Source organism: Bacteroides neonati (assembly GCF_000499785.1).
In the GTDB taxonomy this organism is placed as follows: domain Bacteria; phylum Bacteroidota; class Bacteroidia; order Bacteroidales; family Bacteroidaceae; genus Bacteroides; species Bacteroides neonati.
This window is the reverse complement of sequence record NZ_HG726024.1, coordinates 57,672-173,014: the sequence shown is the minus strand read 5'-3', so window position 1 is coordinate 173,014 and position 115,343 is coordinate 57,672. Positions and strand designations below refer to the sequence as shown.

Annotated in this window: 111 protein-coding genes and 2 pseudogenes (2 of these 113 cut by a window edge); 43 read left to right on the top strand and 70 right to left on the bottom strand. The window is 40.8% G+C overall.

Translation table 11 applies throughout. The features are described from left to right. Positions 1-1,399, top strand: the 3' portion of a protein-coding gene (gene recD2, locus TY03_RS15810; RefSeq protein WP_042371696.1) for an SF1B family DNA helicase RecD2. Its footprint begins 848 nt before the window's first position; the window shows 1,399 of its 2,247 coding nt (coding positions 849-2,247); its start codon lies beyond the left edge, outside the window; its stop codon occupies positions 1,397-1,399. 18 nt (positions 1,400-1,417) lie between these two features. Here the strand turns inward: recD2 and TY03_RS15805 are convergent, their stop codons facing one another. From TY03_RS15805 to TY03_RS15785, 5 genes are read right to left on the bottom strand one after another with little or no spacing between them, the layout of a single operon-like run. Continuing rightward, positions 1,418-1,906 (bottom strand): HXXEE domain-containing protein, encoded by a 489-nt coding sequence (locus tag TY03_RS15805; RefSeq protein ID WP_042371694.1) that lies wholly within the window; start codon positions 1,904-1,906, stop codon positions 1,418-1,420. An 11-nt stretch (positions 1,907-1,917) separates the two neighbouring features. After that, the gene (locus TY03_RS15800) at positions 1,918-2,190 is read right to left on the bottom strand and encodes a DUF1294 domain-containing protein (protein ID WP_042371846.1); all 273 of its coding nucleotides are present in this window, start codon (positions 2,188-2,190) and stop codon (positions 1,918-1,920) included. A 4-nt stretch (positions 2,191-2,194) separates the two neighbouring features. Next, a complete protein-coding gene (locus TY03_RS15795; protein ID WP_042371693.1) occupies positions 2,195-2,401 on the bottom strand; it encodes a hypothetical protein in 207 nt (68 codons plus the stop codon). 2 nt (positions 2,402-2,403) lie between these two features. Beyond that, the gene (locus TY03_RS15790) at positions 2,404-2,706 is read right to left on the bottom strand and encodes a TIGR04076 family protein (RefSeq protein ID WP_042371845.1); all 303 of its coding nucleotides are present in this window, start codon (positions 2,704-2,706) and stop codon (positions 2,404-2,406) included. Further along, a complete protein-coding gene (locus TY03_RS15785) occupies positions 2,693-3,346 on the bottom strand; it encodes a recombinase family protein (protein ID WP_042371692.1) in 654 nt (217 codons plus the stop codon). The genes TY03_RS15790 and TY03_RS15785 overlap by 14 nt, the downstream gene beginning before the upstream one ends. Before the next feature lie 397 nt (positions 3,347-3,743). Here TY03_RS15785 and TY03_RS15780 point away from each other — a divergent pair, with 397 nt between their 5' ends. The 11 genes from TY03_RS15780 (at position 3,744) to TY03_RS15730 (ending at position 15,080) form a co-directional block, all read left to right on the top strand. Beyond that, positions 3,744-4,853 (top strand): hypothetical protein, encoded by a 1,110-nt coding sequence (locus TY03_RS15780; RefSeq protein WP_042371691.1) that lies wholly within the window; start codon positions 3,744-3,746, stop codon positions 4,851-4,853. Between the two features lie 11 nt (positions 4,854-4,864). Then, the gene (locus TY03_RS15775) at positions 4,865-5,311 is read left to right on the top strand and encodes a hypothetical protein (RefSeq protein ID WP_042371690.1); all 447 of its coding nucleotides are present in this window, start codon (positions 4,865-4,867) and stop codon (positions 5,309-5,311) included. Positions 5,312-5,317: 6 nt separating this feature from the next. Further along, complete coding sequence (locus TY03_RS15770; RefSeq protein WP_042371688.1) at positions 5,318-5,668, top strand: hypothetical protein; 351 nt, start codon at positions 5,318-5,320, stop codon at positions 5,666-5,668. A 5-nt stretch (positions 5,669-5,673) separates the two neighbouring features. After that, positions 5,674-6,180 (top strand): hypothetical protein, encoded by a 507-nt coding sequence (locus TY03_RS15765; protein ID WP_052332514.1) that lies wholly within the window; start codon positions 5,674-5,676, stop codon positions 6,178-6,180. Positions 6,181-6,377: 197 nt separating this feature from the next. Then, positions 6,378-7,181, top strand: a complete 804-nt coding sequence (locus TY03_RS21560) for a hypothetical protein (protein WP_052332513.1) — start codon at positions 6,378-6,380, stop codon at positions 7,179-7,181. A gap of 253 nt (positions 7,182-7,434) precedes the next feature. Then, entirely contained in the window at positions 7,435-8,892 is a 1,458-nt protein-coding gene (gene mobV / locus TY03_RS15755) for a MobV family relaxase (protein ID WP_042371840.1), read from the top strand. Between the two features lie 136 nt (positions 8,893-9,028). Then, positions 9,029-10,444 carry an OmpA family protein gene (locus TY03_RS15750; protein WP_042371686.1) on the top strand — a complete coding sequence of 472 codons (1,416 nt, stop codon included), beginning with the start codon at positions 9,029-9,031 and terminating at the stop codon, positions 10,442-10,444. A 163-nt stretch (positions 10,445-10,607) separates the two neighbouring features. Then, a complete protein-coding gene (locus TY03_RS15745; RefSeq protein WP_081713120.1) occupies positions 10,608-11,177 on the top strand; it encodes a type IV toxin-antitoxin system AbiEi family antitoxin domain-containing protein in 570 nt (189 codons plus the stop codon). After that, entirely contained in the window at positions 11,174-12,043 is an 870-nt protein-coding gene (locus tag TY03_RS15740; protein ID WP_042371684.1) for a nucleotidyl transferase AbiEii/AbiGii toxin family protein, read from the top strand. The genes TY03_RS15745 and TY03_RS15740 overlap by 4 nt, the downstream gene beginning before the upstream one ends. A 3-nt stretch (positions 12,044-12,046) precedes the next feature. Next, positions 12,047-12,907: a phosphoribosyltransferase family protein gene (locus TY03_RS15735; RefSeq protein WP_042371682.1), complete on the top strand. Its 861-nt coding sequence runs from the start codon at positions 12,047-12,049 to the stop codon at positions 12,905-12,907. A gap of 232 nt (positions 12,908-13,139) precedes the next feature. Next, positions 13,140-15,080, top strand: a complete 1,941-nt coding sequence (locus TY03_RS15730; protein ID WP_042371680.1) for a hypothetical protein — start codon at positions 13,140-13,142, stop codon at positions 15,078-15,080. Between the two features lie 236 nt (positions 15,081-15,316). Here TY03_RS15730 and TY03_RS15725 read toward each other — a convergent pair whose 3' ends face one another. The 17 genes from TY03_RS15725 to TY03_RS15645 all read right to left on the bottom strand — a co-directional run bounded on the left by TY03_RS15725 (position 15,317) and on the right by TY03_RS15645 (position 33,343). After that, positions 15,317-17,131, bottom strand: coding sequence for an ArdC family protein (locus TY03_RS15725; RefSeq protein ID WP_042371678.1), 1,815 nt, complete (start codon positions 17,129-17,131; stop codon positions 15,317-15,319). A gap of 29 nt (positions 17,132-17,160) precedes the next feature. Continuing rightward, positions 17,161-17,763: a single-stranded DNA-binding protein gene (locus TY03_RS15720; RefSeq protein ID WP_042371677.1), complete on the bottom strand. Its 603-nt coding sequence runs from the start codon at positions 17,761-17,763 to the stop codon at positions 17,161-17,163. 23 nt (positions 17,764-17,786) lie between these two features. Then, positions 17,787-17,966 (bottom strand): hypothetical protein, encoded by a 180-nt coding sequence (locus TY03_RS15715; RefSeq protein WP_042371675.1) that lies wholly within the window; start codon positions 17,964-17,966, stop codon positions 17,787-17,789. Continuing rightward, entirely contained in the window at positions 17,963-19,567 is a 1,605-nt protein-coding gene (locus TY03_RS23130) for a glucosaminidase domain-containing protein (protein WP_042371673.1), read from the bottom strand. Before TY03_RS23130 ends, TY03_RS15715 begins: the two co-directional genes overlap by 4 nt. Before the next feature lie 12 nt (positions 19,568-19,579). After that, positions 19,580-22,651, bottom strand: coding sequence for a MutS N-terminal domain-containing protein (locus TY03_RS15705; protein ID WP_187374005.1), 3,072 nt, complete (start codon positions 22,649-22,651; stop codon positions 19,580-19,582). A 7-nt stretch (positions 22,652-22,658) separates the two neighbouring features. Continuing rightward, positions 22,659-24,443 carry a hypothetical protein gene (locus TY03_RS15700; protein ID WP_042371671.1) on the bottom strand — a complete coding sequence of 595 codons (1,785 nt, stop codon included), beginning with the start codon at positions 24,441-24,443 and terminating at the stop codon, positions 22,659-22,661. Next, a complete protein-coding gene (locus tag TY03_RS15695) occupies positions 24,440-24,724 on the bottom strand; it encodes a hypothetical protein (RefSeq protein ID WP_042371669.1) in 285 nt (94 codons plus the stop codon). The genes TY03_RS15700 and TY03_RS15695 overlap by 4 nt, the downstream gene beginning before the upstream one ends. Before the next feature lie 23 nt (positions 24,725-24,747). Continuing rightward, positions 24,748-25,575, bottom strand: coding sequence for a M23 family metallopeptidase (locus TY03_RS15690; RefSeq protein ID WP_042371666.1), 828 nt, complete (start codon positions 25,573-25,575; stop codon positions 24,748-24,750). 16 nt (positions 25,576-25,591) lie between these two features. Beyond that, positions 25,592-26,485 (bottom strand): phosphoadenosine phosphosulfate reductase family protein, encoded by an 894-nt coding sequence (locus tag TY03_RS15685; protein ID WP_042371664.1) that lies wholly within the window; start codon positions 26,483-26,485, stop codon positions 25,592-25,594. Between the two features lie 97 nt (positions 26,486-26,582). Then, on the bottom strand, positions 26,583-27,251 hold the full coding sequence (locus TY03_RS15680; protein ID WP_042371662.1) for a hypothetical protein: 669 nt from the start codon (positions 27,249-27,251) through the stop codon (positions 26,583-26,585). 24 nt (positions 27,252-27,275) lie between these two features. Continuing rightward, positions 27,276-27,950 (bottom strand): hypothetical protein, encoded by a 675-nt coding sequence (locus TY03_RS15675; protein ID WP_042371661.1) that lies wholly within the window; start codon positions 27,948-27,950, stop codon positions 27,276-27,278. Between the two features lie 11 nt (positions 27,951-27,961). Then, entirely contained in the window at positions 27,962-28,651 is a 690-nt protein-coding gene (locus TY03_RS15670; protein ID WP_042371658.1) for a hypothetical protein, read from the bottom strand. Beyond that, positions 28,632-29,126, bottom strand: coding sequence for a PH domain-containing protein (locus TY03_RS15665; RefSeq protein WP_042371656.1), 495 nt, complete (start codon positions 29,124-29,126; stop codon positions 28,632-28,634). Before TY03_RS15665 ends, TY03_RS15670 begins: the two co-directional genes overlap by 20 nt. 2 nt (positions 29,127-29,128) lie before the next feature. Next, positions 29,129-30,712, bottom strand: coding sequence for a toprim domain-containing protein (locus tag TY03_RS15660; RefSeq protein WP_042371655.1), 1,584 nt, complete (start codon positions 30,710-30,712; stop codon positions 29,129-29,131). A 25-nt stretch (positions 30,713-30,737) separates the two neighbouring features. After that, positions 30,738-32,333: a hypothetical protein gene (locus TY03_RS15655; RefSeq protein WP_042371653.1), complete on the bottom strand. Its 1,596-nt coding sequence runs from the start codon at positions 32,331-32,333 to the stop codon at positions 30,738-30,740. A gap of 15 nt (positions 32,334-32,348) precedes the next feature. Next, positions 32,349-32,573 carry a hypothetical protein gene (locus TY03_RS15650; RefSeq protein WP_042371650.1) on the bottom strand — a complete coding sequence of 75 codons (225 nt, stop codon included), beginning with the start codon at positions 32,571-32,573 and terminating at the stop codon, positions 32,349-32,351. A gap of 5 nt (positions 32,574-32,578) precedes the next feature. Next, positions 32,579-33,343, bottom strand: a complete 765-nt coding sequence (locus tag TY03_RS15645; protein WP_042371648.1) for a DUF4099 domain-containing protein — start codon at positions 33,341-33,343, stop codon at positions 32,579-32,581. A 279-nt stretch (positions 33,344-33,622) separates the two neighbouring features. Between TY03_RS15645 and TY03_RS15640 the strand changes: the two genes are divergently transcribed. Beyond that, a complete protein-coding gene (locus tag TY03_RS15640) occupies positions 33,623-34,309 on the top strand; it encodes a M23 family metallopeptidase (RefSeq protein ID WP_042371834.1) in 687 nt (228 codons plus the stop codon). Here the strand turns inward: TY03_RS15640 and TY03_RS22530 are convergent. After that, positions 34,236-34,631 (bottom strand): hypothetical protein, encoded by a 396-nt coding sequence (locus TY03_RS22530; RefSeq protein ID WP_148335685.1) that lies wholly within the window; start codon positions 34,629-34,631, stop codon positions 34,236-34,238. The two genes, TY03_RS15640 and TY03_RS22530, sit on opposite strands and share 74 nt — an antisense overlap. A gap of 226 nt (positions 34,632-34,857) precedes the next feature. Continuing rightward, positions 34,858-35,463 (bottom strand): hypothetical protein, encoded by a 606-nt coding sequence (locus tag TY03_RS15635; protein ID WP_042371646.1) that lies wholly within the window; start codon positions 35,461-35,463, stop codon positions 34,858-34,860. Positions 35,464-36,261: 798 nt separating this feature from the next. On the opposite strand from TY03_RS15635, the gene TY03_RS15625 reads away from it, so the two are divergent. Then, entirely contained in the window at positions 36,262-37,545 is a 1,284-nt protein-coding gene (locus tag TY03_RS15625; RefSeq protein ID WP_042366226.1) for an IS1380 family transposase, read from the top strand. Positions 37,546-38,071: 526 nt separating this feature from the next. On the opposite strand, the gene TY03_RS15620 is transcribed toward TY03_RS15625, so the two are convergent. The 29 genes from TY03_RS15620 to TY03_RS21555 form a co-directional block, all read right to left on the bottom strand. Then, positions 38,072-38,653, bottom strand: coding sequence for a hypothetical protein (locus TY03_RS15620; RefSeq protein ID WP_042371644.1), 582 nt, complete (start codon positions 38,651-38,653; stop codon positions 38,072-38,074). Between the two features lie 35 nt (positions 38,654-38,688). Continuing rightward, positions 38,689-39,417: a hypothetical protein gene (locus TY03_RS15615; protein WP_042371642.1), complete on the bottom strand. Its 729-nt coding sequence runs from the start codon at positions 39,415-39,417 to the stop codon at positions 38,689-38,691. A gap of 54 nt (positions 39,418-39,471) precedes the next feature. Beyond that, positions 39,472-40,962 (bottom strand): hypothetical protein, encoded by a 1,491-nt coding sequence (locus tag TY03_RS15610; protein WP_042371640.1) that lies wholly within the window; start codon positions 40,960-40,962, stop codon positions 39,472-39,474. Between the two features lie 212 nt (positions 40,963-41,174). Beyond that, a complete protein-coding gene (locus tag TY03_RS15605) occupies positions 41,175-42,491 on the bottom strand; it encodes a thiol-activated cytolysin family protein (RefSeq protein WP_148335684.1) in 1,317 nt (438 codons plus the stop codon). A 38-nt stretch (positions 42,492-42,529) separates the two neighbouring features. Next, positions 42,530-43,540 (bottom strand): hypothetical protein, encoded by a 1,011-nt coding sequence (locus TY03_RS15600; RefSeq protein ID WP_074434195.1) that lies wholly within the window; start codon positions 43,538-43,540, stop codon positions 42,530-42,532. 255 nt (positions 43,541-43,795) lie between these two features. After that, entirely contained in the window at positions 43,796-44,773 is a 978-nt protein-coding gene (locus TY03_RS15595) for a DUF4848 domain-containing protein (protein WP_042371634.1), read from the bottom strand. A gap of 31 nt (positions 44,774-44,804) precedes the next feature. Then, positions 44,805-45,755 carry a DUF4249 domain-containing protein gene (locus TY03_RS15590; RefSeq protein WP_052332512.1) on the bottom strand — a complete coding sequence of 317 codons (951 nt, stop codon included), beginning with the start codon at positions 45,753-45,755 and terminating at the stop codon, positions 44,805-44,807. A 7-nt stretch (positions 45,756-45,762) separates the two neighbouring features. Continuing rightward, a complete protein-coding gene (locus TY03_RS15585) occupies positions 45,763-48,360 on the bottom strand; it encodes a TonB-dependent receptor (RefSeq protein WP_042371632.1) in 2,598 nt (865 codons plus the stop codon). 4 nt (positions 48,361-48,364) lie between these two features. Beyond that, a complete protein-coding gene (locus tag TY03_RS15580) occupies positions 48,365-49,177 on the bottom strand; it encodes a FecR family protein (protein WP_042371630.1) in 813 nt (270 codons plus the stop codon). A 68-nt stretch (positions 49,178-49,245) separates the two neighbouring features. Further along, a complete protein-coding gene (locus TY03_RS15575) occupies positions 49,246-49,758 on the bottom strand; it encodes an RNA polymerase sigma-70 factor (protein ID WP_042371628.1) in 513 nt (170 codons plus the stop codon). A gap of 92 nt (positions 49,759-49,850) precedes the next feature. Then, positions 49,851-50,813, bottom strand: a complete 963-nt coding sequence (locus tag TY03_RS15570; RefSeq protein ID WP_449374810.1) for an IS982 family transposase — start codon at positions 50,811-50,813, stop codon at positions 49,851-49,853. A gap of 365 nt (positions 50,814-51,178) precedes the next feature. After that, positions 51,179-53,371: a type IV secretory system conjugative DNA transfer family protein gene (locus TY03_RS15565; RefSeq protein WP_042371625.1), complete on the bottom strand. Its 2,193-nt coding sequence runs from the start codon at positions 53,369-53,371 to the stop codon at positions 51,179-51,181. Between the two features lie 31 nt (positions 53,372-53,402). Continuing rightward, entirely contained in the window at positions 53,403-54,050 is a 648-nt protein-coding gene (locus tag TY03_RS15560) for a hypothetical protein (RefSeq protein WP_042371623.1), read from the bottom strand. Continuing rightward, a complete protein-coding gene (locus TY03_RS15555; RefSeq protein ID WP_042371621.1) occupies positions 54,047-54,553 on the bottom strand; it encodes a hypothetical protein in 507 nt (168 codons plus the stop codon). Before TY03_RS15555 ends, TY03_RS15560 begins: the two co-directional genes overlap by 4 nt. Then, positions 54,550-55,395: a conjugative transposon protein TraN gene (gene traN / locus TY03_RS15550; protein WP_042371619.1), complete on the bottom strand. Its 846-nt coding sequence runs from the start codon at positions 55,393-55,395 to the stop codon at positions 54,550-54,552. The genes TY03_RS15555 and traN overlap by 4 nt, the downstream gene beginning before the upstream one ends. 16 nt (positions 55,396-55,411) lie before the next feature. Then, positions 55,412-56,671: a conjugative transposon protein TraM gene (gene traM / locus TY03_RS15545; protein ID WP_042371618.1), complete on the bottom strand. Its 1,260-nt coding sequence runs from the start codon at positions 56,669-56,671 to the stop codon at positions 55,412-55,414. Then, positions 56,658-56,990, bottom strand: coding sequence for a hypothetical protein (locus tag TY03_RS15540; protein ID WP_042371615.1), 333 nt, complete (start codon positions 56,988-56,990; stop codon positions 56,658-56,660). The genes traM and TY03_RS15540 overlap by 14 nt, the downstream gene beginning before the upstream one ends. Positions 56,991-57,014: 24 nt before the next feature. Further along, positions 57,015-57,629 carry a conjugative transposon protein TraK gene (gene traK, locus TY03_RS15535; protein ID WP_042371613.1) on the bottom strand — a complete coding sequence of 205 codons (615 nt, stop codon included), beginning with the start codon at positions 57,627-57,629 and terminating at the stop codon, positions 57,015-57,017. Positions 57,630-57,668: 39 nt separating this feature from the next. Beyond that, positions 57,669-58,799, bottom strand: coding sequence for a membrane protein (locus TY03_RS15530; protein ID WP_042371611.1), 1,131 nt, complete (start codon positions 58,797-58,799; stop codon positions 57,669-57,671). Between the two features lie 35 nt (positions 58,800-58,834). Continuing rightward, entirely contained in the window at positions 58,835-59,566 is a 732-nt protein-coding gene (locus TY03_RS15525) for a DUF5045 domain-containing protein (RefSeq protein WP_042371609.1), read from the bottom strand. Positions 59,567-59,569: 3 nt separating this feature from the next. Next, complete coding sequence (locus TY03_RS15520; RefSeq protein ID WP_230201989.1) at positions 59,570-60,331, bottom strand: hypothetical protein; 762 nt, start codon at positions 60,329-60,331, stop codon at positions 59,570-59,572. Positions 60,332-60,357: 26 nt separating this feature from the next. Further along, a complete protein-coding gene (locus tag TY03_RS15515; protein ID WP_042371607.1) occupies positions 60,358-62,901 on the bottom strand; it encodes a hypothetical protein in 2,544 nt (847 codons plus the stop codon). Between the two features lie 10 nt (positions 62,902-62,911). Further along, a complete protein-coding gene (locus tag TY03_RS22525) occupies positions 62,912-63,058 on the bottom strand; it encodes a hypothetical protein (protein ID WP_154663603.1) in 147 nt (48 codons plus the stop codon). An 82-nt stretch (positions 63,059-63,140) separates the two neighbouring features. Then, positions 63,141-65,843, bottom strand: coding sequence for a TraG/VirB4 family ATPase (locus TY03_RS15510; protein ID WP_042371605.1), 2,703 nt, complete (start codon positions 65,841-65,843; stop codon positions 63,141-63,143). A gap of 45 nt (positions 65,844-65,888) precedes the next feature. Next, the gene (locus TY03_RS15505) at positions 65,889-67,439 is read right to left on the bottom strand and encodes a fimbrillin family protein (protein WP_042371604.1); all 1,551 of its coding nucleotides are present in this window, start codon (positions 67,437-67,439) and stop codon (positions 65,889-65,891) included. Between the two features lie 28 nt (positions 67,440-67,467). Then, positions 67,468-67,773, bottom strand: coding sequence for a DUF4133 domain-containing protein (locus tag TY03_RS15500; protein WP_042371603.1), 306 nt, complete (start codon positions 67,771-67,773; stop codon positions 67,468-67,470). Between the two features lie 6 nt (positions 67,774-67,779). Further along, on the bottom strand, positions 67,780-68,145 hold the full coding sequence (locus TY03_RS15495) for a DUF4134 domain-containing protein (protein WP_042371602.1): 366 nt from the start codon (positions 68,143-68,145) through the stop codon (positions 67,780-67,782). 56 nt (positions 68,146-68,201) lie between these two features. Continuing rightward, a complete protein-coding gene (locus TY03_RS15490; protein WP_042371601.1) occupies positions 68,202-68,534 on the bottom strand; it encodes a DUF4134 family protein in 333 nt (110 codons plus the stop codon). Further along, complete coding sequence (locus TY03_RS21555; RefSeq protein WP_052332511.1) at positions 68,524-69,204, bottom strand: hypothetical protein; 681 nt, start codon at positions 69,202-69,204, stop codon at positions 68,524-68,526. The genes TY03_RS15490 and TY03_RS21555 overlap by 11 nt, the downstream gene beginning before the upstream one ends. Before the next feature lie 628 nt (positions 69,205-69,832). Here TY03_RS21555 and TY03_RS15480 point away from each other — a divergent pair. From TY03_RS15480 to TY03_RS15465, 5 genes are all read left to right on the top strand, one after another. Continuing rightward, positions 69,833-70,039 (top strand): helix-turn-helix transcriptional regulator, encoded by a 207-nt coding sequence (locus TY03_RS15480; protein WP_042371600.1) that lies wholly within the window; start codon positions 69,833-69,835, stop codon positions 70,037-70,039. Positions 70,040-70,045: 6 nt separating this feature from the next. After that, positions 70,046-70,321 (top strand): restriction endonuclease, encoded by a 276-nt coding sequence (locus TY03_RS15475; RefSeq protein WP_042371598.1) that lies wholly within the window; start codon positions 70,046-70,048, stop codon positions 70,319-70,321. A 4-nt stretch (positions 70,322-70,325) separates the two neighbouring features. Next, positions 70,326-72,743, top strand: a complete 2,418-nt coding sequence (locus TY03_RS15470; RefSeq protein WP_042371597.1) for an HD domain-containing protein — start codon at positions 70,326-70,328, stop codon at positions 72,741-72,743. A 62-nt stretch (positions 72,744-72,805) separates the two neighbouring features. Further along, positions 72,806-72,979, top strand: coding sequence for a hypothetical protein (locus TY03_RS22520; RefSeq protein ID WP_222860405.1), 174 nt, complete (start codon positions 72,806-72,808; stop codon positions 72,977-72,979). A gap of 11 nt (positions 72,980-72,990) precedes the next feature. Continuing rightward, the gene (locus TY03_RS15465) at positions 72,991-76,110 is read left to right on the top strand and encodes a TrlF family AAA-like ATPase (protein ID WP_042371596.1); all 3,120 of its coding nucleotides are present in this window, start codon (positions 72,991-72,993) and stop codon (positions 76,108-76,110) included. 234 nt (positions 76,111-76,344) lie between these two features. Here TY03_RS15465 and TY03_RS15460 read toward each other — a convergent pair whose 3' ends face one another. The 9 genes from TY03_RS15460 to TY03_RS15420 all read right to left on the bottom strand — a co-directional run bounded on the left by TY03_RS15460 (position 76,345) and on the right by TY03_RS15420 (position 85,331). Continuing rightward, entirely contained in the window at positions 76,345-77,649 is a 1,305-nt protein-coding gene (locus TY03_RS15460) for a type II toxin-antitoxin system HipA family toxin (RefSeq protein ID WP_042371594.1), read from the bottom strand. Further along, positions 77,633-77,959: a helix-turn-helix domain-containing protein gene (locus TY03_RS15455; RefSeq protein WP_042371593.1), complete on the bottom strand. Its 327-nt coding sequence runs from the start codon at positions 77,957-77,959 to the stop codon at positions 77,633-77,635. Before TY03_RS15455 ends, TY03_RS15460 begins: the two co-directional genes overlap by 17 nt. A 62-nt stretch (positions 77,960-78,021) precedes the next feature. Beyond that, positions 78,022-78,912 (bottom strand): toprim domain-containing protein, encoded by an 891-nt coding sequence (locus TY03_RS15450; RefSeq protein WP_042371825.1) that lies wholly within the window; start codon positions 78,910-78,912, stop codon positions 78,022-78,024. Positions 78,913-78,992: 80 nt separating this feature from the next. Then, positions 78,993-80,066: an AAA family ATPase gene (locus tag TY03_RS15445; RefSeq protein WP_042371591.1), complete on the bottom strand. Its 1,074-nt coding sequence runs from the start codon at positions 80,064-80,066 to the stop codon at positions 78,993-78,995. A gap of 33 nt (positions 80,067-80,099) precedes the next feature. Then, the gene (locus TY03_RS15440) at positions 80,100-80,459 is read right to left on the bottom strand and encodes a helix-turn-helix domain-containing protein (RefSeq protein WP_042371823.1); all 360 of its coding nucleotides are present in this window, start codon (positions 80,457-80,459) and stop codon (positions 80,100-80,102) included. Between the two features lie 274 nt (positions 80,460-80,733). Next, positions 80,734-81,018, bottom strand: coding sequence for a helix-turn-helix domain-containing protein (locus tag TY03_RS15435; protein WP_074434192.1), 285 nt, complete (start codon positions 81,016-81,018; stop codon positions 80,734-80,736). A 698-nt stretch (positions 81,019-81,716) separates the two neighbouring features. Next, positions 81,717-82,838: an HNH endonuclease gene (locus TY03_RS15430; protein WP_042371590.1), complete on the bottom strand. Its 1,122-nt coding sequence runs from the start codon at positions 82,836-82,838 to the stop codon at positions 81,717-81,719. Positions 82,839-82,851: 13 nt separating this feature from the next. Next, on the bottom strand, positions 82,852-83,571 hold the full coding sequence (locus tag TY03_RS15425) for a hypothetical protein (RefSeq protein ID WP_042371589.1): 720 nt from the start codon (positions 83,569-83,571) through the stop codon (positions 82,852-82,854). 362 nt (positions 83,572-83,933) lie between these two features. After that, positions 83,934-85,331, bottom strand: a complete 1,398-nt coding sequence (locus TY03_RS15420; protein WP_042371587.1) for a site-specific integrase — start codon at positions 85,329-85,331, stop codon at positions 83,934-83,936. Between the two features lie 428 nt (positions 85,332-85,759). On the opposite strand from TY03_RS15420, the gene TY03_RS15415 reads away from it, so the two are divergent. Then, entirely contained in the window at positions 85,760-86,980 is a 1,221-nt protein-coding gene (locus TY03_RS15415; RefSeq protein WP_042371586.1) for a site-specific integrase, read from the top strand. Positions 86,981-87,055: 75 nt separating this feature from the next. Here the strand turns inward: TY03_RS15415 and TY03_RS15410 are convergent, their stop codons facing one another. From TY03_RS15410 to TY03_RS15395, 4 genes are all read right to left on the bottom strand, one after another. Further along, complete coding sequence (locus tag TY03_RS15410) at positions 87,056-88,471, bottom strand: KAP family P-loop NTPase fold protein (protein ID WP_042371585.1); 1,416 nt, start codon at positions 88,469-88,471, stop codon at positions 87,056-87,058. 303 nt (positions 88,472-88,774) lie between these two features. Then, a complete protein-coding gene (locus TY03_RS15405; protein ID WP_042371583.1) occupies positions 88,775-89,068 on the bottom strand; it encodes a helix-turn-helix domain-containing protein in 294 nt (97 codons plus the stop codon). Positions 89,069-89,148: 80 nt separating this feature from the next. After that, positions 89,149-89,442 (bottom strand): DUF3876 domain-containing protein, encoded by a 294-nt coding sequence (locus TY03_RS15400; protein WP_042371582.1) that lies wholly within the window; start codon positions 89,440-89,442, stop codon positions 89,149-89,151. Continuing rightward, the gene (locus TY03_RS15395; protein WP_042371580.1) at positions 89,429-89,743 is read right to left on the bottom strand and encodes a helix-turn-helix domain-containing protein; all 315 of its coding nucleotides are present in this window, start codon (positions 89,741-89,743) and stop codon (positions 89,429-89,431) included. Before TY03_RS15395 ends, TY03_RS15400 begins: the two co-directional genes overlap by 14 nt. Positions 89,744-90,321: 578 nt before the next feature. On the opposite strand from TY03_RS15395, the gene TY03_RS15390 reads away from it, so the two are divergent. The 22 genes and pseudogenes from TY03_RS15390 (at position 90,322) to TY03_RS15305 (ending at position 110,815) form a co-directional block, all read left to right on the top strand. Then, positions 90,322-90,948: a TetR/AcrR family transcriptional regulator gene (locus TY03_RS15390; RefSeq protein ID WP_002560569.1), complete on the top strand. Its 627-nt coding sequence runs from the start codon at positions 90,322-90,324 to the stop codon at positions 90,946-90,948. Continuing rightward, complete coding sequence (locus TY03_RS22010) at positions 90,945-91,202, top strand: hypothetical protein (RefSeq protein ID WP_074434191.1); 258 nt, start codon at positions 90,945-90,947, stop codon at positions 91,200-91,202. Before TY03_RS15390 ends, TY03_RS22010 begins: the two co-directional genes overlap by 4 nt. After that, positions 91,199-91,402 (top strand): hypothetical protein, encoded by a 204-nt coding sequence (locus TY03_RS22005; protein WP_005868403.1) that lies wholly within the window; start codon positions 91,199-91,201, stop codon positions 91,400-91,402. The genes TY03_RS22010 and TY03_RS22005 overlap by 4 nt, the downstream gene beginning before the upstream one ends. 144 nt (positions 91,403-91,546) lie before the next feature. Further along, positions 91,547-91,777, top strand: a complete 231-nt coding sequence (locus TY03_RS22925; protein WP_042371577.1) for a hypothetical protein — start codon at positions 91,547-91,549, stop codon at positions 91,775-91,777. 90 nt (positions 91,778-91,867) lie between these two features. After that, entirely contained in the window at positions 91,868-92,521 is a 654-nt protein-coding gene (locus TY03_RS15380; protein WP_042371575.1) for a class I SAM-dependent methyltransferase, read from the top strand. Then, entirely contained in the window at positions 92,518-92,757 is a 240-nt protein-coding gene (locus TY03_RS22000) for a DUF1858 domain-containing protein (RefSeq protein ID WP_005868411.1), read from the top strand. The genes TY03_RS15380 and TY03_RS22000 overlap by 4 nt, the downstream gene beginning before the upstream one ends. Positions 92,758-92,805: 48 nt before the next feature. Continuing rightward, entirely contained in the window at positions 92,806-93,081 is a 276-nt protein-coding gene (locus TY03_RS15375) for a hypothetical protein (protein WP_042371572.1), read from the top strand. 29 nt (positions 93,082-93,110) lie between these two features. After that, positions 93,111-95,459, top strand: coding sequence for a TonB-dependent receptor (locus tag TY03_RS15370; protein ID WP_042371571.1), 2,349 nt, complete (start codon positions 93,111-93,113; stop codon positions 95,457-95,459). A 29-nt stretch (positions 95,460-95,488) separates the two neighbouring features. Then, entirely contained in the window at positions 95,489-96,724 is a 1,236-nt protein-coding gene (locus TY03_RS15365) for a hypothetical protein (protein ID WP_230201988.1), read from the top strand. 142 nt (positions 96,725-96,866) lie between these two features. After that, entirely contained in the window at positions 96,867-98,633 is a 1,767-nt protein-coding gene (locus tag TY03_RS15360; RefSeq protein WP_042371569.1) for an ABC transporter ATP-binding protein, read from the top strand. Between the two features lie 4 nt (positions 98,634-98,637). Continuing rightward, a complete protein-coding gene (locus TY03_RS15355; RefSeq protein WP_042371567.1) occupies positions 98,638-100,437 on the top strand; it encodes an ABC transporter ATP-binding protein in 1,800 nt (599 codons plus the stop codon). A 118-nt stretch (positions 100,438-100,555) separates the two neighbouring features. Further along, positions 100,556-100,795: a hypothetical protein gene (locus tag TY03_RS15350; protein WP_042371565.1), complete on the top strand. Its 240-nt coding sequence runs from the start codon at positions 100,556-100,558 to the stop codon at positions 100,793-100,795. Next, positions 100,758-101,168: an RteC domain-containing protein gene (locus TY03_RS15345; protein WP_230201987.1), complete on the top strand. Its 411-nt coding sequence runs from the start codon at positions 100,758-100,760 to the stop codon at positions 101,166-101,168. Before TY03_RS15350 ends, TY03_RS15345 begins: the two co-directional genes overlap by 38 nt. Positions 101,169-101,297: 129 nt before the next feature. Beyond that, positions 101,298-101,543, top strand: a pseudogene (locus TY03_RS15340) (helix-turn-helix domain-containing protein); the annotation flags it as partial. 564 nt (positions 101,544-102,107) lie between these two features. Continuing rightward, positions 102,108-103,913, top strand: a complete 1,806-nt coding sequence (locus tag TY03_RS15335; protein ID WP_042371561.1) for a reverse transcriptase/maturase family protein — start codon at positions 102,108-102,110, stop codon at positions 103,911-103,913. A 109-nt stretch (positions 103,914-104,022) separates the two neighbouring features. Next, a pseudogene (locus TY03_RS22920) lies at positions 104,023-104,133 on the top strand (helix-turn-helix domain-containing protein); the annotation flags it as partial. 254 nt (positions 104,134-104,387) lie between these two features. Continuing rightward, positions 104,388-104,972 carry a BfmA/BtgA family mobilization protein gene (locus TY03_RS15330; protein WP_042371559.1) on the top strand — a complete coding sequence of 195 codons (585 nt, stop codon included), beginning with the start codon at positions 104,388-104,390 and terminating at the stop codon, positions 104,970-104,972. Positions 104,973-104,976: 4 nt separating this feature from the next. Beyond that, the gene (locus tag TY03_RS15325; protein ID WP_042371557.1) at positions 104,977-105,927 is read left to right on the top strand and encodes a DUF5712 family protein; all 951 of its coding nucleotides are present in this window, start codon (positions 104,977-104,979) and stop codon (positions 105,925-105,927) included. A gap of 282 nt (positions 105,928-106,209) precedes the next feature. Beyond that, a complete protein-coding gene (locus TY03_RS15320) occupies positions 106,210-107,442 on the top strand; it encodes a hypothetical protein (RefSeq protein WP_042371555.1) in 1,233 nt (410 codons plus the stop codon). A gap of 5 nt (positions 107,443-107,447) precedes the next feature. Then, the gene (locus tag TY03_RS15315; protein ID WP_042371553.1) at positions 107,448-107,906 is read left to right on the top strand and encodes a hypothetical protein; all 459 of its coding nucleotides are present in this window, start codon (positions 107,448-107,450) and stop codon (positions 107,904-107,906) included. After that, the gene (locus TY03_RS15310) at positions 107,903-109,771 is read left to right on the top strand and encodes a DUF3732 domain-containing protein (protein WP_042371551.1); all 1,869 of its coding nucleotides are present in this window, start codon (positions 107,903-107,905) and stop codon (positions 109,769-109,771) included. Before TY03_RS15315 ends, TY03_RS15310 begins: the two co-directional genes overlap by 4 nt. Positions 109,772-109,774: 3 nt before the next feature. After that, positions 109,775-110,815: a nucleoid-associated protein gene (locus TY03_RS15305; protein WP_042371550.1), complete on the top strand. Its 1,041-nt coding sequence runs from the start codon at positions 109,775-109,777 to the stop codon at positions 110,813-110,815. A gap of 668 nt (positions 110,816-111,483) precedes the next feature. Here the strand turns inward: TY03_RS15305 and TY03_RS15300 are convergent. Then, positions 111,484-111,741: a hypothetical protein gene (locus TY03_RS15300; protein ID WP_042371548.1), complete on the bottom strand. Its 258-nt coding sequence runs from the start codon at positions 111,739-111,741 to the stop codon at positions 111,484-111,486. Positions 111,742-111,939: 198 nt separating this feature from the next. After that, positions 111,940-112,587 (bottom strand): Crp/Fnr family transcriptional regulator, encoded by a 648-nt coding sequence (locus TY03_RS15295; RefSeq protein WP_042371545.1) that lies wholly within the window; start codon positions 112,585-112,587, stop codon positions 111,940-111,942. A 108-nt stretch (positions 112,588-112,695) separates the two neighbouring features. On the opposite strand from TY03_RS15295, the gene TY03_RS15290 reads away from it, so the two are divergent. After that, positions 112,696-113,520 carry an ATP-binding protein gene (locus TY03_RS15290; RefSeq protein WP_042371544.1) on the top strand — a complete coding sequence of 275 codons (825 nt, stop codon included), beginning with the start codon at positions 112,696-112,698 and terminating at the stop codon, positions 113,518-113,520. Positions 113,521-113,608: 88 nt separating this feature from the next. Here the strand turns inward: TY03_RS15290 and TY03_RS15285 are convergent, their stop codons facing one another. After that, positions 113,609-114,601: a DUF5689 domain-containing protein gene (locus TY03_RS15285; RefSeq protein WP_042371816.1), complete on the bottom strand. Its 993-nt coding sequence runs from the start codon at positions 114,599-114,601 to the stop codon at positions 113,609-113,611. 34 nt (positions 114,602-114,635) lie between these two features. Further along, positions 114,636-115,343, bottom strand: the final stretch of a protein-coding gene (locus tag TY03_RS15280) for a TonB-dependent receptor (RefSeq protein WP_042371541.1). Its footprint extends 2,034 nt past the window's final position; the window shows 708 of its 2,742 coding nt (coding positions 2,035-2,742); the start codon falls outside the window, past its right edge — the gene reads right to left on this strand; the stop codon is at positions 114,636-114,638.

Below are 115,343 nucleotides of genomic sequence, written 5' to 3'. Positions count from 1 at the left end.
AGCCAACCGTCTTCTGGCACTGGTGGAAGCACTTGAAGCAGACAAGAAGAAGCCTACATTCAATCTTGCCGCCATTTCGCAAGAAACCGGTATTGAATACGACGATGTTCAGATCGCTGCTATCCGTCAAGCCGTAGAATCCAAAGTAATGATTCTCACTGGTGGCCCCGGAACAGGCAAAACCACTACCACACAAGGTATCATTGCCGCTTTGAAAACGGCAGGCATGAGTATCTTGCTTGCCGCACCGACCGGAAGAGCCGCCAAGCGAATGAGCGAGGCTACCGGCATGGAAGCCAAAACCATCCATCGACTGTTGGAATACAATCCGAAAGACGGATACAAGCGCAATGAAGAAAACCCGTTGGAAGCCGACGCTTTGATTGTAGATGAATGCTCCATGATAGACATCCTCCTGATGAATCATCTGATGAAAGCCATTTCTTCAGGAATGCGATTGGTGATGGTGGGTGACATCGACCAGTTACCCAGTGTTGGGGCAGGCAATGTATTACGTGACATCATTGATTCAAAGAAAATTCCTGTTGTACGTCTGACCCGGATATTTCGTCAGGCCCAGTCCAGCCGTATCGTGATGAGTGCCCACGCTATCAACAACGGCCAGTTTCCCGATACGACCAACGGCAAAGACACCGACTTCTTTTTTATCAAAACAGAAGACCCGAATCAAGTTGCTGAAAGTATTGTCCACCTGGTGAAAGAACGGCTTCCAAAAGCATATAGTCTGCCGTCGAGCAAAATACAAGTCCTTACGCCCATGCAACGGGGAGTAGTAGGCGCATCCAATCTAAACTTAGCACTTCAGGATGCGTTGAATCCCACATCTGTTTGTCTGAACCGGGGCGGCTATTCTTATCGGAAAGGCGACCGTGTAATGCAGATACGGAACAACTACGACAAAGGAGTATTCAATGGCGACTTGGGGTACATCGAAGAAGTAGATATGGAGGAACGTACTCTCATTGCCAGTTTTGACGGCATTTCGGTAGAGTATGAAGTTTCCGAACTCGATGAGCTCTCTTTGGCATACGCAACCACCATACATAAATCGCAAGGATCGGAATATCCGATAGTAGTCATGCCGGTATTGATGAATCACTATGTGATGCTTCAGCGAAACCTTATCTACACAGGCATTACCCGTGCCAAGAAAATTTGCGTGCTTATCGGTACCACCAAAGCGCTGGCTTGTGCCATCCACAATATGTCTGTTTTGAAACGCAACACCAAACTCAAGGAAAGGTTAAATCCATCATTGGCACTGAGAGCTGATAAGCCGGTTATAACTCCGAAAGTCATTCCTTATCCGGAACATTCGGAAACATCCTGTTCTATGGCGGCGGAAGATGCCGTTCCGTATGGAAATAAAGGAAAGTAAATGTGAAGACATCCTTTTTTATTTTCTCATGATTCTGTGCATGATTAATAAATTGGCCACAACGACAGCAAACCCAACTACCGCTAATAACATATTCATTTCGCAACTATATCGTTGAATTAGATGTACGATCCCCAAAGCGCAATAAGGCAGGAAGAGCAACGATGTAATTAGTCCCGGCACATATCTCCTTATAGCAATAGCCTGTGCGATATGCACAAGCAAATGAATGCTAAATCCCCAAAACAGGGCTAATAGCGGATAAGGAATATCATAAAGGAATACCACTAAAGCCACGATAATCAAGAGGAACTCTTCGACAATAATGATGATAAAATTCCTTGTGCTAATATTTTGCAAATGCCTGATGATTGGAGCTATCCGTGGAAGTTTATCGGAGACCAACCGCACAATATAAGGCATACAGTGCTTCCTCATCACAATTTCTTCCAAATCATGAAGCAGGAATACCAATGGCAGCAAAATGTATAGTAGTACTGTGAACATACAATGCAATTCTATATGAATCGAAAATAGCAAATCAAAGCAATCTGTATAGCCAATAAAATTGGCACACCAAGATAAAACTTCTTATGCTTTGTCTTGTGGTGGAACAATCGCATTCCACACAAAGCCCCCATGCTTCCACCTATAACAGCGAGCATGAGCAATGTCTTTTCCGGTATGCGCCACCATCCTTTTTGGGACTTGAGCTTATCTATACCAAACAAGACAAATGTAACAGCATTTATACCAAGTAGGTAGTATATCAACAAAAAATTTGTATTCATCATTTCATTCGATCTGCTTGCTGCCTTCACAAATCTCTGCCAGATATTCGATGAACTCTTTTTCAGCAGGCTGGTTGTCATAAAGATAAAGCAGTACCTCTTCCTGCGCAGCCTTGGATTGGTCCAAAATTCTCATAGCCGTCAGTATCATACCCTGGCTGTAATTAAAATCTTGCAACAGGCCGTATATGGCAGATTCTTTTGCAGTCATACCTATTCTATCGTTTCAATTAAAAAACTGACCGGACGGAATCCGTCATTACACGAAATCATGGCCGAATGTGGATTCTTCATCCAGCCGTCATAGAAATCCCCTCCCCCATGTGCTAATGTCATCACAAACGGCATCATGCTCTGCCATGCGCTTTCACACATCTCTTCCGGCTTTTGATTATCCACCGAAATGAAGGTTTGCCCTTCCTGCATATCGCAGGTATGCTCTATCGGATTCTCATACCGAGCTGATAAGTCGGCATGATTGACTTTACGAATGACTGTAATCTTAACCTTCTTCACCATTTTTGTCTTCTTTAGATTCTTCTTTATTCTTTCTTGGCCCAATCGGTCCCTTTGTATGTCCTCTGTTCAAATCAACACCGGCTGTATTCAATATCCTGAAGATGGAACTGCGGCTCTTGAACCCGCTTGTTTTCCAAATATCATCTATGGTATGCCCACTTTTATACATATTCACCACAAGCTTTGCTCTTTCTCCCTTATTATGTGCGGCAGAAGTAAGGACTTTGATTTTATTTTTCAGTTGGTGCTTATTATGAGCGGACTTTCGGTTGGCATTCACCTCTACGGGCAATAAAGCGATGGTTTGCAGTATATCTGACGTTTTGGTTTCGGGAAACAACTCATTCCCGGAGTCAATCTTATCATGGATAGAGATGATCCGGATGGCTTTCATCCGGCAGAACTCCAGGAAGAAAGCCAATTGCCGAGTACCCTGTAGTACATTACTCAGTTTAGGCACGACCAATTCATCACCCTTATGCAGATTTCCCAGCACCTTATTCCATAACGGACGAAGTTTCTCATGTTCCGGCTTCTCTTCTACAATCTCGCAACAACCGTAATTCTCCATCCATTCAATATCGGATTCAGCACCTTCATAATGAACGGAACGCATCAAATAGCCAACTTTTGCCATAGCTTACTCTTTAGATATGAAATTTGTGAGTAAAGTTACAATGTTTTCAATAGAACAAATCATACTCAAACTAAAAATGAGTATGATTTATATTTTTTTGCCATTATGCGGTGTCTGACAGAAACAGATATGCTTTTGTCTGAAACCTCGACGTATGCCGATATGAAAAGTTTCGGATAGCTCAAGCTTCCAAAACAGTATTCCGTCTATCAATAACTGAGAGCTTTTCATAGTGCGTTTTTGCTGCTATATTTTATCATCTAACTGATTTGTAATCAATTCTATAAATCAGACTTTGAGTATGATTATGTAAGAATGATTAAATCGCACAATCGATGATACTTAGCAGGATTTTAATACTATACATTTGCATTCAAATTTTAATCGGATAGACAATATGAAGCGATTTTCATTGAATAAAAATCTGCATCAATGGCAGATGAAATATACACAACGCGCAAAATGTGCTGTATCACTTTTCACCGGATGTGGAAAGAATCATACTCACATGTTATTGATACTGCTTTCCCTTTTATTCCTGCCAAGTTGTTCCTCAAAGGAAGGTCTTCATTTTCAAGATTCCAATGAGGCAATCAATGCCTACAGCAATCTGCTGCATAGAATCAGGCTATACGATCAGGCTTCAACCGATCTCATTATAGACTTAGCCCATGAATACCGAACAGTAAGTGATTCCGTTTTCGTCTGCATCAATCGGGACAGTATCAATAATAAGAATTATCACGCCAAGTCCGCATACGATGTAATCAACGACTCAATAATTATAGAGCTTGAACGTCTGATTGACGGCAGTTCCCGTAATTTCAAAGATTATTATCACGTTCTGGATAAATTATCCATCCGGGAACTACCTGAAGAAGTGGAAAGTTTGGCCGTGTCTGCTCACATTTTCTTTCATTCTATGGATTCGGTAGCGATTCATCCGGCTGATAAGCGCCATACAATACAGATTTACGAGAATACATTAAACTCAGCTTTGTCTCAAGGCATCCATTCAAAGCAGGATATTCTTCATTTCTTGAGGTCCGAAGATATCGCTTTCAGGCTATTTCTCGTACACTTGTCTTCTTGGGGAGACATGTCTCTTACCAACATTAAAACCAAAACAGAGCAACAGGTCAAAAGCATATTTGAATCATCAAATCGCCAACGGCCCATAATGAGTAAAACCGAAATAGTGGTACTCATGACCATGCGCAATAATCGACGGTTACTTCAAAACGCAGCCACTTGCGTGACTGACGCACATAAACTGAGCTTCAAGGACAGCAATCAGGCAACGGCATACCTATGGATGCTTCTCCAACCTTGGCTATCAATAGATGGCTTCTCCTATACACTGCTGTCACAAGAAGAAAAACAAGCACTTGAAAAATTAGCCGCTGAAATGCCGCAAGCTGTCAGTAAGTTGGAATCGGGACGTTTTCCTATTGACTTAAACGACCTTCCCGCACTTTTAATGAAAGCCTATATTGATAACTTATAAACCACACCCATATGCAACAGGAACATATCGAACGTTTCATCATGTTGGCTTCTTTGGAAATGCCCAATCTTATTGTCTCAACTCTTTTTCAGGGAGCGGAGTTATCCGATGAAAGCACATTGCTAACATTCTCTTTACCTCAAAAGTATTTATTGGAGGAATTGATTGACGAGCTGGAGGATCAGATGGAATTAATCCTTTTATACCACCACATCCCCTCGGAAGATACCATCTTTGGTCATCATTGTTGTGCGTATTCTAACCCACATTTTGGGCACATGTATAAAATCAATGCCATCGCAGATGAGCGTTGCAGGTGCGACACCCTTTACGTTACCCTGTATTCGTCATTGGAGGTCATGGGCGTTGAGTTACGTAATGAGCTGGTAGAGACAAACAAGCGTGGGCGGTTCATTTATAACCGCAAAATGGATGAACTGCTACGGGATTTTATCTGATATGATATGAAGACGGAGCTATATCATCAATTGGTCACTCTTATACACGCCACTTATACATGGGTGGATGTCATGGATGCCAGTGCAGAAGAAACCTTTAGTTTCCATACCGGTGGAAGCTTTTACCCCGTTCAGAGCCGGGTTTTGTGTCTGGTTGCCAAATGGTCTAACTACAATTACCCGAAAGGCCACTGCTGGCGTATTCCTGAATTTATGCTGGACAATGCCATACGAACGTTAAGTCAAAACGCATCCTTCAGAAAGCGTTGCCGGAAAGAACAACTTCTCTATACGGATGCGGAAGCTATCATCAAGGAAGCCTCTTTTGGACATATTATTTTAGAATTAGAAAAATAACAGAAATGATTACAAATAGCATACATATCCTATTACCCGTATTAGTACTCCTGATTTCCCTGTTTTACTACAAAGCAGATGGAAAGAGAATGACTAAATTTTATGTACACATGGCCTGTCGTCATAGCTGGCGTAAGTTCTATACACTCATGCTACTACTGATATTGTTGCTGTTTCATTTCAACTATGTCAATATAGCCCAAAGCGTGTATGACCTGGCTCCCTCATCGGTCGCCTTTATCTTTCTGTTCTCCCATCGTTTAACAGAGCGTATCATCTATTACCTACAGAGCAAAAGAACGCTTTTCGTCAGTGCCATCATTGCCATAGTCTGCCTGTTTGTTCCATTCTTCTTTTCGACAGCCGTCACGATAGAGATTCTGTTATTCGGAGCGATATTTTACCCCTCACGAAAAGTGCGGGAGAGAATTTCATATCCTGATTATCACAAGGAAATAATGGAGCAGCCAAGAGAAATACGACACTTCTATTACGAATGGAATGACTGTTAATTGGATTTCTTTTTTCGATGGCAATTGACTGTCACATGAAGGCATCAGGTTTTATCAATGAATAGGATTGTTTGGAAAACTTCTTTCGCATGATAGACATGCCCCAACAAGACATTCACAGCAGTTCGTTGTCAGTCACCATTCCTTTCAATCCCACGTTTTGGATCAAAACATAATTATTAAAATAGATAACATCCATGAGTGAAATTATTGCAGATTACCAGATAAAGGCAGACAAACTTCTGCTTGATTATCTTCGTCCCAGAAGTACAGACCGGGCATCGAAATTGGATGCTTTCTGTGAGCTGATGAACATGGCGATGAGCCAAAAGACCCAATCGGAAGAAACCCGGTTCGGTACCACCGTTCATTTGCATCAAGGACAGTTTACTGTGACTGTCACCGGTCTTGCAAAAAAATGGAATTGGCATAGGGTGACAGTCAAGTCCTTTCTCGATACGTTGGTTGCCATGAATTATGCTGATATGTTATCAGAGGGCAAATTCTTTGTGATAACCATGCGTTGTACCCAGCCGTCCGAGCATGATAAGAATGAGGTTCTGCTCACTAAAGATGAACAGCGACTTGTCAGATGGCTGAGTGGATATATTAGTGTAGAAGAGATGCTCTCTTCGGGTGTCGATTTTTTCAAGGATACCGACAAACTATTCAAACCGCAAATGTCAGATGGCAAAGCGGATACAGGGAAACGGCTTCACCAATTTATTTCGCATATCATCCTGAGTCACTCCAACCTTATACCGGAACAGCCCGCTGTGAATGGGGCACTCGCCACACTCTTTACCGAGCATTGCCACCATGACTTCATTGAATTCTGGCACCTGCTTTCTTTGGGTGGCGTTCTTTTTTCAAGTGCTCAAAGTCCGATCCTCAAACCGTGTTTGTCCGAACTTCCAGCTGAAGTCAAAAAGTTATCGGACGTAATCTTTGCGCACTACGGAACGATACTCCGGTCCGCACCCATTGAAGATGAAAAATAGAAACTACCGCAGACTTGTCATCTCAACAAAAAACAGAATGCCCCGCTTTAGCAAAATACAGCCTCATGAAGCCATTATCCTTCCCTCTTCGGTAGGATGTTCGCTTCGGAGGTCTTGACCTCTTGTAGGGCACAAGGCTTGCCTTTTCAGGCACAGAATTTATTCTGTGGGTAGCCTAATACCCCATTTGCAAAATTGCAATGGGAGAATAGGCTCTAACGAGGCAGCAAGCTGTGGAAAAAAACTAAAAAATATGGCGAAAGAAATGAAACAGGTAATGGATATTCGTGCCTCGAAAGGGATAACAGTTGGTCAAAGTAACGAGCATCAGCGTAAGTGGTCGGAGAAGGGCTGGAACAATGCAACTGCCACCGGGAACTATGACCGCAGCCGTGAGCCTCTCAATTTTGAGATTAAAAAGGGAGGGATTGTTTCCTCCGTCGATAAGCGTAAAAGCATTCCTCAACTGATGGCAGAGAACTTGGCAGAACGTGGCATCAAAGATCCTAATGAAGGTCGGGAAAAACCTAAGTACCGGACGGTGGTCAATTTCATTTTTGGCGGTACTCGTGAGCGCATGCTTGAAATAGCTTTCGGAAATCAAAAGGTGGATCTTACACAGGGTGCTGACAATTCTCACATAAAACGAAGCTCGGATATTGAACGGTGGGCACAGGATATGTACAGATTTGCAAGTGACAGATGGGGCGAGGAGAACATTGTCGCCTTCATTGTACATCTCGATGAAACCAATCCACATATTCACATGACTCTTTTGCCAATAGACAAGGACAAGAAATTTGCCTTCAAAAAAATGTTTGCCGGCAAGGATAAATATGAATACAAGGAAATCATGCTGGCTCTTCACGATGAACTAGCCAAGGTAAATGAGAAGTGGGGACTGAAGCGTGGAGACAGTATTGCCGAGAGCGGTGCCAAACATCGCACAACGGAAGAGTACAAGCGTGAACTGTCCGGTCAGTGTACCACCCTCGAAGGACAGATTGAGGAGAACAAGAAAATACTCAAACAGCTCTATGACGATATCCGGTTTGCGGAAAAGAGAGTCAAGGGTCTCACCACGATGACCTTGAATTTGGAACAGCGAAAAGATGAGTTGGAGAAAGAAATTGCCGCTGTTAATGAAGAATTGAAAAACGGCAAAGGGAACTCCGAAGAGTTACATGAACGAATCAAGAAACTGGATAATGACCTTCAAAAAGTATTGGATAATTTGGCGGACAAACAGGCAAAACTGGAACAAGCCAATGAACAGTTGGATGAGTTGAAAAGCCTTAAAGACAAGGCGAAGGATATGACAGAACAATACCAGCAGCAGCTTAGGCTTTCGACATCCAATCTGACCCAACAGGTACGCTTTAGATTGGCAGATGTACTTTTGGATGACCTGATCAGAGATTTCAAATTGATTTTGCCAACTCTCAGCCTTGGAACGAAAGAATCATTGGACGATTCCTTGTTACAAGATATGGCGGAACGAGGCGAAGATATTATCAAATGTGCCATATTCTTATATGCCAATCTGGTGGATCAGGCGACCAACTTTGCGAAAGGACACGGAGGAGGTGGAGGAGGAAGCGATCTCCCTTGGGGACGCAAGGATGATGAGGATGACCGGGCTTGGGCACGTCGTTGTCTGATGATGGCTCATCGGATGATGAAGCCAAGTGGCAAGAATATCCGAAGATAGTTTCTGAGTATGATAACAGGTATGATTTTTACTCAAAAGCAGAACGCAGGTTAAATACAGATTGATTGGAAGCAGAACCTTTCTTCACTCCATTTAGATACAGTTTCTTTGCTTCGTATTTAAAACTAAGATTACAATGATAAAGAAAATAGTTTTGATTTTACCACTCGCTTTGTCGCTGAACGCGCAAGCTGGTAATGCACACCTTTTAGATAGTCTTGTTGTTCATAATGCTTCTTTGGAGATGCTCGAACCAATTGAACCGTCCTACCTTGAAAATATAACTTCTGCGAGGATATGGAATGGCAATTGGTTCTTGAGCATTTCCGGTGGAGCTTCCGCATTTGTCGGTTCTCCGTTAGGTTGTGCTGATTTGTTCGACCGGATAGAGCCTACTTTATCTGTTTCGGGAGGAAAATGGTTCACGCCGGCCATTGGCGGTCGAGTTTCCTTTCAGGGATTCAAACTTAAAAACAGCTTGCTGCATACCCAATCATACAAAAGTGTACATGCTGATTTTTTGTGGAATGTATTGTCTCACCATTACAATATCCGTGACCAGCCCAAATGGAAGATTGTTCCCTATGCAGGACTTGGCATCATACATAACGAGAATAATGGGAACAGTCCTTTTGCCTTCTCTTATGGCGTGATGGGGCAATATCGCCTTACTCAAAGGATTCACCTGATTATGGAACTTGGCGGCACTACTACATTTAAGAACTTTGATGGTCGCGGCGTTTCCAATAGATTCGGTGATAATCTGATGAACCTCACAGCCGGCCTATCTTTCTCCATTGGAAAGGTAGGCTGGAAAAGAGTGGTGGATGCCAGTCCTTATATAAGGCAGAATGAATGGTTGATTGAGTATGCCTCTTCGTTAAGCGATTGCAATTCACTGTTGGCTAAGCAACATAATGAGGATGCGGAATCAATCGCTGAATTGAAAAAGATTCTGGAGATTGAAGGATTACTTGATTTGTATAAGAATCGTTCAGAGAATGAGGAAAAGAAAAACCTCTCAAAGAAACTTTATCCAAAAAACGATTACAGCGGACTTAATTCCCTTCGCTCAAGATTGAAGGGTATTCAGTGGCCAGGTGATTCACTCAGCGGTGATTCTATTCAAGGCAAAAGTTTAACAGAAAATTACAAGTTTGGAAGTTCTTCCGAATACCAATCATCATTACAAGGTTATCTTTCCGATCTGTCAAAAGGAAAAAGTTGCATAGGCGCACCTATCTTCTTTTTCTTTGAGTTGAGAACAAATCACCTTACGGATGCTTCTCAATTGATCAACTTGGATGAGATTGCCAGGATTGCAAAACAATACAATCTGAGTATTAGGGTTTGTGGAGCTGCTGATAGTGCTACCGGAACATCTGATGTTAATCGTAGTTTAGGAGCCAGCCGTTCCGAATATATTTACTCACAGTTGTTACATCGGGGCATTGATAAAAATCGAATCTCAGAGGTCAATAAAGGAGGGATTGATACCTATACACCGAAGGAAGCCAACCGACACACTTCTGTGATGCTGTTCTTTAAATAACAAACAACATTCGAATAATAACTTTTTTCGTAATAAATAAAACAGTTGCAGAAGAGGCTTGCTCGTGAGAGTAGGTCTTTTTTTAGTTAACAAGTGAATGTTTTGGAATGAAACTACCGCATATCTAAAAATTAGCGGTATCTTTGTGCCATATCAATTAGTAATGGAAACAAATAAAGATATGCTGAAAGATGGATTTATAAAGTCTTGCGATACGGATAGAAAAACGTACCGTAAGTTGCTCCATGCAACAAAAGAGGGTGAAGTAACCCGTTTGAAGCGTGGTGTCTATGCGACAGAAGATGCTTTGGTCAATACGATGATAGACATAGAAAAAATCGTTCCTGGCGGAATACTCTGCCTCTATTCAGCATGGAATTTCTATGGAATGACTACCCAGATTCCATCCGCTCATTATATTGCTATTAACCGTGACCGCAAAGTGGTAGTTCCTGACTTTCCGGATATTCAGCTTGTTTACCAGAATGCGAATATACTTTCTATAGGATGCACTGAAATCCAGATACAGGATTTTAAAATATGTATCTATAATAAAGAACGGTGTGTTTGTGATGCTATTAAATATCGGAATAAGATAGGCATAGATGTAATGGCAGAAGTGCTATCTTCCTATCTAAAAGATTCCGGCAGAAATATTGAACTTTTGCGCACGTATGCGGAACAACTACGAGTTCTGACATCTTTGCGACGTTATTTGGAAATACAATTATGAATACCCATACGCCTAATTATGGTCAATCGGTTAAAGCTCGGTTGCTCAATCTTGCGAAACAAGAAAACATTCGTTATCAGCAGTTGGTAACACGTTATTTTCAAGAAAGACTCCTTTTCCGTCTTTCATTAAGCGAATATCGCACTCACTTTGTCCTCAAAGGTGGTGCCCTCCTTTACGCATACGACCGTTTCGCAGCCCGTCCTACATTGGATATAGATTTCATGGGCGACCGTATATCCAATGATCTGGAAAATATTAAAGCTGTATTCCGTTCTATATGTGATATTCCGTATGAGACAGACGGTGTACATTTCCACGCGGACACACTTACAGCAGATACAATCACAGTAGAGAAGGAATATCCAGGTATCCGTGTTTCACTGATAGTGACACTTGATTCTATCCGTCAATCCATTTACATGGACATAGGATTTGGAGATATTATCATTCCGCAACCAGAAGAATTGGACTATCCTATATTGTTGGCTGATTTCCCGTCAACCAACATTATGGCTTATTCCCTGGAGACAGTAGTTGCAGAGAAGTTTCAAACAATGGTTGAGCGTACAACTTTCAACAGTCGAATGAAAGATTTCTTTGATTTGTATCGCATTTGTTCAACCCAATCACTTGATGATATACTGCTTCAAGAGGCTATCCGCGCCACTTTTGAGAACAGAGATACTCATTATTCGGAAAATCATATTCTTTTTTCTGATAAATTTGCTCAAGATACTGAATTGAATCAGCGTTGGAATGCTTTCTTGAAGAAAATAAAATATGAACCGACCGTGTCATTTGCAGAAGTAACGAATCGCATTACTCAATGGTTGAAACCTTATTGGGAATTTCTAAAAGGTTGATGTATGACGGATGAATTGATTCTGAGTATTGTTTTCCCTGCAATCTTATTCATTATTTCTTTCATGGGAAAGATAAAGACATATTGGAGAAATAAAGCAGCTAATGCTTTCTTCGTTGTGGGGCAACATGCTAAGACCAAAGAAGAGCGTATTTGGGGGTACAGAAATTCTTTACTGGCCAGCAATGAAAAAGCAGAGAAATTTTATGTGATAGCCAATATAGAAAACTTTATGCAAGAGAAGCCTCTCACACCTTTTCTTATTAGCAATGGCGTTGCACACCATAAAATTCCATGTATTTTTGTGGATTACTATATCCCATCAAGATACTCGGACTTTAGTAGCTGGCAACAAAGGAAGTTTACGCAAGCCGTCTATTCTTTCAAGGATGGAAAAGATACTTGTTCCGGACAGTTCAAAGATGCCATTTCTCGATTGGAGTTAAAAGAAGACGTATTGGTTCTCTTTATGCCATGCAGCTCAAAGGGAAAATACATGGCTCGTTTTGCACGCCTGGCCAAAGCACTGTCTTTTGTTGATGGACTGAACCCTCAATTATTCAGTGTCACTTATCTTAATGAAAGAGATAGCAAACATTTATCTACGGATAGAGACAACATTACTGCGAGTTCGAATATTGTAGTCAATTCTGATATTATAGGCAAAAAAGCTATATTGGTGGATGATGTCATCACCACTGGTAAAAGTTTACGGGAACATATAAAAGAATTGGCTATGTTTAATGTTGAAATTGTTGGCGCGGTATTTTTAGCTAAGACGATACAATATCCATCCTCCCTATCTTCTATTAAGCGGAAAGCCCGTAAAGAAGAACCGAATTGGTTTAGAGATAAATATTTATAGTCATGGCGTACAAACAATAAATACTGATTATCGTGTCGTCATACTCATCAGAACGATTATTGCATTGTGGTTGCGTTGTTTTTTTGATTTTCGTGTGTAAAAGCGGAAAGTTACCTCGTTGCCAAAGCCCGTAGCGAAGACACCACCGAGCAAGAGCAGCAGATAGACGAAATGGTATTTGCTCGGTATGAATTAACAGAAAAAGAATGAATCCCTATAAAAAAAGAATGAAATGGAAAATGCACCTGTAAAGTCGCTAATAAAGAGCAAAGAACAATTGTCTGATATTTTAAAAAAGCTTCTATGCACTAACAGCCAGATTGAAATGGATGTGAAAGAGTTTTTTGATTGTATCAGGACGAGTGATTCTTCTCCAAAAAAAAATATAACTTTCACCAACTGTGATTTTCATCTCTCAAATGAAAAGGACAAACAGATTGGAATGTCTTTGGACTATGATATCAATTTCAAAGAATGCTATTTTTATACTTCCATAAACTGGATTAGCATTGGTCTGAAAAGTGGTTATGAAGAAAGCGGAATTAAATTCAACAACTGCACTTTTAAGGAAGAAATAAGCATAAAGGAATTATATCAGCAAGTAAACTCGTCCAAAATTATACAATTAAGTTTTAGCAACTGCACAATCAACAAATCATGCACAATAAATTCACTCCGAAGCAATAGTAACATATCGGGCAAAGGCATACATATTCTGTTTTCTCATAATACTATAAAGGACGATTTAATTATTAGCAAGTGTGACCATTTGATTGCAACTTTTAAGAATAATCGTTGCGACCAAATAGTAGTAGAAGGCTGTTTTATAGAAGAAATTGAACTAGAGGATAATTCTGAGTTTCATGTAAATCAGTGTACCATCAATCAAGAAACCAGCTTTAAAAATAATTTTCAATTTTTCTCTCAAACCACATTTAATAAAGAGTTCAATTACCAAGGAAACAATATAGACACACTTCATGCCAAAGAGTGTGTGTTTAAAGATCTCGTACGTTTAGACGATTCTCGTATCAAGGAAATTTGTTTTGATGATTCGACGTTTGAAAAGAAACTGTATTGTTCGAACGCAGCGATAGACAGGATGTCTTTGAGCAACTGCAAATTTTATGACACAGTGAAATTTTACAATATCCTCAATTATATTAGGTTTGCAGACTTTTCTACGAGCACAATCAAGGGTTTATTCTTATTCGATGGTTGGGATGGAAAGAAAATACTTCTTGAAGCAGATGCAGTTGTGGATTTTTCGAATATCTTTGTTGAGAGTGGTGGATATTTGATAATTAAGCACATTAACGAGCCAGAAAATAATCATGGAGATTTTAAATTTACATCGGCAAATATTCTTGGTAACGTTGTATTTACTAATGTTACTGCTCGAAGCCTTGATTTAAAGTTTTCATCTATAATTGGTGCTTTTAATGCTCAAGACATAAATATTTCAAACTTTACTAATAGACATACGCTGCTTAGTCTAAAAAATGAAGCAATGAAGCGTAGTGATTCAATATCGGCTTTAAAGTACAGAGCAGCAGAAATGAAAATGTACAGAATGGAATTAATGGAAGAAACGAAAAATATAATTAAGAGTATTCACAGGCTGTATTCTGTTATAGAATTAAGTATTATTTCTGCATTCTTAGTATTAGAGTTCATATTCCTTACTAATGAAATGTATCAATTTTTTTTTCTCACAGGTATATTAGCATTTTTTCTCATATTTGCGCGAATTAAGAAATCGAGAATTGATGCTTTGGATAAAACTTGGCTGAAAGTCTTTAAACAGATTCCTATTACAGATATTCTCTTACTACGCTTTAACACCCTCTCAAACAAAAACGGAACCAGCTGGATGCGTGGACTCCTCTTTACAACAGGCGCAGCAGCCTCATTTTACACATTATATGCCTACTCGACCGGGGAGATAGTGTGGTCTGCCGATGCCAGTAGTTGGATAATTTTCAACACCATATATTGGAAAGAAGTTCTGGGCTACTTATGGCTAGTCGATTTGGATGGATACAAAAATATATTTGATGACACAAAAGATATCTCGCTTAAAAGTGCCTTCATATTCCTATTCGGCAAAATATTCATCGCCTACGGCATCTATCAAACCATCTCTGCCTTCAGGAAGTATGGCAAAAGCTAATAAAGTTGGAGATAGCGAAGCAGGAGAAGAAAAAGACGCAAACATTACGGTAACTGTTAAAACAGCACTTCCTATTGGGCGAATATAGAAAAACTATCAGCTTCTCTATATTCGCGCATTGGAAAATAGCGAATATTCTTTAATTAAAAACACCTTTTTTGCTATTTTTTTTTAACAGACAAAGCAACATGCAAATTATCAAATAATGTACAACAGAAAATTAGCCCTAAATCCTATTATCTTCCCCTCCTGCAATACACCTCTTCCTCAACCTCTTCCACCAACTGCCTTTCTTCGCGTGCCACTTCATCCAGGATACCATCATTATCCACATCCCCAATATCCGCTTTCTCGTGTTGGTATTCCGACATCTCAGAAAGTTGCTCATGAACACCTTGTAGGTTGGCATCAAGAGTAAAACTGTGGTCATATTCAAAAGAGTGCTTCACAGCGAGGCCGATATTGGTGACAGTACCGACATCGAGGTGGTCAGTCTCTTTGTTGTACTGTACCTGCAACACATTTCCATTGTCCATCTCAAATATAGGCATACGTTTGGCTGTCATCTCGACAAACTGCTCGGCTACCATATTCTTGGCTACTACCTTCACGTCCTTTGAGGCATCATTGGGTAGTCCATAACGCTCAATCATGCTGTGTACTTCCTGCTCAGATACTTTACGCATGATTTCGTAGGTACCGCCAACACTGTTGTTGTAGACCACCGCATAGTAGTCATTCTCATCCAACAAATCATCACCACGGTTCTGGATTGGTGATTGGAAGGTATACTCCAGGTCGATGGCTTCACCTTGGTCATATTCCTTTGCCTCTTGCAACAACCGATCATAGTCACCATTCTCATGCAGTCGGTCTAAAAGCTGTGTGTCATCAGCATTTTGGAGGTAAGCCACTGATACATAAAAGCTACGCCTATCCTTGCTTTCTCCACTCTTTTCCGTAACATTCTGCTGTACAGAGTTCTCATTGTCTATCTGTTGTGTAATCTTGTCTAATTGCTCTATTATCATGCCCGATGCCCGTTTCACATCAAGCAGAGTCGTCTTGATAAAATCCGGTGATTCCTTCAAGCTATTAAGCCAGGACTTCAGGTATGCAGCCGATTCGTCCTTTACATTCTTGGATATACCATACCGCTGCGCCACCAAAGCACTACCCAGCTCGGCTACCAATTCTTCGCGAGCATATTCTTCCGACCCGAATGCACTTGGTTTTATCCTATTCAGTCGACTCTCTGAACCCGTGCTATGCGTCATTTCATGAAAAAGTGTACCTGCGAACGACTCCCCGTCCACAAACTGCGCCTTTTCCGGCATCACAATCCTATCATTCAAGATGCTGTAGTAAGCCCTATCCTGATGTTTCAGTTCAATGGGACAAACCCAGCCATTGTCTTCAATCATCTTATCAACGGCAGGAAACGAAAAGCCCTCACCATTCAGCTCTGGTTTTACAAGCTGATTCTCTGCTTCAATCTTCGCATAGAGTTCAGGGCGTGCCTCTTTCATATTAGTCTGATCCACATTGAACACAGAATAGACCTGCATTTTCGGGTACACCGAATAACGTTGTTTCTCTCCATCCGACAGTTTCTTGTAGTCATCATACTTTATCTTAGACTTGGTATCCTTATCCACCACAGTAAATGTGGTAATGAAAACAGGGAATGACTTTTCTCCTTTCTGTACGCTGACTTGTGGTAGCGGCTCTCCATTCTCATCTTTCAGCGCTGTCCGGTTCCCCTGTTTATCCTTCTGGTAGTTCAGCCCAATCACCCTGTCAAAAGTACAATAAACAGGCAGCTTGTACCCTTGCTTTTCAGCATAGAGCATCAGCATCAAAGCATTCATTCCATTGTAATCACGCCCCGACAGGTTCTTGGGCCATTTCATCGTTCCTTCGGTAAACCACGGTTTCTTCCAGTCACTTTGCAGATGGTTTATTTTTTCTATCATCAGCTCTGCAAAACGGTCCAATGCTTTATCCTCTGCACTGGGTCCATCCGCATTAAATTTCTTCTTATACGCCATAACTAAAAAGGTATTTCTTCATTCGACTTTCAGGCATCCTGTTTGACCCATTCACTGATCTCTTCCACTCTGCACCCCAAATTGATTTTATCCTGGTAAATGGATATTTCCAGAGTCCCATTGATATGAACCTTTCCTTTGGGAGTGAGAAAAGCTTCATGTTCGGGAGCGAACCGGATAAAGCGAACCCAAGTATATTCAAAAATATCTCCGTCCTTTTCGGTACTGAAAACCGAGAATATCAGATACTGCCTGCCTTTCTTATCCGTCTTTTCGTCTACCTGTTTACCAATTGTTCCTTTAAACTCCATACTTCCGGCAATGCCATCCTGATTGTTTACTGGACTGAACTCCACCGAGTCCGCATGAAAATTGAAGTAGAAATTACTTTCTCGTTTTCTGAAAGTCAGACTTCCTTTCAATTCCACCCGTGTACCGGATGAATACTGTGCGAGTTCATTGCTGTTACCTTCCTGAAGCACACTCACCTCCACTGCTTTGCAGGAATCCCCGTCCTTTGAAGACACATTCACTTTGACAGCAAAGCTGATGTATGCCTTACCTTCTTTTCCGGTGCGCATCGACGCTGCACGACTGATGACACCATTGACTGTTACATTACACTTAATCATAAAATTCAGTATTTAAAAATGATTTATTCGTCCGACATTGAGGCGTGTTTCGTCTCATAAATAGTCCATGCCAGCCCGATGATAACTACCGTCATGTATGCCACTGAAGCCATTAACCCGAAACAGCTATGTATGGCATAGCGGATAGCCCAGGCACAAGCAATCACTATAACGATGGCCAAGATTAATCCTATTGTCTTCATCGTATCTGTAGATTTTGGTTTTCCTGCTGACTGGCATTTTGCTCATAGTTGCGTGAAGCCTGTTGCGTCAGCAAGGCATTATTCACTATACCCGCAATGCGTTGCTGTTTATCGGCATCTGACAGACCTGAGTCGCCAAGAGTGCTTTGCAACCGGTTCATCTCGACAGCACTTAGTTCATGGTTATAACTATTCTTTCCGTCATTCATTTGTAGAAGAGCTTTCCCGTTCTCCTGAATGCTCAGACTACATTCTTTTAACGACAGCATCAAGGTGGACAAATCCACCTGTTTTTTTATAGCAGAGTCCGTAGCAGCCTGCATTTTCTCTTCTTCCGATTTGCCATCAATTTGCACCGCCAATGCCATCAGCGAGGTAAACAGAGTTGTTACCAGTTCCATAATCGGATCACCTGATGACATTCCCACTCCGCTGTCTTCTGAGGACAGCAACTTCTTCATCCAATCTTCCGGTGATAGTGTGGTGTCAATCTGTGGATTTTTACCGGGTGCCGCCTCCTTGTATTTGGCCAACAGATCTGTTCCATTCGATAAAGCTTGCAACTGAATATTCCCTTTTTGCCCGATTTCCGCCAGGTAAGCGGCCGGGTCAATATCTCTCGATGTTCCATCCGCAGTGATCTGTTTCACTCCGAAATGTAGATGCTCACCCGTTGTCCGTGTACCGGTATTGCCTGATATACCTATTTTCTGACCAGCCTTCACTTCGTCTCCAATCTTCACGTCAATGGAAGAAAGATGCAGATAATTGATTTGGCATTTATCCCCGTTTTCACGTTGATACTCCAGTGTGACCGATTTACCGCCGGCGGTGTGAGCATTCTGATTGACTGCTACGACTTTCCCATGATTCTCCGTTGCCAGCATATCATCTAGTTTGGTTTGGATGTCAATGCCCTTGTGCATTTGTTGTTTGGACGAATCCATCGGATCTGTACGCATACCGAACTGTGAAGTGACCAACATAAACTCATCTCGCTTCAAAGGAAATGAGTAGCTATTGTTATCCATTGCATAACTATCTGATTTTCTATTATTACTACTTATAGTATCTACTATATCACTATTTATAGTACGAGAATTTTGTTCCGTTCCAAACGCTAGTCCTTTCGCTTTCATCTCTGCCATTACCTGTTGGTCATACTTTTGCAGACCATTCTTTTCAATGATGCCGACAAGACTGGAAGCATATTTCCCTGCCGTAGCATAACCGGCTTTCTCCAACCCTTTAGACCAACCCCGGTAATCGTCAGGTGACAGTTTGAAACAACCTGCATACCGCTGATTATTTTTGAGAAACTGACTATGGTGTTCATACGAGTTACTCACACTGCCATAACTACAAAATTTCTCATTCGGTTTGTCATCCGTATAAAGACCGTATTTGCCACCACCAGCTATCCATGCCGGTGTAGCCTTGATACCAAAATGGTTATTCTCATTACGTGCCAACTGGCTTTGCCCGTTACTGCTCTCTATGATACCCTGCGCCAGCGTGACAGAGGCAGGGATGCCGTATCTCCGCATTTGTTCCATAGCGTATTCAGCATATTCTTCCGCATAATCCTTATTCTTGCTCATGATTCAAATTTGTTATAAATGTCTGCCTGTACGTACCTCTTCCTGCTGCTCATTGTCGATAATCTCCTTATGTTCCACCTTGTCACATATTGCAACCCGGTTTCCCGCCCGAATCAATTCCGGCAGAACAGTATCGAGGTCATAGGTTGGGAAAGAGACAATATCCACTTGATTTTTTAAGCCGCTCTCCATGCCAATAGCTTTCTCTAATTTCAGTAACTTGGAAACCTTGTCGGCATCTTCCGCATACGATTCATAGCTATCCCCATTGCGGAATAACAGGATTGCATCCGGGTGTTTCGTTTTGATTTCTCCGTATTGCTTCAGATTGATCTGTGGGAGCGCACTCTTCTCTTCCATGTCCACTACTTGAATCGACTTCAGCAAATCATTGAATACTTTGGCGGCAAGGTTCGTCTTGTATTCCGCCATATCTTCCGCCACCCACATCCGTTGCCATTGTTGGGGGGTAATCTCCCGTGGTTCCACTTTGGGGATACCGTCAATGACCGGGGCACAGAGAATGCGTTCATCTTTAGTCTTGTAGATAACCACACGCTGTATCTTTGATAAATCTGCCTCATTGTCTTTACCGCCGCCGAATAGGTCAATCTTCAATTCTGGATAATTGGTCGCCAAAGCGTGATACTTCTGCGCCAGTTCCGTGCGCAACCGTTCTCCTTGCTCATATTGCCCTTGCTTGATGGTCGAGAAGAATTGATTGATGTCCGCTTTATCCGGATAGACACTGAACGAAGGTTCATTCTGTGGTTTCAAATACAGAATCCATCGGTTGTTGTCGTCCCGTAGCATCTGTATTCGGTCAAACAGTACGTTGGCTTTTTGTACATGTTCGCTCACGTCAAAGTGGGATACTGCCTCCAGTGACTTTCCATTCAGCTTGTTGAGCGAAACATCCTTTCCTTCAAAATAGCTGTCATCTGGACGGTAGCCCAATATTCCGTCATTATTGTAAAAGCGGATATACCGATAACCTTCCTGCAACAGTGCATCTTGAATACGCTGTTTGGAAAATCCGGGAATATTGTAATTTCGTACCTCTGCATGTGCGGCAACACGTTCATCTGCCGTCATCACCTCATCTGGAGTCAGGCGGTAAGGGCGTTTCTCCCCATTGGGCATAGCCACTACACCGCCTCCCATAGCGCCTGCCGGTATCACAACATCAACGATGCCTGAAATATTGTCTTTTACGACTACCATTTCTTTCGTACTTCTGTCAGGCAACTTTTTCAATTCGTCGGCAATGAAGTAGCTGCCTTTCGTGTTCCATTGTTCCGGTATTATCTCGGTGCATATTTCGGCTATTTTCGCTCCATTATCCACCGCTTCGGTAAAAGCGGTTTCCACTACTTCCGGATCTTCATGCCTAGTTTGTTCCAAAGCGTAGTTCTTCTCCTTTTCGTAGTGTGACAGGCTGAATTTCTCCAAAAAGGCTGTTTTGACTTCCGGTGAGGGGAAGTTACGTTCGTCTATCTTCATGCCCCCATGACGGATCACATCCAGCAGGATAGCACTTTCCCTGCTGTCCACCTGTGGTTTCTGTTTCTCCTTCATCTCTGTGGTTTGCTGCTTGTTGCGAAAAGTGGCAAATTCGATCTTTTCTCCTTCTTCCGCTCTGCGGATAATATCCACAGCGTTGTTCACATCAGCTTCGATGGCATCTATCAGGCAAGGATTCTCTTTCAGCTCCCGTGTCCAGTATTCTACCAGAGACAGACTGTCATTCGATAGTTTCGATGGTAGTCCCAGTTCCATCATTTTTACACCCGAAGCCAGTTCCGCCACCAGTTGTTCGTATTTCGTGGCATCTTCTGACGGAGCCATGCCACCTTTCATTACCATCCCCTGACGTGCCATCCGTTGTTGGTGTCCCGTTGCCGTAACCACTTGCCGCATCAATTCCTGTACATAGTCATTGTACTGACCGAAGTGTTTCTTTTCGGGGATATACACCGCATTTTTCTCTGAATCATAATATACGGTACCCGTAACGCTTTTCCGGATAGGAACTAAATTATCACGCATCCGCAATGCGAAATCATTCACCTCGATACGGAGCTTTCCCTCTTCATTTTTAGGATGTTTGCGGTCTTCATACCTGCCATAGCGTTCCACCGATTGCTCATACCTTTCTTTATCAATGAATGGCAAGGTTGTCTGGTCGATATTAAACATGGTCTGTACTTCCCGGTTACGAATACCTTTATAGAGAGCTTTCTCTTCGTTTGGTAGTTTCAGATAGTCTTCCCTGCTGATGGTATCTTTGGGGTTATGGCGGTTCACATACTCTTTCCAGCGATACCAGAAAAACGGTGCGCCGGTTTCACGTTCACGGATGGCTTCGCCCCGTTGCTTGGCATCTGCAAACAACGTGTACAGATTGGTCTTGTAACCGTTCTGGTCAGCGTGCATACCCAGCACCAGGGAGTTGAACGGACTGACGGCAGGCCCTTTGGGGTAGATTCTCGGCAGGCTTCTCGATGAAGTGTTCAACCAGTACCCACCGCTGACGGCAGCTCCATTCAATGCGTTTGTCAGTAATTCCACTTGTCGGTTGGCAGCGTGCTGCTCCTGTCTATTTTTCTGCTTCATGGGTATGTTTTTTTGAGGATGCTGCTGTGTATTCTCATTCAATTTGGTTTCGATTAAAGTGATGTCCTTCTCGAAATACCGATCTGCTTTTACCTTCTGTATAATGTCAAGACGGCCAATCAACTTTAGCTCCTGATAGGATGCTGTCTTAACAGCTATATTAAAGCGATCCATGAACTTCTCTGCATCTTCCGTGAGATCGTAAATATTGGGATTTATAGAGATAATCTCTTCATATCTCTGTGCATCCTTCGTTAGATCATACTTTGCCAAAAAGGGAGCTACTCTCTGCTCATCAATGATCCCTCTCACATTCAATAATCCCTGTCCACCGAACGTGAGTGACTTCTCTAAAGCGGCCACCTGTTCAACCCTCAACGCACTATCAGCGATGCCATCAACAGCTTTTCTTGTTTCTGGATCTTTAATGGAGCTATCTGCTAATTCAGTTAATTCTTCTTTACTCATAATTTAATTATTTGATAACGACCGTTCTTTCCCTACCTTCCGATTGATTATTCTCCGCAGTCCGGTAATTCTCCTGTGCTACTTGCCGCATCTGATCATTTTTAGCCAGCACCGCATTGGATAGCGTATTCAGCGGTAACGCTCCGGCTTCATACGCATCTACCACAGAGTTTGGCAATTGAATACTGCACGGCACTTTGTCTATGGTAGCGATAAGACAATTTCCTTGTAGTGCAGGATTTCCGATACGTGGATTCAGCGGTTCATCAGAATAAGTTTTGAAGTGCGGTTCCATTCCTGCACTTTGCAGCGGTCGTCCTTCCTGCTTTTCCATCGCTTCGTGACCGGCTTTATTAAGCAGATTCAATCCTCCCATACCAATCAAGACCATCTTTAGCAGCGGATTCTTCACAAACATTCCTATCAGAATGGAAGCAATAGGTACCATCGAATCCTTTATGTTCAGAGATTTTGTCTTTCCCGTAAAGAGCCCTATGAGCATATCAGGAAGCATGGACACTACATAGCCGATATTCTTGCCGATATCCCCCAATCCATTTAGTCCGACCGAACCAAAGAGATTACCCCACCCGTTTTCATTGGTGGATGTTTTCCCCATATCTGATTTGGCAAGATTCTCCGAATCCTCTTTCTCAGAATGCAACTCCGATTTTTCCACTGCCGATTCCTGTGCTTTTTTTCTGGAAACTTCCTGCTCTCTTTTCAGATTGTCAAGATACTCCTGCTCATGTCCGGGTGCGACCACCATCGGTACTTGGGCATATTCCGCTTTCTGTTTTTTTTCCTCCACAACGGGTGAAGCGAGTTCCCAAAGCGGTTTTCCCGATTCTGCCACCCAGAAAGGTTTCTCAGTTGGTATAGCCATTTTATTTGTCAGTTGGTTATTGAATGATTGCACATAGCCGTTCTCCCACGGGTTGATTGCATTGCTCCGTTTCCTGAAATCCTCAAAGACATTCTGCTTCGAATCAAATACACCTTTACTGATGCAATCTTCGATAGTGACGGTCTTCTCTTTCCGTTTCTTGTCGAGAAGAAAATCTACTCCGGTAAAGACGACTTCTGTTTTGAACAAGTTGGCGATAGCCCCCCAAGAAGAAAAGCCACCCGTCGTAACCACATCAGCCCCAAACGCCACAGCTTTTCCCGCACCTTTCTCTACCATATTCGGATGATAAGCGGCTTCACCTTTCTTTTCTATTTCCTGTCTCAATGGTGAATTAGATAGTGATTGCGTCAATCCCAACAAGCTCTCTGAAGCTCCTTTGCGGAGTATATACTCCACGGATGATTTCGGCATCCGGTCCGCTACCATCTTGTTAACCATCATCTGTTCCACACGGTAATCCACGTAGGCGGAAGCAAGGTCGCCTCCCAATTCCTTTGAGAGCGTATCATACCTCTCGCGCCCGATTTCCGCAACCACAGTATTTCGCCACTCTTCGGCCATACGCCCCAAATCTTTCTGAAAGTCTTTTGAGGAACTTATCCGCTCACGGCACATCTCCACATAGTCTTCTGCGGTTTTACTGTTCCATTCACCGGTCAGCTTGACAAACTGCATGGAATCGTCCGGCATACCATTCATACCGCTGGCCGCCGAACGTAGGATTCCGCTGATACTGGTGGTATAGTCGCTGTATTCCTTTAGCTGCTTTTTAGACAGTTCTTGCTGGACATTACGCATAACCGGCTCAAATTGACTGTCGAAATAGCGTTGCAGACAATACTCAATCTCTGCGAACCGTTGTGATTGTTTAGGACTATTCATGAGATATTGATTTGTTTCAGTAATTGCACTTTTGTTTGCTCGATGGCATTGCGATAGACTTCCATCTGTTTGGGAAAATACTCTTCAAGCATGATATCCTTCTCTATCTGACTTTGTAGAAAGCGAACAGCCGTCTGCCGGGTGATTTCGATGGAATCTTCGCCTTCTTCCTGGTTGTTGAACCATGCCTTCGTCCACCACCGGATACCTGCCTGATCAGGATAGACCGTAATCAGCCTCGGTATGTCAAAGCTCTGCACGTCTATTTCCAGCTCTGCCAGAGGGTCGATGATTCCTCCGCTTCTCAGAGCTTCGTCAGAAGTTTTTTTTTATCGCTTTCGCTCAGGGTGGACAGGAATATCTGATGCCGTAACGCCATATAGTTCAGAAAATCGCCAATCAGCAAGTTTTGCACTTTGGCCGCCACCGGCACAGCTCTTTGCCCGACACCCAAGGGATTGCTCAATGACGGTATCATTTCATAGAAATAGTTCTTGACGGCCGACAAGGAGAAGATATTGCGAAGCGACTGCTCCGTATGTTGTGGCAATAAGTATTTTCCGTCGTTCAGTTCTGCCAGGTAGTCGGGATAGAAGCGCAGCATCAGTTGCTCTACTTCCTCCTGATTGTCTTCGAAGTCTGTAGGAATATCCATGTCGATGGTATCAAAATCCGGCATACCCACTTCTCCTTGTTGTTGCATCATCTTGAGATTACCGTAAATCATGGTAAGAAATTCAAGAGGATTGATTTCTTCTCCGTCGTATCTCACCTCTATATGAAGAAGTTCTCCACTGACACTTGCCACGCTTCCCGCCTTTACCTTCGTTCCAAAGGTCGCCAGTACATTGGTCAGATGAGCGTAGGTAACTTCATATTTGCCGTATCGGATGACCTGAAAGAGTCCATGACGTGCGTCACTTCCGATACCGCTGACGATTCCATCCGCACAGGCTGACAGCAGATAGTGCTTGGTGATAAAGTCTATTCCGTGATGGAAAAACTCTTCTCCACTCTTGGGGTGAACCTGTGTCCCGTAGTCCAATGACATACGGACTTCACCCTTACGCTCTTCAAAGGGCATACAATAGCCGCTTTTCGATTGCAGATTCATTTCTTGGGTATAGTTCATATTTTATTTATTTGAATTATTTACTATTATGCTTTTGACTATACGCTTCTCTAACCTTCTCATACAACTTCTTCTGCTTCTTCGTGAATGGCATAAAAGAATGATTAAGCCATCGGCAGATATAGTAGCATTTATCATCGGAGTAATCTCTGTTTTCAGATGTGATAATCCAATCTATTATTAAACCACCTTTCTCCCTTGCTCTAATAAAAGCATCAATGAGTTTTGGGGTTTCAATTAGCGCGTCCGCATTGCTTGTAAGGTTCGCTTTGGGACATACCCTGCAACCAACCCTTTTCTTTTTTTTGTATTCTGGATTAATAGGCAGGTAATACTTGAGCAGGTAACCCCAAACATCATTATCACTCCAATCAATAATTGGCTTTAGTTGGATGACACTTGCAGTTCCTACCGATTGACAATTTTCCTCGAAATAGACATCGATCAATGCCTTATTTTTCTTCAGCACAGTTTTGTTCTTGGTTTCAAAGGCTGTTCGCTGTTTTCGCTTCGCGCTTTCAGCCTTGCGAACCCCTACAATACTACATGCGTCAACGTACTTGGCGTTGTGCTTATAGTCATTGCAGCAGTATGCTGCTTGAACGGTTGGAAGGAAGCCATTGTGTACTTTCCAGATGTTTTCGATAAATCCATACTTGTAATCCCTTCGTCTTATTACATTCGGATAGTTTTCACGAATAAACCGCCGGGTAATACTACTTTCAAATGAATGATTGAAGTATGCTTTGAACTTAATTCCCGAACGCAGGCAAAGGTCGTAGACCACTTGACTATCCTTGCCACCTGAAAATCCTAAGCAAATATCAAATTCCATCGCCTTAGCTATCTTTGCGAACTTCTGAATCCGCTGGATAGCTTGCTGCTCTATTTCATCCGAAAAGATGTTCATTACTTCTTGATTTTCAATTATTACTACTTTACTAATCTCCTACATTACTATTCCACTACACTCTTGTTTTACTACTATCCTGTCAGTAGTACAAGAATTATCGTCTCATCCCTCCGTTTCGTTGCACATCCTGTGATTCACTCTGTGAGGGTTGTTCCGTTTGAATACCTCGGCTGTTACTTCCGATAAGCATCATGCCCATCAAAGCCCCGGCAATCTTTCCCAACCATCCGAACCTCCCGAAGACGAGCAGTGAGGACGCTACCAGTCCGAGCATACTCAACCCCGACACATTACCTTTGCCGATATTGCCGAAGAAGTTCCCAAGCATATCCAACCCGTTGCCGCCAAGCATATTTTTAAGAAAACCGCCGATTCCGCTCCATGCACCCGATGCGCCCGACACGGAGGAAGAAATGCTCTCCATGTTTTCGCCGACCTTCTCCACCATGTTTTCCACCTTGTCGGAAGCTTTGCCGGCTACTTCCAAACCTTTGTCAACTGTTTCTTCTCCAACGAGAACATCGGCGGCAGTTCTGACAATAGGTTTGTCGTTTACGATGTTTTCCCATGCCAGATAGCCCATTCCACCGCCTACGACCGCAGTCTTCGTAGCTTTCCCCAATCCAGTCAAAGTCCGTTGCGGATGAATCATCGCATCTCCCATCGTCTTGGCAGCAGACGAGTTTGCCGCCTGTTTGCCATATTTTAGTGACGAATCTGCCACCTGCTTCCCATATTTTAGTAAAGTTGCCCATTTACTCATATCGTTTGATTATTATATTGGTTATTATCTTTTCCCGTTAGATTTCCACCTCCGCATACAGGTCTTTGCTATGTCCGACTTGTCCACTTTCGGTCGTGCCCCTTCGTCTATCTCCCTCCATACATCCCCGAAGGAGGTATATTTCACAGCTCTGCCTAGTCTCAGTAGTTTCTTGTTCATCACTTGCAATTTGGGCCGGATAGCCAGTACGATTTCGATGCGTTGCTTCTCCGTCATCTTGGTATTGCTAAGGCATACCTGTCGGATGTCATTCACAATCTCCACACTTCCCAGAATCAAATCCCGATAAATCTGGTTACGCCGGGGTGTAAGAGCCACAGCAAAGGCTCCCTGTCCGTTTTCCCGAAGCTGTTTGTTCAGTTCCCCCATAGTGTCGGACAGTTTGCCGACTTCATGGTAGAATCCATATATCTGCGCTGCATAGCTGATGATGTCCCTGAAAGAGTCGAGGTACTCATTGTACTGTCGTTGCAGGTCGGTAGTCGCTTCCACTTCCTCCCGAATCCACAGATGACCGGTAGTCTGCATCATCATGGTTTTCTCCTGTGCCTTGAGCTGGTCTTTCGCCTTGTCGGTATAGGCGACAATCATTCCAGCCAATGTAGGATCTGTCTGTGCTTGCGCCTGTACCACAGCCAGCAATGCGAATAAGCATCCGAATACAATTTTTGTTTTCATATCTGTACCAGTTAATCATTGATGGCTTTCGCCGCCCGCTTCCATCGCCCCAATGCCATGACCGCCACTTCTCCGGGTGTACGCTCCAGCATTCCGGCTGTCGCATTGTTCCACACATCCGTCATTGTGTAATAGCGGATGCTCAGATACAGCCGGTTTAGTTTCTTATGGAATGTTCCCAATTTATCAGACAACGCCCACATCGTCTCACTACGTTCCGCTCCGGTCAGCATATTCTGTTTGCCGCCTGTCGCCACTGCGTTTCTCAGTAGCGTATAGACCGTCACCAGTTCCGTGGCGGTTTCGATATACAGGTTATTCATAGGGATGGTAGCGACCAATCCTTGCGCATTCTTATTGATGGCATTGTGTAGCTTTCCGAGTGTGATAAAGATTCTTACACCATCTTCATACAGAGTAGAAGCCGCTTTCAGCGAAGAAGCGTAACCACTGGCCGTTTGCAGATAGCTGCTGTATTTGCGCTCCCATTCGTGAATCTTGTTAAATTCAGCAGCGATGGTATTCTGTAGCACGGCAGTCTTCATTTGGCCTTCCGTTTCTGTCTGCACCTGACTGTTGATAGCTTCATTCCCTTCCGCAAGGGCGACCCACTCCAAGGGATTGGTTTGCACATATTGCGCCCTGATTTCCTGAACACCCAACAGGAGACACACCATCAGGCTAACGATTTGTAATTTCATAGATGCCCTTTCTTCGTTTGTTATATTCCACCCGTTCACGGATGAGCGACACTAAATCAAGATCATTTTTCAATCCGGTAATGACCAGTTTGGGATTGCTTCTGTCACCTGAATAGATAGTGACCGTTTTCAATCCGCATATTTGTTGCGGAAGGGTACGGTGTTCATTGAAGTCCACAATGCGGTAGAGTTCCAGATAGTCACTCTTTCTGGTGAATACCCCATATTCCATGATGAGTTGCTCTCCATTGATGCGGTATTCCATCCGTCGTAGATAGACAAAGGCATACAGCAGACGCAGGGCAAGAAGTACCGCCGCAACTAAAATCAGGTTGGTAAACGGCATATCATCCACACCGGCTACAATCAGGCAACCGCCCGTGAGCAGAATGCCTGGCAGCTCATTGATGATGAATTGCAACCAGTGAGGTTGCAGAAATAGCGTTCTGAATCTTATTACGGTTTCTTCTCTCATGGTTATCTATGAAAATGGCTGATTCTTTCTTCTTCCTCGTCATATTCTTCATCTCTTTCTTCCGGACGATTTCCAGTTGCGACACTGTTTTCCGAAACTTTATCAACAGCATTGTCTTCCCCTGCCACGATCCTTTTGTCCAGCAATTGATCGTTCCAGTCCTTGTATTCTTTTTCACACGGCTGATAGATGGTTCGTCCGGCTGACTCATAGTGAGATGCAGCATCTTTCATGGCTGCTTTGTACGCTTCATACGAAGTCTTTAGCTCATCACCAATATCTTCCAGATCCTCTTGACAGACCAATCCACTGTATTTGGCCGAATGAAATTCCTCACAGGCTACCTCATACCTCCCGTAGGCATTCAATAAATCAGGTGGCAGTAGATATTCATCTCCGGAGAAAATATCCTCTTTATTCCGTAAGCTATCCATGTATTCCGTCATTTCACTCCCCTGTCTTTGAGTATCTGCACCCAGTATTTTCAATAATCGGTCAAACTCAAACAGTTCCGGATTTAGTTCATGCCGCTGATATTTATCAGTAGTATCTACCACTATCAGCTTGCCTTTCGGCGTGACGTGTGTGTTGAATGTTTTTCCTGCCTTGGTCAATGCAAAATTGATAGCGAACATCTGCCCGGCACGGTCTCTGTCAAAACACAGGTGGTGATTGGCTTCAGGTGTTTCTGCTATCATTCCCTTGAATTGGCGCATACTCGGATTGCCTCCGGTACTTACAAACACAGACTTGTCAAGTCGTGACAACTCTTTTTCCAAATCCCGGTTTCTACCGTTTTTTAGCTCATTCTTAGTAATCTGATAAAAAGCCATCGCGTCGTATGCGCTCTCAAACCAATACACGTCTTTCGCATTATCCAATGCTTCACCTGACGGGCAGGCTATCCACAGACCTTCCGTAGCATTGCTTCCGGCAGCCATTCCCTTATACGTAGCCTTCCCTTCGGCATAGGCGCGGCCCCGTTCTTCCATTCCCACGATGGTTGCCAAATCAGTAGGTTTACGCAAGGGAAAAGAGAGATTGGAATAAGTTTTTCCATTGGAAGCTTCTCTCATGGCAATGAAGAAATAATTGCTAAACGCACGCTGGGTATCAAGAGAAATCCCTCTCGACTTGAAATAGGGATAAAAAGCTTTTTGGCTGTCCCAATCATCCTTGCGGAAATCCTGTCGTTTATACTCTTGCAGGTCAAATGTCTTTTCCGAACGTTCTCTCTCTGTCACAATTGAATGTCGCCTGTCAATCGGTTGATTAAGCAACCGGTTACATACGAGATTGACCAATCGGTCCGTATTCATCCCCAGAGTATATTCCGAAAAGAAATGCGGATGTTCTTTGATAAACGAGATGACATTGTAGTTCTTTTGTTCCGGCGGCTGGTAACAACATAGTCCATTGCCTGTGACAATGAACTTGTCGCCACGCACACGCCGCCCGTCACTTCCCATCTTCACGTAAGATGGATAGCGTAATCCATCACGCCTGTTAAGACTGTAACCGGCATCTGCCAACAAGTCCTGTATGTTGATGCGCCTCTTAAAATCTTCGTAATTCAGTTCTGCCATAAGGATGCTATTTATTTGTTTACATTCAGCGACCGAGTTCCCGCTGCATCATCTCCGTATTGACCGCCGCTTCATAGTTCCGTGCGGCCACATCCATCGGACTATCTACTCCGGGTTTGAAATAGGCTCTCGCTTCCGGCCCGTGTCCGTGATGCTCCACAAACACCTCCGGACAAGGACGGTCATAAAGTCCTCTTCCGAGTTCTCCCAATACCGTTACACCCGCCAAAAGTGCCGCTCCAATCTTGGTTCCCAATGCCACGCCGTCACCACGGCTTTTCACATCCACTTCCCCGAAAATTTTCGAGAAAAGTTTCATACGGTGAAAGTCGTCTATGGCCATAAACTTATCATATTGCTTTTGGCTGATCTCATGGCTGACGGTTTCTCCGTCAATCACAGCGGTCATCTTGTATTTGCCTTCCGTTACCGGCTCCACCCGTATGGCATCCACAGTAACCTCCCTGCCATGCTGACCTTCCCTGAACCAGCCTTTGTTTTGATCCAGATACCCCAAATCATTGCCGTTCATTACGACCGTTCCTTTGGGCAATGCCTGTTCAGTCCGTATTTCTATGCCGTCTTCCACATTTGCACCTGGTCGTCTCTCTTTCCCTTCCATCATCTGTAGCTGATAGTTCAAGTCTTCCAGAACAGCAGGTTGCAAGGGTATATCAATGGATTTTTTGCTGTTGAGCAACTCCAATGTAATAGCACCGTTGAAGTCCTCCTTGATAATCTCATTAAGCATATCCAGTCGCTTTTCTACAGAGGCTTCTTTAATGGAATTATGGGTCAGTGTCTTCACTTCCTCGTCGGTCAGGTCATATTGGAAGTCGGCTTGCGTGGCCTTAGACTGTATAGTCAGTTTCTTAGCCTGTGCATCGACAATAATGCCGTGACTGCCCAAGCATTCCTGCCACTTATCATTCGTGAAGTACACGGGTGAAGTGATAAGCTCCTTATAAGGTTTCGCTGCTTCCGCACTTCGGTTGCTTGCCTGTATGGGAGTAATCACACTCTGCAAGTCTTTCAGCACATCCTGCCCGGCCACCGGCGCCGTCTGCTGACCTTTATAGTAGAATCCGTAACCGCCACTCTGTAGTTCTCCGGGTTTCATGCGTCCATCGGGACGTTCCGGTACCATAGGAGCACCGGGATAGTACAAGTTCCCTCCGATACGCCGTAAGTGGAATCCTTCCTGTTGTCGGGGAGTCCAGCCAAGAAACCGATCTCCCCAGGCATGGAAATGCCGGGGTATGCCCGTCCGTCCGTATTCTCCTGCACCGATACGGTAGCCATGCAGCCCCATCGCCACACGCCCGTTGGCATTGCGTGCGTGAACGAAGTCCTTGGGCATGTCAAAGTCCGTCGCCACAATACTGGCAAAGGTATTGTAACTCCGCTTGTTGGTGAAGTTGGTTCCTCCGTCGGTCAGCGCCATAAGTTGCTTCTCACTAATCGGATAAGTCAGTACGGGTGAATCATGACCTTGCACGGTCAGGCTGAATCCATTGCTGCTTCCCGTGATATGCGCATGCATTCCATTCCGAATAAGAATGTCCTGCAATTCTACTGGCAAATCCAGTGGAATGGGGTTGGTATTCTTTCTGATTGTCATCTGCTGATCGTTTGTTTAAGCATCACCGTTTTCCAAAGCTTCCTCCAGCTGCTGTTGTTTCAACTCGATATAGGCTTCTGCCGACTTTTCATTGATGGATAGTCCTCTGGATTTGCAATACACTATATATTCCTGTTTCCATTCCCGTGAGTGGTGGTTGACGTAATCAAGCCAGCCAAATTCTCTTGCCTGAACTTTCTCCACCAGCTCTTCTTCTGTGTAGAATTTCTCTTTTGCCATCGTTCTTACAATTTAAGAGTAGTAACTTGTGATTTGCGGCTTTCGCCTTTCCGTCTCATCTCTTCCCACATTTCATCAGTGTACTCTTCTTCAGGGATGTAGTCCAGGTTTCCCCCTTCATCCATCATCCAGCACCCGAAGCATCCGTAGTTGTACTTCTCCCAGTCTTTCTTCACCTCCGCGTTCCATTTGCGTTCATCACCTGCACAGATACGGATACCGGTGGATTCGTTCAGATCAACACCCACAGTGATTGTGTCATCATCGGTCAGGATAGTCAACGGATTTCCGTTCTGTAGACAGTTAAGTTCTGCATTGTTCAGGTGAAACTCATCGGCTATGACCTGAAGGTTTCTGCCTATTACCGGAGTGGGTACATAGAGTATCTGCTGCGTTCCCTTGTCTATCTGTAGAAAAGCTTGTATGTCCTTGCCATCAGCGGTGGTCATTTTATCAATGACCGCTTTGTCGGACTGCAATTTATTTCTGTTCTTTTCGCTAAACTTCTTCAGTTGTGCTTGTTGCAGTTGCGGATAGAACAATACATCTACCCGGTTATCTTCCGTTCGATAAAGAGAAAAGCGGGTACGGCTTTTGTAGGTGTTCCCTTGCTCATCAGTAAACTCAATAGGCAATACCGGAGAACGATAGCCTTCCGCAATTTGTGACAGGGCATGTGTAGGCAGGTCGCCAATCATTTCCTGAGTGAGACTGAATTTTTGGAGAGTCTTATAGGGTATCTCCGCGTCCGAAAATCTGTTTCTGTTCATAGTTGCTATATGTTTAATAAATAATTTTTCGAGCAAAAATAGAGGATGGATGGTGCGATAAATAGTGCGTTCTCTTTTATCTCTCTGATTTTCGACTTATTTAGCATCGTGGATTAAAATCATACCTGTAATCATACTCAAAGGCATAAATTTAGATATGGTTTGAAACATTGGGATTGAGTATAAAAACACAGTATGATTACCTACAGGATGTTAAAGAACGATTGTTTGAATGATGATTATGCCATAGTTCACAGAGGTGAGATATACTTTTACCCAATGAAATCACTACTAACAATATTCATACTCTTTCAGAATTGCTTCTTTCTTCAGGCGCAATTCTACACGGTAAGCAAACAGCCAGCTTCATATAAGGTACAGAAGCAGCAAGACCTCCCCGAAGTAGGGGAGGCCAGTAAGAATGATCCCTCTACTAAAGTAGGGAAATCAAAAGCGGAATGTCCGAATGAATGGATTCAGCAGTATCTAAGTGTCTCTTATCCGATGGATAGGATGGTAGTCAATTCTCCTTATGGATGGCGACGCGACCCGTTCACCGGCAAACAGAGCCTACATAATGGTATCGATTTTCACGCAAGGAGCAATGAGGTCTATGCGGTGATGGAGGGGGAGGTTATTAAGGTGGGGCATGATAAGCGTTCCGGCAACTACGTTACCATACGTCATGGCAACTATACCGTGAGCTACTGTCATCTTTCAAAGGCTTTGGTAAGAAAAAATACAGTAGTGAAACCGGGGGAGGTGGTTGCTATCACAGGCAATACAGGTACACGGACAACGGGGGAACACCTACATTTGTCGGCCAAGTACAAGGGTAAATACATCAATCCGAATATTTTGCTGGATTTTATTAAAGAGACCAAAGATAAGGCTATCGCCCGTTACTCTTCTCATGCTGCTCATAATCAAATGGGCTATTGTCATTCGGCAGAGTCTTATCCTTGACGAACCACTTCAAGATCAGGAACGGCCAAAAGATAGGAATAGCCAACATGATGATGGTATTCCAGTTGGTGCCATCGCTTCTATTCCCTTTCTTTCGGGCACAATCCTTCTCATTATCTTTAGGCAGATGACGTATAATAGGTGCAACAACATAACGCCCGACAATGATTGCCAGGCTAATCCATGCACAATGAGGTATGAAGAGCAACCCCAATATCAGTAGCCAAAAACCGACATTGGAGGGTGACATGAAATGACGGAGCATCTTTCCGACTATTCTCAATAGAAAAAAGGCAACTACAATGATGAGTATGTACGACATAGGTTAAATCTTTATCATGTAAAGATAGACAAATTCTTGCAATTATGCAACATTTTCCCCTGATAGCTAATTCGCCATTAGGGAAATAAAGAGGCTATATTACTATTCCACATCTGAACTGTTGCATCCTCCGTTTTCTGCTATTTTCTGTACATGTAACTTAATAGTTCTGTATACACATCCATCGTTTTGTTTGGCTTCATTTAATGCTGTTGACAATTTGTTACTATTGAGCAGAGCTTTTTGGGTAGATGACATAATCAACCCGTTCTCGTCTATAATATGTTGCCACCGTGGCGAAATAAGTTTGTGCTCGCATAGAACATCGAAAAAAAAAAGCAACTCTACGATTGCAGACTGACTTCAAAGGATGTTCTATACAACAGGTAAAGAAGGCTTTCATTTCGGTTTCTGATACATCAGGAGAAAATAAATGAGTTTCATTCACACTATATGTAATAAGCCTTATTTGCGTAGAATTGAAGCTACATTGAAAATTCAGCTTAGAACTGAACGCGACTGGGAGTGACTCTGAAGCAATAAATACTTCAGAGTTGGGAGACTGTTGTGTTGTATTAAACTCTTGGTGCATAATTGAATAATCAGAGTCACACAGCTTTTCTTTTGCAAAATACTTCTGTACTAAATCTTTACGAATAGTCAGAAGTTCTTCCATAATATGAAAGTTCTTATTGTGTTCATTCATTCCTGCCGTATCAACACAATCAATATATGTATGGCTGTTCAAAAAATCGTTAACATAACGGTTATACAATTTATGATCTCCAACAACCTCGGATTGGTATAGTTCATGAGCAGTTTTGTAGAGCATCCATAATTCATTTTTTCCTTTATTGGTCTTGTTTAACCCAGCATTTTTTTGTCTCGATAGACTTTGTTGCCACTTTTCCTCAATATGGGAGTATTTTTTTTTCGTTTCATTGTTCTTGATTTACTTGAGTAATTATTATGATAATGATGATTATTTATCTGTAAACCGCTACTAGCTATTTTTTTTATGTAAATTGGCGTCTTTAGCCTTATAGGTTATGGCAATTTTAATCTAGTGTAAATAAAGTAACTACTCAGGTATCAAAAGAGTGCATAATGCTTAATTTTACTGTCCAAGAATAGCAAGAATGGCATTATATTTAGAATTTTCGCTTTTCTTAACGGTTTCAACAACAGAGTGAATGTTCATAAAGTTATCAGTAACCTGCTCCGTGAGGAAACATCCTCTGAGCTTCTGCTTGACTTTTATTTTTCGAATACCTTTTTCGATGCCATTATCCAAAAGTTATAATGACGCTGTCGAAAATGCAATAAGGCCCGTAACCATAAGAAAGAATTATTTATTTTGTCAGAAGGATGGCAGTTTCAAAAGTACAGCTATCATTTATAGCCTGATGGGATGTTGCAAAGTCGCTGGTGTATACTTCCGCAGTTGGATAATTTATTTCTTAGACCATGCTGATGATTATGATAAAAATTACACTACCTTAAATCCGCAGTCATATTATTTTCAGAGAATCCAAACACTTGAGGATGAATAACATCCTCAAGGTTTGGTTATGTCACAAGATTCACCTAAATTAGTGCTACCAAACAAACCATAAAGGTACTTGTGCATATGACAACAAAAATAGCCATAAAATCAGATAATATCACTCCTTTTGGGGGTATATTTTACGCAATGGATGAATTTTCTCGTTTAGGACTGAATTCCGTGATCGATAAATCTTTAGGATTACGTTCTTCCTACGCCGGTTACCAATATAGCGAAATTATTTCGAGCCTATTTTGGATCTACTATTGCGGCGGTGACCACATCGAAGATATCGGCAAACACCTTGGCAAACATCTTGAATTACGCCCGGATACTGAAATCCCCAGTCCGGATACTTTATTGAGAGGCATAAAAGAACTCGCAGAATTGGATATCCACTATACTTCCCAAAAAGGAGCAAGCTATGCTTTCAATAAGGCGGAACAGCTTAATAGTTTGATGCTCGATATGCTCCTTCAAACAGAACAACTCAAGCCAAACACGCTTTATAACTTGGACTTCGACCACCAGTTTATTCCCACAGAAAAGTATGACACTCAGTATTCTTACAAGAAAAAACGTGGTTATTTCCCCGGCACGGCAACTATTGGTGGTAACATTGTTGGTGTGGAAAATCGGGCCGCAAACGCAAATGTCCGTTTTCGTCAAGCGGATACGCTCCAACGGACTTTTCGTCGTTTGGCCGATAGGGGAATATTCATAGACCGTTGCCGGATGGACTGTGGTTCTTATTCGGAAGAGATTATCCGTATGACACATGGCTACTGCAACAAGTTCTACATACGAGCCGGCAAATGTCAGTCTCTGTATGAAGAAATGACGAAAATCACAGATTGGAAAAAAGAAGAAATCAACTTCGAGAATTATGAAGTGACCTCCATACCTTTTACTTCCTTTTTGCAAGAAGAAAACTACCGACTTGTTATTCAAAGGCAAAAGCGTAAGGACAACCAATTGGACCTATTTGATGGTGAATACACCTATCGGTGCATCTTAACCAATGACCATGAAAGTTCTGAAAAAGACATTGTACTCTTCTACAATGCTCGTGGAGCCTGTGAAAGAACATTCGACATGATGAATAACGATTTCGGGTGGAGTCATCTTCCCTGTTCATTCCTCAAAGAGAATACAGTATTCCTGCTACTTACAGCCATGGCTAAAAACTTTTATGCTTACCTTATTGAGAAGGTTGCAGCCGTGTTTGAAGATATTGAACCGGTAAGCCGAGTCAAACGATTTATCTTTCGATTCATTACAGTTCCTGCGAAATGGGTAAAGACAGGCAGACAATGGGTACTCAATATTTATTCCGACAAACCATACAAGTTGCTTTGGAGTCCGTAAAAACAACTTTTCGTGGGATTACTTATGCCTTCAGCTAACTGGGGAAAGGGGAAGCTATGCCCTATAACCTGAAATCAAGGAGAAAAGCAGGGGGAAAAGCTACGAGTAGGAACTATTAGGTGAATTAAATCGCTATTTGAATCAGTTATAAATTAGCTGCGGATTTGAGGCACTAAAGATATAGCTGATTTACTTCTTTGCAACTTGTAAATAGCAGGAATACTATGAAATCCATTAGAACTACCAAAATATTGAAATCCTTGAGATAGGTAAGACATTCCAAAGATTCATTATATCATTACAGAATACGGAGTTTACAGACCGCTTACAGATATACCTGAAGCATTAGCTGATTTTTTTCATCCATATATACTATGGAATAACAGAAAATGGAAATATATCTATTCTGTCAGTTGTCTATGTCATGAGGGTGTAGCACACCCTCATTATCATATATCCTGCAAAATGCATTACCGCTACTATTAGAATATCAATCTTCAAGAATTCTCCACTATATTTTAAACTGCTAAAAAACTAATCCAACACCTATTGACAGCGAATGACGTATACTGCTTTTTTTTCCGGCATAGTTAAGCTCTCCATCTTTCAAATTTACATAGAAAGAAGGTATATTACCAAATTCTTTCAAATTATATCCCAATTGAAAATTCAGCCCAAAATGCTTGCGGAACATTTTAACATAACCTATTCCAGCATTCCACATCCAACCAGGAGTTACATTGTCACTTTTAAAAATACCATAGCCAAGATCTGTAAAAACGTACCCATTCGGTATGCTGGACATTGGGTGATATTGAAAAGTCCCGTATAATGGAAACGTATTATATCCCGGTTCTTCATATCTGTCCGCTCCTATACCGATACCCGCCGACATTTTATGGGTAATATCATATAATGCGGTTAAATGTAGTGAGTTTCCATACATTTGATACTCTTTCCTTTTCAATGTTTGTCCCCAATATTTCTCACTTAACCCAACATTGTGGTGATAATCCAATATAACATGGAATTTATTCTGAGCTTCAGAAATGATAGTTAGTATAAATAAAAAACCAATTGTAATAATTATTATCTTTATAGTTTTCATGTTCACGTAATTAATTAATTAATAATGATCTGACTTCAAAAGCAATACCCAAACGAAATAAAGGAACTATAGGTATATTCTCTTAAGGGTAACTTATTATTTAGCTTCATATTCTCAACAATGATATTTCGGCGTCCTGAATAAATATCAAAGTTTGATATAGAATATCCGGTTGATATTATGAGGCGATCCACATTGAGAGAAATTATTCCTCGTAAATTCCAAAATAACCAGTCTCCTTTAGTATTGGTCAATCTTTTAGAGTCAACGATTATAGAACCATGAGCTCTATCCCGGTAATTAACGGTTATCTGTTCATTACCAGGCAATGCAACAAAAAGTCCCGGTTCGATTCCAATAGTTAATCCGGTGTCGTGGTCATTATTCAGCCACAATACAGGAGTACGTAAACTGATAGCCGGACGTATTAGAAATTTGGCTACATTTGCATCACTATCTTCCATTTCCCAGTACAATTCACTATTCTTTATAACACTACCAGCGCATCCCACCTGATTATACTGGTTTGTTACATTCAATCCTAGCGTAGCACCTAGGAATTTACAGAAATAATAAGTAACAGAAGGTTCCACTTCCCAACTCTGGTTGTTATTCAGTCCAGCAGAGATCGAAACAATTCTTTTCGGCATTTCTTCTTCCTGACTGTATAAAAACATAGCAAAGAATAAGAAGAATGCAATAAGAAGAATTCTACCACTAATCATTCCCCCTTCAGAGATAATTCCGATATTAGTTATATTCATCTCTATTTTATTAACTCATCCCCATTTTTGATATGGGGATGAGTATTTTAGTTATTACTTGTCTTTAGTAATCCTGGCTCCCAACCATTTATTATCATATTTGATGGCACCATATACAATGCCACGGTGAAGAGCGGTTGATTTCCCACCATCCAAAGTAACATTTTTCACATCTACTCCGTCACCGACAGAGAAACCTATGACATAAGTACCTGGAAACCATTTGGAATAAAACTTGGTTTCTAAACTCCTCCTTCTATTTGTACCCTTTTCATCAGCTCCTGTAATGACATATATAACATCATTATTAACAGAAAACAGACCTACTTGAGAAGATTTAGTACCGTTTATTTGTTTCTTCAAATAAGATGACGCTTTACTTTTCGCTATATTCAATCCAGCCATAAATGCCTGATTCAAGTTCTTATTTGTCAAGTCATAGGAAGTAAAAGGAACATGAAGTAATAGTGCCTCCTCATCTTGGAAAGGAAAGTTATGCTTCATGAATGCAGGTAATTCCGGTTTATAGGTAGCAGGCTTGGTAAATGGATTTGTCGGCATTTTACTAATGATCGGAGAAGGGAATGTATATTTCAATTCAACCGCAGTCCAGCCTTGGCGTATTTCCTGTGCTTCTATGTTCCACCAGATACCACAAACCTTCTTCTGCATTTTTAATTCAGTACCTATATTGGCGTAAATAATATAATTCTGGTCATAGAAGTTCATCGTCAGCTTTCTTTTACTACTAAACTTATTGATTGCTACAATATTTCTTCCCCATAATCCATTCCATGTCCTGTTAAACCAGTTCCCATCTCCTTTTTCATAATAGTTTACGTCTCTGATCGAACTTGCAGGAATATTTACTCCATTTTTTAAAGCAAGACTTTCTCCTATTGCACGGGTAGTTGCTACACTAGTTTCTTCCTCAGTAACAACTTGTTTATAAGGCATCGCAACAAATTTCACATTGTCAGTTAAAGCTATTTCTTTGGGCTCTGATTGGGGGTCAACCGTAATAAATTGAGCCTTTTTTTCAATACCATTTAACTCTTTTACATTCTCTGCCTGTGTATAAGCCACCCCATTATCCAGGTATTTATAGACTGTTTCACCAACTTGAATCTCTCTTGATGCATTGACAAGCTGGGCAAATTGCATATCGGCAATAACCGAGTCCTCCGGACAATATTCCAGTTGTTCTTCATCATTACGTATAGAATCTAACTGGACAATACTTAATTTAGCCAGACACTTCTCCTTATTCACTACTAAAAGAGACCGAAAGCGCGATTCTGAGGTGGTAGATAACTGTTCTGTCGTTATTGCACGGGTGTGCAAATTAGTCAATGAAATGCCATCCTTTAATTGATTAATGACATCCTTCAATTCACTATTTGAAGAAAAGACCAATCTTGGTAATACATCTTCATTTTCACTTGGTGATTGCAATTGTTTAGTTGGCGCATCATTTAAAATATCTGTATCCGTACAAGACAAAAATATAAAAATGCCTAACAATAAAATAAATAAATTTTTCATAATGATATTTTTTTTTGTATGAAATGATAAAAACACAATTAACATCTACATTTTCACGATATGATTCTTGAATTACTGGCATAATTGTCTTAACTGAAATTTATTCTATAATTCCAGTTTCCTTATTTAATGCTGTAATAAGTTTATCGTTGGATAATTTTTAGGGAGTATACCTAATTTTCAGATGTTACAAGAAAAATAGTATACTAGGCTTATCGTCTGCTAGAAGATGTTCTTCCATCACCAGCACTACTTCTGCTACTGTCGCCTCTTCTCGAGGTACCTCCGTCTTCTCTTCTTGAGCTACTTCCACTTGAAGTTCTGTCACCACTGACTCTGCCACCACTAGTACTGGATGTCTTCCAATAAAAAGCCGAATTATCTTTTGTATAATTACCCTGACAAAAGACTGGATATCCCGGATTATATAATGAATAGGATAGATTAAATGAGTTTGTGATATTATCTAAAGTATAGAATGTGTGACCATTTGGATCATCATCGGCAATAATGAAAAGGGTAATTCTGGATTTTGAAATAATTTCCATATCACTTTTACTAAAGCTACCACCTGCAGAAAATATTTTGTATTTAATTCCAGCTTCAACAGCCGTTTTTACCTGTTCAAAGGAATATTCACTTTCTACTGATAAGAATGCCACTTTGCCATAAGTCAAAGAATACACATAAACTGGATTTTCAGAAGCTGTATCTTTTGCTTTATCTTTGAAAAAACCATTAGTCGGAATATCTATTGATACAGTGAAATTTTTGGAGATAAGCTGTCCGAACAAACGGCTTTTTACATTCACTGATTTTGTATTGTTTTTTATCTTTGTAGAGAAAATACCGGCCAATCCAGCATTAGCAGAGAATGCTTTCTCTATATCCGAATATGAAAAATACTCAGTGCACATAAATTCAAAGGATTCTTTAGCTCCTCCTTTCAAAAATAGCTCATATTCTTTAGAGTCCAAAGCCTGTGTTAAAAGTTTCTTATACCCAATAGATCCGTTCTCTCTGGTTACTTCACCAATAAATGGTCTGGGAAAATTGAAAATCACGTCAACCGGATTTCGTGGGTATAGAATTTCAGGTTTGAACGAATTACCAAACTCTTTCTCTGGAAATGCCGCACCCAAGTAAACCGGAATCGGATTCGATATAAAAATGTCTTCATCCCTGTAGTTTTGATCCGGGCCACCGGGAATAGGTCTACCGCCCCCTGGTCTTCTACCATTGCTAGGTCTCCCTGTACTCCTCCGGTCAGTCGTGGCTCTTGTTATTGCTACTTCTTCAGTACCCGCTTGCATGAGATCTCCGATAAAAATCTGCTTGTCGTCAACTGCTTTATCTGTGGAATACGTATAATCCCATTGGAAGGGAGTGTCAACAAATCGACCCTGTACATCCGCTTCCGTGTTATCTTGTGGAATAACAATTGAATCGAGGTCATTCTCATTGGAACAGGCGCCCAAAATAGTCATCGCAAATAAAGCGATAAGACAAATGTTAGAATTGCGTTTCATCTTAATTTTTTTAGGTTTAATTTTTTACTTTACTTCACTCAAAATAATGTATTGTTTTTTGTGTATACTCCCTGACAATATATAGGATATCCATATAAGTGTTCGTTAAATGGTGATTTCAGAAAATCATCTAAGTCCTGACAGCTATTATATACTTTAGCTATTTGAAGGCTGCCTGAAACAATAAATAAAGTAATTGTCGAATTCTTTAAAACTTCAGCTCCCTTATCAATGGCATCATTTAAAGAAAGTTTTGATAAAATGGCACCTGCCACATCCTGATATGAATATGGACTCTCTATGACAAAAAATGCAGCCTTACCATAAGTGATAGAACGAAGATAAACCGGATTTTGAGAATTCTCATTCATTTTTTTTTCTTTAAAGAATCCATATATCGGGGTATCCATATAAGTTGTAAAGCTTCTATTGGCTATTACCCCTGTTAATTTGCTTTTGATGCCCGCTTTTTGGGGTTTTCTTTTTACTTCTTTGGACAAAAGCTCACCCAACACTCCATTGTTAGCGGGAAATGCCTTTTCTATGTCGCTATTGGTGTACACTTCCGTTATTTTGATGTCAAAAGGCGAAAGTCTGTTTTTAATGTATTCCTTATATTGCATTGACTCTAAAGCGTCTGCCAACAATTCCTTGTACCCTATCGAACCACTCTCTTTTTCAATTGTACCAGTAAAGGGCTTGGTAAAATCAAATATAACATCCAGAGAATTTCTGGGAGCAATGATTTCCGGCTTAAAAGATTGAGCAAAATCATTCTCACTAAAGGCAGCTCCTATGTAAAGAGATGCTGGAGTTATCATGTATCTGTTTTCTACAGATATGCATTGATCTCCGATGAATATATCGTCTTCGCTTACTGAAGAAAATCTGTAATCCCACTTAAAAGGTTTTTTATCGAACCGTCCTCCAACAGATTTCTCTGGATATTGAGGTTCTTCACTCTTTTTTATTTCTTCTTTTTCACATGCTGAAAAGAAGATAATGGCAAATAAACCCATTAATGCAAAATTCAGGTGTATTAGTTTCATTCTATATTTTTTTTCGTTCATAAATATTGTTTATTCTCTCAATTTTGATCTGTTTTTAATTATATTTACATTTGTTATTTCCAAGCATTTCTGCTAGGATGAAAAAAGGACAACAAAAGCCCGTTTACACACCTATTTGGCACATAAAAAACTTATTATCATTTGATTACAAAGAAAGGAAAGTGTTTCTGAGCTACTTGTCTAATTCAAATAAAATACAAAATTATCGAACATTAATCCTATATATCTATACAATCAGAAAACTTGAATGTTGTTAAATAAACGCCTCCCTACATTTTCTCCAAACGAGCATTTAAAATTATCCGCATCCGCATCAAAAATATTACCTATCGTTTCTACATTCAAGTCCATCACAAATAGCTCATTTCCATAAGGACAGACTATTTTGTTCCTGCTACGATATACTTTAGCACTATGAAGGGCTAAATCTGCAGAATAATTGGTAGTGGCATTTTTTATATATAAAGCAGCTTTCTTTTTTGTATTAAATGCAACAGCAAGAGAATTTCCTTTAGCCATTCGTCCGATAATCATTGTACTTCTGTAATTCCCATTATTTATTGTCAGGGATGCATTTTTGAATCCTATAAAATCCGATTTACCCTCTGCACCTGAAGCCCTTGTTGAAGCAGCGACGGCATCAACTTTATACAGTGGTGAATTGTTTTGAGGAGCTTTCAAAACATTACCTATGACAACATAGCCCTTTATGTTTCCTACAAGTGACAAATCATTATCTGTAAATGTGAAATAGGGGGTTATATCATAAGTATTGATCGAGTTAAATGAAAAGATGTGGGCATATTTGATTTTGTAATCAATTATCAGCTTTTCCAATTGAAGAGTGTCCTCGTTATCGAATATCTGGTCGAGTTCTTCATCGGCCTGTTTCCAAAGCGTATATGCACCGTCGAATCCTATTTTTTTAAAATAGTTCTCTCTTTCTTCAAGGTTCATTTCATTTAGCTTTTCAATCGTCTGAAGATAAATTTGTTCATTCTTAAAATGAAGAACCGGCATATCGAAAGAAGTGTCCGAAGCATTTCGTGTTCCTGATAGCCAATCTCCCATTTTAGACACCTCAATATCTTGAGTGACATTAAAGTCCGAAGAATGAATCTCTGTTTCGTCTTTACATGAGAAAGTGCCTATTAATAGACAAACCATTAACATGATATTGACACGCTTTCTAAATAAATTTAATGCTTTCATTGTTATTTGTAACTTTAATAATTTATTACTATTATCTATGTAGGTTATTTAACCATTCTGTCTCACTGATCTGATACCCTCCTACAACACCTATTCCACCATTTACATTGGAAAAATTAAGGGGGATTGAAGAAAATCCATGACTACCCAAATCATTACTATTTAGCTTGTTCAATGCATGTAGATACTTGAAGTACTCAGGTGACAGTGCATAGAGATAAATTTTGTATTCTGCTTTGTAACTATGATCATTCCAATCCGAATCAAAGTCTTTCTGGTAATCCATTGCCAGATGAAGAGTATATTCTTGCCCCTGAATTTTTTCATCATTCCAAATATATAGATTATGGAAATATTTGTTCGAGAACATAAATATTTCATCCAAATCGGCCAAATTATTCAGTAGAGGTTCTTCTTTCAAATCAAATTCGACAGAATGAAAAGAAACAAACGCTTCATCATCCGTTCTATTAATCTCTTTCTTTACCAACCTTATCCCATAATAATCATTAGTGACAGCATTATCTTTAAACGTTACCTGAACCTGCAATATACTCGAACTCCCTTCTAAAGGTTCCAATCGAATTTCTTTCAATGGAAATTTGTCAGGTATAGAGGTTTGAGCTGTAATCGCAGGTAAATGTTCTACATTGGCTCTCACCTGGATAATATCGTCCTTATTCCATTTTCCCAATGCGTAATAGCATTGTGCCGGAAGCGATGCGGTCGAATCTTTATTCCAATAGATATTTTGTACTTTTCCATTTACCGTTAAATTAACATCCGCATTATTTATTCTTGTATTACCTGTATGTTTTTGACCAATTGGAGTACTCTTTGATAGCTGTATAATTGTTGTGTCCGAATTAGACGGGAAACAATAGAGTACTAATTTCTCCTTGGCATCAACTTCATCCAGGTTAAGTTCGTAATTGCAAGATACCAAACAAACCACTAAGGACAAATAGATTATTGCTTTCATATTCAACCTAGAATTTTATTGTATAACTAAAAGAAGGAATTATAGGGAAAGCCCCAGTAGCTTTTGCATTGAACGCCCCTTCCTCCATATTTTCTACTTTGGCATACAATGCATTCATCCGGCAATAGGCATTATATATACTCACATTCCATATACGTTCATATCCTCGTTTGGTGGTCTTATGGAAATTAACCCCTAAATCCAATCTATGATAAGCAGGTAATGTGGCATTATTGGGTTTTTCATAAATCCATTTTCCGGAAGAACTATCACTCAGACCAGGAATTGCGGACTCATTAATGTACTGCCCGGGAACCGTTATCCTGTTTCCTGAGTGGTAATTCCACGCAGCATACGCTTCAATCCGTTTACTGAATTCTTGCCTGACAGAGATGTTTACCTTATGTCGGTTATCAAACTTATCTGCAAACCAGTCCTGGTAAATATCTTCGAATTTTCTTTTGCTCCAGGATAATGTATAGGAAAGGTTCACTGAGGTCCGCAGCATTTGACGTGAGAGTGCGCATTCTATCCCATAGGCTCTCCCTTTCCCTTTTTTTACAGCCGTTTCCCAATTTTCTATAGAAGGTGCCAGTTTGTTTCCACCATCATATTCTAATAAGTGGTCCATCATCTTATAAAAACCTTCCACACTAAGACTTATATGATAAGGCAAACGCGTATAAAATCCTACAGTATATTGATAGGACAGCATTGGACGGACACCATTCGTAGAGGGCACCCAATAATCTGTCGGCAAATTCAAATAAGTACTGGACAACAAATGCATGAATTGGTTCATTTCCGTATAAGCGAATTTTACAGCCGTCTGTTCATTCCATTGATACCTGAATGCTGCTCTTGGCTCTATTGCATGATATGTTTTTCCGGAAACATTAAACATCGTATAATGAATACCAACATTCATCCTCCATTTTCTACTTAATAAAACATCATCTTCAACAAACATTGTAAATTCATGCCCTTTATAGGAGTAAGAACTGCTATGCTGAGTAGTATCCGCTTGCTCCTCATTTTCGGAATACTCCTTCAGTGTACGGCTCTGAGGGTGGAATGCATGAAAAAGATAGTTCGACCCCATGCGGATATGTTGCCGTATTCCGGGTCTGTAATCGAATTCAATTCGATAGCCGACATCATCAATGACTGAATGATTATAACGTTCGATGTAGGTCGACTCCGCAATATCTCCGAAATTCAGAAACTTATTTTCTTCTTCATATTTGTATATCGATCGGTTACGGGAATACACACCTGCAAAATTAGCGAACAATTTGGGAGAAAAATTATAGTTCCAGTGTACAGCCGTTGTTAAATTTCCCCACTGTAGGTTGAACTTTGATCTATACAATTCTTCATTCGAGTTCTCTGCATAGTCATTAAAATATTGGTTATTATCAATTTTTACAATATCATTTCCTGTGTAAAGACTAATATATGCCTTGCTTTTATCAGAAAAAAAATGAGTGATCTTGGCATTAATATCGTGAAAGGCGTATCTGCCGGTCAATTTATTGTCGTCACGAGATTTATTACGAAAGTACAATATGGGAGAAGAAAAAGCTTCCAACCAACTTCTCCGCATGGCAATATTAAAAGAAGTTTTGTTTTTAACAATCGGACCTTCGTACTGAATTCTTCCATCCAATAATCCAATCGAAAAAGCCCCATGGTGTTCCTTCATATCACCATCGTTGGTTCTTACGTCAACTACCGAAGACAAGCAACCACCATAGCGGGCGGGAAATCCACTTTTATAAAACTCTATGTTTTTAATAATATCAATATTGAATGCCGAAAATAAACCTCCCAAATGGTTGATTTGGTACAACGGGGTTCCGTCAAGCAAAAATAAATTCTCATCATTGTTACCACCGTGAACGTAAAGCCCGGAGGTCAACTCTGTACCGAAAGCTACTCCCGGCAGGTTTTGAAGTGCCTTTACCACATCTGGAGAGCTGAACATAGCATATTCTGTCTGCAAACTACGTGCGTCCAGAGATACTTTTCCAGCCTGGGTAGTGTGGATGGGTGAATTCAGATCACCTACAATCACTACTTCATCCAATGAATAATCTTCTTTCAGATAAATCTTCAACATCTTATTTTGATTTAAATCTATATTCTCTGTCTTTTCTCCAAAACCAACGTAAGTAATATGAAGAATGCGCTTATCTTCCGGCAGGGTAATGCTGAAAAAGCCAAATTCATTACTAAGTGTTCCTACTCCAAGCTCCATATCCTTGATTGTCGCATTAATTAATGGTTCGCCATTCTCTTGAAAAACGTATCCACTGGCAGTAAACGATTTCTTTTTTTTAAGTAATACATATTTGCCTCTGACTTCCCACTTTATATCCGTTTTTTTAAATAATTCTCGCAAGCTCAACTCCAGATTAAGTCCCTGAAGTGTTTTTCCCTCATAGGTATGATTCAAATTCAAGGAGGAGTCATAGATGAAATTCACCTTGTGAGTCTTATGAACAAATTCCATTTGTTCTTTAATAGTACTTGCCGCCTTATTTTGCGCTTGTACCGGAAGGTAAGTACTTATCATCACTATAAAAATAAAAATCCGACTCATCACTTTAATTCTTTTGTATTGTGACCTGTAAAACGTTCTCTATCAAATCTACAATTTCATCTATACTGCCAGTAGTAAATTCTCCACTAAGTTTTTTATCAATATCCTTAGAAGTGAGTTGTACATGATAATAATCAGACAATTCTTTCAATACTATCGGTAGAGGAGTATCATCAAATGTGAATACTCCGGTAGCCCAAGCCGTTTGATTTATATTAGGAGTAGTTGAAAGAACGGGCATTTGCTCTCCATCTGCCAATGTAGCTTCCATCCCTTTTGTTAAAATGATGCCCTTATCTTGTCCTTTGGCTGTAAAGAGCACTTTACCCGATACAACACACACTTGCGAATTTTCGTGATTTTCAATAACCTGGAACCGAGTTCCCAATACTCTTACGCGAGAAATCGAACCTACTATTTCGAACGGCAGTTTTTCATTTCTTTTAACTGAAAAATATATTTTTCCTGACATAGCGACCTGCCGGTTTTTATGAGCGAAGCCGCTAGGCTGATAAGATAAGGATGAGTGAGGAGACAGAGTTACTGCCGTACTGTCCGGTAACAGATAAGTTTCAGTAGAATTAGCAGCTACAAGTTTTGTCCAGTCCTCTTTCGTATCAATGTTATAAAAATAAATGCCGGACACTATAAATAATAGAATAGTAGCAGCAATACCGGTATACCAGTAGATCCGGGAGTTTCTTTGCACAAGTCCGTTTTTCAGTTCAAAATTGCGGATAGCCTTTTGCGTATCCAGTGCTCCCAGCTTATAATATCTTAGTACGAACTGAAGACATTTTTTCTCTATATCTTTCATGGCTTTTATTGTTTTTTTGAGCTAAGACTGAAAATGATAAAAAAACCACTACGCGAAAAGAAGAAAAATTAGTTAAAGAAGAAAGAATATATTTTTTTGGAACCTTCTTTGAGAACTCTCAAAGCTTTACTCATCTGATTTTCAACAGTTTTTATTGAAACATTCAGTTTGTCAGCAATCTCTTTATATTTTAATCCGTCACGTTTGCTAAGAAGAAAAACTTCGCGGCAGCGTTCCGGTAGAGAATCAATAGCAGTCCAAAGCCTAGCTTCTATCAGAGAACGTTCTTCGCACTCCTCATCTGAAATACTATCTTCTAAATCTGATAGTAATAAATTACCATCACTTTGCCCTTCCTTTTTTAATAGGTCATAGCAATGGTTCCTAACCATCATATAAAGATAAGCCTTCACATTTGACACATCTTTATTTGCGGTCATTCTTTCCCAAAGTTCAGTAAAACAATCCTGTACGATATCTTCTGCCATAGCCATATCATGCAGATAGTGCATAGCATATAAACAAAGCGGACGGTAATAGCACCGGAATGCGTCATCAATATCTTTTTTTGCCTTGATCATACTGTAATTCTTTCTATTAATTGATAAAGATAATTATAAAAAATGAATGGAAAAAGAAAACGAAAAAAAATATAGAGAACCCGTTGGCGGAATTAAATTAGCGCATATTTAATCCTTCCAATAGGTCTATTGTTCATTTTGTTGATGTATTGCAAAATCGTAAGAGCGCTAATCTTACTGATTATCCTAGTAAAAATCCCATTGACGTCTTTGGCATAATTCCTTATCATCATGAACTGGTCACACATCTGCGAAAAGAGTGTTTCAATTCTTTTCCTTGCTTTAGCAAAAGGAATAAATGTTGGCTTCCAATTCTTTTGATTGAGTCTGTAAGGTACTTCCAGTTTAATGTTAGCACTTTCAAATAAATCCAATTGTACCTCAGTTCCAATATATCCTTTATCACCAAACAGGCTACAATCCTGATATTCATACTTTACATCCTGAAGATAATGAATGTCATGAACGTTTGCCTTTGTCAAATCAAAGGAGTGTATCACACCGTTTAATCCACAGACTGCGTGTAGTTTGTAGCCATAGTAATAAAGTTTTTGTGAAGCGCAATATCCAAATGCAGGTGAACGTTCATAGTCATCTTTGCCAACTTTGCAGCGTTTAGCTCTGGCAATACGACAAACCTCTATTGGCTTTGAATCTATACAGAAGAATTCTTCCCCACCATCAATTTCAGTCACAATTCTTTCGCGTATCTCTTTACAGAGATTGGCTGTGAGTTTCCTACGATCATTAAATTGTCTTCTTGAAATTAGATGTGGCAGCTCATTGGAGTATTCTCCTAGTTTGGAAAATAAGTAGTTTTCACTATCCAAACCAATAGACTCCATCGTAAGGCTAAGAGAAACTACTTCTAAATCAGAAAAACGAGGAACAACTCCGGGGCGAGGTATGTTACCGTGTTCGGTTACAAGATTATCAGAAAACTCCTTGCAAATGTGGAGAAATTTTGCGAATATTGCATATAAGTTGTGCATAGAGTGATGACATATTAAAAGTTTGCTCACTTCTAATATACTAAATATCACGAATATGTACAACTTATTTTAAAACATCTTATTAGATAATTAATTCCGCCAACGGGTATAGAGATATATGTAGATCATTCTTGATAGTCAGTCCAGATGAATTTTCTAAAGCTATGTCAACCTAATAATTAGTAAAAAGATGAATTTTCATTTTTATAGAGAAAAATGGGTAACATAATCAAAATAAGGAAAGAAGCAAGCTACGAATGGCCTTATACAAGCATAGGTTTTATGCAACGGTTAACTGCAAAGCCCTACATCAGTATTAATTATACAGTATATTCATTGTTGTGATACGCCTCACTTTTGATAACAGAAGACTTTAGCCTGCATTATTCACACTCAGGAGTTAGTAGGAGTTAAAGGAGTTATGCAGGTTAAATACTTCCCCTCTTATTAAGCACATCCGCAATCATCGCTTTCACTTCCAGCCCAACTTCCACAAAATTCCTGTAGAGAATCCGTTCTCGCTCTTCTTTCGAATTGAAGGTATAGAATCGGGGCAGTGGATAGTTTGCATAATCAGCTTCCTCTTTCTTTATCTCTGTCATATCGAAATCCGTCTTGCAGTAGAACTTGGAAGTCTTGAACTCATCTGATTCCTGAATATTCATACTTCCATTTTTCCCTACTTTAGTCTTCACAAAGTCACGTGCGACCTGACCGCATATCCAGCCGGTAGGCAAATCGGAAATTTTACTTGCCGGAACGAGGTTGTCCATATTTTCATTCAGATTAATTGAGGTCTTGTCCCGGTCGATGGTGACACCTTTCTTAAGCTGCACCACCTTACCGAAAATGTCATTACTCAGCCACTCCAGCGTTTCCTTGGCACGGGCAGAGCCGCTTATCACATTGCCCACAGTCGTAATAATCTTCTGCATACCTACTTTCCCGTAATCCGCTTCCAATTGTGGTAGTTCCTGAAACCCCAGAGCCACGCTTACCTTATTACTTCGGGCAGTACCTATCAGTCGGTCTATCTTATGAAAGTACAATGTAGGCAACTCATCCACGATGATGCTCACCGGGATATTCTTGCCCTGCCCTGCATTCACTCTGGTCACAAGTCGATTCAGAATCAGAGCATTCAACGCCCCGATAATGCTTTCCATCTCCGGATCATTTGCAATCAGCAGATAGCTTGGGTTCTTCGGATCTGATACCTTCAAGTCAAAGTCATCGCCGTCCTTATGGAATATCCAATAGGATTCTTTAGTCGCCAACCGGCTGGTATAGACACGCAGTGTACCAATCATACCCTCCAACTGTTCCATCGCCTTATTTTTCAATGCCGTTTGAAACGGGCCGAGCAGCGGTGCTACCTCATTATCCGTTTCCAACACCTCGAATATGGTTTTATATCCTTCATTCAGAAAAGACAGAATATGTGGCATATCCGAATATTTGCCCAGCCAATAGGCAGCTTGAACAATCTCCCCGCCTTTCTTGTCACGCACCACACCCGTCGGCTTCCAAAACTTCGTCTCCTTGTCTTGCGCCTTTTCCGCATACAGCCGTTTACCATTCTCATCGTATGGCTCCCGTTCATAGTTCACAAAAAAGTAGATGCACGCTGCCAAGAAGTTTACCGCCGATGTTTGGAAAAACTGGTCACTGCCGCCACCGCCTTCTCTCTTTCCTTTTTGCAGGGATTCCAGCAGTGTCTCAGCAGTCTCACTGGCCGCCGCCAGATTCTGGATGTATTTTTGCTGGATGGGATTCACCCTCCGGCTGTATTCTACATTCACAAAGTTGATAGTATTGAACTTGCAACCTTTGGGCACTTTGCCAAGTTCCTGATTCTTCCTGTAATGATAGTAGAGTTTCTCAGCCAAGGTCGGGAACTTGTAGTCGTAAACTACCATCGCAAACCCTTTAGCAGAGTGCTGGCGAATAAACGGCTCTATGATGGAAAAGGTCTTACCCGACCCCGGCGTACCCACCACCCACGTTCCCCTGAACGGATTAGAGATATTGCAGAACCCTTTGCGAAACTTACCTTTATAATAAAAACGCATCGGAATATTCACTGAATAGTCAGTTTCCTGAAGCTGGGTACATTGCTCAAAACTTTCGTTTTCAAGGTTAAAGCGGTCTTTCAGCAATCCTTCTTTCAGGAACTTTGAGATGTTATCCAATGCCACATGCACCAAAATAGTTCCGATAATGGTTGTCCCCATATACAGAATGACATTCAGCGGTAAGCCATACAGCCGTACATTCAGGGTAAAGCCAAAGAGCCACACAGCCGTTATCAGCAACGCTACACCGCTAACCAACGGATAAAGTACCTGCCGTCTGGCATCAAATTCCAGATGTTTCTTGTTCCTTGTACCCACGCACGTGATGCAGATAAGCGCAAAGGTCGCTATCTTGCTGTAAACAAGATTTCCGTCTTGGTAGATAAGCCACGTCTTGATGCGGCCATGCACATCGCAGAGTATGCCGCTCCAGTGGTCCAGCATCTCCGGTGAAACGGCATACTCGAAAAATTCCATCAGGATAGAGATATAAATCACCGCCCTGAATATCTTGTACGCTCCCTGTAGTTCCTTGCTTTCTTCCATAGTTTCCTGTATCTGTTAGTATCAGTACCCGCTACTCATTGATGGTTATAATCGCTCTCGCCTTATGCGCTTGCAGCTTCGGTGTTTCCTGCATGGCTCCGCTCCCCACGGAATACAGCCACGCTTTGGCAGTCTGCTGTCCTTTCACTTCCGTAGAAGTCCAATACCAGCACTGGTCAGGAGTATCAGGCAGCAAGTCCCCTCCGCAAAGCTCAATGAATTGGTTCACATCAGCTTTCACACCATACAGCAGCCTCATTTGCCCCACCGACGGGATATAGGCACTTTGACCGTAGCTCCAGATGTCAAACACGCTTTTCGCCAAAGGGGACGACGCATCTGTCGTATGGAATAGGGCAAAGGTATTGGCGTTCCCGTCTAGTGCGGTTACATCCGCCGACGTACCCTGATTTACTCCGATGCTGTCCGCTAAAGCTTCGGCTGCCGTATCATAGAGATATACAGCATACCCTTTCCCTTCCGTTTCCGAATCACGGTTCAGGTAGAACACAACCCCCACGGCTTCCTTGCCTGATTCCTTATAGTGGGCGTAGGGCAGTACTTGCCCATCCGTACACAGGATATGTCCCACTTTCATTGCGGTGTCCGGAAACTCTTGATGACTGTCACAAGCCGTCAGCAGAACGGCACTCATACAGATTAATAGTATCTCTCTCATCTCGTTGGTATTTTTACTCCGATTACTATACCTGTACGGAACAGGTCTTTACCTTCTATCATAATATCGCTCTTCACTTGCCAGTAGAGCTGCCACCCCTTCTTCAAGGAATAGCTATGCTCATAACCTACATGAATACCGCCTAACACATTACCGTCCCCGGAACCCAGCGAGCCGCCGAGCCGCAAATTTCCATGATGGTTACGTCCCCTCACTACGCAAGGCTTGTAAGCCACACCCAATCCCCACGTTCTGTAGTTGTTCCAAAACGACTCCGGGCAGACATGTCCGCAGGAAGCGCATTCATCCCATTTCAGATAGGCATTGCCGAAGAACTCCCACGCATTGTGATACTTCGTCTCGTATTCATAGCCGATAGTCAAATCCATTCCATTCTTGTAGAGCAGTCCGGTTCCTATTTGTATTCTTCCATCCCGGTCGTTCGCCCATGCGGTAGTGCTCATTGTCAAGGCTGCTACCAATATCATCAGTATCTTTTTCATTCTTCTCTCAGTAAGGCGTTATTAAAACTGTCGGCACTCAGCACATCTTCATAGTCTATGTTGATAGCAATGGTTCTGCCGGAAATCTGTTTCTCGCTCATCTCGATGGTCAGTACCTTGTCATTGGGAAACGTCAGTTTCTTAATCACAACCACATTCCGATACCCGTGCAGAAAGGATTTTGTCTGTTCCAAGGTCATTTCAGGCTTTAGCTCGATGATTTGCGAATTAGTCGCCTTCGATACTTTTTTGTCTGCCAACTTGATACGTACTTCATCGATGTCAAATCGGATGTTCGTGCGATTCTCTATCGAGTAGTCGATAAAGAAATAGTCACCCACGGCATACACATTGTTCAGCCGTAGAATCATCCGGTGTTGCTTGCTACTCACATTCCTGAACTTTGCCGGAGAAGTCCATATCTGCCTGGCATAGCGGTACATCTCTTCGGTGGACAGGCTCACCGCCGGATTACGGTAAGCTTGCCTTTCCATTAGCTGTATCTCTTTGTCACTCACCGCTTCCTTCATCCTTGTTGTGTATAGCAAAGCATATTGCGTGCGGTAACGTTCCGTCACTATCGTTACGATAGCCAGCACCTCGCCATCCTCATGACCACCTTCTTTGGGTTTCAGCCGGATCGTGTTATTGATGGGTTGGTCGCCTGCCACCTTTTCGGTGGATATATCCACAAATCGAATCGGTTCCGAGGCGGTGATGACAGTAGTCACCTGCTCATTCACGGTTATCTGCTCCATCTCTTCGTACGTCTGTTGTGCGAATGTTGGACATACTGTCAATAGGCCCCATGTGAGGGCTGCAATTTTCTGTTTGATATTCATATCTTTTACTCCTTGATTATCGTTCCGTTGATTTCTTCTCTTTGTCGTTCACCAGATACACGAATGTCCCGTATTTCAGCTTCGCCTTGTTTTTCTTCACCGACTTGGAAATAGCATTACTGGTTCGCTGGTAAGCATTCTGCACAGCTTGCATCCCCCATTGGGTAAAGCTGTTGCCACCCGTTCCGTTGTTCATATTTACATTGCTGCCCAAGGCACTGCTCGCCACATCCTTGCTTGTCTCCCTGAATGTGCTGCTGGGTACATACAGGCCTTCCAACCCGTCCGTATCATAAATGGAAAGATTCACCTTCAGCAATTCATCGGCCACCATCAGGCTTTTCACATTGCCTTTCACCCGTTGATCGCCGAATCCACTCATGCTGGCGTAGAGATAAGATCCTTTAGGCACAACCAGCTCACCGATTTCCACATCATCCAGCAGCCGAAGCCTTACCCTCGACCCGTCCACCGCCTTGATATCCTCGTCTATGATGGCTTTTATCAATTTCGGTTCCGGCTCATTCTCGGCCAACGTGTGGAAATAATCCGATGGCTTCTTTACAAGTTTTACTACCGTACTACTTGTCGCATTGTCGTCAATACGATTCACCTCATTTTCGTTTACCTCTATTTTCCCTTTCATTGCGGTATGTCCGTTTCCTGCATTGTCCCCGTTTTCAGCCATATCCGTCACACCTTCCGTGTTTTTCTGACCGTTCAACCGTGCTTCGGCAAGTGCTTTCTGTAATTCAGCCAATGCCCCTTGTTCCCGTTGTTTGCTTCGTGCCAGCCGTTCCGCTTCGCTTAGCGGTTGCAGGTCGGTGGAGTCCGTCATCAGGTCTTTCCCTTTTTCAGCACTCTGCCGGAGTTTTTCCTGGATCTCTTGCGTGCGTTGCAATTTTTCCAGTTCTTCTGTCTTTTGGGCTGCTTCCATATCCAGCAAGGCAAGTTCGTCTTTTGAATACTTGGAGTCATAGCCTTCCTTGTCCTCTTCCTGATTGCCCCGGTCAATATTCTCTACCGCTGAATAGTCCTGAATCTTTCCGTAGGACTTCACCATGCTCTCGTACTTGCCACCTATACCGTCATTCTGAATCTGCGCCTGTGGCAGTTCCGGATTCAGAAACTCCGTAGTTTGCAGTTCACTGGGTTTCTCTGCCGCTTCGGTATCAAAGATGTCGAAGATTAAATATCCCGTTATCAGTAAGAAGGGGTAAAGGATGGCAGGAAGCATATACTTTGGCTGCCTGAAGTTTATCTTATCTGTGATCATTGCGGTGAAGTTTTTGTTTTAGTAATTTTTCCTGTTGCTTCGTAGCCGTTGCGTGTTGCTCTGTCTTCTGCATCCGGCTAACGGTAACCATACGGTAGATATTAAATGCTAGGCAACTCACCACAATGGTGAATACAATGGTAAGAAACCATTTCGGGTGTTTGCAGGCAAACCGCTGTACACCACTGGCTGCCTGATCTATCTTCAGCAGTCTAGCAGTCTTGCGACCTGCTGCCACTTCACTCTCATACCGTTTTTGGTATTTCGGATCGTCCTTGTCAGGCATATTTTCTCCGATTATCATCTTTTTCCAGCTCATATTAGTATGCTTTAGGGATTAATTTCAATAATTGTTCTTTGTCTTCTGCTCGATGTCCTTGTTCAGCAGAGTTCGCCAGTTCACCACCAGCAGTCCGTGCGGATTGTTGTCTGTTCTCGGCACCTGTTTGAGCTGTCCTGCTGTTACCAGTTCACGGGTCAAGATACTTGTCCTTCGCTCAATGCGTTGGCGGCCGTAATAGGTAAACTCCATCTTTCCTTTGTCAAACTGAATGCTGTCACAAAAGATACTGAATACCGCACTCGTACCCATGATATTGTTATAGAAGCCTTTTTCTTTCAGAGTATTGTATTGCGCCAATCCCGTTTCATCCACCAAATACATCGCTTTTTCCATCGTGTATTTGATGTATTTGTCATCAGGAGCCAATGTGAAGAAATAGTGATGGAACATCTCCACATGGCTTTTGGCTTCCACGTCAAGGGTTTCCTCCATCGTGGTACGCTGTACCAGGATGGGCACATTGCCGTCCAGCACATACACTTTCTGTTGGGCATCCACCACCATGCTTCTTGCCGTCCAGAGACTTGATACGCTGATGAGAATACACCCCAACAGGAAAAATCCGCAGATGATGGTTACCAGCTTTACTTTGTTTTCAAGATTCTTAATGACCATATTTTATTCTAGTTTTGTTACTCACTCATTTTTCGTCTCTTATTTCATCATGGAGCTGATGGCTCCTGTCGTTGACATCTTGGCTTGTTGCGCCACACCCTCGCCGAAGTTTCGAGTGGAGAATGCCGTATCTCCTTCCGGCACCATCCATGCCGCCAAGTCCGGCACAAGGTTCAGGCATTTTAGAGCCACGATGCTTGCTGCCATCAGATAGCCGGCCGAGAAGAAAGAGTTTTGCAGGTACGCAGCCATTGTCTGCTCCGAAGTGGTGATGGCTTTCAGGTTTTCCACCTGTATGCAAAGCACGATGTCAAAGAGTAGCAGCACATAGAATCCTACGAAGTAGAGCATCGCTCCGTAAAAATGGACTGTGAGATACCTTGTCATCCACTTCGCCCAAGCGCCTTCCCATTTCGGCAGCAGGCTGAAAGCCCACTGTATCGGGCCAAAGATTGTCAGCATACCCAGCAGGATCTGCTGGCAATAGATTGTTGCCCACCACCCGATGCGGAACACGATCAGGGCGATCACCATCACTATTTTATCAATGCACACGGTCGCTCCGCTCACCAAAGAGGTGAACCATAGCCTGCTGGCATCCTTTTCCATGTTCGTCACTTCATCCACCCCGGTCTGCTCCATCGTGGACTCTATCAGATTGGGGTCTGATGTTCCCGAATGAGCTACGTCGGCTTGTGCCTGTAGGTTGGTGTACATGGTGTCTCTCACATAGATCAGCTCCTGCACCTCCTGGAACTTGTCCGTTATTTGCGTGGCTTCCGCTTCATACAAGTCATGCGTATAGGAGCCGATGGCGTTGGGGATATAGGATAGGAAATCCAATACGCACCAACTGCTTCCGCTACCGTTCAAACCTGTGTCTGCCGGTGGGTACCACCACGACAGGATGATGGAGATCACCAGTGGCTTGAACAGTTTCATCACATCCAATGGCTCACGCTTTATCATCATCTTATACGCCATTCCGAGGGCCACAATGATAGAAAAAAGTGCCGCCAGTGCCATGCACATTTGAAGAATCCACCAAAAAGGGCCTTGCGCACCGGTAAAGGTGGCATCGCAAAGAAATTCATTGGTCTGAAAGATCACGTCGTCTATCTCTTCTTCGAGAATATTGATCCCGAAATCCGAAAGTATGTTATCTGCCATACGTTTGCTATTTTGAGGTTATGTTATTCTATTGTTTATTCTTCCAGTCCATGCTTGCTGGTACTCCAACCCGCATCTCGCCAACGGGAGAGAGCGTTTCTCACAATTTGTGCTTTGTGATTCTCTATATTTCCCGTAGCCGTCAGTAGCTCCGAAGTCTTTCGGGCATTGGAAAGCCGCACGATGTAAAGGATGAGTGTTTCATTTTTCCGTGCCACATCCGCATAGATGCGCAGGTATTCCTTTTTTCGCTGGACATTGGGCATATAGCCATCCTGTGCCGCTTTGATGGCGCATTGATACACGTTGTAGTACGCTACCCAGTGTTCCTGCTCATTGGCCGTACCGCCCACTTCCAATACCCGGCGAATATTCCGTTCAAAGTCAGCCATCTTATTATTCAGCTTACCACTCTCCGCCACCCATGCCAAGTCCAGCGCGCCACCGCTTCGGTCTGCCACATTCAGGGCTTCTATCTTTGCCCGTTTGTTCAGGGCAGAATCCAGTGCTTCCGCATCATCCACTTGCGCATAAAGGTTCAGTCCGGCTGCTGTTCTGAAAGCCAATTTGTTCTTGCTCGATGCGCTCTTCTGATAAGATTTATGCAGAACGGTATAGTACATTGAGGGTGTCAACCCTCCCGAACCGATTTCCATTACGGTAATCTGATTCATCTTGGCATCATCATGGCTGTACGTGACGCTTTGCGCCTTTACTGCGGAGCAAATGCCCATGACCGCTGCCGACAGGAGTAAGATTCTTTTCATTATTTACTTATTTTTGTAAGGGTTCAGTCCTGATTCTTTCCATCTGCCGAAAGCGCCCTCGATGATTTCAGACTTGCTTTTGCTTCGATAGACGGATTCTTTCCAATACCCCATCCGGAGCTGGATATACCGCCACGTCTCAAAGTAAGACTTGTTCAGATGCTTCTCTATATTGTCCAGTCCGCTGTTGATACTTTCCAGTACCAGCAGCAGGTCGGAGGTGGAGCAAGCGGCCGCACCGGTAGCATACAACACAAGGTCACCAAGGGAACGGTACAGATGGTTGCCTTCATCGCTTATTTTCTGTATGCAGCGCAGGTTGATGCCGATAAGCAGCGTATCACCCAACGATAGCTTGTTGCGTTTCAGTACCTTTTCGTTATAGTCCTCCAGCAGGTGCTTGTAGTCCTGTATGCGCTCGCTCACTGATTGGTAGGTAGAGTAGACATTCAGACTGGTACGCAGTGACTGATAAAGCACATCGATCACATCAAAGGCACGTGTGTACTTATCCAAATCCACGTTCAGGTTCTTGTAGTCCACCGTAGCCTCGCTGCTGTACTCATGCAGAAGTTGGTTGCTGAGTTCCAGTGTCGAGCGTGCCAGCAACAAGCTTCGCTGTTGCTTGTGGTCATTGATATAAGCTTCCACCACCGGCACGTCAAATCCCCACTGGGCACTCGCCTTAATGGGAAATAGAAGGATTACTACCTGTAGTATAATAGTGTGTACTATTTTACTACAGGTAGTATGTACTATTTTCATGAATCTATTTCTTTCTTTTTCCATCATTATTCCTCCTCATATTTTCCGTTATAGTCCACTGAATGCAGACTGTTGGCGGCTCCACGCAACCACCGTTTCCGACATTCCTCCACCAGTGTCAATCTTCTGCCTTGGTCATCACGGATAGCCGGCGCAACGTCTTTCAGCACATCTATGATCGACCGTTTGTAGTGCATCATCTTTTCCAGCGACACCAGATCGGCGTAGATCTTCGTCAGCCGGGTATCCACCTGCCGGGCTACTTGCAATCTGTCCGACGACCATAATAGATGATAGACATCTTCGCTCTGATCTTCTTCAGATGGGGCACTCTTCATGTATTCCGTGCTTACTTGGCAGTTCGGATATTGTCTGGCTATCTCCGATATCCGATTGTTCACCTCTTTGGCTTTGTCCGCATCGCTCTTATTGGGGTCGAGCTGCAATACATCCACCACTTCCGTATCGGTATATTCCGCAGTCATTTCCCAACTGATTTGTATAATGGCACGGTGTATTTTGATACCCAGAAAATATTTCGGTTTCCGGGCAATGGTCACGGTCGCTTTGAAAGCGACAGTCCCCTTGATGTTGGGAGCGGTCGCTTTCCTCAGATAGCTGTAGCCTTCCCACCATCCGTCACCCTGCCATGATAGGCTATAAGCCGTCTGGCAGTCTTTTTGAATAGCCGGTATGCGATAATAGTCATCCGTCGGCACGGCATTATCTTCATTGGCTTCCGCACGGGCTTCTGCCAGCTCTTCCATCTTCTTTTGCCAACTGGCAAGCTCCGTTTGCAACTGGGTGATCCGGCTCTTATTCTGGTTATATTGTTGCCTGTACCTGGCCGCATCTTCCACACTGGCTGACGCTATCTTCTTGATCAGGTCGGCATTCTCATTTTCCAGTTGGTTTATCTGACTTTGCAGCAGACTGATTTGCTGTTGGTACTCTTTCTCTTTTTCATCCAGTTCGGACAATTCCAGATTTTCATTGCCCGAAAGGGAGGTTTGCATCACACACTCTTTAGTGTGGGCATTCAGACTGCCTCCACAGGTGCGGCATTTATAGGAGGTGGTACCGGAGATAAGCGTAGCCCCGTCATGACAGGTCACGCTGATGATGACACTTTCGCAACCTTTCAGCTTGGCGGCATCCGTTGCCTGATAATATTTCTTGGCATCACTACCTATGTAATAAGTATAGCCCTCTTCGTTATCATTGTATTCTGACAGCCTTGCGGTCAGTTCCGCCTTGAACGCATTCAAGTCCATGGTGTAGGAATCAAATAAATCCTCGTAAATCACTTCCGTATGATTCCAGCTCTTGGTCACGGAAATACTGTATGCGTAGGCTTTCTTCGTCTGTTTGCCGTTTCTTGAAATCACATAGCCGTTGCGCCAGTAGTTGATTGAATAGGTATAGCCGTCATTACCGCTATTCAGTTGGTTCACCTTCGCTCTCGACCATCCCGCGTACCTTTCCGAATTACTCAGTATTTGTTCCACCTGTGCCGCATTGGGATAAAAACCTGCATCGCTCGTTTCAAAGCGCACCCATTCACCTCCATTGATCACGCTGTTATCATCGGTGGGTGGGTTGTAGTTGCAGAGTGTCTCACTGCCGGCATCCCGTCGGTAGATATACCACCGTTGGGTATAATATTGTCCCACAGCCTCATGCAGATAGTCCGTCGTCCACGAGGTCAGGTTGTAGTTACTCATATTGAACAGGTTACTTACATTGTTCTCTCCGCCGACTAACGACAGCAAGGTGCCTCCGATGGATTTATCCATCTGCTCATAAAGCTTGTAGCTCCCTTTCACGGCATTAATCACCGTGTTGGTTTTTCCCTGAAGAAGCTCATTGAAACTGCTGCTACCCAATATCTGCTCCGACAGGTTATCACCTCCGGTAGTAGCCAGATTCACACCCATATTATACAATTTGTCTATATCCGCTTGAAGGTTCTCTTTGGTGAAATTACTTGAGATCTTACCAAAATCATCAAACATCGTTTGCCAGTCAATCTCTCCGGACTCGGAGAGTTTGAAGAGGGCGGCGACTCTTGGATCAAGTTCCAAAAAAGCGATGTCCTTGAAAGACAGTTCACTGTTGGTCACTACCGATTCAAACTGCATACAGAGACTCTTCGTCTCATTACAGATTTTCATCAGATAGCTGCCCCAATAGAGGGCAGTTTGCGGAGAGCGAAGCATCATTCCGGCCACCGTCCATATTTTGGGCATTATTTTCGTACTGACCAGCTTGTAGATGCGACGGTAATAATAGTTTTCCGTACTGCTGGTCAATATGCCCAGTTCGGTCATGCCTTTCCGGTCCATGTATTTGGATAGGAAGATACCTGCCGCTGCTACTTCTGCGGCACTGTACTTATCCAGAATCTTCTTTACCTGCTCGTTGTAGTAGACTTCGCTGGCCGTCTCTGCTCCGTAGGCTCCCACCATCGCTGCGATAGTCTTCTTGTCATAGTTGACACGCACATACTGTGCTTTCACCTGAATGGTAAAAACGCATATTATGACAAACAGGAGCAGATATCTTCTCATTATTGTTGATTCATTTTTTCTTGATTGCAGCTTTCATCGCATTCACCTCTTCCATCGCTTTCTTCTTATCCTCCTTCTTGAAATAGATAATAGAACTTAGCCATGCTATTTTTGCTTCCTCCGGTGACATTACTTTAGTTTTTCTATCTTTCTTCATCTTTTTATATTTTACTTACCCTACTTTAATTCTTCTTTTTCTCTTTTCCAATCCATGATAAGCCGGTTCAAAATCCGTCTCATTATTTGATTCTCAAATTCAGCACATGCCCTGCCTGATTCACTTTTTGTGCAAACGCCAGTGATTTGTCAATGCCGGACAAGTTCCAGTCCCGGCAATAGGCTTCGATGGCTTCCTGATGGCTGCATCCCAACTCCCGTTTATACAGTTTCAAGGCATCTTTTTCCGCCCGTTCCGTCGTGTAGGTCATGTAGCACTCTTTCGATTCCTCCACGCCATACACACCGCTGGTCATTCCTCTGCGGATAAACACCTCCTTGAAGAACGAGCGTCCTTCCTTGTTCTCCAGGCGATTGATGGTGAATATCTTCTTGCAGTCCACATCGGTCAAGCCGAGGATGGACTGTATATTGTCGAATCGTTCTCTGAACTTACTTTGGTCGAGCAGCATCACCACATCCGAGTTATTGATGATGGCTTCCTTTACCACCGGACTGTCGATAATGTCTTGAATCTCCTGTGTTACCACACCCACACTGGCCCAGAATTTACGGGCGGTTTTGTACATAAACTTAATGTATTCCGCCATCAGCGGAGAGGCGATTGCCTTCCATGCTTCCTCGATTACAAGGACTTTCCGATTGTTTTTCAGCCGCATTTTTTGTAAGAATACGTCCATGATAATAAGCGTAACTATCGGGAATAATTCTTTACTATCCTTGATCGCATCCACCTCGAATACAATGAAGCTTTCATTGAACAGTGTCGTGTCCACCTGATCGTTGAGTGTCTTTTCATATTTTCCGCCCTTATAGAAAGGTTGTATCATATAGGCGTATTTGTCATAGTCTATCTCGGTGATGTTGTTCTCCATGCAGATGATGTCCAGAAGTTCAATGGAGAACTCGTAGAAGCTATTGAATGAAAGTTCCTGCACCTTCAGTGCCTTCCGTCTCTCTTCCAACATGGACACCGTTCCAGGCACTTTAGCGAGTAAAGTTTCCGCATCCACACCCAGTATGGCTGCCTTACGCTTCGCTCCGTTGACAAGCTTTTTAGCCACAGCCTCCCTGCGTGCGGGGTCATAACCGCTGGAACCATTAAAGCAGACTTCGTAATACTCGTTGACCATCTGTTCGGCGATACGGATTTCAAGGTCGGTAGCCGTAGCATCCGAACCTTTCCATATCTGTAGAATCAGATTTTTCAAGAAATTGACTTTCTCTATATTCAGTTCTGCACGGTTGATGTGGAACGGATTCATGGTGATAGGCTTCTCTTCGGTATAGCTGATATACCGGCCGTTCAGGTATTCGCAAAGTCCCTCGTATGAATTACCCGTATCCACCATGACCACATCGGTATTCTGTTCATGGAGCTGCCTGACCACACTGTTCATATGGAAACTCTTACCGCTCCCGGAGGGGCCGAGGCAAAAGAAGTTGCTGTTATCCGTCAGCTTGTTAAGCCCTTCCTTTCCTGTGATATCAATAGCGACAGGCACACCTTGCCTGTCCGTATAGTAAATTTTAAGAGGCGTTTCCTCGTTGTGCTGGATGCGCTCCTTGTACATCAGGCAGGTGGCGGCATCACCGAGTGTCAGGAAGCGGTCATAGTCCGCATTCATGCCGTAGCAATTTCCGGGGAAAGAGTTGACAAAAAGTTCCAGTTGGTTATAGGCTCTCTTACTGATATGGATGCCTATACGCCCGAAGCAGTTCTCCAGATGGTTCGTCGGTTTCTGCAAGTCCACCTGCTTGTCGCAGCATACCACCAGGTTATAATGGGTGTAAACCAATTGCTTGCTTTCTCTGGCCACCGTCTCCTGCACACGCTTGATGTCTTCCACAGCCATCTCATTGGAGGGGTTCGGGATGCTCGCATGGCGGTTCTTCTTTTTGTCCAGCATAGCCAGTTCCCGTTTCTGATTGGGAATGAATATCATCTGATTATAGATCACGGTCTGTGCTTCGGGTATGCTGTCTATCATGGAAATCAAGTCTACCGGCATGCTGGTATTGTTCACCTCAATATTGGTATAGGGGCGGATCAGTCCAGGCAGATGGGTGCTGTCCACATCCACAAGGCTATATACCTTGCATTTATGGTCGCCCATCCCGATGCTTTCTTCATCCACCTTGAAGTTACTCATCGAGATATTCTTATCCGTAAAGTTCATGGAGAAACACCGGTCCACCAGCTCATTGGCGGCAGCTTTGTCCAGAAATTCCGATTGTACACCTGCGTCTCGCAACTGATCCTGTACCTTACGGATTTTCACAAGGAAGTCCTTCCATTTCTTATTGTCGAACGAGAACAGGCTACTCTTCCTGGCTTCCTGCGTGATAGTGAGGTACGAGCAACTATCCGTATATTGCCTTCCCTTGAAATATTCGAAATAGGATTTCGACAGAAACTCTTTCTTCTCCGCATCCGCAAATTCGAAGCGGTTCCGTGTGAAGATGTCCTGTTTGTGCAGGGCATACCCTTCACCTAAAGTCTGTGCGATGGCAGTGAATAGATGGGTGAACTCATAGTAACTATCAATATTCGCCGAGTACTTTTGTACCGGGTTATCCAGTTTCAGCACCGCCGAATATTCTCCCGTTTTGGTATAGATGACACCAATCCCATTCGTGTCTTCAACAGAAAAATAGATGTCCTGAAAGATACGCTGACGCTTACCTCCCGTACCGAAAGTATAGACTGATACGGCCATGCCTATAAGTAGTGCCACGAAAAAAAGGATTACATAGATTGTCATTGCTGCATTTTGTTTAGTGACTGCAATAGTTCGTTATTTACCTGTTTAGAAAAGATAGAAAAGACGCAACTGCATCTTTGCGTACTGTTTGGATAGTGTCCCGGTAATGATACCGTTCTCCATATCCATCATGTAGAATGACTGGCTGGTAGATTCGCTGCTGGTCAGGTATTCACCGCTTGGAATCTCAAACTGTCCCCATACAGCACCTCTTTCAGAGCAGCGAAGCTGATAGTACAAGGCTGTCATTTCAGCAAGAGAGGGCACATAGCTTCCCGGATGCCTTTGCGTTTCATCAATCATCACCTTTCGTGACAGGGACAAGCCTGTATCTGTCTCAGGAGCATCACCCGTAGCTTTCAACTGTGATTTGCCAATCAGTAGCGTGGTCAGTTCCGCACCATTTATATAACCAAGGGCACAATTCGTTCCGTATGGAATACCGGGCTTGAAGATAATTCTCTCCGTATCACCGACTCCCTGAGCCTGTTTGGGATTGACAATTCCTTCTTTCCGTTTTCCGTCAATGGTAGCGAACACCTTTCCACTGCTCAAGGAGCCGCTACCAAAACAGAGCCTTCCCTCACAGTCTTTCAGTGCCACCGCTTTACCACGTTTTCCATTGGTCTGAATGACGATTGCCACAGACGATGTGTCCCGCTTGCTGCTGATGTAGCCACCCTTTTGCAGATAATAGCCGACTTTCACGGTGTCGACCTCAGTCACCCTGTTATTGCCAAGGATGGCATGACGTGTGTCCACCCAACTGCTGTTTACGGTCAGTCCGTTGGCTGTCTTATGAAGATTTATTTGGGTCAAACTCCCTGCACGCAAAGGCGGTAGCGTAGTCTTGACCACATAATTTTTCTGGTTGATTTTTGCAAGGATGGTAACCACACCTGCCGTTTCCGTCGGAATCAGGTAATAATCAAACGATCTGCCATTGTTCAGCAGGCAGTCCGCTTGCCGGGCAGTGACGGAACCATCCGCTGCCATACCGAACCATCTGCCTTGATAGGGCAGATACATGGCTTTCGTATAAATGCTTTCACCGATGATATTCAACCCTTCAAGCCAATCCTGCACATCGTTGCTTCCACAGGTAATGCGAAGCAAAGCCATCGCACTGACCAGATTCACCTTTACTGATAGGGTTCGGCCATATTCACGTTGCACTTCCCTTCCGTACAGATTTTCCCCAAAAGGAGCATTCAGCAGAAGGGTATCCTTGTCCTTCACCCCTTTGCGGTACGGGTAACAGACGTATAGTCGTGCCGTCGAATCCGTAGCCACCGCATTCCGGTCACTTGTCTGATAGCTTCCGTTCTCATTCTTCATAAATGCCGTTCCCTGAAAAGCAGCCGATTCTTCCTCCGTGGCATCCTTCGGATTCGCATAAACCCCGATTGTAGACAACGCCTCCATTTCGTGCGTTGACAAACCTTCCATACTCACGGCAAAAGGACGTTTGGCATTGTCCCAATTTTCCCTTGTCTTTTCCGCTGTCTGCTGGGCTTCCAGTGAATGTTCCGCTTGGGTCTTTTTGCCACAGGATGACAACAAAATTGTTCCGATTAAAATAAATAGATACTGCATCGTAATTTAAATTTTCTGCATGATCTTATCACACTCTTTTTGAATAGGCATAAATGAATACCCCTTTGTCACTTTTCTTGCTATGCAGCCCTTTTTTCTGCTTGATGAAGACAAAAGCTGCACCTGTACCCAGCGCAAGAACCAATGTAATCAGACCCGCTAGAAATCCGATCAGGCAGTAGGCCACGATGAAGCCGATAATGGCTCCACCGATGGCACCTGCTGCCCAATAGATGTAGCGGCCCTGGACTCCCATGAATTCAAGCGGCTTTTGCAGCCCCTTGAACAGCGGGTATTCTGCATACCGACTGTCGGAGTTAGAGTCTGTGCCCATTGCCAGTTAGCTCGTTACACCAAAGAACAGCGGCAATGCTTGTGCGGCCGCCACAAGGAAGATACAAGCTCCCACAATCATCATGATGGACTTCTTGACATCCTGTTCCTCGTTGTTCATCTTGATATACACACTGATAGCACCTACAACCGCCACTACACCGGCAATGGCGTAACACAGTTTGACCACATACGGCACATACTTGGCAATTTCCGTCGTCACAGTCCCAAGGGCTGTAGTACCGGCGGTATAATCACCTGCCGAATTTTGAGCGATTGCAGCTGTCGTTCCGACAAACAGCATGAGAGACATCATTTTGATTCTCTCGGAAGAGCAAATACCCTTCATGGTTTTCTTGATTTTTTGAAACATTTTCTTACATTAATAATTAGTACACGGTTTTTACTCTTCTGCGCAGTCGAGTGTTTTTATATCTGATACCCAAAGAAGGAAGGAAATACGATGGAGGCACCGATCATGAAGATACAGGCACCTACCAGAAAGAGTATCTCTTTCGTTACTCCCTCTTCTCCGATATTCATTTTTATGTATATCTGAAGACTTGCTATCACAACCACTATCGCAGCTATGGCATAACCTAAGTAAAGCACGTACAGCATCATCGTTACCACGTAATCGTGCATCAACGCCAGTGCATCGGCTCCCCAGCTATAATCCACACCACCGCTTTTGGCGAGTGCGGACTGAACCGAAAACAAGCCAATCAAAACCAAAGAAGATCTCAGTCTTTTAGATAGCATCTCTAATCTCCGATTGGTTGTTTTCAGACGGCCCATTATCCGAAGCCTTCACTTCCCTCAGTCCCTTATTCTGACGTTGATTATCAAAAAGGATAACCTGTTGATTGACGAGATAGTCCTCGAATTGTGTTTCATCCATCACGACTTCGCTCTGAATATCCCCTTCAAGCATATTCTGACGAACATTATCCACCAGTTCTTCAGCTTTACTTTTCTCAGCGATTCCACTTTTATCGGCAACTTCACCCTTGTAAACTGTTCCACCCTTGTCAGTTGTTCCACCCTTGTAAGAATCATCACTTCCCTTTCCCTCTCTTCCCTGTTCTCTGGGTTGATTTGATTCTGAAAGATTTTCAAGGTCAGCTTGCGTTCCTATGATAAAGCTATCCCCGTCTTCTGTCACTGGAATTGGTTCTTCAATCTCCGACATAGTACCCATATCGAAAATCTCTTCCGTTTCACTCTCCTGACCTTTTTTACCGTACAGGTCTCGACTGATATTCACGCCATAGTAAATAATGTATGCTATGGTCAGCACAATGGCAAATATTGCAAATGGACTCATGTTGTTAAGCTGTTTTTGTTCGATTTCGGGGGCAAAGGAATGATGAAAACTTGCGGGAAATTCACAATCTCTTTGGAAAGTTCCCGTTTTTAACCTGTATTCCATTTTCAAACAAAAATCATACCTATAATCATACTCAGACGAAGAAAATAGCGGTTCTTTATATTAGGAAATGACATCTGTTCCAATTTCTTTTTCCTGTTTCCAGTAGCCATCACTCCCTTCATGCGAGAAAGTAGAATAAGTTGATGCAGGCAACTAACTTGTTGCGTGCGCAAAGGTAAAATCGGGTTTTGCTGGTCTGAACAAATTTTTTATATCAGAATCTCCATATAGCAGGAGGATTTCTATCAAAACCACTTGCGGCTCGACCTTGTTGGTCCGTGAAGAAGCCAGAAATACTTTTGCCACTAAAAACTAAACACTGAGTTGACGGCTTAGAAACAGCATATTGTGGAGGATTCAAAATCAGAGAGGACTCTCAATTAGCCTTTTCTAAATGGGGTATCTAGTATGATAAAAATGTGGGTAGGAAATGATAATTGACGTGGCTAAATAATATTAGAGATGTTGATTTCTATCGACGAAATATTTTAATTTGAGCAGAATGTGCAACTAATACTATATAAGCGTTATTAAGAACAGTATATGCCTGTTAGATAAATATTTGACTATTTGATAGAGCTTGTTATAATTTTCTATATCTTTGTATGAGATACCAATAATAGTTGTAATGAAGCAAAATCAAATCAATAGACTAAAAATAGTGCTTGTTGAACAAGGCCGATCAGGGAAATGGTTGTCTGAGAAATTAGGCAAAGATACATCAACCGTATCAAAGTGGTGTTCTAATAAGATACAACCATCATTAGAGACGCTTGATAAGATTGCGACCATATTGGGGATAGATAGACGTGAATTGATAAATAAAAGCAAGTAAATACATATGTCGTTTAGAAAAAATCTTGATAAATTCCGCAAGTATGCTCTCTCTGAAAGAGATAAAGGTGATAAGTTTGAGAAACTTATGCAAGCTTATTTGCAGACTGACCCTAAATATATAACGCTATTCTCGACTGTTTGGCTGTGGAATGAATTTCCATTCCGTAAAGATTTTGGAGGGAAAGATACCGGAGTTGATTTGGTTGCCCAAACTTACAATGGTGATTATTGGGCAATTCAGTGTAAATGCTTTACCGAAAATAACCTTTTAGATTACTGATAAAATGGCAGACAACTATAAAAATGAGTATTTACCACAACTTCAGAAAAGTGCAATTTATACCGAATTAAAGCAGAAATGTTCAGAAAATGATGCTGAAGTCATTGCTTTGGTTGATAGTGGCGTAGAATATGCCATCCTACGAACCAAAACAATAATCAAGCACATGGGAGAATTCACATTGCACGACAGTAGTCATCAATTTAGAGTTCTATATTTGATGGAAAAATTAGTACCAGAAAGCACGATTAAGAACTTATCTGTTCCTGAATTGATGTTATTAATCTTGAGTGCGTTTTTTCATGATATTGGAATGGCTCCAAGTGAAAAGCAAGTTCTAACGTGGAAAAAAATATGGGATACTGATCCAAAGTTAGAAGTAGATGAACAAGCAGATTATGATGAGTTTAAACGTTTTTATTTGGCACGTCCAGACCAGCAAGAAATTATTCAACAATTAATTTCAGCGGGCAACAGTTCTCAAGTTGATACTATAAAATCATATCTAATCACCGAATTTATTAGGAAATTCCATTCCGATAGAGCGAGGGATATTATTGAGAAAGATTGGAATGGTAAAATTAAATATAGAGATTCAGACCTTACATCTGAATTTGCTGCAATTTGCTTCAGCCATAATGAGGATACGTATTCTACACTTGAATTTGATAAAAATTATCTTTGTGCCGAAAATACTTATGCCTGCTTACCTCTTATTGCTATAGTTTTGAGAGTTGCGGATATTTTAGATTTTGATGCCAAAAGAACACCTGATGTTTTATTTTCCCATCTATATGTCAGAGAACCATTATCAATAAAAGAATGGAATAAACATCGAGCTGTTGAGGCATGGGAAATTAATACTGATATTATACAGTTTTCTGCCAAATGTACGCATCCGGTTATCGAAGCATCTATCCATCAATTTTGTGATATTATCGACAGTGAGTTAAGCATCTGTACTAATATTCTTTCATCTTTGAATGAATTTAATGCTACAAGGCGGCAATGTATTTCTCTTAAATTGCCATTCAAAGTTAATCGAGAGAAAATATCTACAAAAAAAGATATAAAAGGGAAACCCATATACATTTATCGAGACACTCAATTCAACCTAAGTAAGCGACAGGTAATTGATTTATTGATGGGAACAAAATTGTATGGTGACCCCGAAGTTGCCTTAAGAGAATTATTGCAGAACTCTATCGATGCCTGCCTGCTCAGGCAAGCTCAAGAGAAAAAGTGGGGAACTCCGTACCATCCTGAAATATTTGTAAAATACTATTCAGAGAATGGGTCTATGATTCTTGAAGTAGAAGATAATGGAACCGGTATGGATCAATACATCATTGACAATTACTATTCAAAGGTAGGAACCTCGTTCTATAAATCTACTGATTTTTATACACTCAAATCCGAAACAAAAGCAGACTTTACCCCAACGTCAAGATTTGGTATTGGTATCCTTTCCTGCTTTATGGTGGCAGATACAATGATTGTTGATACTAAAAGAATATATGCGCAGCATGGATCAAGCGGATCATTGAGCATTACTATTGAAGGGCAAGAAAGTATTTTCTTAATTAGAGAAGGAAAAAGAGAGCAACCGGGAACTACAACAAAATTGATACTCAGAAAATCCAATAACCCTTGGGAAAGAATGACTCCCGAGAGATTTGTACAATCAGTTGAAGCACTTATTCAGAATCCTCCTTTCAAGATAAATATTGAAACTGAAACCTCTATAAAAGTGCGTGATGAAAATAGCTTTAAAGAGCTTGATTTGTCTTCTATGATTGACTATACTTGGAAAGAAGAGAATGAAAATATTCACACATTTGATATTGCATTAAATAATGAAGGGTTCGGAATATGTGGTATCGTTAAGATAGCTATCATTGAAAAACATGATGCTCCAGTTCAAGAAATAAAAATTTTAGCGGTTAGTGTCAATGTTGACGGTGTTGACTACACATTAGATAAGAGAATTTCTATTATTGAGAATGAGATTAGGAATGAATCTAAAAATATAAGTGTCGGCGAAGACGGAGGTATTGATGTCCATGATTCAACCTCTACAATAGCAAAATCAAAATCAAAGATTTCTTTGCATGGAATAAATGTTCCCACTTCAGTTTTTCAAGAAAGTTGGCGGAGAAAAAACAATCAAGCAGCACTATCGTTTCCATTCCCAATGTTATTGATGGTTGATATTTGCGGTAAGCGAGATCTGGATCTTAACTCATCAAGAACAGAAATTCTTATTAGTGAGAAATGGTTCGATTTTGAAGAGACCTTGGCATACCTGATATGTTCTGAATTGAAAAGTCAAGTAACTGGCGATTATTGGGGTAAAATGAAGGATCTCCTATTGCAATCAAAGAATGAGAGTTTTCTGAATGGACTAAATCGAGTTAAGTAAAAATTCAAAAATATGGCAATATACAGTTATGTAATAAATAGCAAAAGTGCCATCGAGTGGATATGGAACGTTACGCTACCACCATCTACGAAGAGAGCGGTATCACCAATAGCCCCAACCTCTGGGTTGTCGAACACATCAATCCTCGCTACATCCTCGGCCTCCTATTCAATGTCATCCGCTTAAGCATAGACAGTGTAGAGATAATAAACAACTTACCGAAAATAACCTTTTAAATTACTGAGAAATGGAACATAAATACAACAAAGGATCCGAGTGGCGCAAATGGGATTTGCATGTGCATACTAAAGGAACTAACAAAAATGACCAATTCACGAGTGCCGATTTTAATAGCTTTTGTTACACCTTGTTTAAAAAAGCAAGTGAAAACAAAATAGCTGTGATAGGCATAACTGATTATTTTAGCATTGAAAACTACAAAAATGCGCTTAACTACAAAGATAATATATCAATTAGTTGCGGATTTTCAGAGGAAGAAGTAGAAGAAATAAGAAATATGCTTATTTTGCCTAATGTGGAACTCAGAATGCTTCCTGTAGGAGATAGGGGTAAGCTAATTAATATTCATTGTGTTTTCAATCCTGACTTTGTTAAAAATCTTGATAATGATTTTTTTAATTCATTGAAATGTGTCGGTGCAAGTCAACCATTTTTAATGAACAGGTTAGGAATAATATCACTAGGTAATTCATTGGGTTCACAAGGCGTGGGTATAGAGGCTTATAAAAAGGGGATTGATAACTTTGTGGTATCTCATGAAAGTTTGAAAGAATTACTTGTTAATAATACTGCATTAAGAGACAATGTGGTAGTTATTGTTAGTAACTCAAGTATAGATGGTGCGTCTTCTTTCCAAAAGCATTATGATTTATTTGAAAGTGAACAGGGATCATTAGATGCTGTAAGAAGGACTATTTATCAAATTTCAGAATGTATATTCTCAGGAAACCCAAAGGACAGAGACTTTTTTTTAGGAATCAAACATGATCCATCAGGAAAAATTATCGACAACACATCCAATGTAAAAGAAATGTGTGGATCTATCAAACCTTGCTTACATGGGTCTGATGCACACACTGAAGAAAAATTATTTTTACCGGATAACAATAGATTTTGCTGGATTAAAGCAGATCCGAATTTTGAGGGATTAAAGCAGGTGATAAATGAGCCTGAGGATAGAGTTTATATTGGAGATGAGCCTCCATTATTCAAACGAGTAAAAAATGATAGAACCAAATATCTCAATTCAATAAAAATAAACCCTGTTGCAACATATTCAGGACAACAGGGCAAGTGGTTTGATAATATTGAAATAGACTTGAATAAAGAACTTATAGCTATTATTGGAAATAAAGGTAGTGGTAAAAGTGCAATCGCAGATATGATAGCTTTATGCTCTAATCAAGAAAATCAAGAAGACTTTTCATTCTTAAATAAGAATAAGTTTAGACTTAAGAATTTAGCCTCACACTTTGAGGCTGAAATTTCTTTTGAAAATGGATCTTCAATCAAGAAAAATTTAGGCGATACAGATGTTGAAAGTTCCACAAAATTAATAAAATATCTTCCTCAGGGATATTTTGAAAAATTGTGCAATGAGATATCAAAAGTAGAAGCATTCAAAAAAGAGATAGAAGGTGTTGTGTTTCAATATGTAGATGAGACAGATAGATTAGGTGCTTCTGATTTTGATGCGTTAATAACTCAGAAAAAGCATAGCATCGATGAAAATATTAAACTAATCCATAGTGATATTGATACTCTATCAAGCCAATTATTTGAATTGGATAAAAAACGAAATCCAACATATAAAAAAGGAATTAAGGATCAGATCACACAAAAACAAGTCGAAATTGATGCTCTGACAATGCCTATTGCAGTAACTAACCCTAATGATAATCCCGAATTTTCTAAGGAAAACGAGGAGGTTGTCCGCAAAATTGAACAGATTGTAACGGATGTTAATTTATTTGAGGCCCAGATAGAAGGTTTCAAAACAGAAAAAACAAATCTACTCAATGAGCTCCAAATTTTATCTGTATTGAAGTCTAAGTTAATCTCGTTAAAAGAGCAATCAGAAGCTATTATCCGTGATAATAATATAGATGCACTTGGTTTATCTTGGGATAAGATAATAAATGTTGATATAGACACGAAACCTATTGAGGATATAGAAAAAGAGAAGAAGGAAAGAGTTATTGTTTTAGATATTGAGATTGGTTTGCGTGAGCAACCTGCTAATTCTACATTAATCCCTCTGTTTAAACAATTGGAGAATAAAAAATTACAAATAGAAGAAGAACAAAAAAAGTTATCAGAACCACAACAAGCATATCAAAAATATCAGGAAGAACTTACAGAGTATAATCAGAAGAAGAAAAATTTGGAGGGACAAGATGAAAATCCTTCTGTTAACACTCTTAAATGGCTTAAAAATGAGTTGTTATATTTAGAAAATAAGCTGTCATCTGATATTGAGTCTAAATTTAATGAAGTTATTGGAAAGATTCGTCAAATTCATCAAAGTAAGAAGGAAGTGGTTGATATTTATACTAATATCAAATCAAAAATAGATGCAAAAATCACAGGTAATGCAGACCTATTAGAAGGTTTTGAGATAACAATAAACGCATCGCTATCAATTAATCCTAATTTCAAGAATAGCATTTTGAGTCGTATCAATAAAAACATAAAGGGATCTTTTTATAACATTGAAAATGCAGAACTACGTCTTAGGAGGATTATTGAGTCTAAAGATGTTAATAATGTAGATTCTATGATAGAACTAATAAAAGAAATAAGAGATAATCTACTTTTTGATAAACGCGAAGGTCAAAATAATGAAAGTCGTAACATTGAAGATCAAATAACTGATGTGCTAAAATTTTACAAAGAACTATTTGCTCTTGATTATTTATCATTCAATTATCAATTGCAACAGAATGGAAAAAAATTAGAATGCCTGTCTCCTGGTGAGAAAGGTGCTTTGTTGTTAGTCTTCTATCTTTTGTTAGATATGGATAATAAACCATTAATTTTAGATCAGCCAGAAGATAACCTTGACAACGGTAGCGTGGCGAAGATTTTAGTAAAATTCATTAAAAGAGCTAAAAGTAAACGGCAAATCATAATGGTTACTCATAATCCAAATTTAGCTGTAGTAGCAGATGCCGAGCAGGTAATATATGTTAATATAGACAAAGAACACGAGAATTTATTCTCGTACGAATCAGGTTCAATTGAAAATATAAAGATAAATAAACGGATTGTTGATGTACTTGAAGGTGCAATGCCCGCATTTAATAAGCGTAAAGTAAAATACCATGAAGATAATCCACGCCGCTAATTGGCATTTGGGGCAGACGTTTTTTGAGTATAAATACCAAGGTGTATATAACTAATTCGTAACCTGTTATGATGCAGTCGTAAAGTAATCACCTATCAGTCAACAATTTATTTTCTACATATTCTTCAAACAAATATAAGAAGAAAACGGAAATGCAAGATGTTTTTCTTCGGTTTCTGCTACTTTATCCCAACACTTGGGTAAAGTAGCAGAAAAGCTTTCCAAAGGAAAACGTCATCGATGAAATCCATTCTGTCGAGACATTTCTGATAACATCTCAATACGGTCGTTAATTTCCTCTTTTATTTGGTGGCTCCAATAGCCATCAACCCCTGCTATATGTGCATATTGCTCGTAGTCACCGACAACACCGATTGCCTTTTCTATCAGGGAATCAGCCCCTTTTATATTGTATTTCTTAGCCACCTCAAGCAAATCTCCACGTTCAAAGGCAGAGTTTTTGTTGTTTATGGTCATGCAGTGACGGTTTACATATCCCGGTGCCGACGGATCGACCGAGAATGTAAAATCATACGTAGGGGTAATATGCCATACGCCGTCTTGCCCCATCATGAAGCTGAAATTCTTATTGTGGTCATCCACGTTTCCTCCAAGCACATTCATGGTCATGGACAGGAACAACCGCTGCATCTCCGCCGGCACGATACCGATGCGACAGGCGGTATCAAACAGGGACTCATAGCTGTCCGCTCCCGGATTCATTGCCGCCAAAGTCTGAATATGAATTTTCTCATTTCCTTTACGATCAAACCGTTCCGTCAGGAAATGCGCTTCCTTCTCGCCCTCAATCAGCATTGATGGCATCATTTCCATCCCCGCGTCCCGCGCCATCAGGTAATAGCTATATTCGATACGTGTTGTTGGCAGGTCAAGATGCTCATCAAATTTGATAATCATCGGGGTAAAGCCGGATGCGGGAGCGTTTACCTGTCCCGAATAGCACTCATTGGTTTCTGTATTCACATGGATGATTGCTTTCGCTCTACGGCCACCAGCCGATGTTCCCACCTTGAACAGGCTTTCAATCATCAAGTCGGGTTGCATCTCAGCCTTGAAGCCCTTAGCCTCGTTCAAGGCAGCATGGGCAAGCCTATGCAGGTCGGCAATCTCCACTTTAAACGGCTTTTCCATTTCTTCTGCGGCAGGAGGTATAAACTCCAACGCTCCCATACCTCGCCTACCGATGTATGCCAAGCGGTCAAGTGATGACAGGTCACGGGATTTTATATGATGCGCTTTCGCCCATTCATTGAATACCCTATTTCCCCAATGGTCAGGCAGTGAATCAGCTATGAAAGAGGGCAGACCACCAAAGATCTTACCATCCTCCGCATAGACAGGCAAGCCACGTTGAGCACTTACACCATTTATGGGGGCTTGCAGCGGAGCGATGTCATAACCGCCCTTTATAAAGTCACCGTCGAAATAGAAGCATACCTTTTCTTTGTATTTCTCCTTATAGGCTACCAACGTACCTACTTTTCGATTCCATAAAAATACATCAAGATTTTGTATCATTATCGTTTCTCCTTACTCTTTTAGGAATGAATTTATTTATCTGTTTCAGTGCCAGTGGCGGCATGGGCAATTCAGGCAGCAAATCACTGACACGTTGCTCCATACCGACTATCCGCAACAATGATATGAAATTATTCAGGGTCATATTCTGATTGACACCCTGTTCAAAATGGCTTATTGTAGCAAGGCTCACACCGGATTTCTCCGCCATTTCCTTTTGGCTCATCCGTGCGGCAAGCCTGTACTCCTTTATGCGCTTCGCTAAAAGTAGCATAATATCTTGGTTGGTAACATAATCTGCATTACTCATACATGGTATGATATTACTATTTAATTGCAAAATTAGAAAATAATATCCATATATTACTACTATCATGGAATTTTCTTCTTGTTTCGCAAGAAGTCATTCAAATCCTTGTAGAGTGGATAAGGCGCAAACATATCCTGAACTTTATCACCCAATAATTCATGTAAGGAGTCCACAACCCGTCTACCGGCATCATCATTGTCAAGATAACAATGAACGACCTTATATTTTCTAATTGGTTCGATGGCTCTGCTAACATTGCTTACCGAGTTCAGAACAATATAATCCATAGGCTCGCTACCTTCGGTTACTCTTCCCAATTTTACTAAAGTCAGGTAGGAGAGGTAATCCATAAACCCCTCAAACAGGCAACAGCAACGTACTCCTAATCTATCCGGTTTTCGGATGATGGATATATCCTTTGGCGCTATACACCCTTTAAAATAAGGATTACGGATTTCATAACCACCGGCAATATTTGGGAAAGCAACAGCGAAATACTCTTTTTTATTACAGGTATAATGAATTTCCTTACATTCGCATTCCCAAATATCCAAATCAATACCACGGGATTGCAGATATGATTTCAATGCTTCATTATTCAGATCCACCACTTTTACATTTCTGAACTGATCTGTTAGCCGTTCTCCACTCTGGGATATCGGAGTTCTGATTAGAGGAGCCAGTGCCGGTGCTGCCCCCTCTATGAGTTTGAGTAATCGAGACACATCTTTTGAATGGTAGAGTAATTCCGCCAAATCAATGATGTCACCACTTTGAGCAGTTCCAAAGTCATACCATACATTTTTATCTTTATTGACTTTGAATGACGGTGTTCTGTCTTCTCGATAAGGAGCGTGATACCAGGCAGACTTTGCCGTTTCCTTTGTAGGTGAAAAGCCGATGGCTCTCAGGTAGTCCACCAGGTCTATTTGCTTTATTTGAGCGATGTTCATACTATTCCTTTTGTATTTTATAGCGGTCCGACATTGATTTACCATATATAGCCCCGGAGTAAACTAAACTTCTTTCCATGCTATATTTGTTCCTCATTCTCAAAGGCTTTAGGTTCGTAAGAGTAAGTCTTGTCCTTTTTGGTTATTACCCCTTTTCCCATCAGGAACTTATTCAGTTCCACGCACACGTTCCGCCCTCGTTTATAACCGATGGCTTCATAACCTTTTTGCAGGGATTTGAGCATATTCTCATACCCGACAATTGGCCCCTCCGCAAACACACTTTCCAATGCGCTTACATGTTGCTCATCCGTCAATACTTCAAAGAGAGGTTTACGCTCTGCCTCAAACGCATAATTATCCACCAGTACCGGCAATGCTTCACTATTGATTTTGAATGCGAACGGAGTAAACTCTTTCTCCCGGATGTGCATGGCCTTCACTTGGCTTATACTGCTGTCAAACGGGCTTTTCGTAACTTGAAGTATTGTTTCCGCCTTATTATTCAGCTCTGTACCTATGTGCCCACGGGTATTATCATCACCTTTATTGAGATGCAGTACTGTATGGATGTGCAGGTCGTGCATACTCGACCACCGCATCAGGTCATTGATAAGCTCTACCGACTCACTGGGATTGTTGATGTCATACATAAGGTCACGAATCCCATCAATCACCACGAACCCGATATTCGGGTCTGTTTCCAGTGCAAGGTTAATGATCTGCCTTCTGTGTTTGGGCGAATACTCTCGTAGCATATAGAACTCCAGTCGCTCATTCTCACGATCAGTGGGCATTCCAGCCAGTATCAATATCCGCTCCAGTACCTTGTGACAATGACATTTGCTCTGCTCTGTATCTACATACAACACTTTATGTTTCTCATTCGGCAGGGTCGCCTTGTAGCGCAGCACCTCCTTGCCAGACAATGCAGAAGCCACGATAGCCGACACATTGAACGTTTTCTTACTCTTCGGCTTTCCGGTCGATGCACTGAAGTTTCCCAGCGTGGCAATGGTGATACCATCCACTTGTACGATCTCCGGTGGATAAGCATAAACATCCGTAACCCTGAGTCGGATAAATTTCAAAATCTGCTCAAAGGCACTTTCGTCTATATCTTCACCTAAACTAATCTTTTTGTTCTCAATCATGATTTGAAGTCTTTCTTTTGGTATCTTTTTGAATCAACCGTTTGATTTATCATCGTGGCCAGCACCAGCCTTATCTATCTCAGCAATTATTCCTTCACACTCCGCATCATCCTCTGAATGATTCTGACAGACCCATTCATCCAACTCTTGCTTGTTGAAATAGATCAATTTACCGGTCGGCTTATAATACGGTATGTCTCCATTCCTTGTCAACTTGTAAAGCTGACTGTTGGACAGGTCGAGATATTCACGTGCTTCCTTGAAATTGAGCGTGCCTTTAATAGAATAGAGAGCACTCTCTATTTTTTCCATCCGTGCAATGATATAGCTTAACTTCAATAGACAGGAGGAACACACCGTGGTTTCTCCATTCTCTATATTTTTCTTTGTCATCAGTTTTTGCTTAATTAAAATGTTATACATGAGAGGTTTTTTCCTCCGTTCACTCTGAAACCGGTTCCGAGGGGCAAAGTTAATTGGAGTATAAAAGCCAAAGACATTTACTACCTTGATACTATCCTATTATCAGGCTAACTATCAAGGTGGGACGCTCTATTTCTTATTTTTCCCTCCATTTCTTCTCCGGTAATGTCATCAATAGAGCAATACAACTTACATTGTTGTACTGACAGCCTTGACTATCATTCTTTCCAGAATGATTCTATTATCACTCATAGACTTCACCTTTTTGTATCCTTTCCACGTCGGACAATTTGTAGCGAACCTTACTACCCACCTTGGCTGAAACAAGATAGCCCTCTTTGTTCCAACGCCATAGGGTAGATCGGTCAACTTTCAACCGCTTGGCGGTTTCCTCAGCCGTCAGATATGTTTCCGGTTTGTTCTCCCGTTGGTCAAGTAACTTTCCAATGGCTTTTTGAACTACACGTTCCAAATCATCCTGAGACACAATCATGAGCATTTGTGAACTTTGATTTCTAAATTCATCCATTATACTTTTACGGCAGGTCTGTTGGCAGCCATCATTGGCGAGACATTCGCCGCTGCACCCGCACCAGTCTCCACACGTTACATGATGAGATAACGGCTTTGACAGATGCAAAACTAATGTAGAAAAACAAGATTGCAAAAGATTGAAACACAGCTTAACAAGCTGATTTACTGATATTCTACATTCACTTATACACTTATAGGTATGTACAAATAGACAGTCAAAAGTTCACTTCTTTTGGCTGTCGAAAAAACAGAGAAATAGACAGAAGATACATCTCATTATACGTTGTGTATCCACATAATAGATAAGTGGTATCCTTTTATCTGTGGCAGTCAGTGGAGAAGTAGATTAAGTGCCACATTGCCACATTTATAGACAGCCAGAAAAGGAATCAGGTGTACAGATAAAACAAAAATCAGGCTAACAATCTTTAACGCAAGATGTTTAACCTGATTTTATTTTTAGTGCAGAATGTAGCTTCAGATGCTATTTTACGATGATACTTTTCGTAATATCCTGTCTCGTCCTGTGCCACAAATTGGCGACCAAAATCTGATAGATTGTTCACCAAAAGCCAATTTCATTATAGAGAAACCCATTTGTAACCGCTAATTTCACAGCTAGCACAGTGTCTGTTATTCATCACATTTAGCAGAATTGGTACACCTATTAGCATAATTATTAGAATGTTTAATTTAAATAGATTTGGCGATTCCCCATTCAAAAAATTTCATTATATCGTTTTCGATATCTTTCAAAATTTCGTCTGTTAGGACACAACCTTCAGGATATTTCCCAAACGCATTGTTTACCACTTGCTGCAGTTTCTCCCTGTCCTGCCTTACTTGCCAAATCTTCATTACTTCATCCGCCCTTTGTTCTATATATGGGAGGTATGTAACATACTCTTCATAAGGTTGGGTACGAAATTTGTCCAAATCCTCCAATGTCAACAGCAAAGAAAAAGAACGTTCAGTTTCTGTTGCCGAAACAGTATCGTAAGTGTATGTCTTATTGACAGGATCGCCCTGATAATTGGAGTCTAAGACTACGATATAAATGAAAATTCCGTAGTATTCCATCATGGCATAGAGCAATCTCGTATTTTTGTCTCCTTCAAGATGAATCATGTGGGTAATCTGCCCCTTGATCACTTCATACGGAAGCTCTTTGAAATGATGAAGATACAACACATCTATTGTATCTTTCTCACCCTTTATGTATGGAACCAGATGTTTAATTGTCGGAATATCATAAAAACAGTCAACATAATAGTTTACAGCAGACTTCACTATGCTTGGAAAAGCAAGCTCCGAAATAGTAGTAGTCTTTTTCAATCTAGGCTTATATTCTGTTATCGTTGCTTTTTCCATTATCTTGTCGACATCTTTTTGAGTCAAGGTATTTTCCTTAACCATCCCTCTGAGCAAGCCTCTCAACTCGTTCATATCACGGGCCGAAATTTGTATGTTCATATTCTTACCGTCTGGCTCTTTCTTAACATATGGACACCTTAACTTTAGTTTTTTACCAGCACCTTCAACAACTATATCTTGCCCATCTTCATTAGTCATAATCTGGCAGTGGCGATTCTGCCGATTCTTTTTTACACACAACATGTCTGTATAGAATGACAAGTCTTCAGCTAACTTTGCGTCTGCCGCTTCACCCAATCGACTGTTACAATCCTTACACATGATGGTATATGAGTGTAGATGTCCTCCGATGGCATTCAATATGATATGCTCATCTGATTTATTTTTTTCAGTTAATTCATTGTCGCAGACATAGCAATAGTATTTCCTTTCTTCTTCCATTGTAGTTAATGCTTTATTTGTTTTTTGGTATTCCAAAATTCAATGAGGATTCTAAAAATAATACCTCACACATGTCTTCACCTACCGTTTGTGAGCCGGTAGCTCCAGAAACGGCGTAGTCATCCAAATAAACACCTAGCTTATCTACTGAGATACCTTTCCATTCCCTTGTGAATTCTTCTGTCCAGTCTTCTACCATGCTACCATCGTAATAATTCGCATAAGGAGTGAATTGCATGTCGAACTTTACAACCAGATGATTTAAAGAATTGTAGTCTGGGGCAACAACAATAATATCACTCTTGGGGAATCTTGTAAAATCGAACGTTTCGCCTTTAATTCGCCATTCACGAAGATATTCAAAATCATAAGAATTAACATTTAACAGATCTGTTCTCCATGCCAAATGCTCAGGAATACTTTCGCTGCCGTCCGTGTAGATAACGTTTCTTGCGCCAAAATCGCGAACTAAAATATCCCTTGAAAAACCCAATCCCCATGACAAATACATGGGACGTCCTGTTCTTCGGGTTGGTGTATCGAAGAATTTTGTAATCGCTGTTATTGGAGATGCTGAAAAACAGATATATCCCTTATCGCTTATCAACCGCTGTTCTTCAAGTATTTTCTGCAGTGTATCGCATGGAGAAGTATCACGTCCGTTTATAAAATGAAACAGATAAGGACTTTGGTCTAATCTCGTCCGCTTAAACTTGTCATTAAATATTGCCATTATTATCTAATTGTTAGTATATCAGAAGTAACTAAACTTTTATTATTCAATCATCATATGTACAACTCACATGCAATATTCGCAAAACTTCTCGATATCTGCAAGTATTTTCCGGGAAATCTGGTCAATGAGCGTGGCGATATTTCCCCATCATGACGTTGTGTGGATTATAAAGAAAATCAACGCATTGACAATCCTGTTATAAACAATGAGCAACAGGCCCATTGACAGAATAAATATGCGCTACTTTAATTCCACCAACGGATCTATTTACAGTTCAGCCATACCATTTTTTCTTTTATTGGATAGGAACCTCCAGTATCATTTCATTGCTCTCGAAAATAGCTATCGCGTTTTCCTTATTATTCACCGATTATATTCAACTCTTTATCCACCTTATATATCGGTTGATCAAAAGCTACGCACATCAACGTAAAATGGTCTTTCATTTCCATTTTTGTATAGCGGTTGACAGCCTCGCTACCTTCCTTATGCAGACCAGCGGCATACATATTGACTTGCACCTTGTTCATTATGTCCACATGTGTTTTCCGGCAAAGTTTGCTGCTACCAAATGTATACAGCGATTTATATACATTGTCATTTAGACCGTCATCAAAAACTTTACATTCACGGTCAATTCCGCAATGTTGCAGTAACAATTTTATCTTGGCGTTATATCCACTTTTACCTGTAACATATTTCAAGATAGGAAAATTGAACTGCCATTTCTTAATCAAGTCAAGAGCATACCGCAGGATAGGAGTTTCAATTTCGGTATTCTCTACATTTTCGCGTAAGGTTTTCTTCGGCAGGTAGTGTATGAAGGGAATACCATCTTCAGTTACCTTGACTTTACTCATAGACAATGCCTGGAAATCTGCGATACGACAACCAAAAGCGCATTGCAGTAGAAAGCATTCTTTGGTTTCCTGAAGCGTGGTAGGAACTTCTGTTCGCATCACCTTCAATAGTTCATCTTTATAAAGATAGACCGGTTCGTCATAGCGTTCTTTCAGGACGGTAGCCTTCCTCTTCTTCCCTAACTTCCGAAACGGAGAAGCCATAATTTCCTCCTTATCTTCCAGTTCATTGAAAAACGCTTGCAGCTTTTTTAGCCTGGTGATGGTTGTATTCATGTCTCTGGGCTGACGAGGAATATCACGCTCCCTTTTATCATCATACAAGTAGGAATATTTTTCCACATACTCATATTCATTCGTGAAGAAGTAACGGAGATCCATCAACATATCAGCAGTAAACTCAATGGGAGTTATGCTCCTGAGATTCTTTATTGCCAGGAATCGCTCCAGCGCACCATATACAACACGGTAATGCTTCATGCGTCCTTCACCAAATATACCATCCCGATAACCATCCACAATAAATCTGTCAAACCGTCCAAGCATGGTCATTTCAGCTTTCTTTTGGTTTCGAGCGTCAGGATTCAGCACCAAATCAATTGCGTCCTCAAATATTTCACCATTAATATGTTCTTTCTGCATCTTCTCGCACAAGGAATGATAAGCAGCATGTATGGCATCTATTTCATGATCAATGGCCAGTTTAAGTTCTTTGTTAAAAACCGAAACCTTTGGCTTGACATTCCCATTTTCATCAAACTTAGCCATATCTTTCAGAGCGGCTCTGATCTCACTTTTATGATACAGGTCAACTTCCCTGCCATCGCGTAAACGGAAACGTAGCTTAATATCGCCTTCCGTTTTTGTTGTCCTTAAAAAGATGGTAACTCGTTCCATAACTTATTGAATTTTGATTGTTTTCACCGTGGTGCAAAGATAGCGATTTTGCACCACAGAATTGCAAAACTGCACCACAAAAATTCAATGGGATAAAATAAAATCAAATATAAACATCTGATTATCAATCCATACAACCTTATATATGTTTCATTAGATTTCAATACACGAGCCCCAGGCGGATCACTGAAAACAAAAGAAAAATCAAGCAAATCCCTGATAATCAAGCATTATCGGGGATTTCTTTTTTCTAGCAGGTGGCAAAAAATAGCCGTTTCAAGCATATTGTTGGTGTGCAAATCGTGGTACATAAATCGGGCTGAAAAAAGTCCCACGATTTAGCATCTTTCTCACTGATTCATAGTGTTTTGCATAGTTTTACTTTGGAAGAGAATACATAGTTTTGTAACTCTAAAAACGATGTAAAAATGGCTAGAAAAACTTTCAATGTGCTATTCTTTATCAAGAAAGCCAGATTATTAAAGAACGGAGAAGCACCCGTGTGCATGAGAATCACTGTAAACGGCTGTATGGTAGATGTTTTAGTAAAAAGAAGCTGTCCTGTAAACCTATGGAATCAGGCAAAAGAAAACTCCAAAGGAAAAGATCGTATGTCGGTGGAACTGAACCACTACTTGGAAATCACACGCTCTCGCATACACCAAATTTATAGAGAACTGGAATCAGCAGGTAAGACTATTACAGTCGATCTTATGAGAAAGCTATATTATGGTGTGGATGAAGATAGTAAAACGCTATTGCAGGTATTCAGGGAGCATAACGAACAAAGCCGTAAGTTGATCGGAAAAGACTTTGTTAGTAAGACCGTGCAACGGTATGAAACCACTACCCGATATTTAGAGGAATTTATCAAGAAGGAATATCAATTATCGGATATTGCTTTGAATAACTTAAAAGCGAATTTCATTTCTAAGTTTGATGCTTTCTTGAAGATTGAAAAAGGTTGTGCGCAAAACTCCGCTATAACCCGATTGAAGAACTTGAAGAAGATTATCCGCATTGCTTTAGAAAACGACTGGATTAAGAAAGATCCATTCGCTTACTATCGCTTTAAGCTAGAAGAAACTGATCCTGAATTCCTGACGATGGACGAAATCAAAATTATTCTTGCCAAAGAATTCACAATTAAGCGAGTAGAGCAAGTACGGGATATTTTTGTTTTTTGCATTTTTACCGGATTGGCTTTCAGCGATGTGAAAGAACTATCACCTGAACACTTAGTAAGAGATAACAAAGGGGAACTTTGGATAAGAAAGAACCGCCAAAAGACAAAAATCATGTGTAACATTCCTGTGTTGCCTGTGGCTGCTTCTATACTTGAAAAGTATAAAAATGTGGCAGAATGTACTGGAAAACTATTGCCAGTATTGAGCAATCAACGCATGAACAGTTATTTGAAAGAGATTGCAGATGTATGCGGATTGCAGAAAAATCTGTGCACACATTCAGCCCGACACTCCTATGCCACCTCTATATGCCTAGCGAATGGCGTGAGTATGGAAAATGTTGCCAAGATGTTAGGTCATGCAGATACGAGCGTAACTAAACACTATGCACGGGTACTGGATCAGAATATTCTAAAGGATATGCAGAAAGTTAATAGCTGTTTATCGGAATTGGCTATATAATTATTATCAGGCAGTCTGTCCTTTCACACTTTAAAACAAAAGGATGGACTGCCATTATGCAAAATAAATGCAACCTCAATTTTTAAAATTTTCTAATAAGCTTATCTTATTTGTAATATGTGATAAAGCAAAAATTCCTCTATATTGATGTTCTGTCCATTCTAATGCTTCAACTAGAGTCTTATTATCCATAAATTTTGCAGTAAATAAAAGTTCACGGTTTTTATTTGGCTCTTTGTCTGTTATCAATGGAACGTGAGCATATCCTTCGACCGCATAACATGCTATTAACTGAGCAATAGTAAATAAGAAAAAACGATTGCGATACTTATTATATGATTCATCTACTTTAAATATGCATTGAGGAATACTATTTTCTAGCTGATCTACCAACCCTTGAATATCATAATTTTTATGGCATATTTTCTCATATAAGTCAGATTCGCATATATGAAAATAAGTTAGCAAGAAAAGTACATCAGGACAAACATATTCATTATGCGAAAACATTTTTAATGACAATCGAGTATTTGTAAATATTTTCTCTATCTGCCTTAAAGTTAAATTCTTATGTTTAAAAAGAGCTTGAGCGATTTTGAGAAAGTTGTCCTGTTCATTATCTCGTTTAAAATATTGCCCCCGTTCTTCTGTTCCAAAGAATGCATCAAAATCATAGAACTCATATAAATAGCTACTAAATTTATCTACATCAGGATCTGGTAAGGTATATTCAATATCAATAAATCTCTTTAAATATTCATCTGCATCTATTAAATCACTACCATAATACCCTCGTATAGAATTACCTAATTGCTGTTTGTCTATGGATATAACAAATACAATATTAGGTATATTGAAAAGATGTTTTATCCTTTCTAATATTTTTACAGCATAATAAGGATTACACCTATCTAGTTCATCAACAATGAAAACTAAAGGTTTGTCGTTGCAAATATCTACCACGAAATTCGATAATTCGGCATGGAATTGCTCTAAACATAATTTCTGCTTCCCATAGCTTTCAATTTCTTCTTTTAATAAAGAAGCTCCTTCTTCTATACTATCAGAGCAAATATCAACAACATCTTCACCTGCATATTTTTTTAGTATTCCTTTAGCTATTGCAGGGGCTGCTTTCAGAACTATTTTTCCTGCTGTGCTTATAACTGATAAAAGTGCATCTTCTTTCTTCTTTTGTGAACTTACCTTTTTTAGTTCACCAAGCAAACCAACAATCGGATCTGAAATAAAATCATTCTCCCATGCATTAAAATATAATGTATGAAAATCATCTAGTTTCAAATATTTTGCCCACATCTCAACAAACGTAGTCTTCCCAGTTCCCCACTTTCCATTTATAGCTAATACACAACCTTCATTGTAAGTCAAAACAATTGCTTTCAATATATCTGCATATTTTTCTCTGCCCAACTTACAGTTTAAGAAAGGATTCTCATCTGGTATATCTATTTTTTGCAGTTTACACTTCATAAACGTATTATTATATTGTTAGGAATAAATATTCAAGACCTATAAATATCATAGCAAATATAGTGCATTTTAATGATTTAATTTTAGATAGTATAAGTTTTCCAAAACTTAATATGAAACATTGACAAAGGTAAGTTCCGTATTTAGTCTGTTCAAGTCCAAGCCTTCGGTTTAGATAAAAATCTTCCTCTCATTGTATTCGAGCGTATTTTTGTCTAAAGACTTGCACAGACTAAATACTTCACTGGAAAAGTCAATGATTCAAATTAAATTCCGAAAAACAATGTTTTTGAGGATGGCAGGTTATTCTTTCCAGCTTTCAAAATAGTGCTTTTGCAGTAGTTTGTCAATATCACTTTGCCGATAGATGATTTTACCTTTTATCTGGATGAAAGGAATTAATCCTGTATCTCTCCATTCTTGTAGAGTTCGCAAACTGACATTCATTTTTTTAGAAACCTCATGATTGGAAAGGAAACGTTCTCCGTTTAGGTGGGGCTTATAGTGTTTGACAATCGATTCAATACCGTTTAGCATTGAATCGAGCGAAGAAATAAATTCTTTGACTTGCGGTGTATCTTTATTTATTAATTCCATGATCGAAAGATTGTTTTATTGAAATATTGATTTTAAGATGGCTAGATAGCTAATCAGTTAGAGATTAGCTGGTCGATTGATTAGTTACGCAGATAATCACCCAATGACGAAAGGTTTAGCACATCTTTCGCTGGATCATAATCTATGTAAATCCGTTTAGGAGCAGGAGCAATAAAATACTGGCTACCGTCTTTCTCTATTTCATAAGTAGAGGGTGAAGCCTGTTTGGTGGTTTCCGATACATATATAATAGAAAGAAGATACTCTTTGTCGTTCCGATAGATGATAACCGTAGGATTCAGATTAACACTTTCCCATGTGCCGACAATGGAAAACAAGTTGAAGGACGGATAATATTCTTTAGTTCTTTTCATAAGGCTTGATTTGTTTGGGTGACTGATTTTGTGTTTCACTGTCCGCAATAATTCTTTCAATATCGGAAGACTTATAATAAATCTTGCTCCCTATTTGAGAATAAGCCAGTCGCCCACTACTTCGGTAATATTGCAGCGTTCGCTTGCTAAAGCCTAACAACAGGCACACTTCCTGACTATCCAGCCAGTTTTCTACTTTTTGAGTATGAGTACTGCACAAACTCTCTATTCGTTTGGTAAACTCGGTGAACCTTTCGCAGACATACGAAAAGGCTCTCTTTTCAATGGTTACTACTTCCATACTTTCATTTTTAATGGTTAATAAAACATGTTGATTCTATTTTCATCGGCAAATGAGAGAAGAATCAAGAGCCGTTTTCTAAACTGTCCGAGAGTGGTATAAAAAGACTGTTTATGGCAAAATGACACATGAATAATTTATTAGTCATAATACTCTTGCGGCACAACTACCAAAATGAATCCGGGTTAATTAATGACGACAAGCTAAATAGATAAAAGATAGAATGACAGAAAAGAGAAGTTTTATATGATATATTTTTAGCATATTCGATTAATCATTACTAAAAAAGGGAATCATGAAAAGATTAAAGTAGTTTTTACACATGATTTATAACCTGCGTATTAATAATAGCCATGGAAAGAGGTCAGAATAAGAATAACAAGAGGATACGGTAGAGGCAATACACGTACTTATGACTATGGTTTGGCGTGAAGTGGCTCTGCTGATAGTTATATACCCTTTTTTGTATCCCTACAAATAGGGATTGTTTTATAGGAAAATACCCATTTGTATGGATTGTTTTATTTTTGAAATACAACGTACTTTGTATTCTAATAACAGGAACTACGTTCTGACCTATGCAAACAACAAAAGAATATACACATAAATTATTGTTGGAAACAGCAAGGAGAGCCTTTTTCAAGAAGGGCTTTAAGGCTGTGTCTATGCGTGAAATATCCAAATTGTCGGGTATCGGTCTGAGCAACATCTACAATTATTATCCTTGTAAGGACGATTTGTTGGCTGACGTGTTGCATCCGCTTTTGGAGGCGATGAACAGTATGCTGGAAGATCATAATCGCCCGGAGGCCTTTTCTTTGGATGTCTTTACCTCCGAAGAATATCATCGCTCATCCATGAAGGAGGTAATGAACATCGTAAGACGGTATCGTGAAGAATTTAAGTTACTTTTTTCATCTATCCAAGACTCTCGTTTCAATGATTATTGGGAACAATGGATTAAAAGAAGTACAGTAATGGGTATAGAATATATGGAAGGTATGAAAAAGCTCTACCCTGATCTGCATACCGATATTTCTCTATTCTTTATGCACTTCACCTGCTCATGGTGGGTTAATATGATGAAAGAGGTGGTGCAACATGAAGAGCTTTCCAGTGAAGAAATTGAATGTTTTATTGGTGAGTATATCCGCTTTAGCACAGGAGGCTGGAAAAGGCTCATGAATGTAAAAATAGAAAGATGAAAACAAATAGAAACATCCACACATCCTCCTGCCTACAATGCAACCCTTGTGGAAGCGGTTGTACAATTGTGGACAATCGGATTTCTTTCGTATTCGATTCGGAAAAGAAGCACTTTAGCCATCTTCTGTTCGACCCGACACCCGTTGCTTGCATGGGCAGATGCGGCAGGTCTTGTCAAGCAGGATTTCGCTTGGTGCAGGAGGGTAAATACCGCACCACTTCGGTAGAACAACTAAAAACAATCAATATATGAGTATCACCAACATCATCTGTAATGGCGAAATAACGCTTGTGCAAGGAGTAAACGGACTTTTCCTCTGCGAGGAATCGTGGGTAACACAAAGCAGAAAATCCGCTCTGCCCAGAGAGGCTTTGAACAAAGAGACTATTAGAATTAAAAAAGAATGCATCGATATTGAACGTCCAGAGACTGATTTTCCAGACTTAACTTAGTAACAGATGTATGAAACATCCCATTTTTAATAATAATAATTCATCGTATCAAGCGAGTCGCCTGCAAAGAGCGACTCGCTTTGTTTTTGAACAAAATAGATTTTCGTTCTCTTTTGAAGTACTAACTCCCAATCTGTCATAGCCATGTCACAACAAGTATTTGTTCCATTTCTTCTGACACTGTTTGCCGGTATATCCACCGGCATAGGCAGTACTATTGCTTTTTTTGCCACATACGGCATACGCCGCAACACCCTTCAGATAGAGCACAACTGCTGCGAGGGCAATATCCCCTTAATTATCGCGATGAAAACAGGAGCTGATATAGCATTTACGGGGGCTTGCCCAAGCATTGGTAGTCCAATGTTCGACTGATGCGATTGGGCAACCATTTTTAGGCATCGCGTACAGCAAATAATAGACATATCATATTAGCAAGAAAAGACTTAAAAACAAAGAATAATTATGAGCATAATAAAAAACATCTTTCAAAACTTCCGCAAACCCAAGAATAGCTTTATGGGTAGGTGCATTGTGAAAATGATGAACCGAGGGCATAACCGGATTTCTCTTTGGTGCATTGACAACTTCGTAAAACTTTCCGGTGGCGAAACGGTGCTCGACATCGGTTGTGGCGGTGGGCAAAACCTAGCTAATTTCATCAAACGAACTCATGGATTAGTTTGTGGCATGGATTATTCACCCACGTGCGTGGACATTGCGAGTCGCAAGAACAAGGCGGCTATCAGTCAAGGACGAGCATCTATCGTAGAGGCGAATGTTTCAAACATTCCTTTTGACGATAACCGCTTCGATATTGTAACCGCTTTCGAAACTATCTACTTTTGGAATGATATAGTGGAAAACTTCAAGGAAGTATTGCGTGTATTGAAACCCGAAGGAAGGTTCTACATCTGCAACGAGGCATGCAGCGAGGAAGGCAATGAAAAGTGGGTGAGGAATATCGACCTGCGCATTTACTCACCCATAGAAATACAAAGAATGCTGGAACAAGCGGGATTTATAAATGTGACCTACGACATTTCGCCGGAGAGCCAATCGCAACGAATATGCGTGCAAGCGACAAAACAACCGATGATGAAACCAATAGACAGATGAGCATCAATAAATATACCCCGATACATCGGGTTCTGACTACCTATCCGCAGTTGATTCATCGACTGGTGAAACGAGACAGTCGTTATGTTTCTTTAATCAATCCTGTATCAACCTGTACGTTAGGGCATTGCACTACTATTGAGAGCATTGCCTTTACAGTAGGAGACGATATGGAGACTCTTCTCACATACCTCAAAGGAGAAATGGAACGAGAAGATATACAGTTCAAATATTGAAAATTACTACTAATAACTGCCCGAAAGGGCACAAAACAATATCGATTTATGCTTATACTTTATAACAAAGCAGCCCGCAAAAATCTTTCCAAGCCGAAGGAAGCTGCCAAATGGTATCCCGTGCTACGTTCTACGGGTATGTTGAAAGAACGTGAAGTGGCCAAACTCATTGCTGACGAAACGGCACTCAATCCCAAAAAGGCGATTGCCAGAGTAGAGTTTAAGGATGTTGAGGTACTTACAAAAAAAGTAACCGAAGGAAACTCTTCAGGTATAACTCCTGTAGTCGTTTCCAAGTCGGAAGCTCCCGATCCCAGCATTTAAGGAGAAACCAACAATCATATAAATAAACAATGAAACAAAAAGTACTATTTTCTCTATTGATACTGATGCTCATGAGCATCAGTGTATCCGCCCAAACAGGTGGGGGGCGGATTGCGGGCGTGGTTATCGACAACACTGGCGAAGATCCACTGCCCGGAGCAACCCTCTTTATTGAGGAACTGAAAAAGGGCGGTGTTGCCGATAAACACGGCGAGTTCTCCTTTCCTGATATTCCTTTCGGTACTTACTCGCTCACGGTAAAATTCGTGGGCTACCAAACATCAGTTCAAACAATAACCGTGAGCAAAGAGAGCGTTAAGAAAGCAATCATCCGCCTGAAAGCCGAAGTCAAATCGCTGGACGAAGTGGTGGTGATGGGCAAAAGTGAAGCCCGCAAGATTCGGGAGCAAGCCATGCCCGTATCGGTCATCAGCATGAAGCAGCTGCAAGGGACAGTGAGTGATGTTCAAGGAATATTAGCGAAGACCGTAGGCGTTGCCATCCGTTCTTCTGGAGGAGTGGGTAGCACTTCTCGATTGTCTGTACGTGGTTTAGAGGGCAAACGCATAGGCTTCTTTATTGATGAAACACCTCTGAATGATCAGTCAGACTTTATTGACCTAAATGACATACCTATTGATATGATTGATAGGATTGAGATATACAAAGGCGTGGTTCCTGCCAAGTTTGGAGGGTCATCAATGGGGGGAGCAGTTAATATTGTGATAAAAGAATATCCGGATCGTTATGCTGATTTAAGCTATACTCGTGAGTCGTTTAATGTAAACAAGGCGCAAACGGTGTTCAAAAGGAACTTGAAAGATGCTGGATTGGTCTTTGGCATTGGAGGAGGCTATACTTATGCAGACAATGATTACACGATGGAATCTCCTTATGTTAAAGGATTGAAAATCAAACGCAATCACGACAACTTCAGAAAAACACTCGTAGGAGGAAGTCTTAAAGCCAAGAACTGGTGGTTTGATGACGTTGAGTTTGAACCCGTATTTATTGATACCTACAAGGAAATACAAGGTATAGAAACCGATATAAGAAAGGCGCATACGAGGTCGCGCCTTTATATGCTAGCCAATAAATTAGAGAAAGACAATTTTCTGTTAGAGGGCTTAGACTTAGATATGAGTACAGCAATTGGCTATACGCAATATGGGCTAGTAGACACTACTAAAGTATGGTACGATTGGAGTGGGGTTTCTTATCCTACTCCTTCGCTCCATGGTGGCGAGCTGGGTACACGATACGCATCAGAATCGGATAATAAAAAAGCTACGTTTATGAATAAGCTGAGTCTTGAATATCTGATAGACAAGCATCATTCTGTCAGTTTTAATTCGGTTTTCACCTTGGCCAATGGGTATCCCTCAGATCCAACCAAGGAAAAAAGTCTGGGGAAGAAAACAGATTTTGACTCGCGTATGCGTAGCTGGACGGTAGGTTTGACCTACGATTACCGCACAAAAAACGACAAGTTTCTTAACTCGCTCACGTCGAGATATTATTGGTATTCGATGAATACATTCTATCAAAACATTTATGTGAACATCCCTGTAGAGGATATTAATCTAAACAAGAACAGTATAGGGTTTAGCAACGCTATGCGCTACCGCTTCACACCTTTCTTTATGGGTAAACTATCGGGTGGATATGACGTACGCATTCCATCAGAAAATGAGTTGTTAGGAGATGGCTATACCATCAGTCCATCAGAGAGATTGTTACCTGAGCGTAACCTGAGTGCAAATGCAGGTGTGCTCTACGATGTAACCGGAATCCATCCGAGTAATCTACAAATAGAATTGAGTGGGTACTATATGTATTTACAGGATATGATTCGCTTTACAAAAGGGATTTTCGGCGCCCAATACCAAAATTTCGGAGAAATGCGAACCCTTGGTGTGGAGTTTGAAGTGAAGGCGGATATATTCCCTTTTTTATATACTTATGGCAATGTTACTTACCAAGACTTACGTGATGTAAGAAGCCATGAGGAAGGCAGTAATATACCCAATGCAACAAAAGGAAAACGAATGCCCAATATTCCTTATTTCATGGCAAATGCAGGCTTGGAGTTTCACAAAGAAAATCTTTTCGGCGGTAAAGGCCAAAACACACGGCTATTTGTCGATCTGGCTTTTGTGGAAGAGTACCTCTACGACTTTGAAATAACCGAGAATGCAAAACGTCGCATCCCTCGAAGTACAACGATAGATCTTGGCTTTGAGTACAGTTTCATGAATCAACGGCTGTTCATATCGGGTAAAATAAAGAATCTGACCAGTTCCACAGTTTTGTCGGAGTTTAATCGTCCTTTACCGGGTAGAAGTTTTGGAGTGAAATTGCGATACGTCTTCAGATAAATACAAATCAATTGATAATCATTAAAAAAATGAAAATGAAAGTAGTATTCAATAGTTGGCAACTTATAGCCATGAGTGTAATGATGTTGTTTGTAGCATCGTGTGAGAAAAATAATGGAGAACATCCAAGTCCGAACAATCCTTTGGGAGGAGAAGGTAATATTCTGATAGAAACAACAGTGAAAAATGCCGATGGAGCAAGTGGACAGTCATATCTGCAACAGATACCTGCGCTATCGGGTTCTTTGAGTATGAACAAGGGCATTCAAACTGGTTTTGCTGCCTCTATCTCTATTGTGGGAAATGATGTTTTTGTCTTTCCTGAGCATGGTGGTAAAGGTACACAAACCATTATTAGATATGCACGTTCTTACAAAGGATTGGAGAAAGCTGCAGAAATGCAGATTATTCCCGGTTCTTATCCTATTAACCTGACACAGGTGAGTGCAGAGAAGGCTTATATTCCCACATATGTTTTGGGACGAATAATGATTGTAAACCCGAAGACTTTGGAAAAGAAAGGAGAAATAGACTTGAAGCAATATGCCCATAATGATGCAAGCCCGGAACCTGCTTACGGCATCTTGCGTGATGGTCTATACTACTTGCCTCTCGATCAGATAGGAGAAAACTGGATGCCATTTGCAGACTATAGACAGGTGGACGTAGCTGTTATTGATACTAAAACCGACAAGGTGGTAAAAGTAATTTCCGAGAAAACGAGCGGTCTTTGCTTTCCGACCCGTCCTTTCCTCAAAGGGATGGTATTTACAAATGAACAAAATGACATTTACATGGCTTGTACAGGTTATTTCGGATATGACCCCACATACTTGAAAAATGGATTTGTTTGTATTCCTGCAGGAAAACAAGAGTTTGACGAAACCAAAACGTGGGATATGAGCAACACAAGCATTGAGGGAAGTACCTATAAACCGGCAACGGTATTCAACTGCAAGTATATTGGCAGTGGAAAGGTTGCTGCTTATGTCGGTATTGTAGAGCTAAATGGCAATAACCCTTATACGGCACGCAATTCCATGGCGGTAATAATAGACTTGAACACCAAAACAATCAAGAAAATTGAAGGAATACCCTACACAGATGGTCATAGCGTGGCAATAGAATATCATAATGATGAAGTCTTATTTGCTGCGTATGGTGTAGACGCTTCGGGCGTTTTTGCATACAATCCCACAACAGGAAAGGTGCGACAGGCACTATCGACAAGTGGAAATATAGCATATATGTACTTTTTCAACTAAGTGATAGTCCAAAATCAGGAGGGCAAAGACGAGTGTTGAAATATCGGCTTTCTCTTTGCCCTTTTCATTGATTGCCTAATCATTATATGAGCGGCAATTTTCAAAAAAGAGACTTCATCTTCAAAACAATATCCTTATCCTTATGAACAATCTCTCTCAAATACTCAATTCCGCCACGATGGGGCAGCCCCGTCGCTTGCGTCCGCTGATAGGCTGGACGGTTGCGGAGTACTTTTTTCGTGGCGCACCGTATGGGGCAATGCTGCTCGTGGTGTGGGAGGTATTCAAACCTCTGCAAAATCCCGGCATGTCGATAAACCTCGTGAACATCGGTTGGGCGTGCTTGTTGCTCTTCATCTCTCTTATCTGCCTTTGGTTAATTGGCAAGAAAGCCTACCTCGTAGCCTATCGCGACGGCTACGAAATATGTTGTAACGGCCGTTTGGCTGTGGTCGATCACTTGCGCCGCCTGCCGATGAGTTTTTTCAACAGTCGTGATCCCGGCGACATCGGGGCATACATTGTCAGCGACTACAACAATGTGGAAATGCTTACCACTCACCTTATCGGTCAGTTCTTTGGCGGGCTGGCGATGCCCATCGTTGCTTTGGTGTCGCTCTTGTTCTTTAACTGGCAATTGGCTTTGGCGGCAGCGGCTGTCATTCCATTGGCATACCCTATGATGTTGCTTACCAATCATTTTGTGGCGACCTTGGGCAAGAGGCATCAAAAAATAAAGACCAATGCCGCTTCGCGCATGATCGAGTATATACAAGGTATCCGCCTGATTAAGGCTTTCAACCTGAGCGGCAATAAGTTTGAACGCTTGGAACGAGCTTTCCGTGATCTCAAGCGGGAGAGCATCCGTTTGGAAGCGGCTCCCGCACCCAGCATCACGCTGGCTTCCACTCTGCTCAATGGCGGTCTAGTTCTTATTATGCTACTTGGCTTCTCGATGTTGTTAAATGCCAAAGTCTCCATGCCCGTTTACATCATGTTCCTGCTGGCAGGATCGGCTATCTATGCCCCACTCATCAACGCCTTGACCTTTATCGCCCTCATCAACTACATGAAGCTGGGAGCCGAACGCATTGATGCTCTTTGCAAAACGCCCGTACTTCCGGAGGGTATAATAGAAGATGTTGTCAACTCAGAGATAGAGTTCCGTCACGTCAGTTTCAGCTATAATGCCGATATTCCCGTACTTCGGGATGTATCACTTACCATTCCCGAAAAGGAACTGACCGCTTTTGTGGGGCCATCGGGTTCGGGCAAAACGACATTGACACGACTCATTGCCCGTTTCTGGGATGTAAGCGAGGGGGAAATCCTATTTGGCGGACGAAACATCAAAGACTACACCGTGCATACACTGATGCAACAAGTTTCCATCGTCTTTCAGGATGTGTATCTCTTCAACGATACCATTTATAACAACATCCGCGTGGGACGTGAGACAGCTACCCGTGAAGAGATAGAAGCTGCCGCACGCAAGGCGCAATGCCACAACTTCATCACCGCCATGCCTGATGGCTACGAAACGATGGTGGGTGAAGGAGGTAGCACACTCTCCGGTGGAGAGAAACAGCGTATCTCTATTGCCCGTGCCATTTTGAAAGATGCGCCCATCGTGTTGCTTGACGAGGCAACCGCTTCGCTCGATCCCGAAAACGAGGTTCACATCCAAGATGCTATCAACGACTTGGTGAAAGAAAAGACTGTAGTCATCATCGCTCATCGCTTGGGCACGGTGATAAGTGCCAATAATATTGTAGTGATAGACCAAGGACGGGTGGTGCAGCAAGGCAAGCATCAAGCTCTTTTGGCAGAGGAAGGACTGTATCGCAATCTTTGGGAGGAACAACAACGGGTAAAAGGATGGAAGTTCAAACAATCGAATAAACAGTAAGGCTATGGATACAAATAAACGCAAGACCGGGCTGGCACGGTTGATAGAAATTGCCGGCACTAAACGTCGGCTGCTCATCGGGGCGATGTTGTTGGCAGTTATCACCGCCGTCGTGCAGTTTGTGCCGATCATAGCGGTGTACAATATTCTCATCGAATTGGCAGAGCATGCGCTTGATCCCTCATTGATTGACAAGGCATACATCTGGCTGTGGAGCTATATCGCCTTGGGAGCTTTCTTCGCTTTCGGAGTGCTCACGTTTGCTTCCCTCATGCTCTCGCACATTGCCGCTTTCAACATTCTGTATGAAATACGAATGCAGCTAGCACAAAAAATGGTTCGTTTGCCCTTGGGGTTCTTTTCCCGCCGAGCTTCGGGAGAACTGAAGAAAATAATGAGCGACGACGTGGAGCGCATCGAACTGTTTATTGCCCACCATATCCCAGACATCGTAACTGCCCTACTTTTTCCGCTGATTCTCGTCAGCTATATGTTTGCCGTAGACTGGCGGTTGGCTATCGTAGTATTGGCTGTGCTGGCGATGGCATTCTATGTGATGGGAAGAATGTACACCGGCAAAAAAATCCGGGAGGTTTCCAAACGGTATGTGGAGACCTTAGGTAGAATGAATGCTAGTATTGTGGAATATATTCGCGGTATTCAGGTGGTGAAGACCTTCACCGAATCGACTAATGCCTATCGCAAACTCAATGACGACATCAAGGAGTACCGCAAATTTGCCAACGAGGTAAACGTACAATACCAACCCACATATGTAGGTTTCCTTACCATACTCTCTTCGGCACTGCTCTTCATCATTCCCGTGGCAGTGTGGCTGCTTGTGGGGAGTGCCTCGTATGCCACTTTCGTGCCGGTGCTACTCATGTTCCTGTTTTTCGGCGTGGCTGTTTTCTTTCCCGTGCTTAAACTCTTGTGGATAGGCAGCTTTCTGAATCAGAACAACATGGGTGTACAGAAGATTGATGACATTCTCTATATGGACGAAATCGAAGAGCCTGACATTCCCCGACATCCCAAAGACGCTTCAGTGGAATTTCGCAACGTCTCTTTTGCCTACGACACCACGCCGATACTCAAAGCGATATCTTTCATCGCCCATCCCGGTACGATAACTGCATTAGTCGGTCCTTCGGGAGCCGGTAAAAGTACCGTTGCTATGCTTGCCGCCCGCTTTTGGGACGTTCAAAGCGGAAAACTCTTAATAGGAGGAGTACCAGTCAAAGAGATTCCCACTTCGGTGTTGATGGACAACGTAGCTTTTGTCTTTCAGGATAATATGCTCTTCTTCGATACCATCGAGGAGAATATCCGTATGGGGAACAAGACTGCAACCTTTGAGGAAGTGGCACGAGCTGCCTGTGCCGCTCAATGCCATGAGTTTATAGAATCCTTACCCAATGGTTATCAGACATTGGTAGGCGAAGGAGGCATCTACCTCTCTGGTGGTGAAGCACAACGCATAGCCTTGGCTCGCGCCATATTAAAAGATTCCCCTATTATCTTGCTGGACGAAGCCACCGCCTTTGCCGACCCCGAAAACGAAGGTAAGATTCTGGAAGCATTCTCTCATCTCATCAAAGGAAAGACGGTATTGGTCATCGCTCACCGATTGTCTACAATCACCAATGCCGACCGAATTCTGTATGTAGATAAGGGTGTGATAGCCGAGCAGGGAACACATGAGCAGCTACTTGCTCTTAAAGGAGAATACGCTCGTATGTGGGAAACCTACAACCGAGCAAAGAGGTGGACGATTGGTGGAAAAAATAACCGTAAATCATAAATACAACAAAATATAACCGGTATGAAAAAACTCATTCAAACCGCTTGCTACGAGAGAATTGTATCAACGCAATCCTCAGCAAAGCAACGCAATTCATCAATATGTAAATGTATTAATTATGAAAGACTTATCAGATTTGAGATTTTTCCGACTATTGTCGGAACACTCACAGAAAGAGTTTGCCGTAAATGATTTTACGCCCGCATTGCAAGAACTTGCCAATCACTTAGTAAGTATTGCTATAAAGGAACAGGACTACGCTGTATTATTACGTTACTTCTCTTTTGGACTAAACAGGCTCAAGTCGTATCGAGTACAATTTGAGCAGGGGGAAAAACGCCTTGTCATTGCTTATTGATGAAGCGATAGGACTTGTAAATACGGAAATCCGCATACTCAATATGCAAATTAAATATCCGGTTCAATTCCAAAACCGGAAGAATAAACTTCCACTCTCGCCGCTCTACCTTACAGACGAAACCTATCTTATTGAAATTATGGAGATAGTTAGTGGATTGTTCCTATCTAAAAGAGTGGTAACGCGCACTGGTACAGAAGCACCACTTACAGAAATCGGAAGAGCCTTTGAATACCTTTTCAATATTAAATTGGGCGATGTGCATAAGAAGCATGAAAGTGTCGTTAGTCGTAAACCATCAAAAATAACCGAATTTTTAGATACGCTTCGTAAAGCCATTAATGAAGAAAGCAAAAAGAAAGGCTATCTATAAATCAAATATTTAACAACTATTTATAGGGGTGTACCAGTGGTACACCCCTAACTTATTTTCATCCATTTGCCGAACTTTGCTTCATCAATCGATTGAGAACAATAATGTTAAACTTAAAAATGAAGCAAAATGTATATAGACAACGAAAACTTCGACAAGTGGATGGAACGGCTATCAAAAAAACTCTCCGAAATCGGACAAGACCTAAAATCCCTTATCAATACCGACAAAATATTAGATCCTAACGACAAGATATTGGATAATCAGGATTTAGCTTTCCTGTTGAAAGTATCTTTCCGAACCCTGCAACGCTATCGGGCAAGTGGCAAACTTCCTTACTTTATGATAAGTCATAAAACCTATTATCGTGCTGCTGTGCGCCCATAAGGATATGTATCAAATATCTCTTTGGCAGGAGATTAGGTAAGTGTTCTTCACATCTATCATCACCCGACTTATCTGAAACGGAAACGGGACAGGGAGTGTAGCATGTCGGGAAAGCCGTAAGTCAACTAAATATCAAGTTGCGACTGAACGGCAAGGTGAAAAGATGAATATGAGGATAATGTCTGGATTGATAAAATGGTAGACCTATGACTCATCTGTAGGTAAAGACGTAAGATATTTATAAACGTCTTTTTGTGATACCGTAGCTTATCGGATTGGCGAGCTAACGGCAAGAACTTATCACGACATAGCCGCAATAAGCGGAAAGGTTGAATGCCATATCCGACAATTCATCGCGCCACTAGTTGATACATATCTAAATGGGGATTGCCTAAACCGGAACGCCTGTTAACAGGTTATGAGGTATTGTCCTCTGAATATCCGGCATGGCAACGGAGCCTCCGTAGTAGTCCGAGTGAGGGAAAGCCTCATACATGGCGAAGGGAGGCAGTTAATATCTTAATACAATTAACGGAAAATGTGAGAGACATTATGAGAAATCCAGAAAGAGTATTAAAAAGCTTAGCTGAACACAGCAATACTTTAAACTATAAATATAAACGGTTGTATCGGATTTTATTCAATACAGAAATGTTTTATGTTGCCTACCAAAACATTTACGCTAAAGTGGGCAATATGACAGCTGGGACTGACGGGAAAACGGCAGACCGGATGAGCATACCTCGTATTGAGGCACTGATAGCCTCATTAAAAGATGAGACATATCAGCCACGTCCGGCTAAGAGAGTGTATATACCAAAGAAGAACGGTAAAATGCGCCCTCTTGGGATACCCTCTTTTGATGACAAACTGGTACAGGAGGTGACAAGAATGATACTGGAGGCAATCTATGAAGATGGCTTTTCCAATACATCCCACGGATTCCGCCCTGAAAGGAGTTGTCACACAGCCCTGCTGACAATCAAGCGTGAATACACAGGTACCAAATGGTTCGTTGAAGGGGACATTAAAGGGTTCTTCGATAATATAAGCCATGAAGTCCTGATAAGCATACTCAAGGAAAAGATAGAAGACGAACGCTTTATTCGTCTGATCAGAAAGTTCCTTCGTGCGGGATATTTAGAGAACTGGAAATTCCACAGAACATATAGTGGAACTCCACAAGGTGGTATTATTAGCCCGATATTAGCTAATATATACCTCGACAAGTTCGATAAATATATGCAAAGAGTGTGTGATGAATTCCGTAAAGGAGGCAGAAAGAGACGGATATTCCCGAAAACCAACAAATTATATAATAAGAAGTGTCTGCTGTTAAAGTCCATTGAAACAGAAAAAGATGAAAAAGTAAAAACAGAGAAGTTGGAACAAGTTAGAGAATACGAGAAGCAGATAAGGAGAATGCCAAGTGGAGACCCTATGGATAGTAATTTCCGGAGGATGCGTTACGTTAGATACGCGGACGATTTTCTGATCGGAATAATCGGAAGTCAAAAGGATTGTCAAGAAACGAAAGAAATGATAGCCCAGTGGATGCAAAATATACTCAGGCTTGAACTTTCAGATGATAAGACTTTGATAACCAATGCCCGGAAGCCTGCAAAATTCTTAGGATACGATATATTTGTCCGCCAATCGGACAATATTGAGAAAACTAAGTCAAATATATATGCAAGGATCCATAATAACAAGGTGGTACTGAAAATCACATCAGAAGTGATGAAAAAGAAACTTCAACAATATGATGTACTCGATTTTGAAAGGTATAAAGGCAAGACCATTTGGAAGCCCAAAGCCCGCAAAAGAATCACTAACAACTCCATTTTGGATATAGTCACGCAATACAATGCGGAAATCCAAGGACTGTACAACTATTATTCCATAGCGAGTAACAGCTACAACCTGTACAACTTTTATCATATCATGGAATACAGTATGTACAAGACTCTCTCCCAAAAGCTGAACAGTACGGTAAGCAAAGTGATCAGTCAATACACAAAAGACAAGAATTTTGCAGTGCCTTATATCGACAAAAATGGGAAGACCAAGTATCGGATATTCTATAATAAAGGTTTCTGTCAAAGAGGGACAAGTAAATTCTATTCAGAAAAAGAGCCGTTCTTTGCCAATGTTGGCGTAAAAGAACCAACATTGATAAGGCGACTTCAATCCTGCCAATGCGAGCTATGCGGTGCCAAAGGGGAAGTTTCCATGCTTCAGGTACGAAATCTTAAAACTCTAAAGGGTGACAATGATTGGGAACGCCTGATGATTAAACGGAACCGGAAAACACTTGTCGTATGTGAAAAATGCAGGCAACGAATGGATAACGGCTAAGTTCTTGGTATTAATGGAAAGCCGGATACATTGAAAGGTGTACGTCCGGTTTGGGGGCGAGCATCTGCAAACCCGCCATAGCAATATGGAAAAGGGCGGTGGGTGCTTAGCCTACGATATTCGGGTATTTATTCAAGAAAATGCCGACTGTAAGACATACGAACGGTTCAAAAAGGAAAACCAACTCGATAAGCAAACTGAGGAAAACCAAGGTGGGTAATATTACCGCCTGATGAAGAACTATCGCTCCCCATTTAGCAGAAACTGCCTCACCTATTGGTTTAGCCCGTTTCGCTAAATCGAGCAAGAGGGAACTGGACAAGTCCTGTTCTTCCCTCTTGCTCTGCGAGGCAAAGCCTTCGGCTTTAGCGTGTTACAAGAACACGTTGTAATGACACCTGTAATAAGCACTTCCGTTACAATGCTTATCATCAGGCGTTTATCTATTTATATTTCTATAAAAAAGTAATTACCATGACAAACAGCAGTCGAAAAACGATATTTACTACCATTTCCATTGACAAGGAAACGGCAGCTTTGGTAGAGAAAATATGCAAACGCTATTCACTGAAAAAGAGTGAAGTTGTAAAGTTGGCGTTCGGGTATATTGATAAGGCACACATCAACCCTTCCGAAGCTCCTGAATCCGTAAAATCAGAACTGGCGAAAATAAATAAGAGACAGGATGATATTATACGCTTCATTCGTCACTATGAGGAAGAACAACTGAATCCCATGATTCGGACAACCAACTCTATCGCTTTACGCTTTGATACTATCGGCAAAACTTTAGAAACTCTCATTCTCTCTCAACTGGAAACCAGTCAGGAGAGACAAACAGTCGTACTCAAAAAGTTAAGTGAACAGTTCTGTAATCATGCCGATGTGATAAACAACCAATCGAAACAAATTAACGCACTCTACCAGATACACCAACGGGATTATAAAAAGTTACTCCACCTGATACAACTCTATTCGGAACTATCCGCTTGTGGTGTGATGGATAGCAAAAGAAAAGATAACCTAAAAGCTGAAATCAGTAATCTGATAAACACATAAGATTATGCACATAGATTTTGCTCCACCATCAAACGGAACATATAATAATGCTGGCAGTAGCCGTCAGTTAGCTAATTACCTAGAACACGAAGATTTAGAAAGGATAGAAAAGGGTATCTATACCGAAGGCTTTTTCAATCTTATGGAGGATAACATCTACAAATCAAAAGTTATAAAAGATATAGATACTAATATCGGGCAACTCCTAAAAACAGATGCCAAGTTTTACGCTATCCATGTAAGCCCATCCGAAAAGGAACTCCAAGCGATGGGTTATACAGAGCAGGAACAAGTTGAAGCAATGAAACGTTATATCCGTGAAGTGTTTATTCCCGAATATGCAAAGAACTTCAATAAAGAACTATCTGTTTCGGATATAAAGTTTTATGGCAAAATTCATTTTGACCGTAAACGCTCAGATAATAAACTGAATATACACTGTCATTTGATCGTGAGCCGGAAAGATCAAGCTAATAAAAAGAAGCTGTCACCACTTACCAATCATAGGAATACCAATAACGGAATAATCAAAGGAGGTTTTGATCGTGTAACCTTGTTCCAACAGGTAGAACAGGGCTTTGACAAACTGTTTGGTTATCAACGACAACAAATAGAATCTTTCGATTATTATAATACAGTGAAGAACAGTTCTATATCCGAACAGCTAAAACAACAAGAGCAAGAACTTCAACCCAAAGAAAAAAAAATAGAAATCAATCAAGAAAACTTATTTCCTATCAATCTTGAAAACAGAGAAACTGGTCATCAAGCTTGTAACAGCGATATACATATTACTATTGAAGGAGAAAGTAGGACTTCTGTCAATCGATCTTTCAATCAGGGAAACGATCAAACACCTGATTCACTAATTTCATTTAGTGGAGATCTATCACAAAAACCGATTTTCCAATATCCAACCCCCAAACTAAAACGAAAGAAAAGACGTAGACTATGAGTTCTTATCCACCTAAAAAGCATATCGGTTGCAGAAATGTTTAATTAATTCTCCAATTAAGCAAAAGCTTAAGTTCCTGTAAATAGAATTGATAATACTTTTTCTCTTAACATACAAATCTTTCTGAAAAAAGAGCTATCTTTGTAGTTGTGCTGAATAGATGATATCCAATCAGGTGGAGCTGTAAAATAGAAAATAAGGCTCAACTCAATATTGATATTATTATCGCCATTGTTAATATCTAGTTGTGTAACTAAAAAATAAACCTTTAAAATTTACACTATGGATGAATTGAGTAATTTTGAAAAAACACATTCTGCTGGTGGCGATGATGCTGCCTTTACCTATCAATTTTATTCATTCGTATACCAATTGCTCAAATTAGAGAAAGGAGAAGCAGTGGGGTACGAAACGAAAGATGATGTACATATTGAATCTTCTACTGGTCACATAAAATTAATACAAGTAAAGCATACTATTCAAAAAAGAGCAGATGGAACTCCTATTAATCTTACAAGTCTAGATTCTGATCTTTGGAAAACTCTTTCTAATTGGATTGAATGGGTTAAAGTATCAAAAAAAACAGTACAAGAGTTGGACTCAATTTCATATGTTCTATTTACTAATAAAAATATAGGAGCAAAATCGATCATTAACACTCTAGATGATTTAAAAGAAAATAAAATATCAATCAATGATGTCATAAATGAATTGCAGAAACTTTCAGACCAAACCAAAGATGAAGATATACAAAAATACATAAATAACATCAAATCCTTTGATAAAAGAAAATTGACTAGAATATTAAAGAGTATAGTATATGAAACTGGTAATGATAACATAATATCTAAGATAAAGAAAGAATTGGAATTAATTTGCAGATTTAATCCATCTTCTTTAGAAAAAGTATACAAATTACTTATTTCTTCAATTTTTGAAGACAAATTTTCAGCTATAAAAGGCAATACGAATTTCTCCTTATCATATGACGATTTTAATCAGAAATATAGAAATTGTTTTGAAGAAGCGTATGATAGAGAAAATCTACCAATCAGAGATATTCCTATAGAAACATCACTGGATTTTGAACTCCTAAAAAAAGAGATTTATATTCGACAACTTAATGATATCTATGCAATTAATAGTGATATGGATATTATAAAGGCACACCATTGTAAACTCGCATGGGATAATCATATGCTAGATTGGAATCGATTACTATTACCTGAAGATTATAAAATAATGAAATCAAATGCTATTCGACATTGGGATAATTCCTTTCAAGAAGCATATCATTCCCTCCATGTAAAATTGAGGAAAGACCCATTTTATGAGTTTCAAGAAGAAGAGATTATTTCTCTAGCTTTCGGCTGTTTATCGAAAGTTAGGAATAGAGACATATTTTACAGAAAACAAAATTTAGATACGATATTGAGTAATGGTTTCTTCTATACTCTAGCAAATAAACCACCTGTAATTGGATGGCATTTCTTTTGGGAAAAACTTTACAAATAACAAATATGAATAGTTTTTTTTACATATATAATAATGAAGCCATTGTTTCTCTTGTGATTGTTCAAATATTAAAACAAACAAGAGTAATTGAAATATCGCGTATAGCGATTGTTGTTTCCGTACTTTTAAATGATCAACTAGTAGATGTATTAAATGAAGATAAAAATGTATCTCTTAAATGCTTTTTCAAACAAACAGCTAAATATCAATTGGAGTATAACCGCTATTATTATGGGTTACTACCAATAGTTATTAATAGCCTAAAAATAATTGTTGATTCTAATATCGGATCATATAAAGACGGAATAATATACTCAAATGAAAAGAATTCCATTATTAATAGTGACATTTCTAAATTAAGCAATAGATTTAATAAAATTAATCATATCATACCATTATTTTTATCTTTAATAGATAAGTATTCTACGGAAAAATTATATGAACTATTAAGAATTAGATTATGAATTTTTATATAAAAGAAATCAAGCTGTGGTTCAATGGAAATTTTGAACCTAAAAGTTATTTTTTAGAACCGAATAAGATAAACGTTATAACAGGGACGGCAACTAAAGGGAAAACAAGTTTTCTATCCATTATAGATTATTGTTTATTAGCTCCTTATTCCAAGCTGGTTGAAACGATTATAAATGAAAATGTATCATGGTATGGAATATGCTTTTTCAAGGATGATAAATACTATTCTATAGCAAGAAAAGCGCCTAAAAATGGAGTTATATCTCCTGAATTATATTTTGTTCAAGGAAATGCTCTCACCAATAAGATGCCAATGGCTAATATAGAATTAGGAGATTTGCTTAATATATTAAATAAAAAATGGGGAATTACAGAAGACATACTAAATTTGAGCAAACAAAGAATTAAAGATAAGAGACAAATTAGCTTCAGGAGCTTTCTTCCATATTGTATAATTACAGAAAATATCATAACTATTGAAGAGCAATTTTATGATACGTCCTATTTCCAAGATACAATTTCAATAAAAGATTCATTCCCTTTTGCTTTGGGGCTAAATTCAATGTATATCCAATCGACTAAAAGAAGGCTTTTTTTGAAAGCTGAGATAAAGCGAATGGAGAGACAAAAAAATAACATTATAACCAAGCAAAAAGAATATAGAAAAAAACTTGAAAAGATATACATAAATGCACTTCAAAATGGATTGTTAGAATCTCCTGAAACGGAAGTTGCCACATTAACTAATGACTACATTTTTAATATTTTAGGCACGATATCAAAACGTTTTAGTATGCTCGCTGACAATTCCAAGATAATTAGAGAGCGAGAAACATTTGAAAAAGAACGTTGGAGAGTTAAAAAAGAAATTGATGATTGCACTAAATGTATAGAAGAATACAATACGTACATACAAAATCTCAAACAATCAACCGATTCTTTAGAGCCGATTGAATATTTATATGAAAACAAAGAAGAATTAATTCAATCTATTGAAACCATACGCTTCATAGACGCTCTTCAGGAATCTTTAAAAAAGATAAAAGTAGCAATTAATATACCTCAAAAGCCAAGCAATGATGTTTACAACAGGATTAATGTTTTACAAAAAAAGATTAAAGAAATAGAGGCTGAGATAAAAAGTAGATCTCAGGTCAAAAATGAGTATGCAAAATTCTCAGATGTATTTAAACTTGCAGGAAAAATAGAAGCTGATTTGGAATATGCAAAAAAAGAATTGCCTGAACCATTTTCATCAGAAGGTATCTTACAACAATATACATCAGAATTAGAACGTACATCGCAAATACCTAGTATTGAAATTCTGCTCAACAACTTGAAATTAGACTTAGAAAAGGATATACAGTATATATACAATCAATTTAAAACAATGGGAGAATACAATAATTATATTGTAGATTTTGATATTGAAAGATATGTGTTAAAAATAAAAGAACCTCAAACTATTTTTCCAAAGGAAACCATAGGTAGTCAGTCTAATTATATGTTTCTACATATTGCCTACTTTCTAGGATTACAAAAATTCAGTTTAATGAGAAACGATAGTCTTATTCCTACATTTCTCTTTATTGATCAGCCCAGTAAACCTTACTTGTTTACAGATAATACATCAAAAGATGACTCTGATAGGCAAAAACTTTATGAAATATATTACATAATGAATAATTTTGTTAAATGGGCAACTGAAGAGAAAAAAGAGAAATTTCAAATATTTATGATAGAACATACTGATCCCACTTTTTGGGAAGGAAATGATGAGTTAGATTGTTTTCATACTGTTGCCACTTTCTTTAATAATGATGGATTAATACCAAATGATGTAATCAAACAATAAAATATGATTTCTTCTAATATTTCAATCTCTAGTTTAATAATACATCGAGTGGGAAATTTTCTTCTTGGTGAAGGCATCAAATTCTCTGAATGTTTGATTGCACATAAAAATATAGAGCAAGACCTAGTAAGACTAATTACAAACTCATTTTCTGACAATGAAATATACCATTTTACTATTGAGAACTCATTACCTTCTAATTTAGTAAAAGACACTATCAATAATATTTTTAATTTTTCAGATTCATTTTATCAGGGTTCTATTGATTTAGCCAGACTTCTATATGAAAAATCAACTCACCCATCAATTAAGAAAGGTGATTTTTACATAGTTCTGTTGGATAGATTTAGCTGGAATAATAAAATAGTTAAAGCTGTTGCATTACTAAAAACAGAAGAAAAATCAACGTTCTTAACAGTAAAAGATACTACTAGTTCATTCGATATCACTTCCAACAAGGGAATTTCTTTAAAAAAAGTAGATAAAGGATGTCTTATTTTAGATATAAATGATAGTGATGGATATACTGTTTTAGTATCAAATAATACAAAAAATAACGATGCACATTATTGGACTAATAGTTTTCTCCATGTTGAACGTATTGAAGATACATACTTTCAAACAGAAGAGCTCTCTAAAATATGCAAGGAGTTTATTCTACATACAGCAGAAGGTAACACATCATTAACAAATGCAGAATGTGCTGAAATATTGCATAACGCTGAAAAATACATGGCATCTAATAGTGAACTATCAATTAATGATTTTAAAGCCGATTTATTTAAGGATAAGCAGCTTGAACAGAATTTTGATAATTTCAAAAAAGCATATGAAGATAATACAGGAGTCAAAATTATGAATAATTTTGAAATCCCCTCTAATGTATTAAAAAAGATACACAAGTCAATGACTAAAACGATTATACTAGATGATAATGTAAAGATTGTTATTGATAAAAAGTTCCCCTTAATAGAGCAAGGTTTTGATGAAATCAAAAATAAACATTTTTATAAAATATATTTTGATGATGAAAAAATAAAATAGTGCTATATGTTACGTAAAACCAATACATTATTTGCAGTTTATGAGAGTCAGTACTGATTAATATATTATTCTATTGGGCAATAATGAAAAAGATACTATCTTTGTTCTCAGTATTCTCCATGAGCAAACTACCGCAAAAGCACGTAGCAAATTAGTGGGATAATTCATGGGATATGCTTGAAGCAAAAAATATAAAGTTTTAAATATCAGCGTGGTAACTCTGCAAAGAGAATCCCAGGCGGATTACTAAATCAACAAGAAAACAGCCATCAAGCATATTATAGGTAAAGAATCTATAAGAAGTACTTTCCATTTTATTCCCTCATTTTAACAATGTTAATTTAATTACCCTCTTCTTATTCTCTTCTTTACAACAGTACGTACTTTTTGCAGCAATAACTACGTACTCTTTGATGCCAAAAGAATGTAGTTAACACACCATTAAAATAGGTCTTCTATAAGCAAAGAAGAAAATACGTATGAAGGCTTAAAAAACAAATCATACTATACTAATATACAATTAGTTACAAACACACCAACGGATATTAATACCCCATTCTATTTGTCTCCATTTTATCACATCATCACCCACCACGACAAAGATATTTGCGCATTTATCAACTTCACACGTTCTATAGTTCATAAAACAGCCCGACAAACCTCCCCATTTAGATCAGCAAACAAATAATCTGTTTCTTCTTCTCGTACAAGCTAATCACCTCTTGATTGCTACAAACATAGCTACCTTCTTTTATCGATTTAAGCACACTATTGATAAGGCACAAGCAACAAGTAAGCTCCTTGACAGATAGCGATGTAAATGCTTCGTCGATAATAGGCAAGTAATACTCCTTTAGAAAGTTAAGTTTATCGATGGCATGCTCGAGATCTATTCTCAGCAAGCAGGGGCAAGTGTCGGTATTCATGTTAGTAAGATTTAGTAAACAATGAAGCCCCATACCGGTATAATAGAAAGGCGTGGAAGCTATAACTGCATTATTCCACTAAGGCTCTGGTAAGCCTGCACATGAATAATAAGTAATGCCCCCACGCCAGGACGATATATAACAATGTTATAATCACCTTGGAAGAGGAGAAGACATCAGCTCATTTCAACACCAACATCAAGAGATAATGTATTTCTTCAGTTGATCTACATTTAATATCTGCCCATCGCGGCTAATGGCTCCATCGTCGACCATCTCTGTAAGGCTGCGCGCCAAAGACGGGCGGGCTACTCCGAAGTACTCGGCCAGTTCTGTTTGATTACGGTCGAAGGCAAACCGATGGTTCGCGGATCGTTGCAGAATGTAGCTGGCCAACTTCCCCTTAATCGTTTTAATAGAAAGCAGTTGCAAGCGTTCGGATAAGAATTGCGTGCGGTTAGCGTTAAACGCCATGTAACTTTGCAAAAACTTTTCGTTGGTAGCTAGTTGGTGCATAACCGATGCCTTGGGTATAAGCACCACTTCGCACGGTTCGAGTGCGATAACATCGACCGGAAAAGAGTTGTTCTCGGCAAAGAGAAAAGCAGGTGCCAACGGACGAGGTGCCGCAATGACCTCAACCGCCAATACTCCCCCACTCTCCGTGATCATTTCGGTCTTTACGCTCCCTTTCGATAAAAGGTAGAGCGAGCTCACCGTATCGCCTTGATGAGCGATAAAATCATCTTTCGCATACGTCTTGGTTACCGCCTTGAGCTTTTGGTAAAAGGTAGCACGTTCGGATTCGGGCAGGTTGCCACAGATAGGACAGAGTTCTAGGTTCATAGGGCGATGGTTTTAATGTGCCAAAGATAAAAATAATCTGCCATTGTAACAACTGTTACATCAAAGGAATTGTTAGTAGACTATATTTGCATCAAAAAAGAGGAAGAGATGAAAAGAACAATTATCAAAATAGATGAGAGTTTGTGCAACGGTTGTGGAGCGTGTATAAAGGGTTGCCACGAAGGAGCCTTGCAATTGATTGATGGCAAAGCCCGTATGATTAGTGATTTGTTTTGCGATGGTCTGGGTGCTTGTATCGGCGAATGTCCCGTGGGAGCTATCGCGCTCGAAGAACGGGAGGCTGAACCTTATGATGAGTATGCCGTTATGGAACGTATAGCCCCCAAAGGCGAAAAGACCATCGTAGCGCACCTTATGCACCTGCGCGACCATAAGGAAATGGAATACCTCAAGCAAGGTCTGTCTTACCTGGCAGAGCACGGCATTGAGATATCATTGCCCGAAGAGAAGCCGGCTGCTGCTTGTGGTTGCCCCGGTGGAAGAGCCTTCTCTTTTGCACCGAAAGCTACGCCTAGCCATGCTGTATCACCGGCACAGTCTCAACTCCGTCAATGGCCCGTACAACTACATCTGCTTAACCCGCAGGCAGCTTACTTTCGCGAAGCTGATGTGGTATTGGCTGCCGATTGTGCGGCTTATGCATACGGCGATTTTCATCAACGCTTTCTGACTGGAAAGACACTTGCCATTGCCTGCCCTAAACTGGATACGGGCAAAGAGAGCTATATCGAGAAACTCACAACCATGATCGATGCCTCGCAAATACGTTCGTTGACAGTAGTCATCATGGAAGTTCCCTGTTGTGGCGGCTTGTTGCAATTGGCTCGTATGGCTGTGGAAAGATCCGTCAGAAAAATACCCATCAAGCAGGTTATAGTGGGTATACAGGGTAATTTGTTAAGAGAGGACTAAAGTCAGCTAACATCTATTATATAAGAATGCCCCTAATCGTTTGAAGTACGTTTCAAACGATTAGGGGCATTGATTTAGGCTGCTTTAGTTACTTAAACTGAATATCATTAAAGTTGTTTACCAGCAACTGATACTTAGCAAAACCTCCCGATTTGGAAGAATACTTCGTATAGATGGCAGTCAAGTCTCCAACAGTTCCGTTGGCAGGCAGCGGCTGCAAAGCAAAGTTTGCGTAGCCGCTTACACGTACGATGTAATTGCCTTGTGTAGTCGATGTTCCACCATAGCTAAACCAAGACGAACCGTAGAAGCGTTGGTTGTTGTAGCTATACGCATACGTAGGAGTCAAACCCTCATCGCTGTAATACTTATTGGTATACACAGCCGTGGTAGATCCGCCGGGATAAAGGGTTTCGAGGTATTGAGGATATTTATCCCTATCGAAAGTACCTTCTTTGTAAGTCAACCCTTTAAATCGAACCAAGCGACCCAAATCGGCATCGGTCAATGTATTAAAGTTGGTGGGCGTTATCACCAGCGTATCAGCATCTGTCAGTTGTCCTTCGGCTCCGGGAAAGATATGAGCGGCTATCTGCAAGCGGTCTTCCAAGTTGCGGTTAGCATATCCTTTGGCGATATCTTCATCGGTTGGCATACCTCCCAGACTCAACATATAGCGGTAGCTACCAATAGCCATTCCTTTGGCTTTTACAAAGATGGTTTGCCCTGGGCGATAGAATACGTAATTGCTCACCATCAACTTCAACTCAATGGCCGACTCGGAGGCTTCATCGTAGATGTAAACCGACTTGTATACGTTTCCGGCTTGATCGCTTGATATTACTTTACCACTGATTACATAATCGTCCTTAATCTCCAGTGTCTTGCCAAGGCTTGAGGCCGAATTGCCATATACATCATAAAAGAGTTGCTTGAAGTCTTTGATGGAGATCAACTGGTCTTTACTGAAATCTTCTTTGGTCCACACCTTAGCCGGTGCCGGATCATCGAAGTCATTGTAGCAGCCAATGAAACAAAATGCAATAGCTGCAAATATCCCTATTCTTAGTAATTTATTCATAATCTTCTTATTTTTACTCATTGCTTCATGGAGATTAGAAACGGAAATAGATGTTCATATAATACGTCGTACCGAACATGTAGAAGTATTTGGCGTCAAACGGTTCGTAGGTTTGATAGCTCTCTTCTTTGTTCTTCAGCAGACGGATTTGTTCGTAACCACCCGTTTTGATATCTTGCGTATTGAGCATATTCTTCACATCCAAGCTAAAGCCAAGAGTGTACGCACGGTTGATATACCAGCTCTTGCCGATACTTGCATTGAGCACATAGGCTGAGTTGAACTTCTCCTGATGGCGCATATTTAAGATTTGCTGTTCGCTCATCGAAGGTGTCAACACGGCATCGGTACGGGCAAGCGGATTCATAGACAGGTACATATTATCGTAGTAGTTCATATCAACCGAAGCGTAGATATTGTTACGACTGCGGTACGATAAACCCACGTTCAATGCTGTTTGCGGAGTACTCTCTACACGGAAGTTCTTCCAATAAACTTTTCCTTGATTGATGATTTCGCCGCTATTGTCTTGCACCTGCACAAAGTTGGGGTTATTATTGTAGGTATATTGTCCCCAGCTAAAGGCTCCGTTCAAAGCCAATCCTTCGTACAAAGGAACAGAAGCAGCTACTTCCAAACCAAAGTGGCGCTTATCAATACCGCTCATGGCCAAGTTAGAGAAGGTAGCTTCTACATCATCGTAATAAGAAATCACCTTCGTTTGGTCTTGAAACGTAGTATA

Excerpts from the sequence above, each read along its gene's own strand:
- TY03_RS15805 (WP_042371694.1), bottom strand. The coding sequence starts at position 1,906 with ATGTTCACAGTACTACTATACATTTTGCTGCCATTGGTATTCCTGCTT.
- TY03_RS15800 (WP_042371846.1), bottom strand. The coding sequence starts at position 2,190 with ATGAATACAAATTTTTTGTTGATATACTACCTACTTGGTATAAATGCT.
- TY03_RS15795 (WP_042371693.1), bottom strand. The coding sequence starts at position 2,401 with ATGACTGCAAAAGAATCTGCCATATACGGCCTGTTGCAAGATTTTAAT.
- TY03_RS15785 (WP_042371692.1), bottom strand. The coding sequence starts at position 3,346 with ATGGCAAAAGTTGGCTATTTGATGCGTTCCGTTCATTATGAAGGTGCT.
- TY03_RS15780 (WP_042371691.1), top strand. The coding sequence starts at position 3,744 with ATGAAGCGATTTTCATTGAATAAAAATCTGCATCAATGGCAGATGAAA.
- TY03_RS15775 (WP_042371690.1), top strand. The coding sequence starts at position 4,865 with ATGCAACAGGAACATATCGAACGTTTCATCATGTTGGCTTCTTTGGAA.
- TY03_RS15770 (WP_042371688.1), top strand. The coding sequence starts at position 5,318 with ATGAAGACGGAGCTATATCATCAATTGGTCACTCTTATACACGCCACT.
- TY03_RS15765 (WP_052332514.1), top strand. The coding sequence starts at position 5,674 with ATGATTACAAATAGCATACATATCCTATTACCCGTATTAGTACTCCTG.
- TY03_RS21560 (WP_052332513.1), top strand. The coding sequence starts at position 6,378 with ATGAGTGAAATTATTGCAGATTACCAGATAAAGGCAGACAAACTTCTG.
- mobV (WP_042371840.1), top strand. The coding sequence starts at position 7,435 with ATGGCGAAAGAAATGAAACAGGTAATGGATATTCGTGCCTCGAAAGGG.
- TY03_RS15750 (WP_042371686.1), top strand. The coding sequence starts at position 9,029 with ATGATAAAGAAAATAGTTTTGATTTTACCACTCGCTTTGTCGCTGAAC.
- TY03_RS15745 (WP_081713120.1), top strand. The coding sequence starts at position 10,608 with ATGGAAACAAATAAAGATATGCTGAAAGATGGATTTATAAAGTCTTGC.
- TY03_RS15740 (WP_042371684.1), top strand. The coding sequence starts at position 11,174 with ATGAATACCCATACGCCTAATTATGGTCAATCGGTTAAAGCTCGGTTG.
- TY03_RS15735 (WP_042371682.1), top strand. The coding sequence starts at position 12,047 with ATGACGGATGAATTGATTCTGAGTATTGTTTTCCCTGCAATCTTATTC.
- TY03_RS15730 (WP_042371680.1), top strand. The coding sequence starts at position 13,140 with ATGGAAAATGCACCTGTAAAGTCGCTAATAAAGAGCAAAGAACAATTG.
- TY03_RS15725 (WP_042371678.1), bottom strand. The coding sequence starts at position 17,131 with ATGGCGTATAAGAAGAAATTTAATGCGGATGGACCCAGTGCAGAGGAT.
- TY03_RS15720 (WP_042371677.1), bottom strand. The coding sequence starts at position 17,763 with ATGATTAAGTGTAATGTAACAGTCAATGGTGTCATCAGTCGTGCAGCG.
- TY03_RS15715 (WP_042371675.1), bottom strand. The coding sequence starts at position 17,966 with ATGAAGACAATAGGATTAATCTTGGCCATCGTTATAGTGATTGCTTGT.
- TY03_RS23130 (WP_042371673.1), bottom strand. The coding sequence starts at position 19,567 with ATGAGCAAGAATAAGGATTATGCGGAAGAATATGCTGAATACGCTATG.
- TY03_RS15705 (WP_187374005.1), bottom strand. The coding sequence starts at position 22,651 with ATGAGTAAAGAAGAATTAACTGAATTAGCAGATAGCTCCATTAAAGAT.
- TY03_RS15700 (WP_042371671.1), bottom strand. The coding sequence starts at position 24,443 with ATGAATAGTCCTAAACAATCACAACGGTTCGCAGAGATTGAGTATTGT.
- TY03_RS15690 (WP_042371666.1), bottom strand. The coding sequence starts at position 25,575 with ATGAACTATACCCAAGAAATGAATCTGCAATCGAAAAGCGGCTATTGT.
- TY03_RS15685 (WP_042371664.1), bottom strand. The coding sequence starts at position 26,485 with ATGAACATCTTTTCGGATGAAATAGAGCAGCAAGCTATCCAGCGGATT.
- TY03_RS15680 (WP_042371662.1), bottom strand. The coding sequence starts at position 27,251 with ATGAGTAAATGGGCAACTTTACTAAAATATGGGAAGCAGGTGGCAGAT.
- TY03_RS15675 (WP_042371661.1), bottom strand. The coding sequence starts at position 27,950 with ATGAAAACAAAAATTGTATTCGGATGCTTATTCGCATTGCTGGCTGTG.
- TY03_RS15670 (WP_042371658.1), bottom strand. The coding sequence starts at position 28,651 with ATGAAATTACAAATCGTTAGCCTGATGGTGTGTCTCCTGTTGGGTGTT.
- TY03_RS15665 (WP_042371656.1), bottom strand. The coding sequence starts at position 29,126 with ATGAGAGAAGAAACCGTAATAAGATTCAGAACGCTATTTCTGCAACCT.
- TY03_RS15660 (WP_042371655.1), bottom strand. The coding sequence starts at position 30,712 with ATGGCAGAACTGAATTACGAAGATTTTAAGAGGCGCATCAACATACAG.
- TY03_RS15655 (WP_042371653.1), bottom strand. The coding sequence starts at position 32,333 with ATGACAATCAGAAAGAATACCAACCCCATTCCACTGGATTTGCCAGTA.
- TY03_RS15650 (WP_042371650.1), bottom strand. The coding sequence starts at position 32,573 with ATGGCAAAAGAGAAATTCTACACAGAAGAAGAGCTGGTGGAGAAAGTT.
- TY03_RS15645 (WP_042371648.1), bottom strand. The coding sequence starts at position 33,343 with ATGAACAGAAACAGATTTTCGGACGCGGAGATACCCTATAAGACTCTC.
- TY03_RS15640 (WP_042371834.1), top strand. The coding sequence starts at position 33,623 with ATGAAATCACTACTAACAATATTCATACTCTTTCAGAATTGCTTCTTT.
- TY03_RS22530 (WP_148335685.1), bottom strand. The coding sequence starts at position 34,631 with ATGTCGTACATACTCATCATTGTAGTTGCCTTTTTTCTATTGAGAATA.
- TY03_RS15635 (WP_042371646.1), bottom strand. The coding sequence starts at position 35,463 with ATGCTCTACAAAACTGCTCATGAACTATACCAATCCGAGGTTGTTGGA.
- TY03_RS15625 (WP_042366226.1), top strand. The coding sequence starts at position 36,262 with ATGACAACAAAAATAGCCATAAAATCAGATAATATCACTCCTTTTGGG.
- TY03_RS15620 (WP_042371644.1), bottom strand. The coding sequence starts at position 38,653 with ATGAAAACTATAAAGATAATAATTATTACAATTGGTTTTTTATTTATA.
- TY03_RS15615 (WP_042371642.1), bottom strand. The coding sequence starts at position 39,417 with ATGAATATAACTAATATCGGAATTATCTCTGAAGGGGGAATGATTAGT.
- TY03_RS15610 (WP_042371640.1), bottom strand. The coding sequence starts at position 40,962 with ATGAAAAATTTATTTATTTTATTGTTAGGCATTTTTATATTTTTGTCT.
- TY03_RS15605 (WP_148335684.1), bottom strand. The coding sequence starts at position 42,491 with ATGAAACGCAATTCTAACATTTGTCTTATCGCTTTATTTGCGATGACT.
- TY03_RS15600 (WP_074434195.1), bottom strand. The coding sequence starts at position 43,540 with ATGAAACTAATACACCTGAATTTTGCATTAATGGGTTTATTTGCCATT.
- TY03_RS15595 (WP_042371634.1), bottom strand. The coding sequence starts at position 44,773 with ATGAAAGCATTAAATTTATTTAGAAAGCGTGTCAATATCATGTTAATG.
- TY03_RS15590 (WP_052332512.1), bottom strand. The coding sequence starts at position 45,755 with ATGAAAGCAATAATCTATTTGTCCTTAGTGGTTTGTTTGGTATCTTGC.
- TY03_RS15585 (WP_042371632.1), bottom strand. The coding sequence starts at position 48,360 with ATGAGTCGGATTTTTATTTTTATAGTGATGATAAGTACTTACCTTCCG.
- TY03_RS15580 (WP_042371630.1), bottom strand. The coding sequence starts at position 49,177 with ATGAAAGATATAGAGAAAAAATGTCTTCAGTTCGTACTAAGATATTAT.
- TY03_RS15575 (WP_042371628.1), bottom strand. The coding sequence starts at position 49,758 with ATGATCAAGGCAAAAAAAGATATTGATGACGCATTCCGGTGCTATTAC.
- TY03_RS15565 (WP_042371625.1), bottom strand. The coding sequence starts at position 53,371 with ATGGAAGAAAGCAAGGAACTACAGGGAGCGTACAAGATATTCAGGGCG.
- TY03_RS15560 (WP_042371623.1), bottom strand. The coding sequence starts at position 54,050 with ATGAGAGAGATACTATTAATCTGTATGAGTGCCGTTCTGCTGACGGCT.
- TY03_RS15555 (WP_042371621.1), bottom strand. The coding sequence starts at position 54,553 with ATGAAAAAGATACTGATGATATTGGTAGCAGCCTTGACAATGAGCACT.
- traN (WP_042371619.1), bottom strand. The coding sequence starts at position 55,395 with ATGAATATCAAACAGAAAATTGCAGCCCTCACATGGGGCCTATTGACA.
- traM (WP_042371618.1), bottom strand. The coding sequence starts at position 56,671 with ATGATCACAGATAAGATAAACTTCAGGCAGCCAAAGTATATGCTTCCT.
- TY03_RS15540 (WP_042371615.1), bottom strand. The coding sequence starts at position 56,990 with ATGAGCTGGAAAAAGATGATAATCGGAGAAAATATGCCTGACAAGGAC.
- traK (WP_042371613.1), bottom strand. The coding sequence starts at position 57,629 with ATGGTCATTAAGAATCTTGAAAACAAAGTAAAGCTGGTAACCATCATC.
- TY03_RS15530 (WP_042371611.1), bottom strand. The coding sequence starts at position 58,799 with ATGGCAGATAACATACTTTCGGATTTCGGGATCAATATTCTCGAAGAA.
- TY03_RS15525 (WP_042371609.1), bottom strand. The coding sequence starts at position 59,566 with ATGAAAAGAATCTTACTCCTGTCGGCAGCGGTCATGGGCATTTGCTCC.
- TY03_RS15520 (WP_230201989.1), bottom strand. The coding sequence starts at position 60,331 with ATGAAAATAGTACATACTACCTGTAGTAAAATAGTACACACTATTATA.
- TY03_RS15515 (WP_042371607.1), bottom strand. The coding sequence starts at position 62,901 with ATGAGAAGATATCTGCTCCTGTTTGTCATAATATGCGTTTTTACCATT.
- TY03_RS22525 (WP_154663603.1), bottom strand. The coding sequence starts at position 63,058 with ATGAAGAAAGATAGAAAAACTAAAGTAATGTCACCGGAGGAAGCAAAA.
- TY03_RS15510 (WP_042371605.1), bottom strand. The coding sequence starts at position 65,843 with ATGACAATCTATGTAATCCTTTTTTTCGTGGCACTACTTATAGGCATG.
- TY03_RS15505 (WP_042371604.1), bottom strand. The coding sequence starts at position 67,439 with ATGCAGTATCTATTTATTTTAATCGGAACAATTTTGTTGTCATCCTGT.
- TY03_RS15500 (WP_042371603.1), bottom strand. The coding sequence starts at position 67,773 with ATGGGCACAGACTCTAACTCCGACAGTCGGTATGCAGAATACCCGCTG.
- TY03_RS15495 (WP_042371602.1), bottom strand. The coding sequence starts at position 68,145 with ATGTTTCAAAAAATCAAGAAAACCATGAAGGGTATTTGCTCTTCCGAG.
- TY03_RS15490 (WP_042371601.1), bottom strand. The coding sequence starts at position 68,534 with ATGCTATCTAAAAGACTGAGATCTTCTTTGGTTTTGATTGGCTTGTTT.
- TY03_RS21555 (WP_052332511.1), bottom strand. The coding sequence starts at position 69,204 with ATGGAATACAGGTTAAAAACGGGAACTTTCCAAAGAGATTGTGAATTT.
- TY03_RS15480 (WP_042371600.1), top strand. The coding sequence starts at position 69,833 with ATGAAGCAAAATCAAATCAATAGACTAAAAATAGTGCTTGTTGAACAA.
- TY03_RS15475 (WP_042371598.1), top strand. The coding sequence starts at position 70,046 with ATGTCGTTTAGAAAAAATCTTGATAAATTCCGCAAGTATGCTCTCTCT.
- TY03_RS15470 (WP_042371597.1), top strand. The coding sequence starts at position 70,326 with ATGGCAGACAACTATAAAAATGAGTATTTACCACAACTTCAGAAAAGT.
- TY03_RS22520 (WP_222860405.1), top strand. The coding sequence starts at position 72,806 with ATGGAACGTTACGCTACCACCATCTACGAAGAGAGCGGTATCACCAAT.
- TY03_RS15465 (WP_042371596.1), top strand. The coding sequence starts at position 72,991 with ATGGAACATAAATACAACAAAGGATCCGAGTGGCGCAAATGGGATTTG.
- TY03_RS15460 (WP_042371594.1), bottom strand. The coding sequence starts at position 77,649 with ATGATACAAAATCTTGATGTATTTTTATGGAATCGAAAAGTAGGTACG.
- TY03_RS15455 (WP_042371593.1), bottom strand. The coding sequence starts at position 77,959 with ATGAGTAATGCAGATTATGTTACCAACCAAGATATTATGCTACTTTTA.
- TY03_RS15450 (WP_042371825.1), bottom strand. The coding sequence starts at position 78,912 with ATGAACATCGCTCAAATAAAGCAAATAGACCTGGTGGACTACCTGAGA.
- TY03_RS15445 (WP_042371591.1), bottom strand. The coding sequence starts at position 80,066 with ATGATTGAGAACAAAAAGATTAGTTTAGGTGAAGATATAGACGAAAGT.
- TY03_RS15440 (WP_042371823.1), bottom strand. The coding sequence starts at position 80,459 with ATGACAAAGAAAAATATAGAGAATGGAGAAACCACGGTGTGTTCCTCC.
- TY03_RS15435 (WP_074434192.1), bottom strand. The coding sequence starts at position 81,018 with ATGGATGAATTTAGAAATCAAAGTTCACAAATGCTCATGATTGTGTCT.
- TY03_RS15430 (WP_042371590.1), bottom strand. The coding sequence starts at position 82,838 with ATGGAAGAAGAAAGGAAATACTATTGCTATGTCTGCGACAATGAATTA.
- TY03_RS15425 (WP_042371589.1), bottom strand. The coding sequence starts at position 83,571 with ATGGCAATATTTAATGACAAGTTTAAGCGGACGAGATTAGACCAAAGT.
- TY03_RS15420 (WP_042371587.1), bottom strand. The coding sequence starts at position 85,331 with ATGGAACGAGTTACCATCTTTTTAAGGACAACAAAAACGGAAGGCGAT.
- TY03_RS15415 (WP_042371586.1), top strand. The coding sequence starts at position 85,760 with ATGGCTAGAAAAACTTTCAATGTGCTATTCTTTATCAAGAAAGCCAGA.
- TY03_RS15410 (WP_042371585.1), bottom strand. The coding sequence starts at position 88,471 with ATGAAGTGTAAACTGCAAAAAATAGATATACCAGATGAGAATCCTTTC.
- TY03_RS15405 (WP_042371583.1), bottom strand. The coding sequence starts at position 89,068 with ATGGAATTAATAAATAAAGATACACCGCAAGTCAAAGAATTTATTTCT.
- TY03_RS15400 (WP_042371582.1), bottom strand. The coding sequence starts at position 89,442 with ATGAAAAGAACTAAAGAATATTATCCGTCCTTCAACTTGTTTTCCATT.
- TY03_RS15395 (WP_042371580.1), bottom strand. The coding sequence starts at position 89,743 with ATGGAAGTAGTAACCATTGAAAAGAGAGCCTTTTCGTATGTCTGCGAA.
- TY03_RS15390 (WP_002560569.1), top strand. The coding sequence starts at position 90,322 with ATGCAAACAACAAAAGAATATACACATAAATTATTGTTGGAAACAGCA.
- TY03_RS22010 (WP_074434191.1), top strand. The coding sequence starts at position 90,945 with ATGAAAACAAATAGAAACATCCACACATCCTCCTGCCTACAATGCAAC.
- TY03_RS22005 (WP_005868403.1), top strand. The coding sequence starts at position 91,199 with ATGAGTATCACCAACATCATCTGTAATGGCGAAATAACGCTTGTGCAA.
- TY03_RS22925 (WP_042371577.1), top strand. The coding sequence starts at position 91,547 with ATGTCACAACAAGTATTTGTTCCATTTCTTCTGACACTGTTTGCCGGT.
- TY03_RS15380 (WP_042371575.1), top strand. The coding sequence starts at position 91,868 with ATGAGCATAATAAAAAACATCTTTCAAAACTTCCGCAAACCCAAGAAT.
- TY03_RS22000 (WP_005868411.1), top strand. The coding sequence starts at position 92,518 with ATGAGCATCAATAAATATACCCCGATACATCGGGTTCTGACTACCTAT.
- TY03_RS15375 (WP_042371572.1), top strand. The coding sequence starts at position 92,806 with ATGCTTATACTTTATAACAAAGCAGCCCGCAAAAATCTTTCCAAGCCG.
- TY03_RS15370 (WP_042371571.1), top strand. The coding sequence starts at position 93,111 with ATGAAACAAAAAGTACTATTTTCTCTATTGATACTGATGCTCATGAGC.
- TY03_RS15365 (WP_230201988.1), top strand. The coding sequence starts at position 95,489 with ATGAAAATGAAAGTAGTATTCAATAGTTGGCAACTTATAGCCATGAGT.
- TY03_RS15360 (WP_042371569.1), top strand. The coding sequence starts at position 96,867 with ATGAACAATCTCTCTCAAATACTCAATTCCGCCACGATGGGGCAGCCC.
- TY03_RS15355 (WP_042371567.1), top strand. The coding sequence starts at position 98,638 with ATGGATACAAATAAACGCAAGACCGGGCTGGCACGGTTGATAGAAATT.
- TY03_RS15350 (WP_042371565.1), top strand. The coding sequence starts at position 100,556 with ATGAAAGACTTATCAGATTTGAGATTTTTCCGACTATTGTCGGAACAC.
- TY03_RS15335 (WP_042371561.1), top strand. The coding sequence starts at position 102,108 with ATGAGAAATCCAGAAAGAGTATTAAAAAGCTTAGCTGAACACAGCAAT.
- TY03_RS15330 (WP_042371559.1), top strand. The coding sequence starts at position 104,388 with ATGACAAACAGCAGTCGAAAAACGATATTTACTACCATTTCCATTGAC.
- TY03_RS15325 (WP_042371557.1), top strand. The coding sequence starts at position 104,977 with ATGCACATAGATTTTGCTCCACCATCAAACGGAACATATAATAATGCT.
- TY03_RS15320 (WP_042371555.1), top strand. The coding sequence starts at position 106,210 with ATGGATGAATTGAGTAATTTTGAAAAAACACATTCTGCTGGTGGCGAT.
- TY03_RS15315 (WP_042371553.1), top strand. The coding sequence starts at position 107,448 with ATGAATAGTTTTTTTTACATATATAATAATGAAGCCATTGTTTCTCTT.
- TY03_RS15310 (WP_042371551.1), top strand. The coding sequence starts at position 107,903 with ATGAATTTTTATATAAAAGAAATCAAGCTGTGGTTCAATGGAAATTTT.
- TY03_RS15305 (WP_042371550.1), top strand. The coding sequence starts at position 109,775 with ATGATTTCTTCTAATATTTCAATCTCTAGTTTAATAATACATCGAGTG.
- TY03_RS15300 (WP_042371548.1), bottom strand. The coding sequence starts at position 111,741 with ATGAATACCGACACTTGCCCCTGCTTGCTGAGAATAGATCTCGAGCAT.
- TY03_RS15295 (WP_042371545.1), bottom strand. The coding sequence starts at position 112,587 with ATGAACCTAGAACTCTGTCCTATCTGTGGCAACCTGCCCGAATCCGAA.
- TY03_RS15290 (WP_042371544.1), top strand. The coding sequence starts at position 112,696 with ATGAAAAGAACAATTATCAAAATAGATGAGAGTTTGTGCAACGGTTGT.
- TY03_RS15285 (WP_042371816.1), bottom strand. The coding sequence starts at position 114,601 with ATGAATAAATTACTAAGAATAGGGATATTTGCAGCTATTGCATTTTGT.